At 55.0% G+C, this 115,343-nt stretch carries 102 protein-coding genes, 7 tRNA genes, 1 other RNA gene and 2 pseudogenes (1 of these 112 running past the window's edge); 39 read left to right on the forward strand and 73 right to left on the reverse strand.

The window, feature by feature from the left end; all coding sequences use genetic code 11:
* Positions 1–86: 86 nt before the first annotated feature.
* Positions 87–716 carry a CatB-related O-acetyltransferase gene (locus ACUTQ5_RS18100; protein ID WP_445652365.1) on the reverse strand — a complete coding sequence of 210 codons (630 nt, stop codon included), beginning with the start codon at positions 714–716 and terminating at the stop codon, positions 87–89.
* A 148-nt stretch (positions 717–864) separates the two neighbouring features.
* On the opposite strand from ACUTQ5_RS18100, the pseudogene ACUTQ5_RS18105 reads away from it, so the two are divergent.
* Positions 865–1,272: pseudogene (locus tag ACUTQ5_RS18105) on the forward strand (PLP-dependent aminotransferase family protein); the annotation flags it as partial.
* Here the strand turns inward: ACUTQ5_RS18105 and ACUTQ5_RS18110 are convergent.
* From ACUTQ5_RS18110 to ACUTQ5_RS18125, 4 genes are read right to left on the reverse strand one after another with little or no spacing between them, the layout of a single operon-like run.
* Entirely contained in the window at positions 1,230–1,730 is a 501-nt protein-coding gene (locus ACUTQ5_RS18110) for a protein disulfide oxidoreductase (RefSeq protein ID WP_445652366.1), read from the reverse strand. The pseudogene ACUTQ5_RS18105 and the gene ACUTQ5_RS18110 sit on opposite strands and share 43 nt — an antisense overlap.
* A complete protein-coding gene (locus ACUTQ5_RS18115) occupies positions 1,723–2,439 on the reverse strand; it encodes a DsbA family protein (protein WP_445652367.1) in 717 nt (238 codons plus the stop codon). The genes ACUTQ5_RS18110 and ACUTQ5_RS18115 overlap by 8 nt, the downstream gene beginning before the upstream one ends.
* The gene (locus tag ACUTQ5_RS18120; protein WP_445652368.1) at positions 2,436–4,472 is read right to left on the reverse strand and encodes a protein-disulfide reductase DsbD family protein; all 2,037 of its coding nucleotides are present in this window, start codon (positions 4,470–4,472) and stop codon (positions 2,436–2,438) included. Before ACUTQ5_RS18120 ends, ACUTQ5_RS18115 begins: the two co-directional genes overlap by 4 nt.
* A gap of 50 nt (positions 4,473–4,522) precedes the next feature.
* A complete protein-coding gene (locus ACUTQ5_RS18125; RefSeq protein ID WP_445652369.1) occupies positions 4,523–4,888 on the reverse strand; it encodes a copper resistance protein in 366 nt (121 codons plus the stop codon).
* 304 nt (positions 4,889–5,192) lie between these two features.
* Here ACUTQ5_RS18125 and flk point away from each other — a divergent pair, with 304 nt between their 5' ends.
* Positions 5,193–6,221 carry a flagella biosynthesis regulator Flk gene (gene flk, locus ACUTQ5_RS18130; protein WP_445652370.1) on the forward strand — a complete coding sequence of 343 codons (1,029 nt, stop codon included), beginning with the start codon at positions 5,193–5,195 and terminating at the stop codon, positions 6,219–6,221.
* A gap of 44 nt (positions 6,222–6,265) precedes the next feature.
* On the opposite strand, the gene ACUTQ5_RS18135 is transcribed toward flk, so the two are convergent.
* The 7 genes from ACUTQ5_RS18135 to ACUTQ5_RS18165 all read right to left on the reverse strand — a co-directional run bounded on the left by ACUTQ5_RS18135 (position 6,266) and on the right by ACUTQ5_RS18165 (position 12,890).
* On the reverse strand, positions 6,266–7,531 hold the full coding sequence (locus tag ACUTQ5_RS18135; protein ID WP_445652371.1) for an MFS transporter: 1,266 nt from the start codon (positions 7,529–7,531) through the stop codon (positions 6,266–6,268).
* Between the two features lie 36 nt (positions 7,532–7,567).
* Positions 7,568–8,131: a GNAT family N-acetyltransferase gene (locus ACUTQ5_RS18140; protein ID WP_445652372.1), complete on the reverse strand. Its 564-nt coding sequence runs from the start codon at positions 8,129–8,131 to the stop codon at positions 7,568–7,570.
* A complete protein-coding gene (locus ACUTQ5_RS18145; protein WP_445652373.1) occupies positions 8,128–10,083 on the reverse strand; it encodes a carbamoyltransferase C-terminal domain-containing protein in 1,956 nt (651 codons plus the stop codon). The genes ACUTQ5_RS18140 and ACUTQ5_RS18145 overlap by 4 nt, the downstream gene beginning before the upstream one ends.
* A gap of 44 nt (positions 10,084–10,127) precedes the next feature.
* Complete coding sequence (locus tag ACUTQ5_RS18150; protein WP_445652374.1) at positions 10,128–10,844, reverse strand: hypothetical protein; 717 nt, start codon at positions 10,842–10,844, stop codon at positions 10,128–10,130.
* A 24-nt stretch (positions 10,845–10,868) separates the two neighbouring features.
* Complete coding sequence (locus tag ACUTQ5_RS18155) at positions 10,869–11,576, reverse strand: hypothetical protein (protein WP_445652375.1); 708 nt, start codon at positions 11,574–11,576, stop codon at positions 10,869–10,871.
* 76 nt (positions 11,577–11,652) lie between these two features.
* Positions 11,653–11,937: a hypothetical protein gene (locus ACUTQ5_RS18160; RefSeq protein WP_041418640.1), complete on the reverse strand. Its 285-nt coding sequence runs from the start codon at positions 11,935–11,937 to the stop codon at positions 11,653–11,655.
* Positions 11,938–12,434: 497 nt separating this feature from the next.
* Positions 12,435–12,890, reverse strand: a complete 456-nt coding sequence (locus ACUTQ5_RS18165) for a rhodanese-like domain-containing protein (protein WP_445652376.1) — start codon at positions 12,888–12,890, stop codon at positions 12,435–12,437.
* Between the two features lie 93 nt (positions 12,891–12,983).
* Here ACUTQ5_RS18165 and pdxR point away from each other — a divergent pair, with 93 nt between their 5' ends.
* Positions 12,984–14,417 (forward strand): MocR-like pyridoxine biosynthesis transcription factor PdxR, encoded by a 1,434-nt coding sequence (pdxR, locus tag ACUTQ5_RS18170; RefSeq protein ID WP_445652377.1) that lies wholly within the window; start codon positions 12,984–12,986, stop codon positions 14,415–14,417.
* On the opposite strand, the gene ACUTQ5_RS18175 is transcribed toward pdxR, so the two are convergent.
* Both ACUTQ5_RS18175 and ACUTQ5_RS18180 read right to left on the reverse strand, forming a co-directional pair.
* On the reverse strand, positions 14,404–14,631 hold the full coding sequence (locus ACUTQ5_RS18175) for a hypothetical protein (RefSeq protein WP_445652378.1): 228 nt from the start codon (positions 14,629–14,631) through the stop codon (positions 14,404–14,406). The genes pdxR and ACUTQ5_RS18175 overlap by 14 nt on opposite strands.
* A 191-nt stretch (positions 14,632–14,822) precedes the next feature.
* Positions 14,823–15,719, reverse strand: coding sequence for an endonuclease/exonuclease/phosphatase family protein (locus ACUTQ5_RS18180; RefSeq protein ID WP_445652379.1), 897 nt, complete (start codon positions 15,717–15,719; stop codon positions 14,823–14,825).
* A 214-nt stretch (positions 15,720–15,933) separates the two neighbouring features.
* Here ACUTQ5_RS18180 and pepT point away from each other — a divergent pair, with 214 nt between their 5' ends.
* A complete protein-coding gene (gene pepT, locus ACUTQ5_RS18185; RefSeq protein ID WP_445652380.1) occupies positions 15,934–17,166 on the forward strand; it encodes a peptidase T in 1,233 nt (410 codons plus the stop codon).
* Positions 17,167–17,211: 45 nt separating this feature from the next.
* Here the strand turns inward: pepT and ACUTQ5_RS18190 are convergent, their stop codons facing one another.
* Positions 17,212–18,324: an SLC13 family permease gene (locus ACUTQ5_RS18190; RefSeq protein ID WP_445652381.1), complete on the reverse strand. Its 1,113-nt coding sequence runs from the start codon at positions 18,322–18,324 to the stop codon at positions 17,212–17,214.
* Positions 18,325–18,483: 159 nt separating this feature from the next.
* Here ACUTQ5_RS18190 and apbE point away from each other — a divergent pair, with 159 nt between their 5' ends.
* A complete protein-coding gene (gene apbE, locus ACUTQ5_RS18195; RefSeq protein WP_445652382.1) occupies positions 18,484–19,515 on the forward strand; it encodes an FAD:protein FMN transferase ApbE in 1,032 nt (343 codons plus the stop codon).
* A gap of 49 nt (positions 19,516–19,564) precedes the next feature.
* Here apbE and ACUTQ5_RS18200 read toward each other — a convergent pair whose 3' ends face one another.
* The 7 genes from ACUTQ5_RS18200 to fabB all read right to left on the reverse strand — a co-directional run bounded on the left by ACUTQ5_RS18200 (position 19,565) and on the right by fabB (position 28,063).
* Positions 19,565–22,684: an efflux RND transporter permease subunit gene (locus tag ACUTQ5_RS18200; protein WP_445652383.1), complete on the reverse strand. Its 3,120-nt coding sequence runs from the start codon at positions 22,682–22,684 to the stop codon at positions 19,565–19,567.
* On the reverse strand, positions 22,681–24,132 hold the full coding sequence (locus ACUTQ5_RS18205; RefSeq protein WP_445652384.1) for an efflux RND transporter periplasmic adaptor subunit: 1,452 nt from the start codon (positions 24,130–24,132) through the stop codon (positions 22,681–22,683). Before ACUTQ5_RS18205 ends, ACUTQ5_RS18200 begins: the two co-directional genes overlap by 4 nt.
* Positions 24,129–25,388, reverse strand: a complete 1,260-nt coding sequence (locus ACUTQ5_RS18210) for a TolC family protein (RefSeq protein ID WP_445652385.1) — start codon at positions 25,386–25,388, stop codon at positions 24,129–24,131. Before ACUTQ5_RS18210 ends, ACUTQ5_RS18205 begins: the two co-directional genes overlap by 4 nt.
* Positions 25,389–25,398: 10 nt before the next feature.
* Entirely contained in the window at positions 25,399–25,722 is a 324-nt protein-coding gene (locus ACUTQ5_RS18215; RefSeq protein ID WP_445652386.1) for a copper-binding protein, read from the reverse strand.
* Between the two features lie 68 nt (positions 25,723–25,790).
* Positions 25,791–26,213 carry a hypothetical protein gene (locus ACUTQ5_RS18220; RefSeq protein ID WP_445652387.1) on the reverse strand — a complete coding sequence of 141 codons (423 nt, stop codon included), beginning with the start codon at positions 26,211–26,213 and terminating at the stop codon, positions 25,791–25,793.
* Between the two features lie 204 nt (positions 26,214–26,417).
* Positions 26,418–26,639: a hypothetical protein gene (locus ACUTQ5_RS18225; RefSeq protein WP_445652388.1), complete on the reverse strand. Its 222-nt coding sequence runs from the start codon at positions 26,637–26,639 to the stop codon at positions 26,418–26,420.
* Positions 26,640–26,848: 209 nt separating this feature from the next.
* Complete coding sequence (gene fabB, locus ACUTQ5_RS18230; protein ID WP_044552704.1) at positions 26,849–28,063, reverse strand: beta-ketoacyl-ACP synthase I; 1,215 nt, start codon at positions 28,061–28,063, stop codon at positions 26,849–26,851.
* Between the two features lie 170 nt (positions 28,064–28,233).
* Between fabB and mnmC the strand changes: the two genes are divergently transcribed.
* Complete coding sequence (gene mnmC / locus ACUTQ5_RS18235) at positions 28,234–30,255, forward strand: bifunctional tRNA (5-methylaminomethyl-2-thiouridine)(34)-methyltransferase MnmD/FAD-dependent 5-carboxymethylaminomethyl-2-thiouridine(34) oxidoreductase MnmC (RefSeq protein ID WP_445652389.1); 2,022 nt, start codon at positions 28,234–28,236, stop codon at positions 30,253–30,255.
* 44 nt (positions 30,256–30,299) lie between these two features.
* Here the strand turns inward: mnmC and ACUTQ5_RS18240 are convergent, their stop codons facing one another.
* The 6 genes from ACUTQ5_RS18240 to prmB form a co-directional block, all read right to left on the reverse strand.
* Positions 30,300–30,581 carry a YfcL family protein gene (locus tag ACUTQ5_RS18240; RefSeq protein WP_153859623.1) on the reverse strand — a complete coding sequence of 94 codons (282 nt, stop codon included), beginning with the start codon at positions 30,579–30,581 and terminating at the stop codon, positions 30,300–30,302.
* Between the two features lie 159 nt (positions 30,582–30,740).
* Complete coding sequence (locus ACUTQ5_RS18245; RefSeq protein WP_445652390.1) at positions 30,741–31,298, reverse strand: elongation factor P hydroxylase; 558 nt, start codon at positions 31,296–31,298, stop codon at positions 30,741–30,743.
* Between the two features lie 64 nt (positions 31,299–31,362).
* Positions 31,363–32,163, reverse strand: coding sequence for a sulfite exporter TauE/SafE family protein (locus ACUTQ5_RS18250; RefSeq protein WP_261123264.1), 801 nt, complete (start codon positions 32,161–32,163; stop codon positions 31,363–31,365).
* 195 nt (positions 32,164–32,358) lie between these two features.
* Positions 32,359–33,186: a penicillin-insensitive murein endopeptidase gene (mepA, locus tag ACUTQ5_RS18255; protein WP_445652391.1), complete on the reverse strand. Its 828-nt coding sequence runs from the start codon at positions 33,184–33,186 to the stop codon at positions 32,359–32,361.
* Between the two features lie 5 nt (positions 33,187–33,191).
* On the reverse strand, positions 33,192–34,277 hold the full coding sequence (aroC, locus tag ACUTQ5_RS18260; RefSeq protein WP_012146087.1) for a chorismate synthase: 1,086 nt from the start codon (positions 34,275–34,277) through the stop codon (positions 33,192–33,194).
* A gap of 62 nt (positions 34,278–34,339) precedes the next feature.
* A complete protein-coding gene (prmB, locus tag ACUTQ5_RS18265) occupies positions 34,340–35,272 on the reverse strand; it encodes a 50S ribosomal protein L3 N(5)-glutamine methyltransferase (protein WP_261091318.1) in 933 nt (310 codons plus the stop codon).
* 170 nt (positions 35,273–35,442) lie between these two features.
* Here prmB and smrB point away from each other — a divergent pair, with 170 nt between their 5' ends.
* Complete coding sequence (gene smrB, locus ACUTQ5_RS18270; protein WP_445652392.1) at positions 35,443–35,973, forward strand: endonuclease SmrB; 531 nt, start codon at positions 35,443–35,445, stop codon at positions 35,971–35,973.
* Between the two features lie 65 nt (positions 35,974–36,038).
* On the opposite strand, the gene sixA is transcribed toward smrB, so the two are convergent.
* From sixA to ACUTQ5_RS18290, 4 genes are all read right to left on the reverse strand, one after another.
* Positions 36,039–36,521 carry a phosphohistidine phosphatase SixA gene (gene sixA, locus ACUTQ5_RS18275; protein WP_445652393.1) on the reverse strand — a complete coding sequence of 161 codons (483 nt, stop codon included), beginning with the start codon at positions 36,519–36,521 and terminating at the stop codon, positions 36,039–36,041.
* A gap of 405 nt (positions 36,522–36,926) precedes the next feature.
* Positions 36,927–39,095, reverse strand: coding sequence for a fatty acid oxidation complex subunit alpha FadJ (gene fadJ / locus ACUTQ5_RS18280; protein WP_445652394.1), 2,169 nt, complete (start codon positions 39,093–39,095; stop codon positions 36,927–36,929).
* Positions 39,095–40,405, reverse strand: a complete 1,311-nt coding sequence (fadI, locus tag ACUTQ5_RS18285) for an acetyl-CoA C-acyltransferase FadI (RefSeq protein WP_445652395.1) — start codon at positions 40,403–40,405, stop codon at positions 39,095–39,097. The genes fadJ and fadI overlap by 1 nt, the downstream gene beginning before the upstream one ends.
* A gap of 193 nt (positions 40,406–40,598) precedes the next feature.
* The gene (locus ACUTQ5_RS18290) at positions 40,599–40,895 is read right to left on the reverse strand and encodes a YfcZ/YiiS family protein (RefSeq protein ID WP_445652396.1); all 297 of its coding nucleotides are present in this window, start codon (positions 40,893–40,895) and stop codon (positions 40,599–40,601) included.
* A gap of 405 nt (positions 40,896–41,300) precedes the next feature.
* On the opposite strand from ACUTQ5_RS18290, the gene fadL reads away from it, so the two are divergent.
* The gene (fadL, locus tag ACUTQ5_RS18295) at positions 41,301–42,578 is read left to right on the forward strand and encodes a long-chain fatty acid transporter FadL (RefSeq protein ID WP_445652397.1); all 1,278 of its coding nucleotides are present in this window, start codon (positions 41,301–41,303) and stop codon (positions 42,576–42,578) included.
* Positions 42,579–42,854: 276 nt separating this feature from the next.
* On the opposite strand, the gene mlaA is transcribed toward fadL, so the two are convergent.
* The 10 genes from mlaA to ccmA form a co-directional block, all read right to left on the reverse strand.
* Entirely contained in the window at positions 42,855–43,613 is a 759-nt protein-coding gene (gene mlaA / locus ACUTQ5_RS18300) for a phospholipid-binding lipoprotein MlaA (protein WP_445652398.1), read from the reverse strand.
* Positions 43,614–43,648: 35 nt separating this feature from the next.
* Positions 43,649–44,860, reverse strand: a complete 1,212-nt coding sequence (gene ccmI / locus ACUTQ5_RS18305; RefSeq protein ID WP_445652399.1) for a c-type cytochrome biogenesis protein CcmI — start codon at positions 44,858–44,860, stop codon at positions 43,649–43,651.
* Positions 44,860–45,333, reverse strand: coding sequence for a cytochrome c-type biogenesis protein (locus ACUTQ5_RS18310; protein ID WP_445652400.1), 474 nt, complete (start codon positions 45,331–45,333; stop codon positions 44,860–44,862). Before ACUTQ5_RS18310 ends, ccmI begins: the two co-directional genes overlap by 1 nt.
* Entirely contained in the window at positions 45,330–45,881 is a 552-nt protein-coding gene (locus ACUTQ5_RS18315) for a DsbE family thiol:disulfide interchange protein (RefSeq protein ID WP_037423648.1), read from the reverse strand. The genes ACUTQ5_RS18310 and ACUTQ5_RS18315 overlap by 4 nt, the downstream gene beginning before the upstream one ends.
* On the reverse strand, positions 45,878–47,848 hold the full coding sequence (locus tag ACUTQ5_RS18320; protein WP_445652401.1) for a heme lyase CcmF/NrfE family subunit: 1,971 nt from the start codon (positions 47,846–47,848) through the stop codon (positions 45,878–45,880). The genes ACUTQ5_RS18315 and ACUTQ5_RS18320 overlap by 4 nt, the downstream gene beginning before the upstream one ends.
* Complete coding sequence (gene ccmE / locus ACUTQ5_RS18325) at positions 47,845–48,339, reverse strand: cytochrome c maturation protein CcmE (protein WP_445652402.1); 495 nt, start codon at positions 48,337–48,339, stop codon at positions 47,845–47,847. Before ccmE ends, ACUTQ5_RS18320 begins: the two co-directional genes overlap by 4 nt.
* Positions 48,336–48,572, reverse strand: a complete 237-nt coding sequence (gene ccmD, locus ACUTQ5_RS18330) for a heme exporter protein CcmD (protein ID WP_445652403.1) — start codon at positions 48,570–48,572, stop codon at positions 48,336–48,338. The genes ccmE and ccmD overlap by 4 nt, the downstream gene beginning before the upstream one ends.
* Positions 48,569–49,306 carry a heme ABC transporter permease gene (locus tag ACUTQ5_RS18335; protein WP_153860942.1) on the reverse strand — a complete coding sequence of 246 codons (738 nt, stop codon included), beginning with the start codon at positions 49,304–49,306 and terminating at the stop codon, positions 48,569–48,571. Before ACUTQ5_RS18335 ends, ccmD begins: the two co-directional genes overlap by 4 nt.
* A gap of 118 nt (positions 49,307–49,424) precedes the next feature.
* Positions 49,425–50,084 carry a heme exporter protein CcmB gene (gene ccmB / locus ACUTQ5_RS18340; protein WP_153859612.1) on the reverse strand — a complete coding sequence of 220 codons (660 nt, stop codon included), beginning with the start codon at positions 50,082–50,084 and terminating at the stop codon, positions 49,425–49,427.
* On the reverse strand, positions 50,084–50,716 hold the full coding sequence (ccmA, locus tag ACUTQ5_RS18345) for a cytochrome c biogenesis heme-transporting ATPase CcmA (RefSeq protein WP_445652404.1): 633 nt from the start codon (positions 50,714–50,716) through the stop codon (positions 50,084–50,086). Before ccmA ends, ccmB begins: the two co-directional genes overlap by 1 nt.
* A gap of 251 nt (positions 50,717–50,967) precedes the next feature.
* On the opposite strand from ccmA, the gene ACUTQ5_RS18350 reads away from it, so the two are divergent.
* From ACUTQ5_RS18350 to ACUTQ5_RS18365, 4 genes and pseudogenes are all read left to right on the forward strand, one after another.
* Positions 50,968–51,897 (forward strand): formate/nitrite transporter family protein, encoded by a 930-nt coding sequence (locus ACUTQ5_RS18350; RefSeq protein WP_445652405.1) that lies wholly within the window; start codon positions 50,968–50,970, stop codon positions 51,895–51,897.
* 129 nt (positions 51,898–52,026) lie between these two features.
* Positions 52,027–52,101, forward strand: a tRNA-Arg gene (locus ACUTQ5_RS18355).
* Between the two features lie 186 nt (positions 52,102–52,287).
* Positions 52,288–52,827: a DUF2058 domain-containing protein gene (locus ACUTQ5_RS18360; protein ID WP_445652406.1), complete on the forward strand. Its 540-nt coding sequence runs from the start codon at positions 52,288–52,290 to the stop codon at positions 52,825–52,827.
* Between the two features lie 50 nt (positions 52,828–52,877).
* Positions 52,878–53,205: pseudogene (locus ACUTQ5_RS18365) on the forward strand (porin); the annotation flags it as partial.
* 250 nt (positions 53,206–53,455) lie between these two features.
* Here the strand turns inward: ACUTQ5_RS18365 and mltB are convergent.
* Complete coding sequence (gene mltB, locus ACUTQ5_RS18370; RefSeq protein WP_445652407.1) at positions 53,456–54,541, reverse strand: lytic murein transglycosylase B; 1,086 nt, start codon at positions 54,539–54,541, stop codon at positions 53,456–53,458.
* A 491-nt stretch (positions 54,542–55,032) separates the two neighbouring features.
* On the opposite strand from mltB, the gene ACUTQ5_RS18375 reads away from it, so the two are divergent.
* Positions 55,033–55,473: a hypothetical protein gene (locus tag ACUTQ5_RS18375; RefSeq protein ID WP_445652408.1), complete on the forward strand. Its 441-nt coding sequence runs from the start codon at positions 55,033–55,035 to the stop codon at positions 55,471–55,473.
* 703 nt (positions 55,474–56,176) lie between these two features.
* Positions 56,177–56,251 (forward strand): membrane protein YpdK, encoded by a 75-nt coding sequence (gene ypdK / locus ACUTQ5_RS18380; RefSeq protein WP_112349011.1) that lies wholly within the window; start codon positions 56,177–56,179, stop codon positions 56,249–56,251.
* Between the two features lie 66 nt (positions 56,252–56,317).
* Here the strand turns inward: ypdK and ACUTQ5_RS18385 are convergent, their stop codons facing one another.
* The 3 genes from ACUTQ5_RS18385 to ACUTQ5_RS18395 all read right to left on the reverse strand — a co-directional run bounded on the left by ACUTQ5_RS18385 (position 56,318) and on the right by ACUTQ5_RS18395 (position 58,847).
* Entirely contained in the window at positions 56,318–56,842 is a 525-nt protein-coding gene (locus ACUTQ5_RS18385; RefSeq protein WP_445652409.1) for a cytochrome b, read from the reverse strand.
* 108 nt (positions 56,843–56,950) lie between these two features.
* On the reverse strand, positions 56,951–58,186 hold the full coding sequence (gene alaC / locus ACUTQ5_RS18390) for an alanine transaminase (protein WP_445652410.1): 1,236 nt from the start codon (positions 58,184–58,186) through the stop codon (positions 56,951–56,953).
* A gap of 121 nt (positions 58,187–58,307) precedes the next feature.
* The gene (locus tag ACUTQ5_RS18395) at positions 58,308–58,847 is read right to left on the reverse strand and encodes a GNAT family N-acetyltransferase (RefSeq protein ID WP_445652411.1); all 540 of its coding nucleotides are present in this window, start codon (positions 58,845–58,847) and stop codon (positions 58,308–58,310) included.
* A gap of 188 nt (positions 58,848–59,035) precedes the next feature.
* Here ACUTQ5_RS18395 and ACUTQ5_RS18400 point away from each other — a divergent pair, with 188 nt between their 5' ends.
* From ACUTQ5_RS18400 to ACUTQ5_RS18415, 4 genes are all read left to right on the forward strand, one after another.
* Complete coding sequence (locus tag ACUTQ5_RS18400) at positions 59,036–60,280, forward strand: DUF1479 domain-containing protein (RefSeq protein ID WP_445652412.1); 1,245 nt, start codon at positions 59,036–59,038, stop codon at positions 60,278–60,280.
* A 109-nt stretch (positions 60,281–60,389) separates the two neighbouring features.
* Entirely contained in the window at positions 60,390–62,081 is a 1,692-nt protein-coding gene (locus ACUTQ5_RS18405) for a LytS/YhcK type 5TM receptor domain-containing protein (protein WP_445652474.1), read from the forward strand.
* On the forward strand, positions 62,078–62,812 hold the full coding sequence (locus tag ACUTQ5_RS18410; protein WP_445652413.1) for a LytR/AlgR family response regulator transcription factor: 735 nt from the start codon (positions 62,078–62,080) through the stop codon (positions 62,810–62,812). Before ACUTQ5_RS18405 ends, ACUTQ5_RS18410 begins: the two co-directional genes overlap by 4 nt.
* A 324-nt stretch (positions 62,813–63,136) precedes the next feature.
* The gene (locus tag ACUTQ5_RS18415) at positions 63,137–64,363 is read left to right on the forward strand and encodes an L-lactate MFS transporter (protein ID WP_261091220.1); all 1,227 of its coding nucleotides are present in this window, start codon (positions 63,137–63,139) and stop codon (positions 64,361–64,363) included.
* Between the two features lie 64 nt (positions 64,364–64,427).
* Here the strand turns inward: ACUTQ5_RS18415 and glk are convergent, their stop codons facing one another.
* On the reverse strand, positions 64,428–65,393 hold the full coding sequence (gene glk, locus ACUTQ5_RS18420; protein WP_445652475.1) for a glucokinase: 966 nt from the start codon (positions 65,391–65,393) through the stop codon (positions 64,428–64,430).
* 339 nt (positions 65,394–65,732) lie between these two features.
* Here glk and ACUTQ5_RS18425 point away from each other — a divergent pair, with 339 nt between their 5' ends.
* Entirely contained in the window at positions 65,733–66,980 is a 1,248-nt protein-coding gene (locus ACUTQ5_RS18425; RefSeq protein ID WP_445652414.1) for an ion channel protein, read from the forward strand.
* Here the strand turns inward: ACUTQ5_RS18425 and ACUTQ5_RS18430 are convergent.
* Both ACUTQ5_RS18430 and ACUTQ5_RS18435 read right to left on the reverse strand, forming a co-directional pair.
* Positions 66,977–67,669, reverse strand: coding sequence for an aspartate/glutamate racemase family protein (locus ACUTQ5_RS18430; protein WP_445652415.1), 693 nt, complete (start codon positions 67,667–67,669; stop codon positions 66,977–66,979). The two genes, ACUTQ5_RS18425 and ACUTQ5_RS18430, sit on opposite strands and share 4 nt — an antisense overlap.
* Before the next feature lie 66 nt (positions 67,670–67,735).
* Positions 67,736–68,188 carry a multidrug/biocide efflux PACE transporter gene (locus ACUTQ5_RS18435; RefSeq protein ID WP_445652416.1) on the reverse strand — a complete coding sequence of 151 codons (453 nt, stop codon included), beginning with the start codon at positions 68,186–68,188 and terminating at the stop codon, positions 67,736–67,738.
* A 158-nt stretch (positions 68,189–68,346) separates the two neighbouring features.
* Here ACUTQ5_RS18435 and ACUTQ5_RS18440 point away from each other — a divergent pair, with 158 nt between their 5' ends.
* Positions 68,347–69,237, forward strand: a complete 891-nt coding sequence (locus tag ACUTQ5_RS18440; protein ID WP_445652417.1) for a LysR family transcriptional regulator — start codon at positions 68,347–68,349, stop codon at positions 69,235–69,237.
* Here the strand turns inward: ACUTQ5_RS18440 and ACUTQ5_RS18445 are convergent.
* Positions 69,213–70,874, reverse strand: coding sequence for an alpha-keto acid decarboxylase family protein (locus ACUTQ5_RS18445; protein ID WP_445652418.1), 1,662 nt, complete (start codon positions 70,872–70,874; stop codon positions 69,213–69,215). The genes ACUTQ5_RS18440 and ACUTQ5_RS18445 overlap by 25 nt on opposite strands.
* Positions 70,875–71,122: 248 nt before the next feature.
* On the opposite strand from ACUTQ5_RS18445, the gene mgrA reads away from it, so the two are divergent.
* On the forward strand, positions 71,123–72,112 hold the full coding sequence (gene mgrA / locus ACUTQ5_RS18450; protein WP_445652419.1) for an L-glyceraldehyde 3-phosphate reductase: 990 nt from the start codon (positions 71,123–71,125) through the stop codon (positions 72,110–72,112).
* 229 nt (positions 72,113–72,341) lie between these two features.
* Complete coding sequence (locus tag ACUTQ5_RS18455; RefSeq protein ID WP_261091188.1) at positions 72,342–72,752, forward strand: DUF2502 domain-containing protein; 411 nt, start codon at positions 72,342–72,344, stop codon at positions 72,750–72,752.
* A gap of 204 nt (positions 72,753–72,956) precedes the next feature.
* Here ACUTQ5_RS18455 and ACUTQ5_RS18460 read toward each other — a convergent pair whose 3' ends face one another.
* A complete protein-coding gene (locus tag ACUTQ5_RS18460) occupies positions 72,957–74,189 on the reverse strand; it encodes an Nramp family divalent metal transporter (RefSeq protein WP_445652420.1) in 1,233 nt (410 codons plus the stop codon).
* A 378-nt stretch (positions 74,190–74,567) separates the two neighbouring features.
* On the opposite strand from ACUTQ5_RS18460, the gene ACUTQ5_RS18465 reads away from it, so the two are divergent.
* A complete protein-coding gene (locus tag ACUTQ5_RS18465; protein ID WP_445652421.1) occupies positions 74,568–75,755 on the forward strand; it encodes a NupC/NupG family nucleoside CNT transporter in 1,188 nt (395 codons plus the stop codon).
* Positions 75,756–75,891: 136 nt separating this feature from the next.
* On the opposite strand, the gene ACUTQ5_RS18470 is transcribed toward ACUTQ5_RS18465, so the two are convergent.
* The 3 genes from ACUTQ5_RS18470 to gltX all read right to left on the reverse strand — a co-directional run bounded on the left by ACUTQ5_RS18470 (position 75,892) and on the right by gltX (position 77,767).
* Positions 75,892–75,967, reverse strand: a tRNA-Ala gene (locus ACUTQ5_RS18470).
* A gap of 60 nt (positions 75,968–76,027) precedes the next feature.
* Positions 76,028–76,103: transfer RNA gene (locus ACUTQ5_RS18475), tRNA-Ala, on the reverse strand.
* A gap of 254 nt (positions 76,104–76,357) precedes the next feature.
* On the reverse strand, positions 76,358–77,767 hold the full coding sequence (gltX, locus tag ACUTQ5_RS18480) for a glutamate--tRNA ligase (RefSeq protein WP_445652422.1): 1,410 nt from the start codon (positions 77,765–77,767) through the stop codon (positions 76,358–76,360).
* A gap of 292 nt (positions 77,768–78,059) precedes the next feature.
* On the opposite strand from gltX, the gene ACUTQ5_RS18485 reads away from it, so the two are divergent.
* The 5 genes from ACUTQ5_RS18485 (at position 78,060) to ACUTQ5_RS18505 (ending at position 78,641) form a co-directional block, all read left to right on the forward strand.
* Positions 78,060–78,135, forward strand: a tRNA-Val gene (locus ACUTQ5_RS18485).
* 32 nt (positions 78,136–78,167) lie between these two features.
* Positions 78,168–78,243 (forward strand) — tRNA-Val (locus ACUTQ5_RS18490).
* Positions 78,244–78,282: 39 nt separating this feature from the next.
* Positions 78,283–78,358 (forward strand) — tRNA-Val (locus tag ACUTQ5_RS18495).
* Positions 78,359–78,365: 7 nt separating this feature from the next.
* A tRNA-Lys gene (locus ACUTQ5_RS18500) sits at positions 78,366–78,441 on the forward strand.
* A 74-nt stretch (positions 78,442–78,515) separates the two neighbouring features.
* A non-coding RNA gene (locus ACUTQ5_RS18505) (RtT sRNA) lies at positions 78,516–78,641 on the forward strand.
* A gap of 131 nt (positions 78,642–78,772) precedes the next feature.
* Here ACUTQ5_RS18505 and dhbA read toward each other — a convergent pair.
* From dhbA to ACUTQ5_RS18525, 4 genes are read right to left on the reverse strand one after another with little or no spacing between them, the layout of a single operon-like run.
* On the reverse strand, positions 78,773–79,531 hold the full coding sequence (gene dhbA, locus ACUTQ5_RS18510) for a 2,3-dihydro-2,3-dihydroxybenzoate dehydrogenase (protein ID WP_445652423.1): 759 nt from the start codon (positions 79,529–79,531) through the stop codon (positions 78,773–78,775).
* On the reverse strand, positions 79,531–80,385 hold the full coding sequence (locus ACUTQ5_RS18515; protein ID WP_445652424.1) for an isochorismatase family protein: 855 nt from the start codon (positions 80,383–80,385) through the stop codon (positions 79,531–79,533). The genes dhbA and ACUTQ5_RS18515 overlap by 1 nt, the downstream gene beginning before the upstream one ends.
* Before the next feature lie 3 nt (positions 80,386–80,388).
* Positions 80,389–82,017, reverse strand: a complete 1,629-nt coding sequence (locus ACUTQ5_RS18520) for a (2,3-dihydroxybenzoyl)adenylate synthase (RefSeq protein ID WP_445652425.1) — start codon at positions 82,015–82,017, stop codon at positions 80,389–80,391.
* 8 nt (positions 82,018–82,025) lie between these two features.
* Positions 82,026–83,234: an isochorismate synthase gene (locus tag ACUTQ5_RS18525; protein ID WP_445652426.1), complete on the reverse strand. Its 1,209-nt coding sequence runs from the start codon at positions 83,232–83,234 to the stop codon at positions 82,026–82,028.
* A gap of 198 nt (positions 83,235–83,432) precedes the next feature.
* Here ACUTQ5_RS18525 and fepB point away from each other — a divergent pair, with 198 nt between their 5' ends.
* A complete protein-coding gene (gene fepB / locus ACUTQ5_RS18530; protein ID WP_445652427.1) occupies positions 83,433–84,392 on the forward strand; it encodes a Fe2+-enterobactin ABC transporter substrate-binding protein in 960 nt (319 codons plus the stop codon).
* Here fepB and entS read toward each other — a convergent pair.
* Positions 84,379–85,647 (reverse strand): enterobactin transporter EntS, encoded by a 1,269-nt coding sequence (entS, locus tag ACUTQ5_RS18535; RefSeq protein ID WP_445652428.1) that lies wholly within the window; start codon positions 85,645–85,647, stop codon positions 84,379–84,381. The genes fepB and entS overlap by 14 nt on opposite strands.
* Positions 85,648–85,907: 260 nt before the next feature.
* On the opposite strand from entS, the gene fepD reads away from it, so the two are divergent.
* From fepD to ACUTQ5_RS18550, 3 genes are read left to right on the forward strand one after another with little or no spacing between them, the layout of a single operon-like run.
* Positions 85,908–86,981 (forward strand): Fe(3+)-siderophore ABC transporter permease, encoded by a 1,074-nt coding sequence (gene fepD / locus ACUTQ5_RS18540; protein WP_445652429.1) that lies wholly within the window; start codon positions 85,908–85,910, stop codon positions 86,979–86,981.
* Complete coding sequence (gene fepG / locus ACUTQ5_RS18545; RefSeq protein ID WP_445652430.1) at positions 86,981–88,006, forward strand: iron-enterobactin ABC transporter permease; 1,026 nt, start codon at positions 86,981–86,983, stop codon at positions 88,004–88,006. Before fepD ends, fepG begins: the two co-directional genes overlap by 1 nt.
* On the forward strand, positions 88,003–88,803 hold the full coding sequence (locus tag ACUTQ5_RS18550) for an ATP-binding cassette domain-containing protein (protein ID WP_445652431.1): 801 nt from the start codon (positions 88,003–88,005) through the stop codon (positions 88,801–88,803). Before fepG ends, ACUTQ5_RS18550 begins: the two co-directional genes overlap by 4 nt.
* 289 nt (positions 88,804–89,092) lie before the next feature.
* Here ACUTQ5_RS18550 and ACUTQ5_RS18555 read toward each other — a convergent pair whose 3' ends face one another.
* The 3 genes from ACUTQ5_RS18555 to fes are packed head-to-tail and all read right to left on the reverse strand — an operon-like array spanning position 89,093 to position 94,621.
* Positions 89,093–93,037, reverse strand: a complete 3,945-nt coding sequence (locus ACUTQ5_RS18555; RefSeq protein WP_445652432.1) for an enterobactin synthase subunit F — start codon at positions 93,035–93,037, stop codon at positions 89,093–89,095.
* Positions 93,038–93,069: 32 nt separating this feature from the next.
* Positions 93,070–93,276 carry an MbtH family protein gene (locus ACUTQ5_RS18560; RefSeq protein ID WP_445652433.1) on the reverse strand — a complete coding sequence of 69 codons (207 nt, stop codon included), beginning with the start codon at positions 93,274–93,276 and terminating at the stop codon, positions 93,070–93,072.
* Positions 93,251–94,621 (reverse strand): enterochelin esterase, encoded by a 1,371-nt coding sequence (gene fes, locus ACUTQ5_RS18565; RefSeq protein ID WP_445652434.1) that lies wholly within the window; start codon positions 94,619–94,621, stop codon positions 93,251–93,253. The genes ACUTQ5_RS18560 and fes overlap by 26 nt, the downstream gene beginning before the upstream one ends.
* A 263-nt stretch (positions 94,622–94,884) precedes the next feature.
* Here fes and ACUTQ5_RS18570 point away from each other — a divergent pair, with 263 nt between their 5' ends.
* Positions 94,885–97,164: a TonB-dependent siderophore receptor gene (locus ACUTQ5_RS18570; RefSeq protein WP_445652435.1), complete on the forward strand. Its 2,280-nt coding sequence runs from the start codon at positions 94,885–94,887 to the stop codon at positions 97,162–97,164.
* Positions 97,165–97,377: 213 nt separating this feature from the next.
* Here ACUTQ5_RS18570 and ACUTQ5_RS18575 read toward each other — a convergent pair whose 3' ends face one another.
* The 3 genes from ACUTQ5_RS18575 to budA all read right to left on the reverse strand — a co-directional run bounded on the left by ACUTQ5_RS18575 (position 97,378) and on the right by budA (position 101,629).
* Positions 97,378–98,952 (reverse strand): ABC transporter substrate-binding protein, encoded by a 1,575-nt coding sequence (locus tag ACUTQ5_RS18575; protein ID WP_445652436.1) that lies wholly within the window; start codon positions 98,950–98,952, stop codon positions 97,378–97,380.
* Positions 98,953–99,124: 172 nt separating this feature from the next.
* A complete protein-coding gene (gene alsS, locus ACUTQ5_RS18580) occupies positions 99,125–100,810 on the reverse strand; it encodes an acetolactate synthase AlsS (RefSeq protein WP_445652437.1) in 1,686 nt (561 codons plus the stop codon).
* Positions 100,811–100,849: 39 nt separating this feature from the next.
* Positions 100,850–101,629, reverse strand: a complete 780-nt coding sequence (budA, locus tag ACUTQ5_RS18585; RefSeq protein WP_445652438.1) for an acetolactate decarboxylase — start codon at positions 101,627–101,629, stop codon at positions 100,850–100,852.
* A gap of 379 nt (positions 101,630–102,008) precedes the next feature.
* Here budA and ACUTQ5_RS18590 point away from each other — a divergent pair, with 379 nt between their 5' ends.
* A complete protein-coding gene (locus ACUTQ5_RS18590; RefSeq protein ID WP_445652439.1) occupies positions 102,009–102,968 on the forward strand; it encodes a LysR family transcriptional regulator in 960 nt (319 codons plus the stop codon).
* On the opposite strand, the gene eutC is transcribed toward ACUTQ5_RS18590, so the two are convergent.
* Complete coding sequence (eutC, locus tag ACUTQ5_RS18595; RefSeq protein ID WP_445652440.1) at positions 102,947–103,738, reverse strand: ethanolamine ammonia-lyase subunit EutC; 792 nt, start codon at positions 103,736–103,738, stop codon at positions 102,947–102,949. The two genes, ACUTQ5_RS18590 and eutC, sit on opposite strands and share 22 nt — an antisense overlap.
* A complete protein-coding gene (locus ACUTQ5_RS18600) occupies positions 103,735–105,120 on the reverse strand; it encodes an ethanolamine ammonia-lyase subunit EutB (protein ID WP_445652441.1) in 1,386 nt (461 codons plus the stop codon). Before ACUTQ5_RS18600 ends, eutC begins: the two co-directional genes overlap by 4 nt.
* Positions 105,121–105,260: 140 nt before the next feature.
* Here ACUTQ5_RS18600 and ACUTQ5_RS18605 point away from each other — a divergent pair, with 140 nt between their 5' ends.
* Positions 105,261–105,809, forward strand: a complete 549-nt coding sequence (locus ACUTQ5_RS18605; RefSeq protein ID WP_445652442.1) for a nucleotidyltransferase family protein — start codon at positions 105,261–105,263, stop codon at positions 105,807–105,809.
* 59 nt (positions 105,810–105,868) lie between these two features.
* Positions 105,869–106,345, forward strand: a complete 477-nt coding sequence (locus ACUTQ5_RS18610; RefSeq protein ID WP_445652443.1) for a FlxA-like family protein — start codon at positions 105,869–105,871, stop codon at positions 106,343–106,345.
* A gap of 21 nt (positions 106,346–106,366) precedes the next feature.
* Here the strand turns inward: ACUTQ5_RS18610 and ACUTQ5_RS18615 are convergent, their stop codons facing one another.
* The 3 genes from ACUTQ5_RS18615 to ACUTQ5_RS18625 form a co-directional block, all read right to left on the reverse strand.
* Positions 106,367–107,068, reverse strand: coding sequence for an RES family NAD+ phosphorylase (locus ACUTQ5_RS18615; RefSeq protein ID WP_445652444.1), 702 nt, complete (start codon positions 107,066–107,068; stop codon positions 106,367–106,369).
* Complete coding sequence (locus tag ACUTQ5_RS18620; protein WP_445652445.1) at positions 107,061–107,822, reverse strand: integrase; 762 nt, start codon at positions 107,820–107,822, stop codon at positions 107,061–107,063. Before ACUTQ5_RS18620 ends, ACUTQ5_RS18615 begins: the two co-directional genes overlap by 8 nt.
* 146 nt (positions 107,823–107,968) lie before the next feature.
* The gene (locus ACUTQ5_RS18625; protein WP_445652446.1) at positions 107,969–108,889 is read right to left on the reverse strand and encodes a LysR family transcriptional regulator; all 921 of its coding nucleotides are present in this window, start codon (positions 108,887–108,889) and stop codon (positions 107,969–107,971) included.
* Between the two features lie 95 nt (positions 108,890–108,984).
* Here ACUTQ5_RS18625 and ACUTQ5_RS18630 point away from each other — a divergent pair, with 95 nt between their 5' ends.
* Positions 108,985–109,977, forward strand: a complete 993-nt coding sequence (locus ACUTQ5_RS18630) for a bile acid:sodium symporter family protein (protein WP_445652447.1) — start codon at positions 108,985–108,987, stop codon at positions 109,975–109,977.
* A gap of 34 nt (positions 109,978–110,011) precedes the next feature.
* Here ACUTQ5_RS18630 and ACUTQ5_RS18635 read toward each other — a convergent pair whose 3' ends face one another.
* The 3 genes from ACUTQ5_RS18635 to zipA form a co-directional block, all read right to left on the reverse strand.
* The gene (locus ACUTQ5_RS18635) at positions 110,012–110,227 is read right to left on the reverse strand and encodes a DUF3820 family protein (protein WP_261277627.1); all 216 of its coding nucleotides are present in this window, start codon (positions 110,225–110,227) and stop codon (positions 110,012–110,014) included.
* On the reverse strand, positions 110,227–112,248 hold the full coding sequence (gene ligA / locus ACUTQ5_RS18640; protein WP_445652448.1) for an NAD-dependent DNA ligase LigA: 2,022 nt from the start codon (positions 112,246–112,248) through the stop codon (positions 110,227–110,229). Before ligA ends, ACUTQ5_RS18635 begins: the two co-directional genes overlap by 1 nt.
* Positions 112,249–112,326: 78 nt before the next feature.
* Entirely contained in the window at positions 112,327–113,325 is a 999-nt protein-coding gene (zipA, locus tag ACUTQ5_RS18645) for a cell division protein ZipA (protein ID WP_135317470.1), read from the reverse strand.
* Between the two features lie 221 nt (positions 113,326–113,546).
* Between zipA and cysZ the strand changes: the two genes are divergently transcribed.
* Both cysZ and cysK read left to right on the forward strand, forming a co-directional pair.
* Positions 113,547–114,308 carry a sulfate transporter CysZ gene (gene cysZ / locus ACUTQ5_RS18650; RefSeq protein WP_445652449.1) on the forward strand — a complete coding sequence of 254 codons (762 nt, stop codon included), beginning with the start codon at positions 113,547–113,549 and terminating at the stop codon, positions 114,306–114,308.
* Positions 114,309–114,654: 346 nt separating this feature from the next.
* On the forward strand, positions 114,655–115,343 hold the 5' portion of the coding sequence (gene cysK / locus ACUTQ5_RS18655; RefSeq protein ID WP_135317472.1) for a cysteine synthase A. Its footprint extends 280 nt past the window's final position; only the first 689 of its 969 coding nucleotides appear in the window; it begins with the start codon at positions 114,655–114,657; the stop codon falls past the right edge of the window.

Genomic DNA, 115,343 nt, shown 5'->3' on the forward strand with positions numbered 1-115,343 from the left:
TTTTTATTTATCGGCCTCTACTCGCTCTGGGCAGGAATGAGGTTTGTCATCAGTCTGAGGGCGGGGTAAATCCCCGCCCTGTTCATTTAACGTTTGATTTCAGCTATCGCCCGTTCAAGGGCCACAAGATCATCATCGGCCAGCAAAGGCTGCACGCGGGTAAAATCCTCCGCCGACAAATCATAAATGCGCAAAGCCAGTAACCGGCCGATGGTCTGCGGGCTAAACCGCCGCTTGATTGGCCGCGCCGGATTGCCGCCCACGATAGTGTAAGGTTCAACATCCGCCGTCACAATGCTGCCTGCAGCCACTATCGCCCCTTCCCCAATAGTCACGCCCGGCATCAGCATCGCCCGCATTCCTATCCAGCAACCGTCCCCGAGACGGGTATCGCCTTTCGGTTGATAAGCTGCCTCGATGCTTGCCATAAACGGATACAGGCACAGCCAGTCGATTCGATGAGTATGATTGCCCTCCATCAGAATCACCGCCTCGGCACCGATACAGACGTAATCACCGATCAGCAATTGGTCTATCAAACCCAGCGCAGGCCACTGTTGGCTGATCGCATCGCCGTGTAAATAACGCACCACCGAGCGTTCAAAGCCGTGATCCCAACAGTCGCTGTAATAGCTATGGGTTCCCTTGACGATAATATTGGGATTGGTCACCGTTTGGTGCAGCAACTCTGTTTTTGACCAGTGTTTTACAGTCATGGCAGTTTCTCTTTTATCTATTGCAAGAGCCACAGCCTAAAGTCTGTGGCAGTATTTTTGGTCGCAAAACACTGCCGAATTAAGCAATTAACGCTCGTTTTAGTCTTGGGTTATTGGTCATTGTCGTCTCCAAATTTGGCACCATAAGGTCACCATAGGTCGCTATGACAAGCAACTACGGCGTGCCGGGCGGATCTATCGCCAGCATCAGGATATGATGGTCGCCGCATTACAGCAACAACTGCCGCCAGGTTGCCGATTTGAAACGCGGGAGGGCGGACTGTTTATCTGGCTGACGCTGCCCGCCGCCGTCAGTACCGAAGCACTGATGCCGGTAGCTTGGCGAGAAGGCATGACTTTTGCACGCAGAGAGTGTTTTTACGCCGAGAAACAGCGTGGCGCGCATGGCCTGCGATTGAATTTCGCCGCCAACACGCCACCGCTGATTGAAGAAGGTATCGCCCGGCTGTGCCGGGCGATTAGTCAGGTGATAGCGGCCGAAGAAACCGGTGATTACAGCCCGGCCCACCACAGCCGCAGCTTCATGCCCCAATAGCTGGTCCAGCCGGTGGTGCTCTGCACCACCTGGCCTTTGGAGATGATCACCAGCGTCGGGGTAACGCCGATTTGCCACTGCGCCGACAGTTCGCCACGCGGATCGTTAACCACCGGCAAGGCCACCCTCTTGCCTGCCAACCACTTCGCCACCTGAGCATCGTCACCGGAGCGCAGCGCTACGGTCAACACATTGCCCCCCTCGCCGACCACTCTGGCGACATAAGGGGTGGTGAAGCGGCAAACGCCGCACCAACTGGCCCAGAAATAGACCAGCAACGGTTTATCCTGGCTGAGCTGCGCCAGTGACACCTGCTCACCGTTCAGCGTCGTCAGGGCCTGTGAATCGAAGGCTGGCGGAGCCTGTGGTGCACGCAGCCAGTCCATACCGAACGCCGCGACCAGGACGATCAGCAGCAGGATCAACAGTTCCCGCGCCCAACGCCGCAACCTAGCCATTTTTGACCTTCGCCAATTGCTGTTTCACCATGGTTTCTAGCTCCTCGTAAGACACTGCCCCCGGCAACATCTGATCGCCGATCAGCGTCGCCGGCGTCCCCTGCACGCCCAATTTTTCTGCCAGCTCCATGTTGGTGCGCAACGTGGTCATGCTCAGCTCACTGGGTGCCACTTCTTTCACCCCGGTTTTCTGCTGTGCGGCAGTAATGCTGGCGGTGTCGTGGAAACCTTTTTTCGCCATCAGCCGCTGGTGCAACGCCCAAAACTGGCCCGGATGCTGCTGCCAGGTAGTCAATGCCACCCGTGCCGAACTGACCGAGCTTTCGCCTTTGAACGGCAATAATTTCACGACCAACGCGACGTCCGGATACTGTTTGACGATCTTCTCCAGCATTGGATCAAAACGCTTGCAGTACGGACAGTTGTAATCGGTAAAGGTCACCAGCGTCAGTTTGGCGTTGGCCGCCCCGAGACGTGGGCTGGCCGGGTCCTCATACAGGGCTTTGGCGTTTTGCTTGATCGCCTGGCTGATTTGCTGGCCGGTGGTTTGCTGCTGCCAGGCATCAACCGCCTGCGCCAGAATATCCGGGTTCGACACCAGCGTTTCGCGGATCAGCTCTTTAATGCGGACTTCCTGCTCCGGGGTAAAGGGGGCTGCGGCCCAGACAGGGGTAACGGTCAACATCAGTAAGATCATTAATTTTTTCATTGTGAATTTCCTTTGGCGGCGGACAGGGTTTGCAACACGGCATCTCGGGTCAACAACGTGGACAACACCACGCCGTCGCGGCTGCCGGGGCCATAAATTTGGTTAAAAGGCACAGCGACGCTGCCGCGTTGTTGCAGGAAGGCGCTAATTTCGGCCGATGGGCGACTCCAGTCTCCCCGCAGGGCGACAACGTCCTCGGCGCTAAGTGCTTTTTGCACGTCATCGCGCAACAGTACGTTGAATTTGTTAGCTTTACAGGTCACACACCAGTCGGCGGTGACGTCGACAAACACCCGTTTGTTCTGGGCCAGTGCCTGGATGATCGCCTCCTCGCTCAGCGGTTGCCAGGCCACATTGTCATGCAGCGGCTGACGCCACAGCCCGGCGGTCAGCGAACCGGCCAATAGCACCACCCCAACCAGCAGCAGGGTACCTGCCGCCAGCTTGGCCGCCAGGCGAATCCCATGTTGCCAACCGGCCGCCAGCAACAGGGCCAGCAGCGCGATCCCCCCCACCACCAGCGTCGCGACGCCACCGATATGGTTGGTCATCAGGCTTAGCAGCCACAACGAAGAAGCCAGCATCAGCAGGCCCATCACCAGCCGCAGGCTGTTCATCCAGCGCCCCGGACGAGGTAAACGCAGTGCCAGCGCCGGCCAGGCAGCAATCAACAGCCAGGGCAGACTCATCCCGACGCCCAGCGCGACAAACATGCCCCACAGCACCGGCAACGGCGCTGCCAGAGCAAAGGCCACCGCGGTCCCCAGGAAAGGTGCGGAACATGGCGTCGCCAGCAAGGTAGCGAAAGCGCCCTGCCAGAAATGGCCACTCAAGCCACGACCGTTATGGGTCGCCAGTTTGGTGTTCAGCGAAGAGGAAAGCTGCAGATGGAACAGGCCGAACAGATTAGCGCTGAATAGCAGCGTCACCAGCACCATAAAACCGATAAACCACGGGTTTTGGAACTGAATGCCCCAGCCAAGCGCCTGGTTACTCAGTCGCAGCAGCGTCATCAGCAACGCCAGTGCCATAAACGACGCCACAATGCCGAACGACGAGGCCAGGAACTGCAGCCGAATACTGTGGCGGTCACGCTTTTCGACCTGCAAAATCGAGCCCAGTTTGATGCCTAACACCGGCAGCACGCACGGCATCAGGTTGAGGATCAAGCCACCGGCCAGCGCCATCAGCACCGCCTGCCACAGTGAGAAGCTTGCCGCAACCGGTGAAACCAGCGGCCCTTCAATAGGTAACGTCACCTGTTGCGCCACGCCGACGTCACCGATCACCAACGTCAGGGTTTTGCCACGCAAATCCGGTGCGCTATCACCCCAGCCATCACTAACCGGCACCCGCGCGAACATCCGGGTTCCGTCACTGCTGACCTTCGGCTTGCCGAGGTCAGCATCCTCCAGCGTATCGAAGAACAGCTCAGGCTGCTGCCAACCGGCGGCTCGCTCGGCGCTGATCTGCAGTTCCCCGTTCTGATAACCGGCTTTAATGCTCTCCACCAATCCATCGGCAATAGGTACCTGCCCCATTGCCTGGGCAAAGTCATGGGTAAACTGTGCGTCGGACGGCGCGTCCAGATCCAGCCTGAACGGATAGTCGGTCAAAATGCAGACGTTACTGCAGGTAGACAGCGTCAGCGTGCCCACCAACTGACGTGGTACTTCGCCTTTCATCACCAGCGGCAGCTCGACCCGGTCGTGATAACCCTGGGTGGAAATGCCGGCAACGTCAAAACGCTGCGGCGTCGGCCAGTACCAGGTTGCCGGCGGTGGATTACCCTGCCAGGCAATGGTCGGCGCAATACCGCCTTCCCCCGGCGAACGCCAGTAGGTTTTCCAGCCTTTTTGCAGCTCTATGCCCAGCAGCAAACGGGTTTCCCCGCTGTGCGAGGTGTCGGCGCGCAGCCGCACCTTGGCGTGATCGTTAACCGGACTTTGTAGCCAGCCGCTGTCCGCCGCCTGCAAAACAGGTAGCCACAGCAGTAACAGGCAGGCTAATGCCGACCTGATGATATTTAACATGTTTTCTCTCCATAAATGAATCAATCAACCAAAACAGACAGGTGATGAACTCATTCACGGAACACGCATAATCGCAGATGCACCCTGAGGGTGGTGGGGGAAATAACTCTGGGAGGAGGAATTCGCAGACGCGTGGCCGCCGTGGGGGCCAACAGCACCAGCAACATGCCAAGACCGAACAACAGGGTTTCGAACATTACCGGTGGCGAGGCCAACAAGGATTTGGCACTCAGTTCACAGGGTGTGGGTTGCAGTTCGGCGGCGTCATCGGTGGCAGAGGGCGCTGCGCTGGCAACGGGCAACCCCATCACTTGCTGCAACGCATGCAGGCTCGCCATGCGCTGAGTCATGCAGGTCAGCACCACCAGGCAAGCCAGGCATAAAAACCATTTTGCAATCCGCTGCTGTTTAACCATGCCGTCCTCAATTCCAAGTCTGCGCTTATCTTAGCGGCGCAGACGCTTTTAGCAATATTTTGCCTGTAAAGAAATGTCTGAGGACGGTATTGGTCGCGGCCGTTTACAGGTATCATGAGTACAATCCTGCGCTTTTCGCCGGGTACGACGATTATTCTCTCCCCAAAGTAATGGGTGTTGCGGCAAGGCGGCAAGCAAGCGAGTCCCGATGAGCTTACTCAGGTAAGTGATTCTGGTGAGATTGCGCAGCCAACACAGCGACAACGCCAAGTAAGCAGGGGATACACAGCGAAGGACAGGTGATATGCAACCTTTGAGTGGACCGGGCACCCCGATCGCCAGCGATCGTACCCCTAGCCCGGACAAAACCACAACCACTGACGGTAGCCCGCTCTCCCCGGCACAACGCACGACGCTGGAGAAGCTGGTCGTCAAGATCATGGCGCTCAGCCCAGCCAAATCCGCAGAGATTTGGGTCACGCTGCGTCATGATCTGCAAACAGACAACAACAGTGAGCTACTGGCACGCCATTTCCAACCGGCCGAGCAACTGTTGCAAAACCGTCTGGCGCAGGTACAGCAGAGCCATGCCAGCCGCCAATTGTTGCAACAACTCACCGATCTGCTGCCGCAGGGCAATAACCGTCAGGCCGTCAGCGACTTTATTCGCCAGCAGTTTGGCCATACAGTGCTGAGTAAATTGAGCCACCCACAGTTGCAGCAGGTGCTGAACCTGTTGCAGACCGGCAGCCTGACCATCCCGCTCCCGCAACAAACCACCACCAGCGATCGCCCGCTGCTGCCTGCCGAACATCAGAGCCTGCAACTGCAGGTGACCAAGCTGAGCGCCGCCACCGGCGAATCACCGGTCAAAATTTGGCAGACACTGTTTGATCTCAGCGGAGTAAAAACCAACGATCCGCTACCGGCTCGCCATTTCCAACTGCTGAATCAGTTTTTGCAGGTGAAGGTAGCGCTGAGCCCACAAACCGCACCGACGCTCAACAACCTGTTGGCCGCACTTAAACACCCTGCGGATCCGCAGGAGCAGCAACAGTTGACTGACTACTGTCAGTCACGTTTTCACTGCAATGCCAGCGCACCGCTGACCCATCCGCAGATCAGCGACCTGATCAACCAGCTGTTTGCGCGCCGTCTGGAAAAGACCGGTCCGACACAGCCGCTGCCCGGCAGCCACGCCGAACCGCAGCCCTTGCTCAACCCACTGATTGCCGCCCTGCCCCAACCGCTGCAAAAAGCGCTGAGCAAATCGGCCGTGGCGTTTATCCTGTTTATTCTGGTGCTGGCCCTGGTATTGGCGCTGGTGTTTTAATTTTTGACTTCCCGGCAACCGATTTTCTGGCCAGCGGATAACCCTTATCCAAGGCCAGACTGGGTATAGTGTTCGGAGGCTTCAAGCTTGAATTGACGCACCTGCGGCAGTGCAAGAATAAAGGCTGAAAACATCAGGCCCAATGTGGCGATAAAGATAGCCTCGCGTGGGGAGCGAGCCTCGGCCAGGTAGCCACTGGCCAAAGCCCCCAAAGGGATCGTAATACAGAATAAAACCTTTAAAGAAGCAATGACTTTACCAATCAGGTGCGGGGGGATAATTATTTGATTAATAGAAACATTAATGACATTAAAAATAGTTTGTCCTAATCCAAAGAAAAAGAATGCAATGCCTATAGCAAAAACAGCACTTTCCACCGGCTGTAGCAAACTGAGGATTGCCCCCCAGGCAACAGTCAAACCAACACCCAATAATAATGATTTACCATAGCCAAATTTTTTTATCATTAACGGTATTATTGATGCCCCTACCAGGACACCCAAAGCGCCAGGAATAAAAACAAAACTAAGCATTAAAGGTGATATCTTTAATTGATTCACAGCATAAAATATAAATATTGTATAAATTAATGCATAGCAAAAATTCCATATAGCGCCGCTTATAGTGATTATTCTTAATAACGGCGTTTTAAATACAAATTGGTAACCTGCATAAACCGAACTAATACTGCCATTCTGTTTATTATTATCTACTGCCAGATTTATTTTTATCTTTTTCAACGGTAACAAAAAAAACGCTGAAAAAATGAATAAAATGATGTTAAAAAACAAAGCATCGGCTGCAGAAAAAAACTTTATCACACAACCTGCAATAACCGGCCCCAGCAATTCAGAAAGTGAATTCGCACTCGCAAACTTTGCATTACACTGAATTATTTCAGATGGATGAAAAAAAGCAGGAATCAGCTTGCGATACGAAACATCGAAAAATAACTTACCCGTACCCAACAAGAATGAAGAGATAGCCAAAGTATAAAAATTCGCATGAGAAAAGTAAAATGAAATAAAAATAAAAAATAATATTAGCGCGCGAAAAACCTCACTGGCTATCATGATTTTTAATGGGTTATGACGGTCAATTAAAATACCAGAAAAAATCCCTAATAAGATCGGGGCTAACTGCTCTGAAAACACTAAATACCCCATTTGTATTGGCGTCATATGCAATTGCACTATCGCAAAGATGGGCAAGGCGAACAGCGAAACCTCAGCACCTACTTGAGTTAGTATTTGAGAAAACCATAACTTAGTGAACATTCCATTTTGCCATAGTGATATTTTCTCTTTCATAATACTCCCATAGCTATATTCATTAACGTTAAAGTCTTAGTTCTTCGAAGCCCATTCCCTGTCAAATACTCTATAATGAAACTCGTCACTTGTAGAACCTTTGAAAAATTCTGCATTTTTCAATTCATTAATCTTCTTAAAGTCCAGAGACTCCACTAAACCAATGGAAGCAACATTGCGCGAGTCTATCAATGCATCTACATGTGACAGTTTATAATTATTGAATAAGAAATCCATCAGCATAGACACACACTGTTTTGCCACACCTTTTTTCTGATATTGACTAAATACATGGTAAGCAATATATGCCCAGCCTTTATCAATCATAACTGTTGACTGGACATACCCCAGATACTGACCAGATTTACGGTCTATAATGACCCAGTTTAACCATATTTCTTTTTTGTCCGCCGAATAGCGTTGAGATACTCGCTCATAGCGAGACTCCAGTTCACCCAGCGTTTTCGGGGGGTCGGAAGGTATAAACTTATAATCATCATCAATACACAACCCCGCATACATTCCATGCGCATGCCATTTTTCTAGAGGTTCCAGCATATATAAATCTGATGTTATAGGTTCAATTAGTTTAAAGCTCACGATTCGAACTCCATTAACCCTAACATCATGGCTGTAAAAAGAGAGTCAATGACAGAATTACCGTTATTTTCGAGTAAGTCATAAGACAATAATCCACCATTATTATTTATTGAATCAAAGATATCCAAACTCACACTCGCAGACAGTCGGCCTTTGATAAAGAAAACATATCTCTGTCCCTTAGAAAAAACAACATTGGTCAATGTGCCATCACTCAATTTAATTGCATGTCCTGCCTTAAAAATTCGCAACCAATTGGTTTCATTTCTGGATATAAGGCGTTCTCCCAGAAGTAATAAATCGACTTCATCATTATGCCTAAAGAAAATGATGGCATCCTCAGCACTGTCAATAATGGGCTCGCCGCCGCCATTGAGGGAGGTGTTGACTAATATTGGGTAGCCAGTTTCATCATTAAAAAATGACATTACATCATAAAGCATGGGATCCGTGCTTTTTAACAGTGTTTGCGCACGCGTGGAACGATCCGGATGAGCCAGTGCCTTCAACGAAGAAACGTGATTGTCCTTTATATAATGAACATAGTTCATATAAGGGCTGATCGTCGGACCATTGAAGTAATCATTAATTTTATCCTCTTGTATAATCGGAGCAACAGGTCGCCAGTCTTGTCTTTTTTTAATTTTATTCAATCTAACTTTAGACTCTTCCAACAACGGTGAAGCAAGTAAACTACGCCCACCTAATGCTCTTGGGCCAAATTCAGCTCGTCCTGCACAACGAGCAATTATTTTTCCCTCTTGCAATAACTTGGCAATAATCTTTGGTGTCTGCTTGCCATTATCCGTGATAAACAGTGAATGATGCACCAACGCAGCATTGATATCAGGTTCAAGAATATCTGTACCTAACCGATCCGTACTATAATTCTCTTGATATTCCAGAGTAGGGTTTTCCCATATTCTTTGACCAAAAAAAGCGCAACCTATAGAAATTCCCGCATCATGCGGAGAACTCGGAAAGTAGCAACTTTCAAATATACCACTATCAAAAACCTCAGAGTTAGATAGTATATTTAGAAAAACACCCCCAGCCGCACAAAAATTGTCAGAATGGCCAAGCTTCCTGGTTTTTCTTGCGTAGGCGAATAACGTATTTTGCAAAGCATTTTGCGTCAATTTTGCCAAAGGAATATTTTTAATTGGGTCACTATTGATAGTGAATCTTTCCTGCCAACCATTACGAAACTCTATATGGCCATCAATGTCAGCTATCAATTCATTAACATTAACGCCTTCATTTCCCGTATGACTCTCTAATGAAGCTAATGCCATTAACTGGCCATGAGCATTCTCACTACCAAAGACGCTCCTTGCGACATTATCATATAAACTTGCTGCATTTTGAATGAACACATCTGGGGTAGGATGAGGAGTACAAAATTCTCTATCCAATAATGAATAGCCATTTTTGTTGACAGTGTAAATTGATAGGCACTCTGTCTTTAACACTAACCCCTCCCTGACTTTATTATCAGTGGCATTATTGTAATAATCAGAAAATGACATCACAAAATCCTGCCCTGACTCCGTTGAAGAACCAGCCAAATCAACGACCAAAACACTGGCATCTGGATAACCAGAACAACCAAATGCAGACATTGCATGAGCAAGATGGTGAGAAATAACCCTATGTCGTTTGTCCCAAGGATCAAACAAGTTAAAGCCTGGCTGTACCAAAGGATGCCTTAAGCCTACGCCCCCCGGAGCAACGGACTGCAATGATGAAATAATATCAGTAACATCGTTCAACTCAACCCCAGCAAGTTTCAGACATTGAGTAATCGGCAAATCGTTGCTGAAAAAGGGTCGACCGTCATATTTCCTGCGAGTGACCCTCTCTTGCTGCATGGCAGCCATTAACTTTCCATCGATAACCACAGCACACGAAGAATGATGACCAAGATGAATACCCAGCGTGACTTTTCTCATGTTGTGACCCACCATTAATTTATTTATATTGGTAGTGACTTAATTTAAATTCCCAAAGGATGAAAACCAAATGTCAATATTGTAACCCTTTCATTTTCTTTTATATGCTCTCGCCCATGGGTTATACTACCGGCAAACATGATAACCAATTCTCCTGGCTTAAGATTTATTCGCTCCGGTTCAGAATGAGAAGGAAATACTACCAGGCAAGACCCCGTCTCATCTGGGTCGGTATGTTCAAGCATTAACAAAACATTGAGCGAAAAAATGTCAGTATCAATATGCGGGTTTATTCCCTGACCGGCTTTGTCGTAATAGATAAAACTGGCAATCCCTGTGGGTAAAACCTCTCCGGCATGCAAGCGAACAAATTCTGTCAGCTTTGTTGACTTAGAAAACTCATCAGCAATCGGTGCACCACATCCCAGAAAGTGGTCTTTATTATCAACCGCATCCTTCCTTATACTCCTGGCTTCATGTTGCAGAGAATGCAACAGTTCATCTGTCATGAAATCGGGACGACCACGAAAAGCAATCCCATTTGGGGAGATTCTATTGCTGTAAGGCTGTAATTTAGCCAAACAATCAGTTACGGTATTAAACGCATCAGTTTCATCTTTCTCGATGGGTAAATTAAATTCTGGAGATAAGCCTCCTGCCGCCAATCCCAGTAACAATTTATAATTCGCCTGTTCGGCTTCTGATAGGGTAGAGTTGAAGGCTTTTAGTTTTTCCACGATACTTTCAACATGCTCACTCATATTTCCCTCACCATTCAGTTTAAGTTATACGGGTTGAAATCCAAATGCGACTATTCTGACCTCTTCGTTTACTTTCATTCGTTCTCTTGAATGTAGAATGCTATCAGCAAACAATATAATCATCTCCCCCGGTTGCAGATAAATACGAACGGGTTCTTGATCAGTAGGATAAAGTATCAACGCGGATGGTGATGACTCGAATTTATGATCTAACATCATTATCACATTCATTGGAAATTCAGCATTATCTATATGTGGATCAATGCCCATGCCTTTCTCATTGTAATAAAGATAATTCGTCTTTCCTGTAGGAATGATGTTACCTGCATACTTTTTAACTTGATCAATTAGCTGTTCTGAAAAACCAACTTGCCGTGCAATTATTCCACCGCTTGATACTAAGTGGTCATCAAATCTCTGTGATAAATGATAAAGATCTTTAGACTCTTCATTTAATGCAGCAAATAGCTCTTCGGACAAAAAATCCGGCCGTCCTTTCCAGGCTATGCCATTAACGGTAACCCGATCGTGATGTGGCTGTAGCTCAGCCAAAGACTGCAACGTCGCTTTCAAAGCGGAATTTTCAACATCCTGTTTATTATTTTTACCTAATAACTCACCGCAAGCAAGGGAGAGGAGTAATTTGTAATGTTCTCTTTCCTGCTCGGATAACGTATTTTTAAAAGCATTAAGCCTATTATTTATATTTCCTGGTTCAGATGTTTTTATCATATTAAAGCCTCAAAAAATATATAGCGGAATGTAAAAACAGTACCGCTATATATTTCATAATTTAAAAACATTTAAACTAATGGACTTCCAGCTCATCAGAGAGTGCGATAATATCCTCTCTGACCTTGACACTGGCTGCGGCCGAGATAGGTTTTATATAGCTAAACTTATCTTCCGCCTGATTTGACTGTTGAAGTGATGAAAGATGAGTTCCCGCTGATTTGATAATCTTTGAGAACACCTCGCCTTCTTCATCTGAAAGCGTTTCTTTCAACATTTTCAACTTATCTCTTAATGTTGAAAATGAGGCTTCTAGTTCCTTGCTGGTAAGTTGAGACGTATAAATGTTGTTTGTTTCCACTAAATACCTCCAATTACTTTTTATCAAGGATGCGTATTTCTACGCCAGGATTAGATGTGCAATTTTCACATGCCATCTAAACTTAATATGGAATGACGGAGTCATAAATAATGAAATTTCATGGTAATTAATCAATCATAAGATTGAAGATAGATAAAAATTATATCAATAGGTTATCGATTGATGATCATTAATCGTTAAACATTAACACTAGTTACATTTAAAAATCACTTTATTTAATGTATTTGAACATTGCAAAAATAGCAAATTTTTAGGTTATTTTTGTTTCAAAAAACCTAATCCATTGAAAATAATTAATTTTATTAAATTGACGATGTGAGAAAAAACAAAGCTGAAAGTTAAATAAATTTTAACATATCATTAGTTTACGATTAAATGGTGGTAATTATCTTATATTTTATTCAAATAACCCTGTTTGAGACAACACAAGGGTCCCCCCCTTGTGCCGCCCAGCTATAACGGCTCTTTTACCCGCATCAAGCACAGCCGCAGTCTTCTCCAATAGCACTTCCCTGCAGCGAGCCCGGCTGTTCACCGGTGGCCAATGGATGGCCATCGCGTAGCCAGAAGTCCAACCCGCCAATCAGCTCTTTCACCCGGAACCCCTGTAGCGCCAGTTTGTATGCGCCTTTAGTGGAGCCGTTGCAGCCAATACCATCACAATAAGTGACATAGACTTTGTCGCGCACCAGATGCGCCGTACCGGCCTCGTCCATCAGCCGATGGGGCAAACTGATAGCGCCAGGAATATGCCCGGCTGCGTACAGGGCTTCTGCACGCGTGTCGATCACCTGGATCTCGCTGACACCGTTGCGCAGGTCTTCCGCCACGTCCCATGCATCTGCGTAATAACTTAACTTCGCGACCAGATAATCCAGACTCTGCGCCGCCGTTGCCGGTGGAAAAGCCATAACCAATGAAGATACCGCCATGGAATTTACTCCTGTTGATAAAGCCTGGTGACAATATTGCCTGATTTTGGTCTTATTATTGATACCAATTTCCCACCATTGATAAGTCCCATTATGGCCAATGCACTGCTCACCCTTTTTCATCTACCGGAACATGCCGGCGGTACCTTACGTGATCGCGTGTGCAGCACGCTGCGTCGAGCTATTCATGCCGGAACGTTGCGTTGCGGACAACGTTTACCTTCATCACGCATATTGGCCGAAGATTTGGGGGTATCGCGGGTCACAGCCGAGGCGGCCTACGGTCAACTGGAGGCAGAGGGCTACCTGCAGCGTCGGGTGGGCCAAGGCACCTTTGTGGCGATACGCATGGTTAAATCACCGACTGCCAGCAAAATTACCGGACAGCCACGTCTGTCACTACGCGGCCGACAAATAGTTCAAACCGGAGGATGTCGCGATCCACAACAACCCCTGCCCTTTGCCGCCGGCTCACCAGATTTACGCGCCTTCCCGCTAAAGCTGTGGAAACAGCTCACCGCCCAGCAATTACGCCTGCGGGGAGAAGCCCTGATGCGCTATGGCGATCCACAAGGTTATCTGCCGCTACGCGAAGCTATTGCCGGCTATGTCAGCCAAACGCGCGGCGTTAATTGCGATGCGCAGCAAGTGCTGGTGCTGACCAGTTCGCAGCAGGCCCTGCAGTTGATTGCCACCCTGCTGTTGGATAGCGACGACAAGGTTTGGATGGAAGAACCCGGTTATCGCGGAGCCAGAAACGCCTTTAGCAGCGCCGGTGCCGAGCTGGTAGCGGTCAATGTTGACGAAGTTGGGATGCGGCCGGATGAACAACTGCCCGCGCCGCGACTGATTTACCTGACGCCATCACACCAATATCCCACCGGAATAGCGCTCAGTCTGGCACGCAGGCTCGAATTGCTGGCTTTGGCTCAACGGCAGCAGGCATGGATTATTGAAGATGACTACGACAGCGAGTTTCACTATGACGGCCAGCCCATGCCGGCGATGCAAGGGCTGGACCGGCACGGCAACGTGCTCTATCTGGGCACCTTTTCCAAGGTGTTGTTTCCTTCACTGAGGCTGGCCTATTTGGTGGTGCCTCCCGCGTTGGTGGAACCCTTTACCACCGCACGCACGGTTTATGACGGTCACAGCGCCCAACTGATGCAGGCAGTGACCGCCGAGTTTATCCAGCAAGGGCATTTTGCCGCTCATATCCGCTATATGCGTCAGTTGTACCGCAATCGTCGTGACCGCTTATTGGAGGAGATACAGGAAAAACTGGGGCATTTTGCCACCCCACAACCGGCAGATGGCGGATTACAACTCAGCGTCTGGCTGCCAGCCGGTCAGGAAGAGGCCCTCACCCGTCAGGCACAGAACCTGGGGGTCGTGACGCCAGGGCTGGCAGCCCAATATCTAACGCCAACCGTGCGGCGCGATGGCTGGCTATTGGGTTTTTCCGCCCTGACGCCGGGGGAAATCTGCGCCGCTGTCGAACGGCTAAGCCGAGTCATTCCTGTTTAGCATTGCTGCGCGCAAACAATAGGGTAAAAACTATCCCGGTTAATGCACACACTACGCCAACCATCAGGTTGCTCATGCCCAGTTCAAAATGCACATACAGGGTGATCACCGCTAGCGGCAAGGCCACGCTCAGATAGGTCAGGAAGATTGCGCCGGTCAACGAAAGCAACGCTTTATTAGCGGAAGGATCCGCGTGTGAAACTACAGATGACATAAATGCTCACTCTAAAAGGAGAAAAACAAAGAGAGAGCCAGATGACTCCAACACTCTCTTTTCTCGTTGCAAAGCAACAAGAACGAGTGCGTTGGATTACGTGAACGCCTACGCAGACCCGGATCCGGGCTGTATCGGCAGATATTAACCAGTGCGCCCGGCGACAGTCAATCGCCGGGCCGTAGATTAAATTACTGCTCGGTCAGTCGCAGTTCGGCAACTACCGGCAGGTGATCGCTGACCGCCGGCCAGTGAATGCCGTTCCAGTCGCCGCTGGCGTTCGGCACCGTCATGCTGTCCAGGTGCCAGCGCTGGGCATTGCCGCTAAAGATGTAGTCGACCTTGATTTCGGCATTTTCCGCCGGCCAACTGCGGCCATCTTGCGCGGCAGGCGTGATGTCGTTCCAGTAGCGGCTCAGTTCGGTCCAGGTAACGCTGCCCGGAACGTCGTTCATGTCGCCAAACAGCAGCTTGATACCGCGCATTTCGATGGTGCGATCGTTCAACTCGCGCACCTGCTCCAAACGCATGGCCGGATCTTCTTTAGTATCCAAATGAGTGTTGATCAGCGTAATCGTCGCCGGGAACTCAGGCACGTTGGTCTGGGCGCTGAAGGCAATGCGTTGTTCACGCTGACCGGAAGGCAGCGGGTAAATCTTGCTGTCATGCAGCGGATATTTTGACAGGAACGCCAAGCCATATTCACCGCCGTCATAATCAATCGCGCGGCCAAAAACTACGTGCATACCGGTCAGTTTGGCCAGTTCTGCAGCCTGATCCAGCTTGCCGCTGCGGCCGGTCAGCTTGTCCACTTCCTGTAGCGCCACCACGTCAGCGTTCATCGCCTTGATCGCCTTGGCGATGGCGGTCATATCACTGACTTTACCGGCGGCAATATTAAAGCTGGCGACGCGGATCTTCGGTGCCTGCTCCAGGTTATAAGTTTTGTTCTTCAGACCGCCAAGCGCGCTGACCACTTCGCGACTATTGGCGTTGCTGTTGGCATGGCCAGCGTCGGTGGAGGACCAGGCAGCCTGAGATATTCCCAGAGATAACAAAGAAATAAGCAAAGCATGACATGAGCGCATGAATTCTCCTTTAGCGTTCAGATTTTTGTTGGGGCATCCGCCCCCCAGAGCTAACAACGATTTTGCCGCAGTTACCCGCGACTATTTCCTAGTTGCACCGCTATTTTTTTATTCTGCGCGGCGTCTCGCATTCCGACGGTGAAAGCATTGCACCATTGGACAACCGACTGATTTACCATTAAAACCGATAGACTGCTTACCGAGAGGAACCCGCATGACCAGCGCCATAGCCGAACAGCTCACCGAACGTTTCTTCCGCTATCTGGCGGTAACCAGCCAGAGCGATGCCGCCGCCACAACCCTGCCCAGCACGCCAGGCCAGCATGAGATGGCCAAACTGCTGGCAGCCGAACTGCGCGAATTGGGGATGACTGATGTGCAAATTGATGAGCACGCCACCGTTACCGCACGTAAACCCGGCAACCAGCCCGGCGCGCCGCGTATCGGTTTTATTACCCATATCGATACCGTTGACGTCGGCCTGTCTGCAGATATTCGCCCGCAGCGCCTGCATTTTAGCGGCCAGGATCTGTGCCTGAACGCAGAGCATGATATCTGGCTGCGCACTGCCGAGCACCCGGAGATCCTGGCCTACCCAAATGAAGAGATTATTTTCAGCGACGGTACCAGCGTACTCGGCGCCGATAACAAGGCGGCGGTGACGGTAGTGATGACCCTGCTGGCTAACCTGAGTGCCACCGACCGTCACGGCGATATCCTGGTGGCCTTTGTGCCAGATGAAGAAATTGGCCTGCGCGGTGCCAAGGCACTGGATCTGGCACGCTTTGACGTAGACTTCGCCTATACCATCGACTGCTGTGAACTGGGCGAAGTGGTGTATGAAAACTTCAACGCCGCGGCAGCGGAAATCCGCATTGAAGGGGTGACCGCGCACCCAATGTCGGCCAAGAATGTATTGATCAACCCGATTCGCATTGCCAACGACATCATCAATCAGTTCGACAGCCGGGATACACCGGAGCATACCGAGGGGCGTGAAGGCTACTTCTGGTTCAACGACCTGACGGCCAATGCCAACCTCGCCACGTTAAAAGTGTCAGTCCGTGATTTTGATCTGGCGAGTTTCAATGCGCGTAAAGAACGCATTCAGGAAGTGGTCCGGCAAGTGGCGGCAAACTACCCACGTGCCAGGGTAAGCTGCAGCGTCACAGATATCTACAGCAATATCAGCAACTCGATCGGTGAAGACCAACGCGCCATCGAACTGATTTTCGGCGCACTCGCCGCCCACGGTATTCCGCCAAAGGTAATCCCGATGCGCGGGGGTACCGACGGTGCGGCATTATCCAGCCGCGGGCTGGTGACCCCCAACTACTTCACCGGTGCGCACAATTTCCATTCGCGCTTTGAATTTCTGCCGATCAGCGCCTTTGTAAAGTCCTATCAGGTCACCCGCAGCATCTGTTTGCTGGCCGCTCGCGGCTAACAGAGGCTCCAAAGGAGAGCGATATTTCAAGTAGAAATATCGCTCTTAAGCCAGCAACCAGCCGAGCAAACCACTCCATGCCAGCAGTGGCAGCGAGTAATAATGGAATTTCAGCCAGATTTTTCGCTCGCCTGCCATCCGCAGTGCAATCAGGTTCGCTAATGAGCCTATCGCCAAGCCAAAGCCACCGGCGTTGACCGCATAGGCCAGCAGTTGGCTGGAAGGCACATAGTTAAGCAGTAAAATGGTCGCCGGCACGTTGCTGATCGCCTGCGACAGGCCGATCCCCAGGGCATAAATACCGCCCTCGCCCAACCTGGCGATGTCAGCGAACCAGGGCTGGACCGCCTCGAGGCGGGTGAATAACCCGACGTCAATAAACATGGCGATAAAGACAAAAATCAGGCTCCAGTCAATCTGCAACAACACCCGGCGAGCCAACAGTAAAAATCCGGCGAACACAGCCAACAGGCCATACAGTGGCAGGTCGATATCCAGACACAGCAGAAAAATAACGTACAGTGCCACGCAGCTCAGCAACAGGCGTCGCTGGTAAGGATAGCCTTCGGTATGTGGAGCTTTAACGATCTCCCGCGCCGGGAAACTGAACCAGGTTAACAGTAGCAGGCTGGCCAGCATTGCTGCGCCAAAGGGCACCATCTGGGCAATAAAAGCCAGAAACGACAGCGAGGATTTGCTCCACAACAAAATGTTCTGCGGGTTACCAATCGGCGTCAGCAGCGAGCCTACATTGACCGCCAGCGCCTGGAAGATAATTAACCGACTAATTGGCAACGAAGACAGTTTTTTTAGCGTGATAGTCAGCGGAATAACGATAAACAGCGCCACGTCGTTGGTCAGGAATGACGACAACAGCGCGGCAGCAAACACCAGAAACAGCGCCAGCCGCCGTTCACTGTGCAGCGTATTGACTATCTTGCGGCCAATAAAGTCAAAATAGCCGCTGACCTCAACCCCCTTGGTCAGCAGCATCAGTCCCAGCAGGGTAATAATGGTTCGCCAGTCGATAAAACCGTTGAGTGCAGGCAGTTGTTGCGGATTAACAGCAGCCATCAGCACGCCGGCCAACAGCAGAATATGTAAAAAACGATCTTTCAGAAACGGCTGGAACAACCGGGCAACGATATTTGAACTCATGTTGAGCGCTTCAAAAAAACAATCTGGGGATCAGGAGCCAGAAGTTAGCCCAAGCGCAGCGGCAACGCCAGTAAAATGCTCTTTTCCCTTTAACTGCTTTTCATTCGCCGCACTTTGCTTTATTTGTAGCGCCTTTCCCCGTTTTGAAGGATTTTTTTTATGGCTAACGTTTTCGCCAAAGGGCTGTTACTGAGCATAACGCTTAACTTGCTGAGCGCCTGCAATGACCAGAATACCCGCCCGCAGATCGACATCGAGGGCAAAACCATGGGCACCTTCTACAGCGTTAAGGTCAGCGGTGATGTGGCCATCAATCAACAACAGTTGCAGCAGCAGATCGACACAGTGCTGGAACGGGCCAACGACGATATCTCCACCTACCGCAATGATTCGGTGCTGTCGCGCTTTAATCAGAGCCGTAGCACTGAGCCACAGCCGATCCCGAGCGGCATGGCGGACATTATCCTGATGGCCCAACGCATCGGCCGCGATACTCAGGGCGCGATGAATATTACCGTCGGCCCACTGGTCAATTTATGGGGCTTCGGTCCGGATAAACGAGGGGTCAAGGTTCCGAGCCAGCAGCAAATAGAAGCCGCGCAAAAAAATGTCGGCCTGCAGCATCTCACACTGCTCGGTGACATCCACGGTGAATGGCTGCAAAAAGACCTGCCAGAGGTGTATGTCGATCTCTCAACGCTGGGTGAAGGCTATGGCGTTGACCAGTTGGTAAAGTTGATGGCGCGCAACGGCATCACCAACTACCTGGTCTCGGTTGGTGGCGCGGTTTCTTCCCGTGGCATTAACGGCCAGGGCAAACCCTGGCGGGTGGCGATCCAAAAGCCTACTGACCGAGAAAATGCGGTACAGGCTTTGGTGGATTTACAGGGTTATGGTATCAGCACCGCCGGTAGCTACCGCAACTATTTCGAACAGGATGGCCAGCGCTATTCGCACGTAATCGATCCCACCACCGGCCGGCCTATTACCCACCGTCTGGTGTCCGCCACGGTGATCGCCCCGACCGCGCTGGAGGCCGACGGCTGGGATACCGGGCTGATGGTGCTGGGGACGGAAAAAGCACTGAAACTGGCGCAAGAGAAAGGGCTGGCGGTCTATCTGATCAGCAAGACCGACGAGGGATTCAGCGCAGTGATGACGCCGCAGTTTAAAGCCTTCCTGGTGAAGTAATTTCTGGCTCAGTGATCCGGGGGCGCAGAATAACCGCGCCCCCGCTCCATCACCCCTTACGGTGCAACAACAAATACACCACCGGGACCACCAGCATCGACAGCAGCGGTGCACTGACCATGCCGCCAATCATCGGTGCCGCAATGCGCCGCATCACCTCAGAGCCGGCACCATCGCCCCACATGATCGGTAATAACCCGGCCATAATGGTGGCGACGGTCATCACTTTTGGCCGCACGCGCAATACCGCACCCTCGCTGATGGCCGCCATCAGTTGTTGTTGGGTTAGCGGTTGCCCAGGCTGACGGTGTTTTTCCAGCGCATGGTTCAAATACAGCACCATGATCACACCAAACTCCGCCGCCACGCCCGACAGGGCAATAAAGCCCACGGCCCCGGCCACCGAAAGGTTGTAGTTCAGCAGATACAACAGCCACACGCCGCCGATCAACGCAAAGGGCAGCGTCGCCATGATCAACAGCGCATCGCGCACGTTGCTGAAGGTGACAAACAGCAGCACGAAAATGATCGCCAGCGTCACCGGCAACACAATTTTCAACTGGGCACTGGCGCGTTCCAGATATTCAAATTGTCCAGACCAGCTCAAAGAGACACCGGCCGGTAACCTGACCTGCTGCGCTACCGCCTGCTGCATTTCCTCTACCGCCGATTTAAGATCGCGCCCACGCAGATCGACATAAATCCAATTGGAGAGCCGTGCGTTTTCACTTTTCAGCATTGGCGGTCCTTCGGTCACCCGAATATCCGCCAACATCGACAACGGCACCTGACTCCCATTGGCCGTGAGTACCGGTAATGCCTGCAGTTGTTGCACTGAATCACGAATCTCACGCGGGTAGCGCACATTGATCGGATAACGCGCCCGCCCCTCTATGGTTTCACCAATGTTTTCACCGCCCACCAGCGTCGCCACCATCGATTGCAGCTCCTTCACCGAGACGCCATAGCGTGCCGCCCGCTGACGGTCGATATCAATATCCACGTAACGGCCGCCGGTAATGCGCTCTGCCAGTGCCGAGGTGACGCCCGGCACCCGCTTTACCACCTGCTCAACCTGCCCGGAAATCCGTTCGATATCAGCCATGTTATTGCCGTTGACCTTGATGCCGACCGGGCTTTTTATGCCGGTGGCCAACATATCCAGCCGGTTACGGATCGGTGGAACCCATACGTTGGCGATGCCCGGCACCTTGACCACGCTATCGAGCTCCACCACCAGTTTGTCCATGGTCATACCTGGCCGCCATTGGTCACGCGGTTTGAAACGAATGGTGGTTTCCAGCATGGTCAGCGGCGCAGGATCGGTGGCGGTTTCCGCCCGCCCCGCCTTGCCGAATACCGTCGCCACCTCCGGCACGGTCTTGATCAACCGATCGGTCAATTGCAGCAGTCTGCCGGCCTCGCGCGCCGACATGCCCGGCAATGACGATGGCATATACAACAGGTCACCTTCGTCGAGCTGAGGCATAAATTCGCTGCCCAACCGACTTAGCGGATACAGGGTCAACAACAGCAACAGTAACGAAACCCCGAGCGTGGTTTTCGGGCGCGCCAACACCGCCGCCAGTACCGGCTGATACCAACGGATCAGCCAGCGATTGATCGGGTTGGCATGCTCGTCGGGAATGCGGCCACGGATGAAGTACCCCATCAATACCGGTACCAACGTAATGCCCAGTCCGGCTGCCACCGCCATGGCGTAGGTTTTGGTGTAGGCCAGTGGGGAGAACATCCGCCCTTCCTGCGCCTGCAGGGTGAACACCGGAATGAAGGACAACGTGATAATCAGCAAACTGCAAAACAGCGCCGGCCCTACTTCCACCGCCGCCTGCTCCGAAATGCGCCAGTAATCCTTTGACGTCGGCTGTTGCCCTGGATGACGCTGTCGCCACTGCTCCAGCACCTTATGCATGTTCTCGATCATCACGATCGCCGCATCCACCATCGCGCCTATCGCAATGGCGATCCCGCCCAGCGACATGATATTGGCGTTCACCCCCTGATAATGCATCACCACAAAGGCACCGAGAATCCCCAGCGGCAGCGTGATCATCGCTACCAGCGCCGAACGGAAATGGAACAGGAACAGAGTGCAGACCAGCGCTACCACGATAAACTCTTCCAGCAGCTTGTGAGACAGGGTTTCGATGGCATGCTCAATCAGCTGAGAACGGTCATAAACCGTAACGATTTCCACTCCCGGCGGCAGCGTCCGCTGAACCACCTGTAATTTCACCTTCAGCGCATTGATGGTTTCCAGTGCATTTTTACCGTAGCGCATCACCACAATGCCGCCCGCCACTTCCCCCTCACCGTTCAGCTCTGCCACGCCCCGGCGGATCTCAGGCCCTTCACGCAACGTCGCCACCTGCGACAGCAGGATCGGCACGCCATCGCGCACGGTGATCACCACGTTGGCAAAATCACTCAGTTTTTTCAGGTAGCCCGAGGTACGCACCATGTACTCCGCTTCGCCCATTTCCAGCAGCGCCCCGCCGCCTTCCTGGTTGGCGTCCTGAATGGCCGTCACCACCTGTTGATGGGTGATATTCAACGCACGTAGGCTGGGTGGATCCAACACCACCTGATACTGGCGCACCATACCGCCGACGCTGGCCACTTCCGCCACGTTGGGGACGGTTTTAAGCTCAAACTTCAACGTCCAGTCTTGTAGCGCGCGCAGGTCGGCCAGACTGTGCTTGCCGGTTTTATCCACCAGGGCATATTCGTAAACCCAACCCACGCCGGTGGCATCCGGCCCCAGCGCCACCTTCACCTGCTCAGGTAATGAGGATTGCACCTGACTCAGCGATTCCAGCACCCGTGAACGCGCCCAGTAAAGATCGGTGCCGTCCTCAAACAACACGTAGACGTAGGCATCACCAAACATGGAAAAACCACGCACCGTTTTGGCACCCGGTACCGTCAACAGGGTGGTGGTCAGCGGATAGGTGACCTGATCTTCAACTACCTGCGGTGCCTTACCGGGGTAAGTGGCTCGGACGATGACCTGAACGTCAGACAAGTCCGGCAGCGCATCCAGCGGTGCTTTCTGCAGAGCCCATACACCCCAACCGGCCAACAACACCGAGGCCAATAACACCAGCAGCCGGTTGCGCAGCGACCAGCGGATCACGAATGCAATCATAAGTGGCCTCCGTGCCCGGCATTGATCGGCAGAACCTGGCTGATATGTGAACCGCTATCGTCGACGCTAAAGTGAATTTTCACCCGGTCGCCAGACTTGATGCCTGCAGGTAATCCTCCCGGCGGCAGAGCAAAATCCATGGTCATCGCCGGCCACTGTAATTCTGGCACCGGTCCGTGGGACAACGTCATGGTTTCGCCATTGAGTGCCTCAATCATCCCTTCGGCCTGGTACTGTTTAACTTCGGTTTGTGCCGCCATCTGCGGCAAGGCACTGCGCATACTGGCCTCGGAGTCGATCAGGAACTGACCGGAGGTCACCACCTGTTGCCCGGCGCTCAGCCCGCGTTTGATCTCCACCCAGCCATCCTGCACACGCCCGGCCACTACTCCCACCGGTGTGAAATGGCCGTTACCCTCGGCAACCAATACACGGTTACGATCGCCGTTATCTATCAGCGCCTCTTGGGGGATTGCCAGCACCGGTTTGCCGACTGCGTTCTGCGATAGCGTCAATTGCAGGTACATGCCTGGTCGCAGCTTTTGCTGAGGATTTTTTAACAGAATGCGCGCTTTGAAGGTACGGGTCAGCGGATCAACATTGGCCAGCAGCTCGCTCACCTCACCTTCAAACCTTTCCCCCGGCCAACTGGCAGAGGCGGCCTGCACCTTGTCGCCCACCTTGAGTAACCCAGCCTGCGCCTGTGGATAGTCGGCAACAATCCACACCGGATCGAGGCTGGCTAGTTCAAACAGCCCCTGCGCGGCCGTCACCTGAGCGCCTTCGAGCACGCTCAGCTTATTCACGAAACCATTTTCCGGTGCCACTATCTGCACCCGCGGTTCGGGTTTACCTGAACGTTCCACCTGCCGGATCACCGCTTCGGGCATGAACAGCAACTGCAACCGCTGACGTGCAGCAGCGGTCAGTGCGCTATCGCCCAGTTTGCGTATCGCCAGATATTCCTGCTGTGCCGCACTCCAGTCGGGGATCCACAGCTGCGCCAGCGCCTGGCCTTTTTTCACCTGCTGCTGGCTGGCACGAACATAGAGTTTCTCCACCAGACCATTGGCGCGGGCGGCGACAATCTGAACCCCACGTTCATCGGTAGCGACGCTGCCGAAAGCGTTCAGTTGTGGCTCCAGTTGGCGCAATTGTGCAGCTTCGGTGCGAACGCCCAGGTTCTGCTGTTGCCGGGCGCTAATGGTCACGCCCCCCTCCGGCTCAGCCTCATCGGCATAGCGCGGCACCAGTTGCATATCCATAAAGGGCGATTTACCCGGTTGGTCAAAACGCTGCCCCGGCATCATAGGGTCGTACCAATAAAGCACCTGCCGCTCACTCTTGACGGCCGGTGCAGGCACTTCTCCCGCTGCGCCAAACCAGTATCCCACCAGCCCACCGCCGATTAACGCCGCTAACAGCGCCAGTTTGAATTGTATTTTCATTGCATCGATTCCTGAGGGGTGAGATAGCGAATGGCGGCCCAAATCTGCGCCAGTTCTCTGGCGGCCTTGCCGGCGCTGAGGCGACTGTCGAGCAGCGCCCGCCGAGCTTCCAGTACCGCCGACAAATCGCTTTTACCGCTGCGGTACTGCGCTAACAGCAAAGTGACCCGCTGTTGTTGCAGGGGGATCGCCTGTTGCTGCTGTCGCTGCCACTGCGCCTGAGCTGCCTGATATTGCGCCAACAGCGTATCGAGCTGTGCCTGATGATCACGTATCAACAACGTCAGCCGATCATTAGCCTCCATGTTGCGGGACACGTCTGCGGCATAGTCTTTATCCTGCCGCTGCGAACGGAATAGCGGCAAATCGACGGTAAACATCACCCCGGCCAAATCCTCGTACTCGTCGGCCCGTTTGCCGTAATACACCTCGACGCCGACGTCCGGTATCGCTGCCACCTCTGATTGCGCCGAACGCGCCTTGGCGACGTCCGCCTCACGGCTGGCCTGCAGCACCTCGGGATGTTGTTTGATCGCCTGTCGCAAAACGTCGCTGTCGGCCGGTAAACGTTCAAAGCGTGGCATCGCCCCGGCAGTCTCCGTAGTTGCCTGGCCAGTCAGTTGCGTCAAGCGTGCCTGCGCTACCGCAACGTCACGCTGAGCCTCACTGATGCGGTCCTGCATGGCCAGCAGCGTCAGTCTGGCGTCCAGCACGCCGCTGGCGGGAGTAGCGCCACCGGCCACACCTGCATGCTGAGTGGCAATTTGACGCTCACTCTCCGTAACCAGTGCAGTGGCATCACGCAAGGTTTGCCGGCTCAGTGCCAGTTCCAGCCACGCCTGAGCGGTTTGCTGCTGCAAACGGGCTCGAATGGTAGCGCTGCCGGCATCCGTCTGGCTGGCTTCAGCGCGCAGGGTATCCGCCTTGCGCTGGCGTTTGGTACTGCTGACGTAATCCTGCATGATGCCGACCCGCCCCATCGTCATGCCTTCGCGGGTGAAGCGCCGGGCGTTTCCCCCCTGCACCGGCACGTTTTCAATACCGAACTTCAGCTTGGGATCGGGCAACTGCATTGCCGAATCCGCCATGTTCTCCAGGGCATTCACCTGATGTCGATTGGCCGAAAGTTCTGCCGAATAGCGTTCAGCTGCCGTCAGCGATTGTTGCAGCGTCAGTTCCGCTGCCAGGGTGGCCGGTGCCCAACAGGCAAGCAGCAGCAAGCCCACCCGCCAAGGGTGAGAAAAGGTAATAGTCATAACGCCTCCGTTATGGCCGAGCGGCGGCGATGGCGATCAGCTGATAACCGCCATCGACCGGCAGGAAGCTGAAATCAACCTCGGTACCCACCGGCAATGCGGTGAGCGATGGCGATGAAGGAAGTTGGAAACTCATGGTCATGGGCGGCCAGTTGAGCGCAGGAATCGCCTGGTGTGCGATGGACACCTTGCGCTCATCCCAGGCCTTGATGACGCCCTGGCTATGGATTTCGACGGCAGGTTTTACGGCAGAATGTTGCATCGCCATATCGGCGGCGCTGACGACAGAGGAGAAAAACAGGGTGATCAGTACAACGGCAAATAAATTACGCATAACGGGTACTCCATTAAATAGTTAACAAACACGGAAAACCGTCGGGGACGGCAAAGCGGTTGTCAGAGCTATTCACGGAACCGGCAGAAAACGATCTCTGCCGGCGGCCCTGTTATCGGGGGCGTTTGCCAGGTATTGGAGGGGGCTGAACGAGACGGGAAAGGCGTAATAACGGCCAATTCGCTGCTGGTGGGCAGCGCAGCCAACGTCAGGTTGCTGTGATCCTGTTGGGCGGACTCAGGGACACAATGCTTCTCGCACAGCGGCCCTTGGGTTTGCATCTGGTCTGACGAAGGCTGGCTGTTTTGCATATGCATCATATGCTGGGCCATGGGCGTTTCACCGCTGAACTGCAGGTTGCAATTATGGCTGGCCAACGCCAATTGGGTATTCAACAACAGCCAACTGACGACCAATAGCCATGCACAGGCCCGCTTTTTAGCGAAACGCAAACGGTGCATGGATAAAGAGATGGACGCCAAAGCCGACATCAGGTGATTCCAGAGTGTGGGATAACCGGAGTATATCGGCCAAGTGCTTGCGCAGGAATGGAATTTACACCCGCTGACAAAGCCGTGTTTGCCAACGGGCTGGAAATAAAAATACTTTGATATCAATCAACCGGCGGTGGCTCAGCCAAAGAAAAACCCAGCGCGGAGGCTGGGCTTGATACGGGGAGACTCTCCGACGGAAGGTTATTTGGTCAACGCAATAATACCCAGCGTCAGACCGGCAACCGCCGCGGCACCACCGGCGATAGCGCCTGCGGTTTCCCAGTTATCCTGAGTGGTACCTTTCATACAGGTGTTAGTGTGCACCAAACGACCCTGATCATCATAGACCGGGACACAAGGGGAATTGGTCGCGCACCCAGCCAAAAATACCGACAGCAGCCCAACTGCAATTAACTTTTTCATACTATTGCCTCAATGTTCGATCACTCTGAAATACCACACCGAGTGATATTCGCGCTATTGAGCCATTGTATGCGCAAAAGGCTGAACGAAGCGTTAATGATCCGTCAGAAGATGTAATTTGAGATAACTCCGAGCGGCCCCCTGCAGGATCGACAGGCATTAAAAAGCCCGCGAAAACGCGGGCTTGATCCACAACCTTAAGGCCGGAATTACTTCTGCAGCTTGCGCATTACCAGCGTGGCGTTGGTGCCGCCGAAACCGAAGCTGTTGGACATCACGGTGGTCAACTCGCGTTGAGTCGGCTGAGTCACGATGTTCATGCCTGCGGCTTTCTCATCCAGGTTATCGATGTTGATGCTCGGCGCAATAAAGCCGTGCTCAACCATCAGCAGGCTGTAGATCGCTTCCTGCACGCCGGCGGCACCCAGTGAGTGACCGGTCATGGCCTTGGTGGAGGAGATTGCCGGGGTGTTGTCGCCAAACACTTCGCGAATGGCACCCAGCTCTTTCACGTCGCCGACCGGCGTGGAGGTGCCGTGAACGTTCATGTAGTCGATTGGGGTATCAACGCCTTGCAGCGCCATCTTCATGCAGCGCACCGCGCCTTCACCTGATGGAGCCACCATGTCGGCACCGTCGGAGGTCGCACCGTAGCCGATGATTTCAGCATAGATGTGCGCACCACGCGCCAAAGCGTGTTCCAGCTCTTCAACCACCACCATACCGCCGCCGCCGGCGATGACGAAACCGTCACGCGCAGAGTCGTAAGTACGAGAAGCTTTTTCCGGGGTATCGTTATAACTGGTGGACAGAGCGCCCATAGCATCGAACTCACAGGCCATTTCCCAGCACAGCTCTTCGCCGCCGCCGGCAAAGACCACGTCCTGCTTGCCCAGTTGGATCAGTTCAACCGCGTGACCAATGCAGTGTGCAGAGGTTGCGCAGGCAGAGCTGATGGAATAGTTAACGCCACGAATTTTGAACGGAGTTGCCAGGCAAGCGGAAACGCCTGAAGCCATGGCCTTGGTCACCATGTACGGGCCAACGCCGCGCAGGCCTTTGGCACGCATGCCGTCGGATCCGGCAACCTGGTTGCGCGGTGAGCCGCCACCTGAGCCAACTACCAGACCGGTGCGATCGTTGGAAACCTGATCGGCAGCCAGACCTGAGTCCTTGATGGCTTCCTCCATGGAAAGATAGGCATAAACGGACGCATCGCTCATAAAGCGCATCACTTTACGGTCGATCAGACCGGTAGTGTCCAGTTTAACATCGCCCCATACGTGACTACGCATGCCGGAATCTTTCAGCTCCTGGGAGAAAGTGATCCCAGAACGTCCTTCCTGCAGGCTCGCCAGGACCTCCTGCTGGTTGTTACCAATGCTGGAGACGATTCCCAGGCCAGTAATCACTGCACGTTTCATTCAGTACCTCTTCCACATTTTTACATTCGGGATTTTGCCTCGCACTTTAGCGTACAGATGTACGCCGAACAAGTCCGATCAGCGTTTTTCAGCTTTATTCTTATCCAGTTTGCGCCATAGCGCCAGCGCCGTTAGAATCCCGTCACCCCTTGAGTTACGAGCAACCAACCGTGAGCCACGCCCCGATCCAAACCGCAGCGTTATCCTGGAATGAACAGGGTACACCTGTTTCGAAACAGTTTGATGACGTCTACTTTTCCAATCAGGATGGGCTGGAAGAAACCCGCTACGTGTTTCTCAAGGGCAACCGGCTGCCGCCACGTTTTGCCGAACACCCTCGCCCGCTGTTTATCGTGGCGGAAACCGGCTTCGGCACCGGGCTTAATTTTTTAACGCTGTGGCAGGCCTTTACCGCTTTTCATGCCACAACGCCGGATGCCACGCTGCAGCGGCTGCACTTTATCAGCTTTGAAAAATTCCCGCTGCTGCAGGCCGATCTGGCGGCAGCACATGCCCGTTGGCCGGAGCTGGCGCCCTATGCCGACGAGTTACGCGCCCAATGGCCGTTGCCGCTGCCGGGCTGCCATCGCCTGTTGCTGGCGGAAGGCCGCATTACGCTGGATCTGTGGTTCGGTGACGTGAACGAGTTACTGCCGCACTTCGACGCCAGCATGCACCGTCAAATCGACGCCTGGTTCCTCGACGGTTTCGCCCCATCGAAAAATCCGGATATGTGGACCGAACAGCTGTTTGCCGCCATGGCACGCTTTGCCCGGCCGGGGGGGAGCCTGGCCACCTTCACTGCCGCAGGTTTTGTGCGGCGCGGGCTGCAACAGGCCGGATTTGAAGTAATAAAAAGCAAAGGTTTCGGCCAGAAACGTGAAATGCTGATTGGCGAGTTGCCTACCGATGCGCCAGCGGTTGCCCACCCCACGCCCTGGTTACTGCGCCCGGCAGCAGACAATACCGACGATATCGCTATCATTGGCGGCGGCGTTGCCAGCGCCTTGACTGCCCTCGCCTTGCTGCGCCGTGGTGCGAAGGTCACGCTGTACTGTGCCGATCCACAGCCGGCCGAAGGGGCATCGGGAAACCGTCAGGGAGCGCTTTATCCATTGCTGAACGGTCGCGGCGATGCCCTGGAGAATTTCTTCAGCGCCGCTTTCCTTTTTGCCCGCCGCCAGTACGACACACTGGTAAAACAGGGCGTGGCGTTTGACCACCAGTGGTGTGGCGTCAGCCAATTGGCCTATGATGAAAAAAGTGCCGGGAAGATTGCCAACATGCTGGCGGTGGAATGGCCGCAGTCACTGGCCATGGCGGCCGATCGCACCACGCTCAGCGCCCTGTGTGGTATCGACAGTGGTTTTGGCGGCATTAACTACCCACAGGGTGGCTGGCTGTGCCCTGCCGAACTGACACGCAATGCCATTGCTCTGGCGCAACGTCAAGGATTGAGCTGTCACTATGAGTCTGACGTCAAGGCCCTGACCGCCACCGACAGCAGCTGGCAGCTCAATTTCGGCCAGGATGAAACCCGACAGCATGCGACGGTGATCCTGGCCAGCGGTCACCGGCTTGGTGAACTGGCGCCCAGTGAAACGCTGCCGGTTTATGCGGTACGCGGTCAGGTATCCCACATTCCCACCACCCCGGCATTGAGCAAATTGAAACAGGTGCTGTGTTATGACGGCTACCTGACGCCGGTCAATGCTAACAACCAACAGCACTGTATCGGTGCCAGCTACCAGCGCGGCGAAACCAACACCGAATACCGCGAGGAAGAACAGCAGGACAACCGTGCTCGCCTGCTGCGCTGCCTGCCGGACCAGGCCTGGCCTGCGCAGGTTGATGTCAGCGGTCAGCAGGCCCGTTGCGGCGTGCGTAGCGCCACCCGCGATCACCTGCCGATGATTGGCGCGGTGCCAGACTATCAGACGACTGTGACGCAGTATCAGCATCTGCAACGCCAGCATCAACGCGGCGAGGCTATTGCCAATGCGCCAGGCTATCCAAATCTGTTTGTGATTGGCGCGTTGGGTTCACGTGGGTTGTGCTCGGCACCGCTGGCGGCGGAAATTTTGGCGGCGCAGCTGTTCGGCGAACCCTTGCCGGGCGACGCAGAAATGTTGGCGGCATTGAATCCGAACCGGATGTGGGTAAGAAAACTGCTGAAGGGGCGTGCGGTTTAATGGCAGTTTTACAAGGCGCTGTTATCAGCGCCTTGTAACGCGGATCAGGCGGTCGGCAGTGCAGTTTGGTACAGATTTTCCCACATGCCATACACCAATACCTGGTCCGGCGGCGACAGTTCACCCGCGGCAATGGCTTTATGCAGGCTGCTTTCCACTTGCGCTTTCAGCGCTTCGGCGCTGTGCTCACCCAGTTCTTCTACTTCGGCAACCGCCAGCGTCAGATGACCGCGCAGGTAGCCACCGGCAAACAGTTCATCATCGCTGGCGTGCTCTACCATGTCATCAATCAGCGCCAAAATGCGCGCTTCAAATTCTGCGATCATCAAATTTCCTCTCATACCCTTCATCTTTCAAACTCTAGCGTTGTTAGCTGCGCTCACGCACCCCAGTCACTTACCTGAGTAAGCTCCTGGGGATTTGTTTGCTTGCCGCCTAGCTACAGCTTGAAAGCTATTGGGTATCTATTTTCAGTTAAACTATAGTCAGTTGAGATCTTCCGGATAGGGAAAATGCTCCGCCGTCAGCGGTGGCGTATTGTAAAACGATTGTAACGCCTGAATAAAGCGCGCAGGTCTTGTGGGTATTCCCTGTTCCAACAGCAACAATACCCGTTCGCGCACCTTACGCTGGAAGGCAATGCGATCCGGTTCGCAGTCACCGTTCAGGTTGTCGCAGCTGACATTGAACGGGAAACCGGCCGCCACACAGAACATCCACTCCAGCGACTGCGGTTTAACTTCTACCGCTTCGAATTCGCTTTGCGTCTGTGCGTCGCGCCCGTCCGGGCAGTACCAGTAACCGAAGTCGACCAGTTTACGGCGCTGCTCACCGGCAATGCACCAGTGAGAAATCTCATGCATGCCGCTGGCATAATAGCCATGGGCAAAGACAATGCGGTGGTACGGCAGTTGGTCGTCGGCCGGCAAATAAATCGGCTCATCGTCGCCTTTAACCAGCCGGGTGTTGTAATCATCACTGAAGCACTGATTAAAGATATCAATCAGCTGTTCATATTGATGGGTAGCCTGTGTGTCTGACATAAACAAATCCAGTAACCACAAAAATAAAGCGGCAATTATTTCACTTTAGCGCTCGCTTGGCATGCTAAATATGCAATGCCAGCCACTGCTGAATTTCCGTACCGTGATTGTCGTACAACAGCTTGCAGCTCATCACCAGCGAAACGATGACGATCATTGGGCGGATCAGCTTTTGCCCACGGGTCATCACCATATGCGCCCCGAGCCGCGCCCCCAGCACCTGCCCTACCAGCATCACCAGACCGATACTCCACACCACCTTGCCGCCAATGATAAACAACACCAGGCTGCCAAAGTTGGAAGTGAAGTTCAGCACCTTGGCATGGGCGGTGGATTTGGCCAGGTTAAAGCCACACAGCGTCACATAGGCCAGCGCGTAGAAGGAACCGGCGCCAGGGCCAAAGAAGCCGTCATAAAAACCCACGCAGCCCCCGGCCACCAGCCCGAACGGCAAGGCGCTCAAACGGCGCTGCCGGTCACTTTCCCCCAGACGCGGGGTCAGCAGGAAGTACAGGCCGATGCCGATCACCAGTAACGGCAACATTTGCCGCAGCAGATCGGCACGCATGTGCTGCACCAGGATCGCCCCGGCGACAGAACCGATCAGCGCCAACAGTATGGTCAGTTTTTGATCGTTGAGATCAACGGCTCGTCGGCGGATGAAGTACAGACTGGCGGATAAGGAACCGCCCACCGACTGCAGTTTATTGGTCGCCAGCGCCTGTGCAGGAGACACTCCCACCGCCAGCAGCGCCGGCACGGTCAACAACCCCCCCCCACCAGCGATAGAGTCAATAAAGCCCGCCAACAATGCCACCACAAACAAAACCCCGAGCATCTCGGGGCCAACGACAAACCAATCCATTTATACCCCTCTTACTTGAAGCTGCATCTGTGTTAGTTGCACTCACTCACCCGAATCACTTACTCATGTAAGCTCATCGGGATTCATTCCCTTACCGCGTTACTCGGCAAAGCCTCGCCCCGTTGGGGCCAGCGCAAGCGCTGTTCAACAAAGTCGTGGCTTTGTTGTGATGCAACTCCAATTAGTTTGGGTATATTATTCCGCAGCGAAATGATTATTCAGCAAAGCCTGACAGGTAGGTGGTAATGGCGGCGGCACCGGTTTACCCGGCTTGGCACTCGGCTGATGCGGGATGAACCAACTTGCCAATTCAGCACCGCAGCCGTCACCTGGCGGTGGGGTATCCTGTTCTTTACACTCCAGGCTACCGGCCGGACAACGCAGGCGCACATGCATGTGCGCACGATGCCCGAACCACGGCCGCACCTTGTGCAACCATTCCCGATCGGCACCGGCATCCAGGCACAGGCGCTGCTTGATCGCCGGGTTGACGAAGATACGCGTCACTTCCTGATCCTGCGCCGCTGCTTTGATTAAAGTTTCAATCTGCGGTTGCCACTGGCGCGCAACCACCTGCTTGCCATCGCTGGAAACCAAATCGATCGGTTGCGGCTTCAGCAATTGCTGAGCACTCCAGCGCTGACGCGGCAACTGTAACCAAATGTCGACATCCAGTCCGGACTGATGGCTGGCATGACCGCTGCTGAAGCGCCCGCCGGCCGGCATCGCCATATCGCCAATCAGTACCGTACCGAGGTTTTTTTGGCTCGCCTTGCTGCTCAGACGCTGGATAAACGCCAGCAGATCCGGGTGGCCGAAGTAGCGGCGTTGATCGGGGCGCATCACCTGATAATCCGGCGAGTTCAGCGGCAACGGCTGAGCACCGATAATACAACCATTGGCAAAACCGCCCACCGCCTGCGGCGCACCGGCCACCGGGCTCCCGATTTTCTGCCACGGCGTCAACGCCATGGCGGAGCCCGAGGCCATCAGGGCAAGGATGCCCAACATCCAGTTTTTCATGGTGATTACCAGCGTGGAACGTTAGAAACCACATCACCATTTTGCGCACGTTGGCGCAACAGGTGATCCATCAGCACAATCGCCATCATCGCTTCGGCGATCGGTACCGCACGGATACCGACGCAAGGATCATGGCGACCACGGGTGACCATCTCCACGGCTTCACCCTGGCGGTTGATGGTTCTGCCCGGCACCATAATGCTGGAGGTCGGTTTCAGCGCCAGATGGGCTATCACCGCCTGCCCGCTGCTGATACCGCCGAGGATGCCGCCCGCATGGTTGCTCTGGAAACCCTCCGGTGTGATTTCGTCGCGGTTTTCGCTGCCGCGCTTGGTCACAACGCTAAAGCCGTCGCCAATTTCCACACCTTTTACCGCATTGATGCTCATCAGCGCATGCGCCAAATCCGCGTCAAGGCGGTCAAACACCGGTTCACCAAGGCCAACCGGCACGTTTTCTGCCACTACGCTGACCTTGGCGCCAATAGAGTCGCCCTCTTTCTTCAAGGCGCGCATCAGTTCATCCAGGGCTTCAAGCTTGTCTGGGTCAGGACAGAAGAACGGGTTCTGTTCGACCTGCTCCCAGTCTTTCAGCTCACAGACCACGTCGCCGATCTGCGCCAGGTAACCACGCACCTGTACGCCAAATTTCTGCTGCAGGTATTTCTTGGCAATCGCCCCTGCTGCAACACGCATGGCCGTTTCACGCGCCGAAGAACGGCCGCCGCCACGGTAGTCGCGCACGCCGTATTTTTGTTCGTAGGTATAGTCTGCATGTCCCGGACGGAACACGTCTTTAATGGCACCGTAGTCCTGCGAGCGCTGGTCGGTGTTTTCGATTATCAGCCCGATACTGGTACCGGTGGTCACGCCTTCAAACACGCCGGAAAGAATACGAACCTGATCCGGCTCACGGCGTTGGGTGGTATAACGAGAGGTGCCCGGACGACGGCGGTCAAGATCGTGCTGCAAATCAGCTTCGGTAAGCGGAATGCCCGGCGGCACACCGTCTACGATACAGCCCAGCGCCACACCGTGAGATTCACCAAATGTGGTGACGCGGAAAATCTGTCCAATACTGTTTCCTGCCATCGCGGATCCTTACCCTTAATTATTATCTTTGCTGGGCCCGCGAGGACAGGCCCGGAGAATGCTTAGCTGCGGTAGAGGCTGAAATGCTCTTTGCAATCTACCAGTTGCTGTTTGGTCAGCATGAACACCCCGTCACCGCCGTTTTCGAACTCCAGCCAGCTGAACGGAATATCCGGATACTGTTCCATCAGATGTACCATGCTGTTACCCACTTCACAAATCAGCACGCCATCGTCGCTCAGGTAATCCGGCGCGCAGGCCAGAATGCGACGCACCAGCTTCAGGCCGTCGCTACCCGCCGCCAGACCCAGTTCAGGTTCAAAGCGGAACTCTTCCGGCAGATCGGACATGTCTTCTGCATCGACATACGGTGGATTGGTGACAATCAGATCGTACTGGATCGCCGGAAGATCGCGGAACAGATCGGAACGGATCGGAGTCACCTGTTGTTCAACACCCAGCGCCTGAATATTGCGCTCGGTCACCGCCAGCACGTCGGCGGAGATGTCTACCGCGTCCACTTCCGCCTCCGGGAAAGCGTAGCCGCAGGCAATGGCGATACAGCCACTGCCGGTACACATGTCGAGAATATGGCTCGGCGAATGAGGGATCAATGCACTGAAGCGATCGTTAATCAGTTCGCCAATCGGGGAACGCGGTACCAGCACACGCTCATCGACATAAAACTCCAGGTCGCAGAACCAGGCTTTGTTGGTCAGGTAGGCGACCGGGATGCGCTCGTTGACGCGGCGGATCACGCGTTCAACGATGCGGTGGCGCTCGCTGGAGGTCAAACGTGCGGTGTGCATGTCCTCAGGAATATCCAACGGCAGGAACAGGCTTGGCAGCACCAATTGCACCGCTTCGTCCCACGGATTATCGGTTCCGTGACCATAGTAGATATCAGCGGCGTTAAAACGGCTTACCGTCCAACGCAGCATATCCTGAATGGTGTGCAGTTCGTTCACTGCTTCCTCGACGAAAATTTTGTCCAATTTGCCCTCCGGCAGGCACTGTAATTCATGATTTAGCCGCATAGTTTGCCATGAAGCCCGCGACAAATCACGCTAACCCCTTGCGCTTTTCATTTTGGCGCGATTTTTGCGTCGACAGATACCCGCGACACGGTAAACTACCGCGATAAATGATTTCCGGTGAATGAAAAATGAAGAACAAGCTCCCTCTGAGCAAAGATGAATTGCAGCTCTTCAGAGAGTCGGTAGTAGACGCAAAAAAGCTGCGTCAGGACACCATTGTCCACCGTAAACCCAAGCCAAAAACCAAACAGATTGCCCCGCAGCGCCTGCTGCAGGAACAAGTAGACGCCAGTTATTATTTCTCGGATGAGTACCAACCGCAGTTGGAAGAGGAAGGCCCGACGCGCTATGTGCGCCCCGGTTACAGTGCTTTTGAGCTGAAAAAACTGCGTCGCGGTGACTATTCACCAGAGCTGTTTCTCGATTTGCACGGCCTGACCCAAATGCAGGCCAAGCAGGAACTCGGTGCATTGATCGCCGCTTGCCGACGCGAACACGTGCACTGTGCCTGTGTAATGCACGGCCACGGCAAGCATATCCTGAAACAGCAAACTCCACTGTGGCTGGCGCAGCATCCCGACGTGCTGGTGTTCCATCAGGCCCCCAAGGAATGGGGCGGTACTGCAGCCATCTTGCTGCTGGTCGAACTGGCCGAGTAAACCGCAGAAATGACAAAAGGGCGATCTTGAACATCGCCCTTTTGTTTGGAACCGGCCTGCCGCCCCTACACTTTTGCCATCACCTGCGACGGACTGACCTGCCATTCAAACTTACCGCAGCTACCGTCAGCCGCCAAATCAACGTTGGCAATTGCCGAGGTGGCAAACATCGGCGGACATTCACCCGGGCAAAGCTCAGCCACCAGGTAACCCACCAGCGGTAAGTGAGAGACGATCAGCACCGAGCTGATCCCCTGCTGCGCCAGCGCCTGCAAATAACTGCCCACCAGGCTGGCATCCCCGCCCGGCATCAGCTCAGGCAGCACTTCTTCGCTCGCCGGCAAGGTCAAGGCTTCACGCACCGTGGCCAGCGTCTGCTCGGCCCGCAGATAAGGGCTGACCAGCACTCGTTCAATATCCACAGACTTGGTATTTAACCAGGCCGCCATCTGACGTGACTCATCACGGCCACAAACAGTAAGAGGTCTTACCGAATCGCTGGCCGCATCGAGTGCCGCCTCTCCGTGACGCATAATCAAAACTTGCATATTGCACCGCTGTTGTTGACAAAATAACGCTATACAGAAACGCCGAGCGTGCTGTATCGCCGAGTTTTACAACCCCAAAGCAAAAGCTTTGAAACGATAACGCGCCGTCTCTTTATGGCGGCCGGGCATTTTGCCTGAAAGTTCACGTAAAGAAAACGCTGTTTTTTACATCAATAGCGTTCCGATACGAATTCAATGCTCACATAACAACCAATTCAACAGGTTAAATTTTAACCTTCTCATCATGAATTTTATAGATGGCGATCAGCCTTTCACCGCCATCAGGCTACGTTACCTCGTCCCTATCTCCCTGTATAGGGTCAGGGATTATCGGTATTGCAAGGAGTGATAGTGATCACATGCAACCTTGATCCTACTCTAGTACAAATCACGTCGCCGCGCCGCTCAGGTCCCCTGCGGATAGAAACGTTCACCCTGCTGAGCCATGCGCAGCAGGCGTTCGCAAGGCGCAAAATATTCACCGTGCTGCCGCTGCAGATACTCCAGCGTTTTAACCACCTTCTCGGCCCCCAACTGATCCATATAGCGGAATGGCCCGCCAAGGAACGGTGGGAAGCCAATGCCGAACACCGCGCCGATATCGCCGTCGCGCGCGCTGCGGATCACGCCTTCATCCAGACAACGTGCGGCTTCATTGAGCATCATCATTACGCAACGCTGAGCGATGACGGCCGGTTGTAAATGCGACTTCGGTGTAATGCCCAGCAAAAGATAGACCGAGGTATCGGCGCGCTTGTTGCTCCGTTGACGTTGCTGGCCTTCACTGGGATAGAGATAGAAACCACGGCCGTTTTTGCGCCCTTTACGCCCGTCTTTCAACACCGCATCAAAGGCGGCTGGAGCGGCAAAGCGCGGGCCCAACTGTTCCACCAATACCGGGATAATCTTGGTGCCGACATCGATGCCCACTTCATCCAGCAGGGTAATCGGCCCAACCGGGAAGCCGAAATCGACCAGCGCCTTGTCCAGCGCTTCGATCGGTTCACCTTCCAGCAGGCAACGAGTCGCCTCATTTATATAAGGTGCCAGAATGCGGTTAACATAGAAACCGGCGCGATCGGCAACCACAATCGCCGTCTTGCCCTGCTTTTGTGCCAATGCCACGGTGGTGGCAATGGTTTCTTCGCTGGTGGTAGCGTGCGGGATCACCTCTACCAGCGGCATTTTATCGACCGGGCTGAAATAATGCAGGCCAATCACCTGCTCCGGCCGCTGCGCCAAAGCGGCAATTTGGCCAATCGGCAGCGAAGAAGTATTGGAGGCAAAAATAGTGTGCGGGGCCGCATATTGCTCGATCTCGGCCACCATCTGCTGCTTGAGCGACAAATCTTCAAACACCGCCTCAATCACCACGTCCACCTGATCAAAACCGGTGTAATCGGTCGAGCCGGAGATCAGCATCATCTGTTTTTGTCGCTCAGCCGGGCGCATGCGTTTACTGCGAACCCGTTTGCTGAGCACGTCCCAACTGTATTTTAACGCGTGGTTAATGCCCGTTTCGTTGACGTCTTTAATTCGCACCGGCAAGCCGCCGCGCGTAGCGGTCACGCAGGCAATCCCGCCGCCCATCAAGCCACCACCCAGAATACCGATACGCTGCAATGCATGAGGTTGCGCATTGCCACCACGTTCTTTCTTCAACGCGGTAGAGGCAAAAAATAGGCTGCGTAACGCCGCCGACTGTGGCGTCATCGCCAGCTCGCCGAAGGCCTTGGCCTCGGCTTCATAACCGCTGGCGCTACCGTGATCCAGACCGGTACGAACCACCTGAATAATGCGTTCCGCCGCTGGATAGTTGCCATGCGTTTTTGCCAGCGTTTTCTTGCGTACAATGCTGAACAGCAGGCTTTTACCCAGTGGGCCGTTGAGCAAACGCTCCTGCCATGGCAATTCACGTCGGCTCTGCCAGCCCTGTTTGACTCGTTCGATGGCGATCTGCAGCAGGATCGACTGTGGCACCGCATCGTCCACCAGCCCCAAACGCAGCGCCTGACGCGCCCGAATGTGTTTGCCAGTCAGGATCATGTCCAGCGCCTTGCTGGCACCAATTAACCGCGGCAAGCGCTGAGTACCGCCGGAGCCCGGCAGTAAGCCCAACTGAACTTCCGGCAGGCCCAGTGCGGTTTTGTCATCCAGTGAACAGACGCGGCCGTGGCAGGCCAAAGCCAGCTCCAACCCGCCGCCCAGACAGGCGCCGTGAATGGCCGCTACGACCGGAACCTGAAACGCAGCAATCTGCGCCAGGGTACTTTGGCCTTTTTTCGCCAACGTTTCGGCTTCTTTGGCAGTGCTACAGGCGGCAATCATTGTGATATCCGCACCGGCAATGAATGAGTCCGGCTTGCCGGAAATGATCACCAGGCCTTCCAGCGCTGGATGCTGCTGCGCGCGGATCAGGACGTCGTTGACCTGTTCGACAAATTCGGCCTTTAACGTATTCACCTTCTCGCCGGGGACATCAATGGTGATCACACCAATGTTGTCCGGACGTATCGTCAGTTGAAAGGCTGAAGGTTTGGCTCGTTGTTCGTGCAATGCGTTTTCAAAGCTCATTATTCCACCTCTACGATCATTGCGGCTCCTAACCCCCCGGCCGCGCAGGCGGTGGTCAATCCCAACCCGCCACCACGGCGTTTCAGCTCGTGCAGCGTTTGGGTGATCATACGCGCGCCGGTAGCGGCAAACGGGTGGCCGTAGGCGATCGAGCCGCCCAATACGTTGAATTTTTCCATGTCCACTTCGCCAATCGCCCGGCTGCGGCCCAGCTTTTTCTGAGCAAATTCGTCGCTGGCAAACATCTTCAGGTTGGCCAGGGTTTGCGCGGCGAAAGCTTCATGCATGTCGATAAGCGCCAAGTCTGCCAGGCCGATACCGGCGCGATCCAATGCCAGCGGTGTAGCGTAGGACGGCCCAAGCAACATATCTTCCCACACGTCGATGGCAGAGAAGGCAAAGCTGCGCAGATAACCTAGCGGTTGTAGGCCCAACTCTTTCGCCCGCGACTCGCTCATCATCAGCACCGCCGCCGCACCGTCGGTCAGGGGGGTGCTGTTGGCTGCAGTAACGCTGCCATGCTTGCGATCAAATGCCGGTTTCAGCTTCGCGTAGGAAGCCAGGCTGGAATCTTTGCGAACGTTGTTGTCTTCGCTAATTTGGCTGCGATACGGCGGCACGTAGGCGGTCATCACCTCATCGTGCAGCAGTCCCTGTTCCCAGGCTCTGGCCGCTAACTGATGCGAGCGGTGCGCCAGCGCATCCTGCTCTTCCCGGGTGATGCCGTGGCTTTTCGCCATTTGTTCGGCGGTATCGCCCATTCGCAGCCCCGTAGAGTATTCCGCCACCGCCGGAGGAACCGGCATCAGGTCACGGAACTTCAGTCGGCTGAACAGCTTAAGGCGCTGCGACAGAGTGCGGGCCTTGTTAACGTCCACTAATGTACGCGCCAGTGCCTTGCTGACGCCAATAGGCAGTACGGAGGAAGAGTCAGCGCCACCGGCAATGCCGATACTGATGCTGCCGGCCATGATGCTTTCCGCCACGTTGGCAATCGCCTGGAAGCTGGTCGCACAGGCACGCGACACGCTGTAGGCATCGGTATGCACACTCATGCCGGTGCCGAGCACGATTTCACGCGCGATATTCGGTGCTTCAGGCATTTGCACCACCTGGCCGAACACCAGTTGTTCAATCAATGCAGGATCGATACCGCTGCGGGCCAATAATTCACTCACCGCCGTTTTACCCAAATCCACCGCTGGAATACCGTGATAAGCGGTCGCCTGTTTGGCAAAGGGGGTGCGCAGTCCATTTACAATCGCAATACGGTCACCGTGACGGGTCACCAATGGCAGTGCCTTACTCATAAACGCTCCTGAAGAGAATAACGCCAGCGCAACGGTCAAGAAGAGGTCTGACCTGATGGGGTCATTGTTAACCAAATGTTTACATTTGGCAAACCGGCAGAAGTGAAAACTGAGAGCAGGAGCAACTTTCTAGAGGAGGGTTGAGGAGGAAGCGAGCGGCGCGGGTGAACCCCGCACCGTTTTAAAGCAGCAATTAACGCAGGCCAAGCTGGAAAATAAAGGTTTCTGCCTGGCAGGCAAAGGTGAAATCAGCCACCAGTTCCACACCACCGTCAACCGGTTTAATGCTACTGCTGATGTCGCAAGGGTCAGATTCCACGCCGCGGGCTTTTTCGGTCAACACCGCCAGCATTTTCTCTGCATCTTGCTGATTAGCAAAAACCTGGTTGTAGGAGGCGGTGCAATCGGTATTGTCCATGACGGTACCGACATCAACACAGCAACAAGCGGCAGTTTCCTGGGCGCTACATTTATTAAGTGCGTTTGACATGATTCATTCTCCTCAGGGACCGCCGTTACGCGAGTCCAAATTGCCATTTAACTACTGGCGCAAAGACACAAGATTCTGCGCTCATTTTACTCTGCGATGAAACCGATCACTAGCACTTACTTTTTATAGGTGTTTTAAGTGATGGAAATCACAAATGAAAATCGTCGTCTGCTAAGAAATGGTAAGAATTTTGTTATGCACTGCTGGTTTTTTGTTAGCCAGATCTCTCTTTTGATATCAATTTGGAAATATTTTAAAAACAATGTTGCAACATTCTCACAGGTCGGACCTATAATTCAGCCACTGGTCTGATTTGTCTGAATGATAACGGACCCTACAATCCCGCGCTCCTTGTTACTCTAAGTAACATAGTTTAAATAATAAACACATAATGAGGTTTTGGTCATGAGCCAGAAAAACCTATTTACTAAATCAGCTCTCGCAGCTGCAGTGGCAATTATTTCTTCAAACGTGTCTGCCGCAGGATTCCAGCTGAATGAGTTTTCATCAGCTGGTTTAGGACGTTCGTATTCTGGCGAGGGCGCCATGGCGGATACTGCAGCTTCCGCCAGCCGCAACCCGGCCCTGCTGATGATGTACACCCGTCCGGAACTCTCCCTAGGTGCGGTGTTTATCGATCCGGATGTAGACATCTCCGGCAAGTCACCTTCCGGTGCTAGCCTGGATTCTAAAAATATCGCCCCTACCGCCTGGGTGCCAAACCTGCATTATGTTCAACCTATTAACGATCAGTTTGCCGTGGGTGGCTCGGTCACCAGCAACTACGGCCTGGCGACCGAATTCAACGACGGTTATACCGCTGGGGCTTACGGTGGCAAAACTGACCTGACCACCGTCAACCTGAACCTGAGCGGTGCTTACCGTCTGAACAAACAATTCAGCTTCGGCCTGGGCTTTGACGCGGTTTACGCCAAAGCCAAGCTTGAGCGTTATGCCGGTGAAAGTGGTGCAGCCCTCGGAATGCCAGCTGATACTCAAATCTCTCACCTGAAGGGCGATGAATGGGGCTTTGGCTGGAACGCCGGCCTGCTGTATGAAGTCGACGAAAACAACCGCTATGGCTTAACTTATCGTTCAGAAGTGAAAGTCGACTTCGACGGCGACTACAAAAGCAGCATTCCATCCCGCCTTAACCCGCTGCAGGGAAGAACCAGTCTGCCATGGGGGACCGATGGCAATACCATTCCTGGCTCTCTGACCCTGAACCTGCCGGAAATGTGGGAAATCTCAGGTTACAACAAGGTTGCACCTCAGTGGGCTATCCACTACAGCCTGGCTTACACCAGCTGGAGCCAGTTCCAGGAGCTGAAAGCTACCGGCAACAACGGCCAGACGCTGTTCGAGAAGCATGAAGGCTTTAAAGACGCTTACCGCATCGCACTGGGTACTACCTACTTCTACGACGATAACTGGACCTTCCGTACCGGTATCGCCTTCGATGACAGCCCGGTGCCGGCCCAGAACCGTTCTATCTCTATCCCGGATCAGGACCGCTTCTGGTTGAGCGCAGGTACCAGCTACGCGTTCAACAAAGACGCTTCGGTTGACGTCGGTATCTCCTACATGCACGGTCAGAAAGTCACCATTAAAGAAGGTCCATACACCTTCGAATCGGTGGGCAAGGCCTGGCTGTACGGTGCCAACTTCAACTACCGCTTCTAATCTTTTCGATAACGAAGCCAGGAGCGCCCTTCTTAGGGCGCTTTAGGTTGCTGACAAAGCAGGAAAAAGCGTGGTTTTTCCTGCTTTGTGGTGAACAGCCGAAAATCAATAAATTGATTTTCCTGATTTTTCTTTATCGGCCTCTACTCGCTCTGGGCAGGAATGAGGTTTGTCATCCGTCTGGAGCGCCCTTCTTAGGGCGCTTTTTTTGCCGTTAATCTCAAAGCATAAAAAAACCCGCCATCAAAGCGGGTTCTTTTTCTTCGCCAAGCGAGATTACTGGGAGTCGATCTCGTCCAGATCGCCCTGGATCGCCTGAGCGTTCGGGTTAACTTCCGGCTTCAGCGAGCCGCCGTTCGCCAGGAAGTCGTTACGCTGGAAGTAGGCTTCGCGCACCATCAGGTACGGATCGGAAGAGTTGCGCAGCAGGCCGTCGGAATCCAACAGCTCGGCACGGGTTTCAATCCCTTCAACCACCCATTTACCCGCCGACATCCAGAAGGTCAGGTAGCTCAACACCGGATAAACCGTATCCGCCCAATCACCGCCCTCTTCACGCAGGGTGAAACTGCCGTAGCCCGGCAACATCACATAAGGACCGTAGCCGACGCCATAATGCCCCAGCGTGCTGCCGAAACGGTTAGGCTCTTCGCGAGCCAGTTTCGGATTAGCCATCCCGGCCACGTCGATCAGACCGCCCATACCCAGAAGGGTGTTGAGGAAGAAACGGTTAAAGTGAATCATCCCCTTATAGGGGTCGCCTTTCAGGAAGGAGTTGACCATGCTGGCCGGCTCTTCCAGGTTAGACGTAAAGTTGCTTAGTCCATTACGCGCCGGCATGGGCAGGTAGTTGCGCCAGGCCACGGCCACCGGGCGCAGTACGTACGGATCCAGGACGTTATAGTTAAAGTTGAACATCGTCCGGTTAAATCCTTCCAGAGGATCGGATCGCCCTTGTGGTTCATCTTGTGGTGCGCTGGCACAGCCCACCAATAACACCGTTGTGAAAGCCAGCCCAGTCAGGCGAAAGTTCATATTTTTCTCCATAAAAACACGTTCGGTCTTTTTATTTAAGGGACCTGTTTGTTTATCTGAACGTCAATCTGCTCTTTACCGCTGAAATTCTGCAGCGCACTCTCACCGAACCAATCACCCGGCTGTGGCGTGGCCAGACCGTCCTGAGAAATCCGCACCCGCACCTTGACCTGATGCTGAGCCGAAAGCAGGCGTTCAGGCATCATGGCGTTGCTATCATCCAGAGAAAACGACTGCGGGAAACGGCTTAAGGGCAGTTGTTTTACCGCCACCGGCACTGGATTGGTGCCATCGGTCACTGAAATTACCAGCGTACCCTGCTGCGGCAAAGCGTTACTCGCCTGCGGCGATAACGTCACGTTAACACCAAGTTTAACAGTTTCTCCGTTCACCTGGGTTTTTGCTTGTTCAATACTGCGCTTTATCACTTCGGCGCGTTGATCATTGGCCGGCAACAGTTTCAGCATGACCTGCCAGGCACCAATCGCCTGCTTGAAATCACCCTGTTCGAAGGAATTAAACGCCAGCAGGCTCAGCACGCGCATATTGGTGTGATCTTCGGCGATCATCTTACGCAGCATCTGAGTGGCCTGCTTGTTATCCTCCGGATCGTTGGATCTCGTCAAGACTTCTGCGTAGCCGAGACGGACTTCCAGACTATTCGGATCAAGTTGATAAGCATGAGCAAATGCCTGAGTGGCGGTGGTGGCGTTATTCAGCGCCATACCGACGCGCCCCAACATCATCCAGTCGTTGATATTGCGATCGTCCTGCTGCAACGCGGTACGCAGCCCCAGCCCGAGGCGAGCAATCTCTTCCATGCTCAACGGTTGGGCGCGCTCATTAGCGACGCGCGCGCGCAGATCCGGCATTTGCGCCTCGACCTGTTGCCACTCCAATACCTGCGCCAGCCCACCGGTTTTCAGATAGAACCCCAGGGTGACCACCACCAGCAAGGCTACGCCGGGTACCAAGGCCCAGCGGTTAATGGGTTTCTCCTGCGTATCCTGCTGGCCGGGGATATCATTGAGCAGGTTTTGCTGCAACTCTTTCACCAGTTCAGGGCGTTCAGCAACCACCCCCTGCTGTTCGTCCTGCTCCAGCTCATGCAGACGATCCTGATAAAACGCTTTATTCAGCGTATCGCGGCTAGCGGCAGTGCTTTTGTCGCTTTGGCGCATCGCCGGCACCACCAGTAACGCCGCAGCGCCAACCAGCAAGACAATAATAATCAGCCAAAAAGCCATTAGAGTTTCTTCCTGTCAGTCTCTTTCAGCAGCGCTGCCAAACGCTGTTGCTCCTGCTCGGAGAATTCATCGTTAGCGTTAGCAGCACCGGCGCGGCGACGGCGAGTGCGCAGTATCACTACCGCCCCGCCGATCAGCACAAACAGCAACGGGCCGACCCATAGGATCAGCGTCGCCGGGGTCACTGGCGGCTCATAGGTGACGAAATTACCGTAGCGCGCCACCATATAATCGATGATCTGCGGCTTACTCTGCCCCTGCATCATCAGCTCATACACCTTGGTACGCATGTCCGCCGCGATGATGGCGTTAGAATCGGCAATACTGTTGTTCTGGCATTTCGGGCAGCGTAGCTGCTCGGTCAGTTCACGGTATTGCTGTTCCTGCTCCACCGATTTGAACTGATAGGTATCAATAGCCGCAGCCGCGCTCCAGCTCAGTAACGCGGCAAATATCAGGGTCAACAGCCTCATGCCTCACCCCCATATTTTTTGTACAGCGGCAGCACTTCCTGCTGCCAAACGCGCTCGTTCATATCTCCGGCGTGGCGATAGCGAATAATGCCTTGTCCGTCGATCAGGAAAGTTTCCGGCGCGCCGTACACGCCCAAATCCAACCCCAGCATGCCGTCGCCGTCATACAGGCTGAGCGCATAAGGGTTACCCAGTGAATTCAACCAGGTCACCGCCTTGCTGCGATCGTCTTTATAGTTCAGCCCCACTACGCGGATACCGCGTGCGGCCAACGTATTGAGGTATTGATGCTCGGCACGGCAGGTCGGGCACCAGGTGGCCCAGACGTTCAGCAGCATGGGTTTGCCATTGCGCAGCACTGCCTGATCGTAAGTCTTGCCAGGCTGGTCGAGGGATTCCAGCTTGAAAGCCGGCACCGGCTTGCCGATCAACGCCGATTCCAACATGGTCGGGTCTTCGCCACCGGCGTTGCGCGTCAATTGCACCATGAACGCCGCCACCAGTAGCAGGAACAGGATTAACGGGATAAACAGTAGCTTACGGTTCATGCCTGCTCCTCCAGCTTGCCTTCACGCTTGAGTTTTTTGCTCATCCGGTAGCGCGGGTCGAGAATACACAGGATGCCGCCGATCGCCATAAACACGCCACCGAACCAGATCCAGCGTACGAAGGGTTTATAGTACAACCGCACGGCCCAGGAGCCGTCGTCCAGCTCTTCGCCCAGTGCCGCATACAGGTCACGGCTGAAACCGCCGTCGATGGCCGCTTCGGTCATCATGCTGCGCGCCACGCTGTAGTAGCGTTTCTCCGCGCGCAGCGTCGCTTCCGGCTTGCCGTTGCGCGTGACATCGATGATACCGACGCCACCGGTATAGTTTGGCCCACGGATATCGTGCACATCACGGAACACAAAGTGATAGTTATAGATATCCACGCTGTCGCCAGCCTTCATGCGGACGTCGCGTTCCACGCTGTAGTTTTGGCTAAAGGCAATACCGATGACCGTCACCGCGACGCCAAGATGACCCAGCACCATGCCCCAGTGACTGCGGGAAAGATGGCTCAGGCCACGCCAAAAACCGTGGCGATGGGTAGCACGTTCGTGCAGTTCCATCAGCGTCAGGATAATCACCCAAACCGCCATGATCAGCCCCACCACCGTCATACCGGCGATGCTGTCTTGCAGCAGCCACGGCAGCAGCACTGACAGCACCAGCGTAATCACCAGCGCCACGCTCAGACGACGCCACAGCTTGGTCGGTTCATCACGACGCCAGCGCACCAACGGGCCGATGCCCATCAGCAACGCCATCGGGGCCATCAGCCAGGTAAACATGGTATTGAAGAACGGCTCGCCGATAGAAATACTGCCCAGGCCAAGCTGTTTATGCACCAGCGGCAACAGCGTGCCCAGCAACACCACCAGCATCGCGGCAATCAACAGTACGTTGTTGCCTAACAGGAAGGTTTCACGCGAGAAGGTTTCATGCTGCACCCGGCTGCGCACCTGGCCGCCTTTAACCGCGTACAGCAGCAAAGAACCGCCGATCACAATCACCAGATAGGCGAGGATAAACATGCCACGCGCCGGGTCGGAGGCAAAGGAGTGTACCGACACCAGCACGCCGGAACGCACCAGGAAGGTGCCCAGCAAGCACAGCGAAAAGGCGGTAATCGCCAGCAGCACTGTCCAGGCCTTGAAAGTCCCGCGTTTTTCGGTCACCGCCAGCGAGTGCATCAGCGCCGTACCGGCCAGCCACGGCATAAATGAAGCGTTCTCAACCGGATCCCAGAACCACCAGCCGCCCCAGCCCAGTTCGTAATAAGCCCAGGCTGAACCCAGCACGATGCCCATGGTGAGAAACACCCAGGCCGCCGTGGTCCAGGGGCGCGACCAGCGTGCCCAGGCGGTATCCAGCCGGCCGGCCATCAGTGAAGCGATGGCAAAAGCAAAGGCCACCGAGAAACCGACATAGCCCATATACAGCAGTGGTGGGTGGAAAATCAGACCGATATCCTGCAGCAGCGGGTTGAGATCGCTACCGTCGATCGGAAAGTTCGGCAAGGTGCGGGTGAACGGGTTGGAGGTCATGATAATAAACAGCAGGAAACCTGCGGTAATCATGCCCATCACCGACAGCACGCGCGCCACCGCGTCTTGCGGCATCGCACGGCTGCACAACGCCACCGCCAATGACCAACAGCTGAGCAGTAACACCCACAGCAGCAGTGACCCTTCATGGGCGCCCCAGGTGGCGGCGATGCGGTAATACACCGGCAGTTGCGTGTTGGAGTTGGCAGCCACATAAGCCACGGTAAAATCATTGACCACGAAGGCATACACCAGACAGATGAACGCCAGCGCGATAGCGGCAAACATGCCGTAGGTCAGTGGACGCGCCACCGCCATCATGCGGCGGTCCTGACGTGCAGCGCCCCACTGCGGATAAATACTCAGCAGCAGCGAAATCGCCAGCGCCAGACACAGCAGAAAACTTCCCGTTTCCGACATCATGATTTAGCGCCCTCGTTCTGCGGGGGGGTATAGGCCGAAGCCGGCCCCTTATGGTTTTCTTTCATCGCGTCGGCCACCTCCGGCGGGGTGTATTTTTCATCGTGTTTCGCCAGCACTTCACGCGCATTGACCACATTACCTTCGCCCAATACGCCCTGCGCCACCACACCCTGCCCCTCACGGAACAAGTCCGGCAAAATACCGGTGTAGGTGACGTCGATCGCACCGCGCGCATCGTAAACCTTAAAGCTGACCTGCAGCGTTTTCTGATCGCGTTTTACCGAACCCGGCATCACCATGCCGCCGATTCGCAGGCGTTGGCCCACTTCCGGCTTTTCATGATTTTCGCCCTTGCCCTGCAGAATTTCGCTCGGGGTATAAAACAGATCGATGTTGGAGCGCAGCGCATATAGCATCAGGGTAGCGGTAAGCGCAACGCCGATCAGCACTAGGATCGCCAGATACAGGCGACTTTTACGACGTGGATTCACAATGATTTCTCCCGCGGGTTGGCGGATTTTTGTTTCGACTGCAGCGATTGACGAATGCGCCGTTCGCGCGCCTGACGGCGGCCGATCTCATCGAGCAATTGCCGACGCAGCCAGAAAGTGTGCGCCACCAGCCCCAATAGTGAGAGCAGAGTAACGGCCACTGCCAGCCAGACGTAGAAGGCGTAGCCCCCCATGGCGAAAAACGCCTGCCAGGAAGTAAATGCGGCATTCATGGTTGGCGCTCCTTATTGACCAGCCCGGCGACCCATGGACGCTGACTTTCCTGAGACAAAATCAAATTGCGCAGACGCATCAAAGTAAGAGTAATAAAGAACAGCAGGTAGCCGAGGATCGCCCAGCGCAGCGGGGTGCGCATGCTTGGCGCGATGCTCTGTTGCATATTGGTCGACCCCTGGTGCAACGTGTTCCACCATTCGACCGAGAAATGAATAATCGGGATGTTCACCACCCCCACCAATACCAGAATACCAGCGGCGCGGCCCGCCAGGCGGCGATCCTCAAAGGCGTTGTACAACGCGATAATGCCGATATACAAGAACAGCAACACCAACTCGGAGGTCAGGCGTGCGTCCCACACCCACCAAGTGCCCCACATCGGCTTGCCCCAGGCAGAACCGGTAACCAGGGCAATAAAGGTAAATACCGCGCCGACCGGTGCCATCGCCGCCACCACCGTATCGGACATTTTCATCTGCCACACCAGGCCGATAAATGCCGCTACCGCCATGGAGCCATAGATCCCCATCGACCACATGGCGGCCGGGACATGGATATACATGATGCGGAAGCTGTCGCCCTGCTGATAATCCTTGGGCGCAAAGCCAAAACCCCATACCCAGCCCAGCAGCAGACAGGCCGTTCCGGCCAGCCCCAGCCAGGGGATAAAGCGGCCGCAGACACGATACAGCCGTTCAGGCTGGGCAAACTGATGTAACCATTTCCACATTGTCGTCATTGCTCACGGTAAATTTATACGGTGGCCGCCCTGTTGACCAAAGCGACGAAAATTACTGGTGCGGTGGAACAGGCTCTTGATGGCGTTAACCCGCATTTCAATATGTTAGCTAGTGTACGCTTACTCGCAGCGCTGCTGCGGTAGCGAACGGTGCCAGCGTGATACTGCCCGCCAGCATGGCACCCAGAATCGCCAGATACCCCTCGATTGGCATCCCCATAGAGGCGGCATCGATGGCCGCGGTGGAAAATATCAACACCGGGATATACAGCGGCAACACCAGCAGGCTCAGCAGCACGCCGCCCTTGCGCAGCCCGACGGTCAGCGCCACGCCGATAGCGCCAATCAGACTCAGCGTCGGTGTGCCCAGCAGCAATGTAAATGCCACCGCCAGCCAGGTATTGATATCCAACGACAGCAGCAACGCCACCAGCGGCGACAGAATTAACAGGGGTAGCCCTGTTACCACCCAGTGAGCACACACTTTGCCTAACACCGTCATTGGCAGCGGCGTCGGCAGCAACAGCAGTTGCTCCAGCGAGCCATCAAGAAAGTCATCGCGAAACAAACGCTCCAGCGACAACAACGCCGCCAGCAGCGCAGCGACCCAAATAATCCCCGGCGAAATACGCGCCAGTAACTGCGGATCCGGCCCAATCCCTAACGGAAACAGCGTGATAACGATCAGGAAGAACCACAGCGGATTAACGATTTCCGACCCTTTGCGAAAGGCAATCTTCAGCTCACGGCGCAATACGGTCAAAAACATCAAAGAGTCTCCATGCGGTTTTCCGTCAGGCTGATTTTACCTACCGCCTGCGTTACGCCGGCCAAATCCTGATGGGTGGTCAACAATACCATGCCACCTTGCTGCGCATGTTGCTCAAAAAGGCTAATTAATTCAGCCACGCCCTGCTTGTCGATGGCCGTCAGCGGCTCATCCAGGATCCACAATAGGCTGTCGCTGAGCCACAAACGCGCCAGAGCTACCCGGCGTTGCTGCCCGGCGGAAAGCTGCGCCACCGGTAAATCCTCATAGCCCACTAATCCTACCTGCTCCAGCGCCTGCCAAATGGCCTGACGGTCAGGAACGCTATTCACCGCCTGGTAAAACTGCAGGTTTTCAAAGGGCGTTAACATGGTTTTAATCCCCGGCTGATGGCCAAGGAACAACAAATCCTGATGGTAACGTTCACGATGGCGCAACGTATTTTTCCCATGCCAGCTGACTTCACCGCCCTCTGGCCGCGCCAGGCCCGCCAAAATGCGCAGCAGGCTGGTTTTACCCGCGCCGTTCGGCCCTTCCACCTGAATAATATCGCCCGGTTTCACCGTAAAGCTTAACGCACTAAACAGGGTGCGTTCGTCGCGGACGCAACTCAGATTTTTGGCTTCCAGCATCGGGAGAACTCATAATTTTCTTTGGGATAGCGATCATAGCATAAGCCATCTGCGGCACGTAGCCCGCCGCAGGGTACTCAGCTACTCCAATAGGGGTAATATTGCGCCCCAGATCAATAATGCGCAGAAAAAACCGGCGGCGTTAAACTCTTGTTACTTTTTTCTGCAATGTGCGACCTGGCTTTCGGCCTACCGGTGCGCCAGCTATGCTTAATCCGTGGCCCGGCAGCCGTTTAAGGAGAGAGCAGATAATGAGCGACTCACAACAGCGCCCGAAGACGGAAAACAACGATCATCTGCAGGTGGAGAGCAAAGAGCAGGAACAAGGCAAGAGCGAAATCGAGGTCCAGGAACAAAACCTGCCCTCACGCGCAGCAGCGGTGCATGAACAGATCCGCATGGAGGGTGAAAAAGAACTGGAGCGTGACTGGCTGGCTTTGCTGTGGTCGGCGGTGGCCGCCGGGCTGTCAATGGGGGCCTCACTGATGGCGAAGGGTATTTTTCACGCCCGTTTGCCGGACGATCCCAGCCGCTTCTTTATCGAGAATATTGGCTACACCTTTGGCTTTATCATCGTGATTATGGCCCACCAGCAGCTGTTTACCGAAAACACCGTAACCGCCGTGCTGCCGATCATGCACAAACCGACGCCGAGAAATTTCATCATCCTATTCCGCCTGTGGGGCGTGGTGTTGCTGGGTAACCTGATTGGCACCGGGCTGGTGTCACTGGCGTTTATCCATATGCCGATTTTTGACGACAACACCCGCACTGCCTTCGTTAGCCTGTCGGAAGAGGTGATGCAAAATTCGCCGTCAGAAATGTTCGCCAACGGCATTTTGGCCGGCTGGATCATCGCCACCATGGTGTGGATGTTCCCTTCCGCCGGGGCCGCCAAGATTTGGGTGATCGTCCTGATGACCTATCTGGTGGCGATCTGTGACCTGACCCATATCGTGGCCGGATCGGTAGAGATCCTTTATCTGGTGTTTAGCGGTGTGATCCCTTGGCAAGATTTTATCTACCCGTTCGCCATTCCGACGCTAGCCGGCAACATTATCGGCGGCACCTTCATCTTTGCGTTAATCAGCCATGCGCAGATCCGCAATGATATGAGCGATAAAAATAAAGCAGCGCGGCTGGAGGCAGAAAAACAGACCGCCAGGACGAGAAAACCGTGATCGCGATCAGCACGCACGCAAAAATCAGTGCATATTGGCGATGGAATGAGCAAACGCACCGCTAAGCGCTTATTCTGCGGGTAAAAAAAGGTATACTGCCCCGGCAGCCTCAGGTTGCCAGCCCGCAGCGTCCCCGTAGTTAAACGGATATAACAAGCCCCTCCTAAGGGCTAGTTACTGGTTCGATTCCAGTCGGGGACACCATAAGCCTATCGACTCTCTGTTATCAAAATCCGCAGAAACCACGTCACACATAGCCTTAAGTCATTTTCGTCGCCTAAATTCCTCCCTTGTTATCAGCATGATGCGTGAGCACTGCCCACAATCTGGCACAGATTCCAGGATTAAAGGTATAATCGCAGATACTATTTACTCGATTTTGAAACGAACATGACAAAACTCACATTACAAGAGCAGATGCTTAAAGCCGGATTGGTCAACAGTAAGAAACTGGCGAAGGTGCAAAAAACCGCTAAAAAATCGCGCGTTCAGGCTCGTGAGGCCAGAGAGGCGGTCGAGGTCAATAAAAAGGCACAAATCGAACGTGATAAACAGCTAAGTGAGCAACAAAAACAAGCCGCTTTATCTAAAGAGTATAAAGCTCAGGTTAAGCAGTTAATTGAAATGAACAGGATCGTTATTGCAAAGGGAAGCATTAGCTATAACTTCACAGACAATAATTTAATTAAAAATATCGATGTCGATAAAACGACGCAGGCTCAGTTAATTAATGGCCGTCTCGCCATTGCGCGTCTGGTTGCGGATAATGGGGTTGATAGTGAATATGCTATTATACCCGCGATCGTGGCCGATAAAATTGCACAACGAGATGCGAGCTATATAGTGCTGAGCGCAGAACTCAGCAAGGAAGCTAAAGATGAAGAAGATCCTTATGCCGACTTTGTCGTCCCTGATGATTTGATGTGGTAAAAAAGAACGTATTGCTATCACACTCCTGCCGTATATCACGGCCTATTATTTACGACATGCTGGCCCAGGCTCCGGGGAACGGCATCAACGGGGATTACGACGGTTCTTACCGTTCACGTAAAATGCTGAAGTACAAAAATACCTTCGGCGATGCGGATGTATATGCCTCTTACCTGTTCAGCGACAATGAGTACCTGCCGGGTAATGGCCTGCGCTACAAGCGCGAGGGCGGCGGTTCATTGGGTGACACTAACCTTTGGCGGCGGCTGGTACAACAACTTCCTGACCACCAGAAAAGCCAACGTTAACGACTACTTCGCCGGTGACGCCTGGGGTCTTGAATATCTGGCCGGTTACGCCGTGCCGGTAAGGCGATATGACGCTGGTGCGTCTGCATTACGATTTCTAATCGCTAGCGACGTAAAAAAGCCGCTTCCGCGGCCTTTTCAGACTGATGACAAACCTCATTCCTGCCCAGAGCGAGTAGAGGCCGATAAATAAAAATCAAGAAAATCAATTTATTGATTTTCGGCTGCTCACCACAAAGCAGGAAAAACCACGCTTTTTCCTGCTTTGTCAGCAACCTAAAAAGGCCGCGGAAGCGGCCTTTTTAGGTTTTGGAACTCAATCAGAATCCGCCGCGTGCCGAGCGGCCCACCGCTTCGCCCAACTGCCACACCGCCATCGCATAATGGGTACTGTGGTTGTAGCGGGTAATGGTGTAGAAGTTGGGTAAACCGTACCAATACTGGTAGCTGGTCCCCATATCCAGGCGCAGCAGGCTGACTTCCTGATTGCCACCAAGCGACCCTTGCGGCGTCAACCCGGCCTCCGACAAACTGGCAACCGAATAACGGGTTTTAAAGCCATTTTCCAACCCCGGCGCCTGGCCGCTGGCCGGCACGGCCACAGGTTCACCCTTGGTCCAGCCGTGTGCTTTAAAGTAGTTGGCGACGCTGCCGATGGCATCCACCGGATCCCACAGGTTAATGTGGCCGTCGCCGTTGAAGTCAACTGCGTAACTCTTGAACGAGGACGGCATAAACTGACCGTAACCCATGGCACCGGCGAAGGAACCACGCAGCTCCAGCGGATCATCCCCTTCGGTACGTGACATCAGCAGGAAGGTTTCCAGCTCGCCGGCAAAGTAATCGGCACGGCGCGGATAGTTGAACGCCAGGGTAGACAACGCATCGATAATGCGGGTTTTACCCATTACGCGGCCCCACCGGGTTTCAACGCCGATAATGCCGACAATAATCTCCGGCGGCACACCGTAGGCCTGATAAGCACGCTGCAGCGCGTCCTGATACTGATTCCAAAACTGCACGCCGTTTTGCACGTTATTCGGCGTAATAAACTTATTGCGGTAACGCAGCCAGGAACCATTAGGGCCGGACGGTGCCTGGGTAGTTGGCGTCGGCGCCTGACGATCCATCAACCGCAGTACAGAGTCTAACCGCCTGGCCTGGGCCAGCACGTCATGCAACTGCTGGCGATCGAAACCGTGTTCCTGCACCATTTTATCGATAAAACGAGCAGTGTTCGGGTTGTTGGCAAAATCGCCCCCCAACGGCTGACTGGAATGCGCTGGCGTCAGCAGAAAACCGCCTTTCACGGTGTTGTCCTGAGGCGTGGCTGGGGTCGACTTCGGCCCGCTGCTACAGGCAGTGAGTAAGGTAAGCAGAGGGAGAAGAACAACTAAATGACGCATCGGATATCCATATAAGCCAGGCCAGTGATAAGTGTGGGTTATGTTAATCCATTGTCAGGTACGAACAAACTGGATTATGTCGCCGATCACACCTCCACAAGCCAAAACTATAAAAAACGTGATGGGAAACACAGAAACGACGAATGACTTAGGGTAAGCAGCCGCACCAACGTCAGCCAATCCCTGACGCCAATGAGAACAACTATACCCTATAGCTTTCAAGTTGCAGCTAGGCGACCATCTCGCTCATCCCCAGGCGCTTACTCAGGTAAGTAACTGGGGTGACAAATCTGCCGGGAGCAGATTTGAACGCTGCTGGCAGCGGCCCCTAAAAGGGGTGTGGCCCATGGACGGGCCACATAATTGAGTGCAGATAACAACGCTGCAACTTGAAAGATGACGGGTATATCATCTCACCAGGCGCAACACTGGCTATCTGCGGGCCAAGCGGTCACAATGCCGCACCACTTCCGGCCCAAACAGGAAATACCATGTCTTGCCACTATCCCGCCCACTACGCCTTTGATAACGAAAGCGACGCCTGGCAGATTCAGTTTCGTGATTTTCCTCAGCAGCAGGCCGCCTGCTATAAACGCGAGGACATCGAGCTGGAAGCACAGGAAAGCCTGCTGATTGCCATCGCGCTGGAAATGGAGGAAGGCCGCCCGGTACCGGCCCCTTCTCGTGCCTTGCCGGATGAGCTGGCGATCCACCTGCCGGTGCTGGTTAAACTCAAACTCGAGTTGCATAACATTATGCTGGCCGGTAGCACTTCCAAAGCCAGTCTGGCGCGTAAATTGGGCTTTAACGCTGGTCAAATGGACCGCCTGTTGGATGTTGCCTATGCCTCCAAGGTAGAAGCGCTGGAACAGGCTCTTTACCTGTTAGGGTATGAGGTACAAACCTCGGTAGCAGAGATCCGCCAGCAATAAGAAAAATATTTTTTTCGAGGGCTAAATGTTCTCCATTTTTCGCCGATGTGTTCATTACCGAATCATAAAGAGCAAAAAGTGAAGGCTAAAAATGGAGTGGAGCCGCCGCAATATCTGGGCCGTAATTCTGCTGTCTTGCCTTGTCTTCTGGGCCATCCTGCTGACCGGTGCCAGCACCGTCGCCTGATCCCTTTCATAACATCACAGCAAACATAATAATAAAGCCCGCTGAAGCGGGCTCAGACTGATGACAAACACCCGAAAAACGTGGTTTTCGGATGTTTGGGATAAACCAGAAGCCAGAATCCTTTGTTTTTACTGGCCGCCGGAACACGATTTTTAACCGCAAAGAGCTTTGCAGCAATCGATGCCCGCTGAAGCGGGCTATTCCCTTTTTTCCCTGATAAAAAAGAGAAATAAAAATCGTTTAGAAACAGTCATGCCTGGTTAAAAAACCGTCAAAAAGTGTGATCAAAAACACAGTATTGTAATCAGGCTGATATTGGGAGTACATTAACGCCGATCCTGTCGTGGTTCATGTTTTACCTCACGGACTTTGAAGCACGACAACCGGATAATCTGTGGTCAAGGACGTTGTTCTTCCTATTGAAGGATCCGCCTCTCCACCACTGACTATCCAAAAATACTCAGCACAACAATCGGGATCATTGGCTTGCGAGGGACTCCAGAAGGGAGTTGTTCAGTGAAATATTTCGTATTTGGCGTTTCATTCATGTTAGTTACATGGATTGGCACCTTTATGCTGATGGTTGCATAACCAAGGCATAACCGGGAATATAGATAAAGGGGCGCAGATGCGCCCCTTTGTTGTTTCTGAGTGGAGCTATTTCCCCGGCAGCATGCGGCGCAGGGTATCATCCTTACGCAGATAATGATGGTAGAGCGCCGCCAGCGTATGTGCGCCAATGATAAAGTAACCGGTATTGGCCAGGGTCTCGTGAGTACTTTTGATGGCCCGACGCAACAGCGGATCCGGCGTAACGAACTGCGGCACCTGCCAACCCAGTAGTACCCATTCCTTCCCGCCGTATGCCAGCGTCAACACCCCCAGTAAAGGTAAAGACAGGAACAGCAGATACAACAGCCAGTGGAAAATTTTGGCTCCCCATTCCTGCCATTCTTCAAGCGGCGGTGTAGTCGCTGGCGTGCCATGCCGCCGACGCAATCCTAACCGAATTAGCATCAGTAAAAAGACGGTCAATCCAAAGTTAAAATGCAGATTTTTTATCAATGGCGCTATGTCATCCGGCACCGAATCCTTCAGCAGCATCGCCGCGTAAGTCAGGATCACCATCAACAGCGTCAACCAGTGCAACACAATTTGTGAATTCGCGTAACGGTTCCCCATATATTCCCCCGATAAATAAAGAAAATCTTATTAGAGAATAATGGGTAAAAATGAAGAAAGCCTTAGCGACGAGAAAAAAGCCGGCGTGAATACGCCGGCCTGAGGCGATTATTTAGCGGTGGCCGGGCTACTCTTGGCCGGTTTAATCAGCCCATCCGCCCGGAACATGGCTTTGATGCCGCGTACCGCCTGACGGATGCGATCCTGATTTTCTATCAGAGCAAAACGCACATGAGTGTCACCATAGTCACCAAAGCCAATGCCTGGCGATACGCACACCTTGGCTTCCGCCAACAAACGTTTGGCAAACTCCAGTGAACCGAGATGCGCATAAGGCTCGGGAATTTTGGCCCAGACGTACATCGCCGCTTTCGGATTTTCCACCATCCAGCCCGCTTCATGCAGCCCTTTCACCAGCACATTGCGGCGCTGGCGGTACTGTTCCGCAATATCCCGCACGCACTGCTGATCGCCTTCCAACGCGGCAATAGCAGCCACTTGCAACGGGGTGAAGGTGCCGTAATCGTGATAACTCTTGATCCGTGCCAGCGCGTTGACCAGCTCCGGGTTACCGACCATAAAGCCGATACGCCAGCCTGCCATATTGTAGCTTTTCGACAGGGTGAAAAACTCCACCGCGATATCCTTGGCGCCGGGCACCTGCATAATCGAAGGTGCCTTCCAGCCGTCATAAACGATATCGGCATAGGCCAAATCGTGGACTACCAGCACGTCGTACTGTTTAGCCAGCGCGACTACGCGTTCAAAGAAGTCCAGCTCTACGCACTGGGCGGTCGGGTTTGACGGGAAGCCGAGGATCATCATTTTTGGGCGTGGAATGGTTTCACGAATGGCGCGCTCCAGCTCACCAAAGAAATCCACGCCCTCCACCAGCGGCACCGAACGTACCTGAGCACCGGCAATCACCGCGCCGTAAATGTGGATCGGGTAGCTCGGATTCGGCACCAATACGGTATCACCGTGGTCGAGCGTTGCCAGCATCAGGTGCGCCAGCCCCTCTTTTGAACCTATGGTAACAATGGCTTCGCTTTCGGGATCGATCTCCACCTGGTAGCGATCGGCATACCAGCGTGAAATAGCACGGCGCAAACGCGGGATCCCCCGCGAAGTGGAGTAGCCATGGGTATCGTCGCGTTGGGCAACGGTACAGAGCTTTTCCACAATATGCGGCGGGGTTGGCCCGTCGGGGTTACCCATGCTGAAATCGATGATATCCTCGCCACGACGGCGCGCAGCCATCTTGAGTTCGGCGGTGATGTTGAATACGTAAGGGGGAAGACGTTCAATACGCGTGAAACGGCGTTGCGGACTTTTATCAGCCATAGATACCTCGAAGAAACGTTAGCGCCCGGACCATCCGAGCGACGCTGGTCAACCTAAAGATTAACCGGATATTGAACATATCCCAGCCTCGGCAGGCTTGTCGATAGCCAGTGCCACTTTTTTATTCTCCGGCCTTAAATTCCCTCGCCAGCAGCCCGAACTGCCAGTCATCACACCACTGCCCCGCCAGGCGATAGTTATCACGCAGCGTACCTTCCAGCAGAAAACCACAGGACTCCAGCAACCTGCGCGAAGCGATATTGCCTGCGGTCACCGCCGCGGTCAGCTTATGGAAACCGCAGGCGTTAAAGCCAAAGTCCAGCACCGCGCGCAGTGATTCCTTGCCATAACCCTTACCTTGCGCGGACGGTAGCAAGGCGTAACCCACTTCCGCCTGTTGATGCGGCAGCCACATAGGACGAAAACCGGTCATGCCCGCCACAGCTCCGCTTTCTTTCTCTCGCAATACCAGGCACAACCATTGATCCGAATGCTTGTCCCAAGTTGGCAGTCGAGCCTCGAAACGACTGATGATGCCCTCCTCGCTGTACGGGTCGGAGATGTAACGGATCACATCAGGATCCCGATACAGGCTTAAAAACAGCGGCCAATCGTCGGCTGTCAACGACTCCAGGGTCAAACGCTCAGTGACCAACTTCATTGCTTCTGTCTCCTAAAAATGGGGAGCTTCGAAAAGCGAAAATGAGGAAGTTACGAATGAAAGATATCCCTTTATTTTCCTCTATTAAATCCAGATAATAATTAACGTCAAAACAACAAAACCATAACGCCTTACCCGCTCCCCTACAACCGTCTGTCGTTGCCCACCCGCAGCGCAAGGAGAACACCATGGCTTCCTTACAGATTGACGATATTCCAGGTGCAATTAAAACTGTCAAACAACAACTGCGTCAGGCATTACCGAATTACCGCGAGACCTTTCTGGCACTGGAAGACAACATCCGTCAGCAGGTCGAACAAATCCGCGAGGAGCTGGCCGCCGGCCAAAACCCGGTGCCGCAAATCGATGCCGAAGATATTCTGCAACAGCGCGTCAACGAACAGCAAAAAGCGCTGATCAAACAGCGCGGTGCCTGCGCCATCCGTGGTGTTTTCCCCCGCGCCAAGGCCGATGCCTGGAACCGGGAGATTGGCGACTATCTTGACCGCAACAACTTCGTCGAACGCCTGAAAGGGGCCGCCGAAGACAACTACTTCGGCAAGCTGGCCGCCAGCAAACCACAAATCTACGGCATTTACTGGTCAAAACCGCAGGTGGAAGCCCGCCAGGACGCCCGTATGCACGCGGTTCAGGTATTCCTTAACAGCCTGTGGGAAACAGAAAGCAACGGAAAACAGCATTTTGATCCGACACGCGTCGCCACTTACGCCGATCGCACCCGTCGTCGTCCGCCGAACTCCTCTTCGCTGGGCCTGTCGCCACACGTAGACAGCGGCACCATTGAACGCTGGCTGGATGAGAACTTCCGCTATGTTTATCGGCACGTGTTCTCCGGCAACTGGCAGGATTATGATCCCTTCGCCGCCGACGGCCGTACCGAAGTACGTGAAATCGCTTCACCGGCAGTATGCTCGATGTTCCGCACCTTCCAGGGCTGGACGGCGCTGACGCCGCAGCGTACCCATGCCGGCACGCTGAACCTGGTGCCGGTGGCCAACGCCATGGCTTATGTACTGTTGCGTGCGCTGCAGGATGACGTCGCCGATGATGACCTGTGCGATGCCGCCCCTGGCCGGGCACTTTCGATCTCCGAAAAATGGCATCCCCTTTTAATCAGTGGGATTTCCCCTATTCCCGATTTAGAGCCGGGTGACACGGTTTTCTGGCACTGCGACGTGATCCACGCGGTGGAAAATGAGCATAACGGCGAATTCGACAGCAACGTAATGTATATCGCTGCCGCACCGGGCTGCGAGAAAAACGATGCCTATCTGCAACGTCAACTGCCCAGCTTTATCGCCGGCAAAACCCCGCCGGATTTCGCCCCTGATGATTTCGAAGTGGACTTCGTCGGCCGGGCCACGGTTGACCTGCTGACACCGCTCGGCAAGGAACAGTTGGGCATTAAATAATACGCTGCCCCGTGGCTCGCCGCCTGGCCGTCACGGGGTCCATTCGCTGTGATATACTCCCCGTATCTTTCCGCCGCAGCGAGAGCCCGCCGTGCACCCCTTTTTTGAAATGCTGTTAGCGGTATTTGATCGCGCCGCGTTGATGTTGATCTGCCTGTTTTTCCTCACCCGCACCCGGTTGTTCCGCCAGTTGCTGCAAAAAGAAGACCATACGCCGCTGGAATTGGCCATGGTCACCGCCATCTTCTCGCTGTTTGCCCTGTTCAGCACCTATTCCGGCGTTAACGTTGAAGGTTCGCTGGTCAACGTGCGGGTGATCGCCATCATGGCCGGCGGCATTCTGTTCGGCCCCTGGGTGGGGATTATTACCGGTATCATTGCCGGAGTGCATCGCTACCTGATAGATATCGATGGCATTACCTCGGTTCCCTGCCTGATCACCAGCATCATTGCCGGGATCGGTGCCGGATATATCAACCTGAAGGTGAAGAAAGAGCAGCGCTGGCGTGCCGGGATCATCGGCGGCATGCTGTGTGAATGCCTGACCATGCTGCTGATTGTACTATGGGCCAAGCCGACCGAGCTGGGGCTGGATATCGTCTCCCAAATTGCCCTGCCGATGATCCTCGGCACGGTATGTATTGGCCTGATCGTGCTGCTGGTGCAGAGCGTGGAAGATGAAAAAGAAGTGATCGCGGCCCGCCAGGCCAAGTTGGCGCTGGATATTGCCCGCAAAACGCTGCCTTATTTTCGCAATATCAACAGTGAAACGCTGGCCACCATCTGCGATATCATTCGCCAGGATATTCAGGCCGATGCGGTAGCCATCACCGATACCCATCAGGTGCTGGCCTATGTCGGGGTGGGTGAAGAAGCCTACCCGATTGGCCGCGAAGGCCTGAGTCGCGTGACCCGTGAAAGCATCCGGCACGGCAAGATCATTATCAAAAACAACCTTGAAAACCCGGCCACGCCGCAGATCCACTCACAATTGGTGATCCCGCTGTGGGAGAAAGGCGAAGTGACCGGCGCGCTGAAAATTTACTACTGCCACGCCCATCAGATCACCAATACGCTAAAGGTGATGGCGGTCGGCCTGTCGCAAATTATCTCCACCCAAATGGAAGTCTCGCGCATTGAACATCTGCGCCAGATGGCAGACAAAGCGGAAATGCGCGCCCTGCAAAGCAAGATCAACCCGCATTTCCTTTTCAACGCGCTCAACGCCATTTCGTCCTCGATCCGTACCAATCCGGACACCGCACGCCAACTGATAATCAACCTGTCACGCTACCTGCGCTATAACCTGGAGCTGAATGACGAATTCATCGACATCCGCAAGGAGTTGCACCAAATCCAGGATTATATTGCCATCGAACAGGCACGCTTCGGTGCCAAACTGACGGTGATTTATGACATCGATGACGATATTTCGGTACGCATCCCCAGCTTGCTGATCCAGCCATTGGTGGAAAACGCCATCGTACACGGTATCCAACCCTGCAAAGGCAAGGGCGTGGTGGTGATTGCGGTGAAAGATCAGGGTGACCGGGTCAGGATTTCAGTCAAGGATACCGGCCATGGCATCGACCCGCAGGTCATCGAACGGGTGGCCCGCAACGAGATGCCAGGGCACAACATCGGTCTGCTGAATGTGCATCACCGGGTATCCCTGCTGTACGGCGAAGGGCTACGCATCCGTCGCCTGGAACCGGGCACCGAAATTGCCTTTTACATCAGCAAAAATGGCGGCAAACTGCCGGTGGAAAACAGCAGATTGCCTGGCGGGGAGCCACTATGAAAGCCATCATCGTTGAAGACGAGTTCCTCGCGCAGGAAGAACTCAGCTATCTGATTAAAAAACACAGCAATATCGTCATCGAAGCCACCTTCGAGGACGGGCTCGACGTGCTGAAATACCTGCAAACCCATCAGGTTGACGCCATTTTTCTCGATATCAATATCCCGTCACTGGACGGGGTACTGCTGGCGCAGAACATCAGCAAATTCGCGCACCGCCCTTCTATTGTGTTTATCACCGCCTATAAAGAGCATGCAGTGGAGGCCTTCGAAATCGAGGCTTTTGACTATATCCTCAAGCCCTATCACGAAGCGCGTATCATCACCATGCTGCAAAAGCTGGAGGCACTGTATAACCGCCCCGCCACGTTACCGGAGCAGGCCAGCGCAGCAAATCGCAGCAGCCACAGCATTAACCTGATTAAAGACGAACGGATCATCGTTACCGACATTAATGACATTTACTATGCCGCCGCCGATGAAAAAGTGACACGGGTTTATACCCGGCGTGAAGAGTTTGTGATGCCGATGAACCTGACCGAGTTTTACGGTCGCCTGCCTGAAGAGCATTTCTTCCGCTGTCACCGTTCCTACTGCGTCAATCTGTCTAAAATCCGCGAGATAGTGCCCTGGTTCAACAACACTTATATTCTGCGGCTGAGCGATTTGGATTTTGAAGTGCCAGTCAGCCGCAGCAAGGTGAAAGAGTTTCGCAAACTGATGCGTTTATAATCAATAGCCGTTACCAGCGGCTACCGTCCAATAATGACCGTGATTATCGCGATCGCCTGCGGGCGAGCGGCGATAAATCGCTAACATTCTTGATTTAGATCACGCGCCACCTGCTGCATTTCATCCCCTTTTAAGCCTTAAAACGGCAACTCATGCGTCGTCAGAGGCATTTCATTCCTTCCCTTGTGCAACTCATTCCCGATCCGCCGCCGGCTGGTACTACCAGCCATATAATATGCCCATACCGCGGGGTTCAAGACAGCGCCCGTAAATTTCAGCCAACGGCTAACGCCCGACAATGCACACACAGGAAGGAGCCCGGCCATGAACACCAAACCGGCAAATCGCAGCTTAATCGTTCTGGGTACCATCATCTGCCAGATGGGTCTCGGTACTATCTATACCTGGAGCCTGTTCAACCAGCCATTGGTCGACAAGTTCCACTGGGGCCTCGCTGACGTCGCCACTACCTTCTCCATCACCAGCTTCTTCCTGGCCTTCGCCACTTTATTTGCCGGCAAACTGCAGGAACGCTTCGGGATCCGTAACCTGACCCTGTGCTCCGGTATCCTGGTGGGTCTGGGCCTGATTGCCAGCGCCTACGTCAGCTCACTGAATATGGTTTATCTGCTGGCTGGGGTCGTGGTTGGTTTCGCGGTAGGTATCGCTTATATCTCTACCCTGTCCAACCTGATCAAATGGTTTCCGGCCAACAAAGGGCTGATCTCCGGTATTTCGGTCGGGGCTTTCGGTAGCGGTAGCCTACTGTTCAAATACGTTAACGCCGCGCTAATTGCCGACGTTGGTGTGTCCTCTGCCTTCTTCTACTGGGGTGCCATTGTGATGGCGCTGATTGTGTTGGGCTCTCTGCTGCTGAAAGAACCGGTACTGGTGAGCCAGTCTGCACAGCAAGGGACCAGCGGCCTGGGCAATGACTTCAGCGTCCGCCAAATGCTGGCGACCAAAGAAGCTTACCTGTTGTTCATCATCTTCTTCGCGGCTTGTATGAGTGGTCTGTATCTGATTGGCATCGTGAAAGACATGGGCGTACAACTGGCCGGGATGGACCTGGCTACCGCCGCCAACACCGTTTCTGCCGTCGCTATCTTCAACACCGCGGGCCGTATCATTCTGGGTACGCTGTCCGATAAAGTGGGCCGCATGCGCGTCATCAGCTTCACCATGCTGGTTACCGTACTGGCGATTGTGGCGCTGAGCTTCCTGACCCTGAACCACACTTTGTTCTTCATCTGCGTCGGTGCCGTCGCCTTCTGCTTCGGTGGCAACATCACCGTATTCCCAGCGATTGTCGGTGACTTCTTCGGCCTGAAAAACCACAGCAAAAACTACGGCATCATCTATCAGGGCTTCGGTCTGGGCGCACTGGCCGGTTCGTTTGTCGCCAAATACTTCGGCGGCTTCCATGCAACCTTCATCGTGATTGGCGTGCTGTCAGTGGCTTCCCTGATAATCACCCTGTTCATCAAGGCACCGAAAGCGGTAGCGCTGGAAGAAGAACACTTCTCGCAGGCGGATCTGGCAAAAGCCTAACGTCTTAAACGCTAAAAGGGGCGCAACTTAACGGTTGCGCCCCTTTTTTTTATTGCTGCGATGATTACAAATGCATACCCAGCGTCTGGCGCAGGTGAGCGCCGGCACCCAGCAAACCGGGTTGCCCGTGGGTGATCATAAATACCGGAATGTCGTGCACGTAATCCTTGAAGCGCCCTTTATCCTCGAACGCCGCACGGAAGCCAGAGGCTTTGAAGAACTCCATAAAGCGCGGCACTATGCCACCGGCTATGTAAACGCCGCCAAAGGTGCCCAGGTTCAGCGCCAGATTGCCGCCGAAGCGCCCCAAAATAACGCAGAACAACGACAGGGCGCGGCGACAGTCGATGCAGCTGTCGGCCAGGGCGCGCTCGGTAATGTCCTTCGGCTCCAGCTTTTCCGGCAGACGGTTATCAGATTTGACGATAGCGCGGTAAAGATTGACCAACCCCGGCCCGGACAGTACGCGCTCGGCAGACACATGGCCCACTTCAGCGCGTAATACCTCCAGAATGATATCTTCCTCTTCACTGTTCGGTGCGAAATCAACATGGCCGCCCTCGCCCGGCAGACTCACCCAGCGACGATTAACGTGCACCAGATGTGCCACTCCCAAACCGGTTCCGGCGCCATACACCGCAATAGGTTTGCCTTTCTGCGCGCTGCCACCGCCGAACTGCAATACATCGTCTTGCGACAGCATCGGGATCGCCATCGACACGGCGGTAAAGTCGTTGATCACTTCCAGATGGCTCAGCCCCAGACTGGCCTGCATCTGTTTAATCGAAAATGCCCAGGTATGGTTGGTCATCGCCACCCAGTCTTCAGTGACCGGACAGGCAATGGCAATACAGGCGTCCTGCACCTGGATATCCTGATCTTTTAAATATTGGCGGATTACCGCCTCCAGGCTGTCAAACTCCAGGCCGGAATAGGTTTTCGCCTGGGTAATTTCACCCGTCGCCACAGTGCACAACGCCAGGCGGGCATTGGTGCCGCCTACATCACCTACGAGGGCATAAGTCATCAGTATTTTCTCCGCGAAATGAATAATAGAAAGCTGCCCACACTGTAAAATCCCGCTGCAAAAACAACAATCACCATCCTCTGCTCGGCCATCCATTAGCGATCCGGATCACAAAAAACGTTTCAGCCAACCCTTTCATCCCCATCTGAAACAAATTGCGGCAAAAAACGCGCCATGGTCACTGTTAACCATCATGACAGAAAGGCACTATTAACCGGCTGTGGCCTTCACGCCCGGCCGGAAATATCATTGCGTGCCAGAATGCCGATTGTCTGGCAAGCTGTGGCCACAACCATCACCCGTTCGGCCTGCCATCCAGGGCCATTGATAAGGGATCCCTGCATGCTGCACCCGCGCGCCAATGCCATGTTGGCTTTCGCTCTGCCCGCTCTCGTTATCGGTTCGGCCTCAAGCCTGGTGCTTATTCTGGTGATGAAATTCGCCGATGCGCTGCAGCGGCTGCTGTGGGTGAATATTCCTGCGGCAATGAATATCGATACCCATTCGCCTTGGTGGCTGATCGGCATTCTGACGCTGACCGGTGTCGCCGTTGGGTTGATAATCCGCTATATGCCTGGCCATGCAGGGCCCGATCCGGCCACTGAATCCTTGATCGGCATGCCGCTGCCGCTTTCGGCGCTGCCCGGTCTTACGCTGGCACTGCTCCTTGGCCTGGTGGGGGGCGTCAGTCTGGGGCCGGAAAACCCGATCACCGCCATCAATATCGCGCTGGTGGTGGCAATAGGTTCGCGCCTGCTACCGAAAGTCCCCCGCATGGACTGGATTATTCTGGCCGCGGCCGGCACCATCGGCGCACTGTTCGGTACTCCGATTGCCGCTGCGCTGATCTTTTCACAAACCCTGGCAGGCAATAATGACGTGCCGCTGTGGGATCGGCTATTTGCCCCGTTAATGGCGGCGGCCGCCGGTGCAGTCACTACACAGTTATTTTTCACGCCGAACTTTGCCCTGCAGCTTGATCCCTATACCGTCACCCGGCTGACGGATATTTTCAGTGGTTCCATCGTCGCCCTGATCGCCATCGCGCTGGGCATGGTGGCGCTATGGAGCTTTCCGCACATCCATCGCCTGTTCCACTCGATAAAAAATCCGGTGCTGATGCTGGGATTGGGTGGGTTTGTACTTGGGTTGCTGGCGTTAATCGGTGGTGACATCACCCTGTTTAAAGGGCTCGATGAAATGAAGCAGTTGGCGATCGGCGAGAATTTTTCTGTTACGGAGCTACTGCTGATTACACTGACCAAGCTGGCAGCGTTGGTGATTGCTGCCGCCAGCGGCTTTCGTGGCGGGCGCATCTTCCCGGCCGTATTTGTCGGGGTGGCGCTGGGCCTGATGCTGCATCAGCATGTGCCGGCAGTACCGGCGGCGATTACCGTTTCCTGCGCCATTATGGGATTGGTGTTGGTGGTCACGCGTGACGGCTGGCTCAGCCTGTTTATGGCCGTTGCCGTGGTGCCGGAACTGCACCTGCTGCCCATACTCTGTGTGGTGATGTTGCCCGCCTGGCTGGTGCTGGCGGGCAAACCGCTGATGCTGGTGGGCAAGCGCCACTCTGCACAGGACGATTAAGCGAGCGCATATTCCGCTGCGGCGCGCGCATGAATAGCGGTGGTGTCGAAGACCGGCACTGACGCATCCTGCGCGCCGACCAGCAGGCCAATTTCGGTGCAGCCGAAAATAATGCCTTGCGCCCCCTGCTGTTCCAGGTTGCCGATAATACGGCGGTATTCATCGCGCGACGCATCGCGGATCTTCCCCAGGCACAGCTCTTCATAAATTATACGGTGCACAATGTCGCGATCGGTCGCCACCGGGGTCACCACTTCAATACCGTATTTTTCCTGCAAGCGCCCACGGTAAAATTCCTGCTCCATGGTAAAACGCGTGCCGAGTAGCCCGACGCGGCGGATGTCCTGTTGGCGTACCTGCAAAGCAGTGGCGTCGGCGATATGGATCAGCGGCAAGCCGCTGGCCTGTTCTACCGCATCCGCCACCTTGTGCATAGTGTTGGTACAAATAACAATGGCCTGCGCCCCGGCGGCACGCAGCGAGGCCGCGGCCGCAGCCAACAAACGCCCCGCGCCATCCCAGTCGCCCTGATGCTGTAGGCGTTCCACCTCGTGAAAATCAACGCTGTAGAGCACAATTTTGGCCGAATGCAGGCCACCAAGGCGTTCTTTCACCTGTTCATTAATCATGCGGTAATAAGGGATGGTTGATTCCCAACTCATGCCGCCCAGCAGGCCTAATACTTTCATCGCTTGCTCCTCCGTCATTGCTGCAATTATCCGACATTACCTGAGAATAGCAGTGATGACGACGCCTTATTTGGCCGAGGAATTGACCGGCTGGCGAGCCTCGAACCAGCGCTGACGCAGGGTATCGTACGCCCAGTTATAAAACATGGTGTACGGCAGGAAGAACAGGAAGAAACCAAGTTCCAGCATAAACGCCTGCACAAATGAAATGCTCAGCATCCAGGCGGCAATCGGAACGCCGATCAACACAAACCCGCCCTCAAAGCCCAGGGCATGAACCCCCCGCACCTTAAGATTACGCGCCACGCGGCCCACTGGCCACAGGCGGTCAAAAACGGTGTTATAAACCATGTTCCATACCATGGCGACGGTGGACAACATCACCGCCAACGCACCGACCTGTACCATCGAACGGTTTAGCAACCACGCGCCCAGCGGGGCGCAGAGCATCACCGCGATGACTTCGAAACCGACGGCGTGGACGATACGTTCAATGAAAGACTTGTTTTGCAGTTGCATAAATCACCTGTTTTTTTACCTTATTAATTTATAGGGGCGCTGCATGCCGCGACCACATTAATTGGAGCGAATATATGCGCCCCCTAATAAACTGAGGTGATTATCATCGATTTTTTGGGTAGATTAAAAATAGGTTCCATCGATAAAGTAGATATATCATGCGCTATTCCCCTGAAGCCCTGCTGGCGTTTGTTGAGGCTGCCGCCCTCGGCTCGTTCTCTGCCGCCGCACGCAAGCTACGTAAAAGCCAGTCCACCATCAGTACCGCGATCGCCAACCTGGAGGCCGATCTTGGACTGATCCTGTTTGATCGCCAGGCACGCCAGCCGGTATTAACCGCCGCCGGCCATAAGGTGCTGAGCCATGTGCAGGAGATCCTCACGGCCAGCGAACGACTCGACGCATTGAGCATTCGGCTGGCGGGCAATATAGAACCCCGTCTGACCATCGTATTTTCCGATACCTACCAGACAAGCCACCACGATCACCTGATGCAACACTTTGAACAACGCTATCAGGATATTGAGCTGGAGTGCATGATCGCCGAAGACGGCGACGTATTGGATCTGTTGCAAAGCGGCCGCGCGCATCTGGGTATGGTGGAGGTTCAGGCCAGCTATCCGCCGGACATCGGCTTTGCACGACTGCCGGAACAAACGGAAATGGGGCTGTTCGTCAGCCACTCGAACCCGCTGGCTCAGACGCCCGCCCCGACGCCGGAGCAGCTGGCCAGCACCCGCCAACTCTATCTGAACACTTACACCGGCAGCGGTGCCTCCCGTCCTCAGGGCCGGGTGTGGTCGGCCCCCAGTTACCTGATGCTGTTGGAAATGGCGGAGCAAGGGGTGGGTTGGGCCGCGTTACCCAACTGGCTGGTGAAACAATACGGCCATGACAAGTTGACCGAACTCAAGCCCCGCGGCTGGCCGAAGCTGATTTCAGTGGATGCGGTATGGTCGAAACTGACCCCGCCGGGGCCGGCGGGGTATTGGTTGCTGGAACGCCTGCTGGAGAACGCGGCAGATCAGGCAGCCGCGTTACGCGAATGAATGGCGCGTGAAACGCTATCGAGCAGCTCAGGAATATCCATCTTCGGCAGCATCACTTCCACAAAGGCCAGTTGTGGGCTGTCGCCCACTTCTTTCAGCGCCTGGCGCAACTGTTGCGGATCGGCGACCCGCAACGTTTTCACCTGATGCTCGCCCGCCAGCGCCTGCGGTAACTGCGTCCAGTTCCATTGGGCGATATCGTTGTAACGCTGTTGCGGGCCGTGAATCGCCCGTTCAACGGTATAACCCTCATTATTCAGCAGGAAGATCACCGGCTTTTGCCCATCACGCAGTATCGAACCCAGTTCCTGCGCCGAGAGTTGAGCCGAACCATCGCCGATCAACAACACCACCCGCCGATCCGGCTCCGCCGTCTGTGCCCCGAACGCCGCCGGCAGCGTATAACCGATGGAGCCCCACAGCGACTGGACGATAAACCGGCAGCCTTGCGGCAGGCCAAGCGCCGCCGCACCAAAGCAGGCGGTGCCCTGTTCGGCGATCAAAATATCGCCTGGGCGCAGAAAGTCCTGTATTTGTTGCCAAAAGCCGTGCTGATCCAGGCCGCTGCCGGTCGAGTCCGGCAACATCGGGCGCTGAATGGACGGAACTGGCCATTGTTTTGCCAACGACAACGTCAACTGGTGCAGTGCTATTACCGCGTCACGCAATGGGATGTGGCTGAATACCTGCTGCCCTACCCGCGCTTCAAACGGCTGAAGATCAATGCATTTTTCTGCCGGCAGATGATGGCTGAAGCCGGCGGTAATGGTATCGGTAAAGCGCACGCCGACGTTAATTACCACATCGGCCCCTTCAATCAATTGCTTCACCTGGGGATCGCTGGCGGCCCCGGCGTAGGTACCGGTAAAGCAGGCATGGGTTTCATCCAATACGCTCTTGCCCAGCAGCATGGTTGAATGCGGTATGTCGATCTCATTCATCCACTGTTCCAGCACTTTTTCCGCCCCAAAACGTTCCGCCAAAAAATCCGCCAGCAGGGAAACCCGCCTGGCCGGTAACAGCATTTGTCGCGCAGCAGCGATAAAGGCTTGCAGTGACGTCTGGGAAAGGTGCGCCTGACGTAGCACCAGCGGCGCAGGCCGGGAGGTTAAGGGGGCTTCCGCCACCTCACTGGGTAACACTATATAGACCGGACGGTGCTCAAACAACGCGATGCTCAGCAGACGGTCGATTTCCGTCTCGGCGTTTTCGGAGGTAAGGCTGGCCTGCGCGGCGGTCACCTCTTTCGCCATACGGGCAAAGTGGCCAAAGTCACCGTCCCCCAGCGAGTGGTGCAGCAAATCCCCGGCCCGCTGCGCGCGTAACGTTGGGGCACCCACCACGTGGATCACCGGCAGGTATTCGGCATAGCTGCCGGCGATACCGTTGAGCGCGCTCAATTCGCCTACGCCAAAGGTGGTCAGTAAAGCGGCGGCCGGTTTACAACGTGCATAACCATCTGCGGCATAGGCGGCATTAAGTTCATTCGCGCAGCCTACCCAGGTAATTTGCGGATGACTGATGACATGATCGAGAAACTGCAGGTTGTAGTCACCGGGCACGCCAAAGAAATGCCGGATGCCGATCTGAGCCAAACGATCGAGTAGATAATCAGCCACTCTATAAGTCTTATTCATGATCATCACCTGCCAGCACCTGAGATTATTAGTATTAAGTATCGAAGGTGATGGATAAATTTCGAGCTTTATATCTAAAAATCGCTTGGCAACCCGGCGTTACACCCATGCCCTATTGGCAGGCAGGAGAAATACTTTGTTAGTCAGATTGATAACGCTTTGGCGATTAAGCGTGATCGGGGACTCTGACAACCCTTGTGAAAACGCATACACTAAAATTCATTTCACCTCTGCTGAAAAGGGTTTCTATGCTCTACCAGGCTGATTCTTCACGTTACCAAAATATGGAATATCGCCGCTGCGGCCGCAGCGGCCTGAAACTGCCGGCCATTTCACTTGGGCTTTGGCATAACTTTGGCGACACCACGCTGTATGATAATGCGCGTAAATTGATCCACTGCGCGTTCGACCGTGGGATCACTCATTTTGACTTGGCCAACAACTATGGCCCACCGCCCGGTTCCGCCGAGGAAAACTTCGGCCGTATTCTCAGCACAGACCTTAAACCCTGGCGCGACGAGCTGATCATCGCTTCGAAAGCCGGTTACACCATGTGGCCAGGCCCTTATGGCGACTGGGGATCGAAAAAATATCTGGTCGCCAGCCTGGATCAAAGCCTGCAGCGTATGGGGCTGGACTATGTGGACATCTTCTACCATCATCGCCCGGATCCGGATACGCCGCTGGAAGAAACCATGGCGGCGCTGGATTTGCTGGTGCGTCAGGGCAAGGCGCTGTACGTCGGGCTGTCCAACTACCCGGCCGAACGTGCACGCCAGGCGTTTGCCCTTCTGCAAAAACTTGGCACGCCGTGCATGATCCATCAGCCGAAATACTCAATGTTTGAACGTTGGGTTGAGCCAGAATTACTGGACACGCTGGAAGAACACGGCGTAGGCTCCATTGCCTTCTCACCGCTGGCCGGTGGGCTGCTGACCGATCGCTATCTGCAGGGGATCCCGCAAGATTCACGCGCCGCCAGCAGCAGCCAATTCCTGCAACCCGGTCAGCTCACCGACGATAAGTTGGATAAGGTGCGTCGGCTCGATGCGCTGGCGCAACAGCGCGGGCAGAAGCTGTCGCAAATGGCACTGGCCTGGGTATTACGCGGCGACCGCGTCACTTCAGTACTGATCGGTGCCAGCAAGACCAGCCAGATTGAAGATGCCGTTGGCATGTTGGCTAATCGCAGCTTCAGCGATGACGAAATAGCTCAGATCGAACAAACACTAATGTAATCGTTTACAATTATTGCCGGTTTCCCCACCGGCGATACCCTCTTTACGCCAGACAAATCTTAAATCACTCGTCCCCTGTGGTTTTTCAGATTCTCTCTAAGATTCAACCCTATCCGCAGAGGCTAAGATGCCGCTATTGCAGGTAAAACTATAAGGCCATTTTATAAACCGATGAACGCGCTTCATTACTTATAAACCGGCCAAGCCGCTGCGGCGGAAAGGAGAATTCATGTTTAAACCTCTGTTATTGGCCGCCCTGTTGGTGGCATCGACACTGCCAGCCATGCAGCAAGCCCAGGCTGACGGCCTCAGTATCGATCTGATGCCGGGCGTTTCATTACGCATCGGTGAACAGGACAACCGCGGCCGTTACTGGGACGGTTATGACTGGCGTGACCGTGACTGGTGGGAGGGCCATCAGGGACGCTACCTGGGTGACCGCAACCGCCGGGGCTACAACTGGGATGGTTATCGCTGGCGCGACAACGATTACTGGCGCAAAAATTATTACTATCATGAAGGTCGCTATCGCAAATACGATAAGCACTACTACAAGCATCATGATAAACATCACTGGAAGGACCGACGTCATGATGACCGTGATCATCGCCATCATGGTCATGGCGACCACGACGATTGACCCTAAAAGGCCGGCATTGCGCCGGCCTTAGGTTGCTGACAAAGCAGGAAAAAGCGTGGTTTTTCCTGCTTTGTGGTGAGCAGCCGAAAATCAATAAATTGATTTTCCTGATTTTTATTTATCGGCCTCTACTCGCTCTGGGCTGGAATGAGGTTTGTCATCAGTCTGAGGCCGGCATTGCGCCGGCCTTTCATTAATCGGTGCTCACAGCAGGCTACTGATCAGCAGATAACCGTTTAGCCCCACCACTACCACTACGATCAACTTACCGATCGTCTGTATGGTACGACTGTTCACCATCTCGCCCATCAGCTCACGATTACCGGTGAACGACAATAACGGCACCAATGCCAGTGCAATACCGAAACTCAGCAATACCTGGCTCAGTACCAAAATCCGCGTGGCGTCCATCCCCAACATAATGACGATAAACGATGGCAACATGGTGACCACACGGCGCACCCACAGCGGAATGTAAAAATGCACAAACCCCTGCATCACCACCTGCCCCGCCAGCGTGCCCACCACGGTAGAAGATAACCCGGCGGCCACCAGGCTCAGCCCGAAGATAGTGGCCGCCGCCTGCCCAAACAAGGGTTGCAGCGTCAGATAGGCCTGGTCGAGATCGGTAATACCGCTGTGGCCATTAAAGTGGAAAGCAGCCGCGGCGGTGGCCATCATTGCCAGGTTAACAAACCCGGCAATGGTCATGGCGATAGCCACATCAACCTTGGTGGCAGCATACCTGTCGGCCTTCGAGTTTTCTCCGGCTGCCTGAGTTAACGATGAATGCAGATAAATTACGTGCGGCATAATGGTGGCACCAAGTACCCCGGCAGCCAGAAACACCGCGTCACCGTTCGGTAAATCCGGCAGCGCCATGCCTTTTAACAGCGGGCCCAACTGTGGCTGGGAAAACACCAGCTCCACCATAAAAGCCAAAGCGACAAACAGCAGCAGGCTGCCAATCACCCATTCCAAAGGTTTTTGCCCACGTTTTTGCAACATCAGGATCAAGAAAGTCGCGATACCGGTCAGGATCGCACCCTCCAGCAACGTCACCCCCAACAGCAGTTTGAAACCGATAGCCGCGCCGATAAATTCGGCCAGATCTGTCGCCATGGCAATGATTTCTGCCTGAACCCAATAAGCCCACACCGCCGGACGAGGGAAACGATCGCGAATATGCTCCGCCAGGTTTTTTCCGGTCGCAATGCCCAGTTTGGCAGATAACAACTGGATCAGCATCGCCATCACATTGGCCCATACCACCACCCACAGCAGGGTATAACCAAAAGAGGCACCGGACTGGATATTAGTGGCGAAATTACCGGGATCAATGTAGCCGATAGCCGCGATAAATGCGGGGCCCATCAGGGAGAGTTTGATTTTCCTGGATGAACTCGGGGTGGTCTCAACCACGCGACTGTTAAGCATGTTCTGAACCCTTACTTCTATTAAGACTAGGGTTATTTTATGTAAATGATAATAATTATCAAGTGCATTTGGAACGGTAATACTTATCTCTGCGATAGCTAAAAACCACGGGTTTAACGAAAGGTTTAGCGAGTAGATGAACATTTTCCGCACTCTTCAGGGTCGGATTCAGAACACCTTCCTTCTTATTATCAAATTAGCCCAGGAATAGGAATTTCATATAACTTAATTAACCTCTTGATTTTTTATGCTTTACCGTACTAGCTTAGGACATTTCCCAGTATGAATTTCCATATTTGCAAGAGACCTCTCGTTTTTAAAAGTGGCGTTACATAAAATGACATCCGAAATTCAGCCTGCCTCAAGTTTGGAGCAAACATGTCCCATATTGCGCACTTTGCGTTAGCGTTGGTGGTGGTCGCGATCCTGGCACTTTTAGTCTGCCGCGATCGTAAAAGCATCCGCATTCGCTACGTTATTCAACTGTTGGTTATTGAAGTACTGCTGGCCTATTTTTTCCTGCATTCGGAAGCGGGTTTAGGCTTTGTAAAAGGATTCGCAGCGCTGTTTGACAAGCTGCTCGGGTTTGCTGGGCAAGGGACTGAGTTTGTATTCGGCGGTATGGGTGATAAAGGTTTGGCCTTCTTCTTCCTGAAGGTACTGTGCCCAATCGTCTTCATCTCCGCGCTGATCGGTATTCTGCAATACATTAAAGTACTGCCGTTTGTCATCCGCATCATTGGTACCGTGCTGTCAAAAGTCAACGGTATGGGCAAACTGGAATCGTTCAACGCCGTCAGTTCGCTGATCCTGGGTCAGTCTGAAAACTTCATTGCCTATAAAGATATTCTGGGCAAGATGTCTGAAAAGCGCATGTACACCATGGCGGCGACCGCGATGTCTACGGTTTCCATGTCCATCGTCGGCGCTTACATGACCATGTTGGACGCCAAGTTTGTGGTAGCGGCACTGGTACTGAACATGTTCAGCACCTTTATCGTGCTGTCATTGGTCAACCCGTATGACACCAGTAAAGAAGAAGAACTGCATCTGGGCAATCTGCACGAAGGCCAGAGCTTCTTCGAAATGCTGGGTGAATACATTCTGGCTGGTTTTAAAGTAGCTATTATCGTTGCTGCGATGCTGATCGGCTTTATCGCCCTGATCGCCGCGCTTAACGGCCTGTTCAGCGCCATCTTCGGCCAGAGCTTCCAGGACATTCTGGGCTACTTCTTCTATCCATTCGCCTGGATTATGGGTATTCCTAAGCACGAAGCGTTGCAGGTGGGTAGCATCATGGCGACCAAACTGGTATCCAACGAATTCGTGGCGATGATGGAACTGCAGAAAATCTCTGCTGAACTCTCTCCTCGCAGCCTGGGTATTCTGTCGGTGTTCCTGGTTTCCTTCGCCAACTTCTCTTCCATCGGCATCGTTGCCGGTGCGATTAAAGGGCTGAACGAGCATCAGGGCAACGTGGTGTCCCGTTTTGGTCTGAAGCTGGTTTACGGTTCAACGCTGGTCAGCATCCTGTCTGCGTCCATCGCAGGTCTGGTTCTGGGCTAAGCCGAAACGTCAGTAAGAGAAAGGTCGCTTCGGCGGCCTTTTTTAATGCCTGTAATTCGGTGCCTGGGAAAGGGAAGGCAGTAAGTAAGGAAGACAGAAAGCAAAAAGCCGACCCTGAGGTCGGCTTTTTAAATGTTGGTGGAGCTAGACGGGATCGAACCGTCGACCTCTTGCATGCCATGCAAGCGCTCTCCCAGCTGAGCTATAGCCCCACAAAAGTGGTACGCTTTAACCGGCGTTACGGTATTCCCCAACCCTTCTGAGATAAAGGTTGGTGGAGCTAGACGGGATCGAACCGTCGACCTCTTGCATGCCATGCAAGCGCTCTCCCAGCTGAGCTATAGCCCCAATCCACAATCACAAAATCCTGTGAACGGGGCGCATAATATGAAACCCACTCTAAGCTGTCAACGGCTAAATTGCATTCCTGCTTCAAGCGCTGAAAAAGCCGCCAAATCAGCGCGTTTGCTGCTGAAAATTGAGCATTCTGACCAAAACCATGACCCTGGCGCGGTGCACCATGAATTCGCCATCAAGTGACAGATATAAAAAAACCCCGGGACTGCTCCACGGGGCTTTGTCATTAACAGGCAGGGATATTCTTAAGCTTCACGCCCGGCAATGTAAGCCAGCGCCAGGTCGATACGCTGCAGAGAACGTTTCTGACCAATAGCATGAACGGTCACATCCATACCCGGTGACTGACCGGCACCGGTAACCGCCACGCGCAGTGGCATACCTACCTTGCCCATACCTACGCCCAGCTCATCTGCCGTACCCTGAATGGCGTCATGCACGTTTTCCGGCGTCCAGGCAGTGATAGCGGCCAGTTTGGCGCGTACCGCTTCCAGTGGCTGACGAGCCACCGGACGCAGGTGTTTCTTGGCAGCGTCAGCATCAAACTCACTGAAGTCTTCGTAGAAGTAACGGCAAGACTCGGCCATTTCCTTAAGCGTTTTGCAGCGCTCGCCCAGCAGTTTAACGAGATCTTTCAGTTCAGGGCCATTACGAGTTTCGATACCCAGTTGCTCAACATGCCACGCCAGGTGCACTGCCACTTCTTCGGCCGGCATATGGTTAATGTAATGGTGGTTCAGCCACTGCAACTTCTCGGTATTGAAAGCACTGGCAGATTTGTTGATCGCTTCCAGGGTAAAGAACTCTTTCATCTCATCAATAGAGAAGATTTCCTGGTCGCCATGAGACCAGCCCAGACGCACCAGATAGTTCAGCAGCGCCTGCGGCAGGTAGCCGTCGTCACGGTACTGCATCACCCCTACCGCACCGTGGCGTTTCGACAGTTTTTTACCGTCGTCACCGAGGATCATTGAAACGTGTGCGTATTCCGGTACCGGCGCACCCAGCGCTTTCAGGATGTTGATCTGGCGCGGAGTATTGTTGATGTGGTCTTCACCGCGGATCACGTGGCTGATTTCCATATCCCAGTCATCGACTACTACGCAGAAGTTATAGGTTGGTGAACCGTCGGTGCGGCGGATGATCAGGTCATCGAGCTCCTGGTTGCTGAATTCGATCGGGCCACGGATCTTGTCATCGAAGATCACCGAGCCTTCCTGTGGGTTACGGAAACGCACCACGTGCGGCTCGTCATCGGTATGACTGCACTGGCTGTCGCGGCAGTGGCCGTCGTAACGCGGTTTTTCGCCGTTTTCCATCTGCTTTTCACGCAGCGCTTCCAGACGTTCCTTCGAGCAATAGCATTTATAGGCGGTACCCTGCACCAGCATGTCGTCAATCACCGCGTTATAGCGGTCAAAACGCTTGGTCTGGAAGTACGGGCCTTCATTCCAATCCAGGTTTAACCAGTTCATACCATCCATAATTGCGTCGATAGCGTCCTGGGTTGAACGTTCCAGATCGGTATCTTCGATACGCAGAACGAACTCACCGCCCGCATGACGGGTGAACAACCAGGAGTAAAGCGCAGTACGGGCGCCACCGACGTGAAGATAGCCGGTTGGGCTCGGTGCAAAACGGGTTTTGATTTTCATTGGGTTCACTGCCTTATTACGCAACGCGTGTCGGCGGTTGCCGACGATTGCTCGGAATTTAAAAAAGTGGGCAACATTGTACCACCACGCGCTAATTCCTCAACGCTGACACGATATTGCCATGGCTGATTTCATCATCTCTGCGGCGCTTTACGCATAACAATGTGCAAAGATTCGACATTGCAGGCGATAAATATCGCATCCTGTTTAAATTTGCGGCGAACGATTGAAATCATTTTAAAAACCGTTGACTCACTTTCAACTATCCCTATAATGCGACTCCAACAAGACGGGGCGATTAGCTCAGTTGGTAGAGCATCTCCTTTACACGGAGGGGGTCGGCGGTTCGAGCCCGTCATCGCCCACCATCTTGTTGAGCAGTAAGAAATGAGAAGAATGAGGGTGATTAGCTCAGTTGGTAGAGCATCTCCTTTACACGGAGGGGGTCGGCGGTTCGAGCCCGTCATCACCCACCACTCATTCTCTTGTTTGGCAGTACCCGGAAGTTCTGAAGTGGGTGATTAGCTCAGTTGGTAGAGCATCTCCTTTACACGGAGGGGGTCGGCGGTTCGAGCCCGTCATCACCCACCACTTCTGCGGGTCGTTAGCTCAGTTGGTAGAGCAGTTGACTTTTAATCAATTGGTCGCAGGTTCGAATCCCGCACGACCCACCAATACAGAAAAAAGCGCCTTTTGGCGCTTTTTTCGCATCTGCAGCACCGTAATCATCTCAAACACCTTTCTAACATAGCGCAGAGTGTCGTGCTGGATGAGAACCTGCGTTCAGGTTCGAGCCGAGCGAAGCGAGACGACAACGCGCAGCGTTGCCCGCAGGGCGAGGCCAAAGGCCGAGTCAATCCTGCACGACCCACCAATACAGAAAAAAGCGCCTTTTGCCGCTGTAGGTTGCTGACAAAGCAGGAAAAAGCGTGGTTTTTCCTACTTTGTGGTGAACAGCCGAAAATCAATAAATTGATTTTCCTGATTTTTCTTATGACGGATATATCAGGCCGCCAGCGTCGCCCCGCCATCAATCACAATATCCTGCATGGTGATGTGGCTGGCGCGATCGGAAGCCAGGAACAAAATGGCATCGGCGATTTCCTGTGGCTGAGCAATTTTACCCAGCGGAATACCCAGTTTGAACTGTTCCGGGAAACCGTTAATGGTGTTCTGCTCGCCGGTTTCGTCCTGCCACATACCGCGCTGCATGGGCGTATTGGTCGATCCTGGCGAAACCAGGTTGCAACGTACGCCATAAGGGGCCATTTCCAGCCCTACGGTGTTGCACAGGCTGCGTAATGCCGCCTTGGAGGCACAGTAGGCCGCCATACCTACGCGTGGCACATGCGCGGCGTTAGACGCCACGCTGACAATCGCACCGCGTCGTTGGCGACGGAATACCGGCAAGGCGTGGCGGAACAGATTAAATGCCCCACCGGCATTGACGGCCAAGCAAGCCAGCCAGTCTGCCGTGCTGGTTTCGTCCGCCAGTCCCATGCGCAGAATGCCGGCACCGTTGACCAGCACGTCCAACTCCCCCTGTTCCGCCAGTAAACGTCCGCAAACCCGATCTACGGCGTCACTGTCGGCGATATCCAGCACTTCGGTACGGAATGCGTATTCCGGCTCGCCAAAATGTTTATCAAAGCCAATCACTTCGGCACCGCCCTGCACAAATGCCAGTGCCGTTGCCAGGCCAATCCCGGCCCCAGCGCCAGTGACCCAAACTCGCTTACCGGCGAAATCGCCCCGTTGCTCCATCAGGCTTTTCCCTCCGACAATAACGCCCACCAGCCATCGATGGTCGGGTTCTTGGCCAGCGCGATAAAATCAATATCGCCACGAATTTTACGCCAGCGTGCCGCCAACTCCATGATGCGAACCGAATCCAGACCGTAATCGATCAGGTTTTCATCGTCGCCCATGTCTTCGCTGTCTTCATCGAGGAAAGGCATGATTTGCTGACGCAGCGCAGCCTTGTTGGCAATACCCGGCAACAGTTCAGCGGTGGTCACCACGCAGCCGCAACGACCAGCGGTATAACGCAGCGCCATCAGATGCTCTTCGCGGGAGAAATCGGCCAGGCCGTCAGCCACCATAAACGGCTGAATATTGCGCATGAAGGCATCGATAGCCGTAGTCATGCAGCCGATATGGGCGTAGACGCCACAGATAATCAACTGATCGCGCCCCGACTCCTGCAGAATTTCCTGCAGCGGTGAGCGATGGAAGGCACTGTAACGCCACTTCACCAATACCGTATCGTCTTCTTCCGGGGCCAGAGCGGCAACCACCGCCTGCTGTTCCGGGTGCTTATTCAGGCCCGGCCCCCACATGTCATTCAACAAGGCACGATCTTCATCGCTCTGCTGATTAGGCTGTGCGGTATAAAACACCGGGATCCCCTGTGATTTGCAGTAACGACGCAGGTTGGCGATATTCTCCACCACCTGTTTGATCAATGGGCTGTCTTCACCCCAGAAATTCAGGAAATACTTTTGCATATCATGGATCAACAGTGCAGCGCGCTGCGGTTCCACCGTCCAACTCACTTTGTTGGTCGGCATTTCAGCCTGAGTCGGCAACGCGTAATCATTAAGTTTTGGAATGGCCATGACTTATTCTCCCTGGACCAGAGTCAGTTGTTGCGCCTCCAGGCGTTGACGCAACAGTTTTTTATCCACTTTGCCAACCGGGGTGAGCGGCAGCGTATCAACCTGTATAAAGCGATCGGGTAATTTAAATTCGGCCACGCCCTCGCCGCGCAAATGGCGGCGCAACACCACCGGCTTCAACGCGCTGGTCGCGATGATATAGGCGCAGCTTTTTTCACCCATCAGCTCGTCTGGCATCGACACCAACGCCGCATTGATCACTTCCGGATGGCGCAATAACAGGTTTTCGATTTCTTCCGCTGCGATCTTTTCCCCACCACGGTTAATCTGATCTTTCTGTCGCCCTTCAACCTTCACATAGCCATCTTCGGTCAGGCTGATCAAATCACCGGAACAGTAGAAACCGTCCTTATCAAAGGAGGCAGCATTGTGCTCCGGACTTTGGTAATAGCCGCGGAAGGTATAAGGGCCACGGGTCATCAGACGCCCGGTTTCCCCCACCGGCAGCGGGTTGCCGTCTTCGTCAGCGACCCACAGCTCGTCATCCGGCGACATCGGGCAGCCCTGGGTGGTCAGGATATGCTGGTCGTCATCGTCCAGGCGGGTGTAATTCACCAAACCTTCCGCCATACCGAACACCTGCTGCAACTGGCAGCCGATCTCGTCCGGAATGCGTGCAGCCAGGGTTTCGCCCAGCTTGGCACCGCCCACCTGCAGCAGCTTAAGGCTGGCCAGTTGCTGCCGACCGCCCCACTCCTCAATCGCCTGCAGCCACAGCGTCACCGCCGGCGGCACCAGCGCCGTCACGTTAATCTGATGCTGCTCGATCAAACGGAAACATTGTCCGGCATCCGGATCGCTGGCAAACACCGCCAACCCGGCGCCATAAAACACGCCCAAGATGCCCGGAGAACTCATCGGATAGTTGTGGGCGACCGGCAGCGCGCACAGGTAACGGGTATCGACATCGAAATGGCAAATTTCCACGCTGCGGCGAATGCTGTAGTAGTAATCATTGTGGGTTCGCGGGATCAGCTTTGGCGTGCCGGTGCTGCCACCGGAAAGCTGGAAAAACGCTACCTGATCGGCCGGGCTTGGCGTCGCGACAAAACCACTGCAGTCCTCTTCCAGCCAGGCCGCCAGCGACTGCTCGCCCCCGTTCTGATTGCGCAGTGCCACCACGCGCAGTGAAGGATGCTCGGCGCGAAACGTCGCCAGAAACTCGTCGTTACCAAACAGGCCATGCTGGCGGTCGGCAATCAGCAATGCCGGCTTGATCTGTACGGCGTAGGCGTTCAGCTCGTTGCGTTGATGGCTGAACAACGCATTCACCGGTACCACGCCAATTTTCAACAACGCGAAAAAGGTCACATAGAACTCGACCACGTTGCCCAACTGCACCAGCGCAGTCTCTCCGCTTTGAATGCCACGGCGCTGCAGGGCAGCGGCCAGCCGATCGGAGAGCTGATTAAGCCGCCGATAACTCAGGCTTTGCTCCGGGTCGATCAGCGCGATAGCGTCATTTTTGGCCTGGCGAGTGATGATGTCGGTCAGGGGCCGGTCGGTCCAATAGCCGCGTTCGCGATAACGATGGGCTAACGCCTCAGGCCAGGGGGTAAAAGCAATGGTCATGGGAATGTCTATCCTTGGTTCAGGCCAAACGCCCGCGAAATGGTACTGAGTTTGGTGCCGGTTTCATGCCATTCGGATTCCGGCGAAGAGTCTTGCACAATGCCGGCACCGGCAAACAGTCGCACCTGATTGCCCTGCACCGTGCCGCAACGGATGGACACGACCCACTCACCGTTGCCTTCGGCGTCACACCAGCCGACGATGCCGCCAAACAGGCCGCGATCGAACGGCTCCAACTGCTTGATCACCTGATGCGCCAACGCGGTCGGCGTCCCGCACAGCGCCGGTGTCGGGTGCAGCAGGCAGGCCAGCGACAGCGCATTTTCAGCGCGGCTGGCGGCTTCACCGTCAATAGGTGTGGACAGGTGCCACAGGGTGGTGGTGCTCAATAATTCAGGCACGGTGGGAATATTCAGATAACGACAACGATCGGCTAACACCTGCCGCATTCCTTCAGTGACAAACTGGTGCTCATAGCGATCTTTTTCTGACACCAACAGCCGTTGGCTGACTTCCAGATCCCGCTGCGGATCGGCATCACGACGGGCAGAACCGGCCAGCGGGTTGGAATAGAACTGCGCGCCGGATTTGCGTAACAGCAATTCCGGGCTGGCTCCCAGTAATGCCCCCTGTTCCAGCGGGACATGGAAGTGGAAGCCATGAGGATTCTGGGCGATGATCCGCGCCATCAACGCCTGGCGATCTACCGGCTCACGGGTTTCAATCTCCAGCAGGCGCGACAGCACCACTTTATCCAACTGATCACCGCGGGTCGCTTCCACCGCATCCGCCACCATTTGCATAAAGGGTTGCTGGGCAGGCACTTCATTTTGGCGGATAATTTCCGGCAACGCGGCTTGCGGAGAAGCTACGCCAGCCAGAAAGACATCACGCTCAAACCATTGGGTTTGTTGGGGAATAAACAGCGCGGAGGGCTGATGAGTGTCAAACGGGATCGCGCCGCACAGTACCGGGTTTTTAACCCCCGCCAGCCTGGCTTCGGCAAAAGCATGTTGTACCGCCTGCTGGAACTCGCCGTTAAGCTGATCCCCTCCCTGAGCCGGCAGGGTGATTTTGGCGAAACAGCCTTGGGTGCTCAAGCTACGGAAAGGAGAGGTAAAGAAAAAGCCGGAGGTCGGCGACACATTTGCAGCAGGTTGTTCGCTACCCTTGCTTTGCGGCTTCTTCTGCCCGGTACTGTTTAATGTAACGCTCATCGGTGCTCCCTTTCGCATCATGAACAATAACCCGTATAATAATGATTATCATTTGTATTGAATCGCGTTAAATTACCCTCGTGAATATTCTATGTCAATAAATGTAAACAGTTATTCCATTCATAATCGTGATATAAAACCAGCAGCTTTCATTATATAAATGATAAGTATTATTATTTAACTTCTAAGGAATGCATTGTGAAGAAGAACCCCGTCTTCAGCCTGATGCTGTTTGGGCTGATGCTGATTGGCTCGGCCCATGCCGCAGACGCCGGTTGGCCACGAAAAATTGAAACCTCACACGGCGTAGTGACCCTCACGCAGCCCCCTGTCCGCATCGTTTCTACCAGCGTCACCGTCACCGGTACCCTGCTGGCGATTGATGCCCCGGTGATCGCCAGTGGCGCCACCACCCCCAACAACCGGGTGGCAGACTCACAAGGGTTCTTCCATCAATGGAGCTCTGTCGCAACGCAGCGCGGCGTTAAACGTCTGTATATCGGCGAACCCAACGCAGAAACCATTGCGGGTGTGGCTCCCGATCTGATTATCATCTCGGCTACCGGTGCCGATTCCGCCCTACGTCTGTACGACCAGCTTTCTGCCATTGCCCCGGTGCTGGTGGTCAATTACGACGACAAAAGCTGGCAGGCACTGGCACTCGAGCTGGGCCAGGCTACCGGGCATGAAGCCCAGGCGCAGAAAGTCGTCAGTGATTTCGATGCGCGTGAGCAATCACTGAAGCAACGCATGAAACTGCCGGAACAACCGGTCTCTGCCCTGGTCTTCAACGCCGACGGCAAATCCGCCAACCTGTGGACGGCCGCCTCTTCCCAGGGGCAAATGCTCGAGCAGTTGGGTTTTACGCTGGCGACGCTACCCGCCAAGCTGAACAACAGCCACAGCCAAGGGATCCGCAAAGATATTATTCAACTGGCCGGGGAGAACCTGGCGGAAGGCCTGAATGGCCAGACGCTAATGCTGTTCGCCAACAATGACAGCGATGTCCAGCGGCTGATGGTCAATCCTTTTCTGGCTGACCTGCCGGCGGTGCAGCACAAGCGGGTTTACGCATTGGGCGGCGACACCTTCCGGCTCGATTACTACAGCGCCAGCAACCTGCTGACGCTGTTGGAAAAGCAATTTATTTCTCAGTAGTTCCCGCGGCGGGCTGGAGATCGCTTTCTTGCCCGCCACTGCCCACCTGACGCAAACCGCGCATCGCAAAAGCCAGCACCACGCCGAGCAGCGCCACGCCAAAACCAAAACTGGTAGAGGTCATTGCCGGCAGCATAAATGCCCCCATCGCCCCCAGCAACAACGCGCCCAGTGCGTCACCCACCACGTTTTGCGCCGTCCACAGGCCATTGATACGGCCGAGGAACGCATCCGGCGTCAGGTTCTGGATCAACCCATATTGCAGCAGTGAGTTCAGCGCGCTCAGGTAGCCGAAAACCACCAGGAACAACAGCGCCAGGCCGTACCACGGCATCAGACCGAACAGACCGATAGCGACGAAAGCACCAATCGCCGTCATCAGCATCATCCAGCCCGGACGCGCGACATGAGCCACCCGGCCGCTGGTAAAGGCACCAATGGCTGCGCCCAGTGGCACCGCCGAATACATAAAGCCCAGTTGGGCCGCACTGACCTGCCACATACCGGACATCGCCGGATACAGCACCCGCACCGCACTGGCCATGGTCAACAGCGCGCCGATCAGCGCCACCATGCCAATCACCCGGTTGCGGAACAGAAAACCAAAGCCACCGGCCAGCGCACGTAGCGGGTGCTCACGCGGCTGCGGCGGCGGCAGCAACTGTGGCAGACGCAGTAACGGGATCAGCGTCAGCAAGGTGCCAAATGCGGCCAGACCGTAGTTCCATGCCACACCGGCGTTGGCAATCACCAGCCCGCCGATCGCCGGAGAGAGGATCGAACCAAAGCGCACCGTCAGCATGCTGATAGCCCCGGCCTGCACGATATTTTCACGCCCTACCAACGCCGGTGTCGCCGCCAGCAGCGCCGTGACGCCAACCGCACCAAAAAAACCGTCCCAGACTGCCAGCAAGTAAATCAGCGTTAATGAAGGCGTGGGCAGTGCAGCGTTCAGACACAGACCGACAAAGCCAATACCGCAGGTAGAGCGGGCGAACAGTATCAGGCGACGGCGTTCGTAGCGGTCGGCCAGCACGCCCCCCATCAGCAAACCGGCAAACATGCCGCTACCCGCCAGCGTTACCGATAACCCAACCAGCAACGTCGACCCGGTCAAGGACTGGATCTGCACCGGGATCGCAATGGCCATCAACCCCAACGCTAAAATCGAAATAAAGCGCGCGCAAAAAACGGCACGAAAAGCGCCATTGGTCTTAAGCAGGCCAAAATCAAGCAAAATAGAGGGCTTACTCATGAGCTTTCTCACCAAAACTAAAGAAAAAAGGGCAGCGTCTATAGCCAAAATAATTGGAGTTGCATCAAGGCGGCAAGAGCGAGAATCCCCAGGAGCTTACTCAAGTAAGTGACTGGGGTGAGCGCTCGCAGCCAACACAGATGCAGCTTCAAGAATGAAGGGTATATGCTGCAATAGCGAAGGGACTCATGGTACCATAGACGAAAGCAATCAATAATGATAATAAAACTCATTTATATTCAATTAAATAATGGATTGGTATGTTACGGATTACACGCTCAGGCACACAGCCCGTCCCCGCTCCCCAGGAGCGTCTTATTGGCGGTACTTCCCGTTCATTTCGTCGCAGGCTGTTTGGCCTGCTGATTGCCGTTGGTGCGCTACTGATCGTTATGCTGCTCAGCCTGTCACTCGGCGCTAAATCTATTCCCTTCGACACGGTTATCCTGGCGTTGAAAGGCCAGTGCAGCGGCGCGGACTGCACCATCATCACCAACGCCCGCCTGCCACGTACGCTGGTTGGTATTCTGGCCGGTATCGCACTGGGCCTGTCCGGCGTGCTGATGCAAACCCTCACCCGCAACCCACTGGCCGATCCGGGCATTCTCGGGGTTAACGCCGGAGCAGGCTTTGCCGTGGTGCTGGGGATCACCTTCTTCGGTGCCGTCGACGTCGGCCAATATTTGTGGTTCTCCTTTGCCGGCGCGATGTTTGCTGCACTGCTGGTGGCGCTAATAGGCGCTCTGGGCGGCAGCAGCCTCAACCCGGTGCGCCTGACGCTGGCCGGTGTCGCACTGGCGGCGGTGCTGGAAGGCATGACCTCCGGGATTTCCCTGTTGAACCCACTGGTTTTCGACCAGCTCCGTTTTTGGCAGGCCGGTTCGCTGGATATTCAAAATATGCAGGTGGTGCGCACCGTCGCCCTGCCGATCCTGTTGGGGACGCTGATTACGCTGTGGATGAGCAAGTCGCTGAACAGCCTGAGCATGGGCAATGAATTGGCCACCGCGCTGGGTACCTGCATTGTCCGTACTCAATTGCTGGGCCTGCTGGCGATTACTCTGCTGTGCGGCGGGACTACCGCTGCCGTCGGCCCCATCGCCTTTGTGGGCCTGATGATGCCGCACATCGCCCGGCGGCTGGGCGGTTCCGAACTGCACTGGATGCTGCCATGGACGCTGGTACTGACCCCTATCCTGCTGCTGAGCGCCGATCTGATCGGCCGCTTCCTGGTGGCCGGTGAACTGCGCGTTTCCATCGTCACCGCCCTGATTGGTGCCCCACTGCTGATCATGCTGGTGCGGCAACGCCATATGTTCAGGAGGCAGCGCTGATGTCGACGTCTGCGGCCCGTCTGATGGCCATTCACAAAATGCGCGCCCTGTCGCGTCCAGCACTGACTGCCTTGCTGCTGTTGCTGGCTGCTTTGGCGCTGGCAATTTATGCCCTGGGTTCAGGCGCCTTGTCACTGACGGCGGCACAGGTGATCGACGCCTTGCGCGGTGAAGGCCCGGCCAATCTGGCGGTGATCGTCACCCAGTGGCGCTTGCCACGCGTGATCATGGCGCTGCTGCTCGGGGCGGCACTGGGGCTCAGCGGGGCCATTTTCCAGTCGATACTGCGCAACCCGCTCGGCAGCCCGGACGTGATTGGCTTTAATACCGGTGCCTACAGCGGCGTCCTGGTGGCCATAGTGCTGTTTAACAGTGGCGTTATCGGCATTACCGCCGGGGCGCTGGCCGGTGGGCTATTAACCGCCGCGCTGATTTATCTGCTGGCATGGCGTAATGGCGTCGAGTCATTCCGTTTGATTATTGTCGGTATCGCGGTACGCGCCCTGCTGGTGGCCGGCAATACCTGGATTATCATCAGCGCCTCGCTGGAATCCGCCATGACCGCCGGGCTGTGGAGCGCCGGTTCACTTAACGGCGTCAGTTGGGCGAAAAGCCTGCCAGTGTTGGCGGTGATTGCCCTGTGCTGCCTGCTACTGCTTACCCTGACCCGCCGTATGCGCCTGCTGGATATGGGTGACGATACCGCCTGCGCGCTGGGCGTGCCGGTAGAACGCTCGCGCATTATGCTGCTGTTGATCGGCGTAACGCTAACGGCCGCAGCCACCGCCGTAGCCGGGCCAATCTCCTTTATTGCGCTGGTGGCCCCGCAGATTGCACGACGCCTGTGTGCCAACCGTAGCGTGCTGCTGCTGACCGCCCTGATCGGCGCCCTGTTGCTGTTGCTCGCCGATATCGCGGCGCAGCGCCTGTTTATGCCTTATCAGTTGCCGGTCGGGGTGTTGACCGTCAGTCTGGGCGGCATTTATCTGATTTGGCTATTAATCCGTGAGTCACGTAAAAAATGAATGCTGAACCCCTGCAGTCCGCGCCATTGCGCGCCGAACACCTGACGCTGGGCTACGACAAAAAGATTGTCGCCAGCGACCTGTCCGTCGCTATCCCGCACGGCGAACTGACTGTGATTATCGGGCCAAACGCCTGCGGCAAATCCACCTTGCTGCGCACCCTCAGCCGCCTGATGCAACCGCAGGCCGGGGCCGTCTGGCTGAACGGTAAACACATCAGCGAATACGCCACCAAAGAGGTGGCGCGCCAGTTGGGGCTGCTGCCGCAAAGCTCCATCGCGCCGGGTGATATCACCGTGTTTGATCTGGTGGCCCGCGGTCGCTATCCACATCAGCGCCTGTTCAGTCGTTGGAGCGAAGAAGATCAACAGGCTGTCGATCAGGCGATGCGCTCCACCGGCGTATTCGAACTGGCCGAACAGCCGGTCGATACGCTCTCCGGCGGGCAAAGGCAACGAGTGTGGATTGCGATGGTGCTGGCACAGCAAACGCCGCTGCTGCTGCTGGATGAGCCGACTACCTGGCTGGACATCACCCATCAGATCGATCTGCTGGAGCTGATGCGTCAGCTAAACCGCGAAAACGGCCATACACTGGTAGTGGTGCTGCACGACCTCAACCATGCCTGCCGTTACGCTACGCATCTGATTGCCATGCGCGATGGTAAAGTGGTGGCCGAAGGGGCACCGAAGGATATCGTGACCGCGGAACTGATCGAAGAGGTGTACGGGCTGCGCTGCATGATCATTGACGATCCGGTTTCGCATACGCCATTGGTGGTGCCACTAGGCAAATGAAATAATAGGTAGAACCATAGGATATATCATCAAATTATACCCTATGGATTTCAAGTTGGCCGCTCTAGCGCGTCCATGCACTCGCGGCATTTGTACATCCCTGTACAGCACTGCCAGGCGCCCAGCTCACTCACCCCCAGGCGCTTACTTGAGTAAGTCACTGGGGTGACAAATCTGTCGGGAACAGATTTGAACGCAGCTTGCAGCGGCCCCTTAAGGGGCGTGGCCCACGGATGGGCCACGTAACTGAGTGCAGGTAACAACGCTGCAGCTTGAAAGACGACGGGTATTATAGAGCGCGGAGTATGCGGTTCAGCAACGGCCCCAGTACCTTGAACGACGCCGGGGACACAATATCGACGTGCGCGCAGTCCAGCTCATGCACCTGCAAGGCATCGACGTATTGCGACCAGGTCTGCTGCACGTCCATCCCTTCCTGCAACGTCTGACGCGCGACAAACAGCGTCGCCTGCCCTTTGAAGTTCGCCGTATGGGTTGCTGAAAGCAGGCGCACTGAATCGGCATAGTTGGCTTCGATATTATCGAACATCGCCACCCGGGTTTCGCCCAATGCCGGATCAAGCGCATCCTCGGAAACCGCCAGGAACTGCTCGCGCTCGCGCTGGACTTCTTTGAGCACGTTGTCATCGAGCATCACGTCCCAGTTCTGGGTTTCCGGCGGATAGGTATCCAGCAGCCCCAGGAAGGCCACTTCTTCCCCGCGCGCCTGCAATCTGGCGGCAATGCCCTGCGCCAGAGTGCCACCCAATGAGTAACCGATAAAGTGATACGGGCCCTGCGGCTGTACCTGCACTACCTGCTCCAGATGTGCGTCACACACCTGATCCATATTCTCGCTCAGCGCCAGCGGACCATCGGGGCGCGGTGACTGAATACCCACCAGCGACCAATGCTGGTCGATATAGCGTGGCAGCACGCTGAACTGCCAGGAGAATCCGGAAGCCGGATGCAGGCAAAACAGCGTAGGTCCTTCGGTGGTCCGTAACGGCAGTACGCTGTCGAAACCGGTCCTATCGGCCTCTTCCTGCGTGCGATCTTCCGCCAGCAGTTGCGCCAGTTGTTCCACGCGGGAAGCCACCATCACCTGCCCGACCGAAACCGCTTTACCCAGTTCACGACGCAATTCCGCCGCCAGGCGCATCGCCAGCAGCGAGTGACCGCCAAGGGCAAAGAAATCATCATCGGCAAACACGGTTTCACGCTGTAGCAAACGGGCGAACACCGCCGCGATCGCCGTTTCCAGCCCCGCTTCCGGCTCGCGTCCTGCGGCCCTGCCCCCGCCTTGCGGTTGCGGCAGCGCTTTGCGATCCAGCTTGCCATTGGCACTCAGCGGCAGGGACTCCATCTCGACCAGTGCTACCGGTACCATATGTGGCGGCAGGCGATCGGCCAGTGCGGCTCGCAACACCTCCAGATCAAGGCGTACACTCGGCTGCGCTACCAAATAGCCCACCAGTTGGCGGGCATCGCCACCGGCCGGATCTGTCGGCGTATTATCCAGCACCAATGCATGGGTCACCGCCTGTTTAATGCCCGGCAATGACAGCAACGCATGATCGATTTCACTCAGCTCTATACGTTGGCCACGAATTTTCAGTTGATCGTCGCTGCGCCCGAGATACTCCACTTCGCCACCCGGTAACCAGCGCGCGACGTCACCCGTGCGATACATCCGCCCACCGTCGCCTGCCGGGTCAGCCACAAAGCGGCTGGCGGTCAGTTCAGGTCGCCCCAGATAGCCGTGCGCAAGCTGTACGCCGGTGAGATACAAATCCCCGGCAACACCCGGCGGCACCGGCCGCAAACGCGCGTCAAGAATGCGCAACCCGGTATTCCATACCGGCAGACCAATAGGCACGTTAGCCCCGGTGACGGCGGCCAACGCCTCGCCCCAGGCGGGGTGCCAACTGACGTCCACTGCTGCTTCGGTCGGGCCGTACAGGTTATGCAACGGCACCCCGGTGCGGCTTTGCCACAGGCGGCACAGCTCGGCCGGCAAGGCTTCACCACTGCAGAACACCTGCCGCAACGGCGCACAACACGCCACCGCCTGCCGAGTGTCCAACGCACCGACAAAGGCCGCCAGCATCGAAGGCACAAAGTGCATAGTGGTGACCCGATAGCGGTCAATCAGTTGCAGCAGCTGTTCCGGATCGCGATGAGCCTCCGGCGGTGCCATCACCAACTGAGCCCCCACCATCAACGGCCAGAAGAACTCCCACACCGAGACGTCAAAACTGCAGGGGGTTTTCTGCAACACCACATCACCCGCAGCCATCGGATACTGATGCTGCATCCACAGCAGTCGGTTGACGATCGCCTGATGCCCCACCAGCACGCCTTTCGGCCGTCCGGTCGAACCCGAGGTAAAGATAATATAGGCCGGATGGTGCGGCGTGGGTCCGCTAAGCACGACGTCCGCCATGTTGTCTGCGGCCAGCGGCGCGTCATACAGAAAAATTTCACCCTTGCCGACAAAACGTGCCTGCTGGCTGGCTTCGGTGATAATCAGACGTGGCGCGGCGTCCTCCAGCATCATGCTGAGGCGCTCATCTGGATAACCGGTATCCAACGGTAAATAAGCCGCCCCCGCCTCGACAATGGCCATTAACGCCAGCGACAGAAACACCGAGCGCGGCAAGGCAACGGCGACGATATCGCCGGGCTGCACGCCCTGAGCCACCAGCTGGCGCGCCAACGCGCTGACCTGTTCGCGGGTCTCGCGGTAGTTAAATTGATACTGCGCATCGGCCAGCGCCGGGGCATCCGGGGTTTTCTGTGCCTGCTGCGCCAGCAGGCCACTGAGGGTTTGCGGCGCCACCGGATAAACGGTGTCGTTGACCCGAGCCAATAATTGGTGATCCTGTTCGGTGAGCAAGTCGGCGTCACCGATCGGCATTTGCGGCTGCGCGGCGAACTGACGTAACAATAACGGCAGGCGTTGCAGATGAGCCGCCAACTCATCCCGCTGATAACGCTCGGCATTGGCCAACAGATCGACCTTCAGCGTGCCGGCCTCATCGAGATACAGCGCGATCTCCAAATCACGTACCGGGCCGGAGGCCAACTCATGGGTAATGCCTTCGATACCGCCAAAGTCCAACTGGAAATCGAACATCTTAAAGTTGAAAACGGTGCCATACAGCGGCTGGGCATCGCCAATTCGCCCCAGATCACGTTGCACCTGTTCCGCCTCATAACGCTGATGGCGACGGACGGTTTTCAGCTCACGGCCGATATTGCCGGCAACCTCGCCAAGCCGAGCCTGAGGATCAAGGTGCATTTCGATCGGCAGTACGTTAATCACCGGGCCGTTGGCGCATAACGCCGCCGAGCCGGTACGGCGCATAAAGATAAAGCCGGCGCTGAAGCTGGCGTGACCGCTCAGGCGAGACACCCACAGCGCCACCAGCGCCAGCGCCATATCTGCCACACTGAACTGCTGCTGACCGGCGTTCACCAGTTGGCTAAAGTCTTGGCGGTCACACAGCTGTGATAAACGATGAATACGGGTGGTCGGCGTCTGGCCGGCCAGTGGTTGCGGACAGAGTGTGGCCGGCGCAGGCAACTGCTTTGCCTTGTTCAGCCAAAAGGCCGCGTCACGCTGGCAAGCCGCCGATTGTGCGTAGCGTTGATATTCTTCAACCACTTCACTGAAGGCACTAAACGGCGTCGGGTCCGGCTGCTCATTACGCGACATCCGGGTGTAAATATGGGAAATTCTGCGGGCAATGGCAGTGAAACTGAAGCCATCCACCAGAATATGGTGATAACGCTGATACCAGAACCAACGCTGTTCCGACAGGCGGATCAACATATGACGATACAGCGCATTGCCGCTGCCGATGCGTAAGTCACCGGACATATCCAGTTGCATCAAGGCACGCGCTGCCGCAGCAGCATCGGGGGAATCGCGCAGATCAATCAACTCCACCGGCAGGATCGCCAGTTGCGGGTCATGCCACTGCATCGGCACCCCGTCACGCTCTTCAAAGCGGAATTGCAGAGTATCCACTTCGGACAGCCCCTGCGCGATCGCCTGCAGCAGGCAATCCTGATCCAACGGCCCGCAGAGCTCGATATAGTGGGAAACCGCATAGGCGTTGGCGTGCGGTGAAATTTGGTCGGCAACCCAGATCCCGGGTTGCGCGGCGACCAACGGCAACTCAGTGGCGAGTGGCTGTTCGATTGATAATAAAGTGCTGTCTGACAAGGGACTGACTCCTGTTCTCGGTATTATTACCATCACGCCTTACGCTGTGATGCGGGCCGCATATCCTGCCAGTGTTGCTCCAGCCACAGCACGCACAGCGGCCGCGCCGCCGGGCCGAATACCGGCGTCCACCCCGCCGGTACTGCGCTAAATTCAGGCCACAGGCTGTACTGCAGTTGGTCATTGCACACAATCAGGCAAATTTGTTGTTCGTCATCGAACGGGTTCTGATTTTCCATCAAAGACTCCCTGGACAGTGAAGGTGAGTTTGGCTGCAGAGACAGGAGGGCTATCCGCCCACAGCGCTTGCAGCCCGTCGAGCAGACCGCCACGCCAGCACAGATAGTCATGTCCGCCCGCCACTACCCGGTATTGCACCCGATGACCGGCATCACGCAGCAAATCCGCCATCCGGTCATTTACCCGATGCGCCACTTTTTCGTGCACCCCGGCTTCCATAAACACTTTCAGTTGCCCTTGGCCGACGCCCTGCTCAACCTGATGCAGCAGCCAGCCGGCATCGGCCGGTATGGCTTCACGCTGATACATATCGCGACGCGGCCACCAGAATGAACCGGACTGGCTGAGCACCCCGCCAAAGCACTGTGGCCAGTGCAACCCGGCATACAGCGACGACAGGCCACCAAAACTCTGGCCGCATACCAAAGTCGTGGCCGGATCACGGCTGTGAGGTGCCCACTCAGCCACCTGCGGCAGCAGCTCTTCTTGCACCGCCAGCCAGAAATCTTCGTTGCAGGCCAGTTCCTGAGTGCGGTGCTTGAGACTGATAATGTCGATCAGCAGATATACCGCCTCCGGCAATTGGCCTTCACGGGTCAACTGCATCAGCGGATCCCAGACCGGCATGTTGCTCGACCAGAACTGGCCGTCCAGCAATACCGCCAGGGGTCGCTGCGCCGGGTTGCTGTCGCCAGTGGTGTAAACCCAGACGTCACGCGTATTACCCAACCGCTCGCTGTGCCAACTATGGCGCTGCAGCCGCGCAGGCGGTGCTGGCGTACAACGTCCACTGGCCACGGCGTAGCGATCAAAATCCTGCCAAGCCGGTTGCGCGGGTGCCTCCGGCATATGCAGTCCGGACAACACGTTGCCGGAGACACCGGCCCAGGAACGATGGGGATTAAGCAGGTCCTGGGTGGCACCGGCAAACACCTGATGCCACCAGTGACGGATCGAATGCATATTGGCGTGCGCATCCTCACCACTGTGTTCCAGCGGTCGGTCGTCCATACAGGGGATAAAGCAGTAGCTGCCGCGCCAGTCGGCGCTCAGCTCGGTTTGCCAGTACCAGACGTCGGTCCCTTCCAGCCGTTGCAGGCTCTGTGGCGGCGATGACTGGTGGTGGTCGGTCAGACAATTGATGTGGATCCAGACACGTTGATAGGCTGAAGTGAGTTCACATCCCTGCGGATCGCGCCATAAAAATGTGACCTTCCCTCGCCCATCCCCCAGCAACTCCACCAGCGGCGTACCGCGTTTGGCGATATTCAGCCACCATCCATGGCGCCCGGCGTGCTTGCTCGATAATAATCTGCTGCTTTCTGACTCGGATTTTGTTTTCAAAACGCCTATTCACTATTTAGCTGGCAGCTTCAGGAAAGCCGGTAAATTCGCGGCGCGAGGCGCTGCCCAATAAAATCGTAAACCGAATACTATTGATAATTATTTGCGTTTGCAATAGTGTGTACAGGCTCGCAAATCGGGCAGGTATGTTCAACAGGGTTGGATTTTAATTTCCGAAAACACAAAAACTACAACCGCCCTTCTCTACTGCCGGAGGCCTGCTTTCGGTGCCCCGGGGAAGTCAGCAAGGTAGGAACTCTCACATGAACCGCAAATTATCTCGTTATTCCTTAGCCACACTCATCGGGTTAGGGTTAGGCGCGTCCGCCTTTGTGCACGCCGCACAGCAAACTGATACCCCCGCAGAAACCGACAACGTCGCCAAGAATAATAAAGAAACTGCCGAGGACACCATTGTTGTCACCGCCGCCAAGCAGAACCTGCAGGCGCCCGGGGTTTCTACCATTACCGCCGACGAAATCAAAAAACGCCCGCCGGCGCGCGATATTAGCGAACTGATCCGCACCATGCCAGGCGTTAACCTGACCGGCAACTCTACCAGCGGCCAGCGCGGCAACAACCGCCAGATCGATATTCGCGGCATGGGCCCGGAAAATACCCTGATCCTGATCGATGGCAAGCCGGCCACCAGCCGTAATTCAGTACGTCAGGGTTGGCGTGGCGAACGTGATACCCGTGGCGATACCGCCTGGGTCCCCCCGGAGATGATTGAACGCATCGAAGTGCTGCGCGGCCCGGCAGCGGCACGCTACGGCAACGGTGCCGCCGGCGGCGTAGTCAATATCATCACCAAAAAGAATACCAAAGAGCTGCACGGCTCGTTAAATGCCTACTTCAACGTACCGCAGCACAAGCAGGAAGGTTCTACCAAGCGCACCGACTTCAGCCTGTCTGGCCCGCTGACTGACGAATTAAGCTTCCGCCTGTTCGGTGGTTACAGCAAAACCCAGGCCGATGCCTGGGATATCAATGAATCGCATAAATCCGAGCGCGTAGGCATTTATGCCAACAGTACCCCTTCCGGGCGTGAAGGCGTGGAAGACAAAAACATCGATGCCATGCTGCATTGGGATTTTGCCCACCTGCAGTCACTGGAGTTTGAGTATTCCTACGGTCGTCAGGGCAACCTGTATGCCGGGGATACTCAAAACACCAACTCCAACGCGCTGGTGCAAAGTAACTACGGTAAAGAAACCAACCGTATTTATCGTGAAACTTTCGGTCTAAACCACCGGGGGGCCTGGGATAGTGGCGTCAGTACCAACAACTATATCCAGTTCGAACGCACCCGTAATACCCGTCTGAACGAAGGTCTGGCCGGTGGAACCGAAGGCATCTTCGATACCAAAAACGAAGGCTTTGGTACCACCAAACTGGACGATTTCCTGGCGCACAGCGAAATCAGCGTACCCTTTGAACTGGGTGTAACGCAAACCGCGACGCTGGGCACCGAATGGAACCAGCAGAAAATGAAGGACGGCTCCTCCACCAGCCAAACCCTGATGGGCGGCACCATTCCTGGCCAGGCAGCCGGCACCCGCAGCCCTTATGCCTCCGCGCATATCTTCTCGCTGTTTGCCGAAGACAACATGGAGCTGACCGACAGCACCATGCTGACGCCAGGCCTGCGTTATGACCTGCACTCCGAGGCCGGAAACAACTGGAGCCCGTCGCTGAATCTGTCGCAGGAACTGGGCGACTTCTTCACGCTGAAGATGGGGATCGCGCGGGCCTACAAAGCACCGAATCTGTATCAGACCAACCCAAACTATTTGCTCTACAGCAAAGGGCAAGGTTGTTCGTCCAGCGACGTCAAAAATGGCTGTTACCTGCTGGGTAACGACGATCTGAAGGCAGAAACCAGCGTCAACAAAGAGGTGGGGCTAGAGTTCCATAACGACGGCTGGCTGGCCGGCGTGACCTATTTCCGCAATGACTACCACAACAAAATCGAAGCAGGTAACTCTCGCATCGGCACCAGCAGCAAGGGTACCGCTATCTACCAGTGGGAAAACGTGCCTAAAGCGGTGGTGCAGGGATTGGAAGGCACGTTGAACGTGCCGGTCAGCGAGACCGTTTCCTGGACCAACAACGCCACCTATATGATTGAAAACAAGAATAAGACTACCGGTGATTACCTGTCGATTATTCCTGAGTTCACCATCAACTCGACCCTGAGCTGGCAGGCCACAGAGGAGCTGTCGATGCAGTCGACCCTGACCTGGTACGGCCGTCAGAAGCCGAAGAAGTACAACTATCAGGGCAAACCGGTTAGCGGAACCGAAACCAAGGAAGTCAGCCCTTACGCCGTAGTGGGCGCCAGCGCCACCTATGAGGTGACCAAGAACGTCAGCCTGACGGCCGGTATCGACAACCTGTTCGACAAACGTCAGTTCCGTGAAGGGAACTCGCAGAACGTGGGTGACCCGACCACCGGCGCGATTAACATTGCCGGTGCGGGCGCTGCCACCTACAACGAACCGGGCCGGACTTACTATATGAGCGTGAATACCCATTTCTAATGGTGGGATAAACCGGTAATGAAACGGGGGCTGCCATGCAGCCCCTTATATTGCTGACAAAGCAGGAAAAAGCGTGGTTTTTCCTGCTTTGTGGTGAGCAGCCGAAAATCAATAAATTGATTTTCCTGATTTTTGTTTATCAGCCTCTACTCGCTCTGGGCAGGTATGAGGTTTGTCATCAGTCTGGGGGGCTGCCATGCAGCCCCTTTTTAATTATTTCTCAAGCGAAACCTGTTTGAAGATGTGCTTGCCGAACGGGTCAATCTCGTAGCCTTTCACTTCCTTGCGTACCGGCTCAAAAATGGTTGAGTGGGCAATCATCATCGCCGGCATTTGGTCATGCATCATCACCTGCGCCTGCTGATACATCGCCACCCGTTTGGCGTGATCATTCTCTTCACGCGCCTGCTGGATCAGCTTGTCGAACGGCGGATAGCACCATTTGGCCGAGTTTGAACCCCCGTTGGCCGAAACGCAGGTAAACAGCGGGCCGAAGAAATTATCCGGATCGCCGTTGGCGGTGGTCCAGCCCATCAACGCAGCCTGATGTTCTCCGTTCTTTATCCGCTGCAAATATTCACCCCACTCAAAGGTGACAATCTTGGCCTTCACGCCGATTTTCGCCCAATCGGCCTGAATCATCTCCGCCATGCGTTTGGCATTCGGGTTGTATGGCCGCTGTACCGGCATCGCCCACAGATCGATGGCGAACCCCTGCCCCAGCCCGGCCTCCTGCAACAACTGTTTGGCTTTTTCCGGAGAGTACGGATAGTCCCCAATCTGGTCATTGCTCCCCCACTGGCTCGGCGGCAGCAGGTTCTTTGCCGGCTGACCTGCGCCGTGGAATACCGCCTCGAGGATCGCCGGCTTGTTCACCGCCAGCGCCAGCGCCTGCCGCACCTTGAGGTTATCCAGCGGTTTTTTCTGGGTATTGAACGCTAGGAAACCGATGTTCAGCCCTGACTTCTCCATCACCTGGATATTTTTGTCCTCGCGCATGCGCTTGAGATCCGCCGGGTTAGGGAACGGCATCACTTGGCATTCATTCTTTTGCAGTTTGGCAAAGCGCACCGCCGCATCCGGGGTGATCGAGAACACCAGGCGGTCTATCTTCGGTTTGCCCTCCCAATACTGGTCGAATGCCTTGTAGAGGATCTTCGCATCCAACTGGTACTGCACCAGTTGGAACGGCCCGGTGCCGACCGGATCGTTATCCACTCGCTGTGGCGTGCCGGCCTTCAGCATCGCATCGGCATATTCGGCCGAGAGAATAGTGGCGAAATACATGCCGAGATCTGCCACAAACGGCGCTTCGGCACGCGAAAGTTCAAAACGCACGGTGTTGTCGTCCACTTTGACAATGTTGTTGATCAGCGTGCCAAACTCCATCGACTCAAAATTGGTGTAAGCACCGTTGGAGACCTTGTGATAGGGGTTAGTGGGGTCTTTTTGCCGCATAAAGGAGAAGATAACGTCGTCGGCGTTGAAGTCGCGGGTGGGGGTAAAGTATTTATTGCTCTGGAATTTTACCCCTCTGCGCAGATGAAAGGTGTAATTCTTGCCGTCTTCACTCACCTGCCAGCTTTCCGCCAAGCTCCGTTGCAGCTCGACGGTACCAACTTTGAAGTCCACCAGCCGGTTGTAAATCGTCGCCGAACTGGCGTCAACCGTGGGACCGGAGGTAAACAACTGAGGATTGAACCCTTCCGGCGAACTTTCGGAACAATAAACCAGCGTGCTGGCGCGTGCGCCGCCCATCACCGTCAGAGCCAAGAGTCCCAACGTCATTGTTATCACTTTTGCTTTTGATTTCTGATTCATCGTGCCATCCCCAGAGTAGAAAACAGACTCGAGGGATACCAATAAATCATGCAGTTAGGGATGTAAAGCACAAATTCTGAGCATAAAAAACGGGGAGTGCTGCATGCGGCATTCCCCGTGGTTGCCCGGCTTACTGAAATTAAATCATCTGGCTGAAGTTCATCTGCGCCATCAGTTTGTAGTTGTCGGCGTAATCCACCGGGATAGCCACCACCACCGGCCCCTGAATTTCCATTGCCTTGCGTAGCATCGGCCGCAAGTCTTCCACCGACTGCACGGCAAACCCGACCGCACCGCAGGCTTCAGCATAGGCTTTAAAATCAATCGGGCCGAATTCCACCCCGGATTTACGCCGGTATTTGTTCACTTCCTGCATTTCTACCATGTTGTAGGCGTTATCCACCCAAATGACATGCACGATGTTATTTTTCAGTCGTACTGCAGTTTCCAGCTCCATGCTCGACTGCATAAAACCGCCGTCGCCGGATATAGAGACCACTTTGTCCCCCGGCCGCACCAAAGCGGCACCTATCGCCCACGGCAACGCCACCCCCATGGTCTGTTGGCCGTTGGAAATCAGTAACTGGCGCGCCCGGAAGCTGTAAAGATAACGTGCAATCCAGATGTGGAAACTGCCCATGTCCACGCACAGCGTCACGTCGTCGCTGACGATATCCTGCAACTCTTTCACGATGCGCAACGGGTGAATTGGCATGCCACTGCGCCGTGCCGCGCGTTCTGCCAGTTCATGGCGCTGACGGCCCAGATCGCTGAGGATCAATTCCACCTCCGTCGGCACGCTCACCACGCCGCTAAAGGCTTCGGTCATCATGTCGAGGGTAGCGCTGATATTACCCACCAGCTCAATGTCAGGGCGATAGCAGGTGTCGATATCCGCCAGCAGCACGTCGATATGCACCAGCTTCAATCGGCCCTGGCTGTTCCACATGCAGGGATCGTATTCAATTGGGCCATAACCGACGCTGACCACCAGATCGGCCTTCTGCAATAGTTGGTCGGCGGGTTGATTATTGAATAACCCAACGCGCCCGGCAAAGCGCGCAAAGTGGTTAACGTCGATCACCCCCGCCGCCTGATAGGTACCCACCACCGGCATTTGGGTGCGATGCAGCAACTGGCGCACCGACTCGCTGTTTTCCGGGCGGCTGGCCTGCAAGCCCAACAGCAGCACCGGGCATTTTGCCTGCTGGATCAATTTGACCGCGGCGCGAATATCCTCACTAGCCGCCGCCCCCATGCGTGGCAGTCGGCAACCCGCCAGCACCGGTGCACTGACCGGCTCATTGACGATATCCATTGGCAGACTGATGAAAGAGGCCCCCGGACGGCCGAACTCGGCGTGGCGGAAGGCGTTGGCAATCACCTCTGAAATCGCCGAACCGGCATGCACCTCGGCACAGTACTTGGTCACCGGTCGGAACATGCTGACGGTGTCCATGCTCTGGTGGGTCTGCTTCAGGTTATCGGCACGTTTCACCGCGCCGCCAAAAGCCACTACCGCATCCCCTTCCGAGGTCGCGGTCGCCAGCCCGGTGATCAGGTTGGAACTGCCCGGCCCGGAGGTCACCAGCGCCACCCCGGCCTTACCGGTCAAGCGCCCGACCGCCGCTGCCATAAATGCCGCGTTGGCTTCGTGACGCACCACTACCGTTTCTATCGACGGCGCATCCTCCAACGAATCAAATACCCGGTCTATCTTGGCTCCCGGAATACCGAATACGTGTTTGACGCCCTGCGCCTCCAGATTTTTCACCACCAAATCTGCGCCGCATGCCCAGTTATTGTCTGTTTTTGCTTTGTTCATGGAATACCTCCTGAAAACTAACCCAAGACTGTCGCGGAATTAACCCTCGGCAGAACGAATTGCACGATCCAAATCCTCTGGACAGAGGTCGGCGCGCAGAAAATCCGCGTCATGCGGCAACTGAAGATTGAGACGGGTGATCACACCAAATTGCAGACGGCCATGGTCGAGCTGGTAATCCAGCACGTGCCCACCTCCGTTGCGATCTTCGGTGACAAAATGCTCGTGATAACCGGCCACGCCAACGCCTTGCATATAGTCAGGCGAGCGAAAACCGACCAGCGTGCCCTGGCAGTGATGAAAGGCAAAGGTGGGCTGCTCTTCAATCGCTTCCAGCATTGGGCGATAGGGACGCTCCTGGCGTGGCACAGTCCGGGTTTCCACGTGGCTGAACTCACCGTCGACACGCACCGCGCAGAACAGATTCGGCGAAGCCACCTGTTCATCAATGCACTGATGCAGCTGCGCCTTGGTGATCGGACGATCAAAGTGTTGGGTGACGCTGGGTTGGAAAAAGGTGACGACGGCAAACGGGGTTTTCTGCTGTAGACTGGCCGGCCGCGCGCTACCGTCGGCACGCAACTGGTGAATTTCCTTGTCGAAGGCGATCAGTTCGCCGTCCAGGTGGTTGAAAGTCCCCAGGCCAAAATTACCGTGCCTGAGCAACTCGGCGATGGTGACCTCCCCTTCGTAAACACCGCTGATTAACGCGCTCATCAGCGAGATTTGGTAGAGCTCGCCCTCCCCAACGCTCAGCGACTGCCTGGCAAAGCCCTGCGCCAAATGCTGCGCACAGGCACACCCGTGATCTTCGTTCATAACCTACTCCTCCACCAGCACGGAGTGAAATGCCCCGTGCGTTCAAAATGCTCACCAGAAAGTGAGCAAAGATGTCGTCGGCAATCCGCCCTGTTGGAACGATTCAGCCATCGGCAACAAAAAAACCGGCACGGCAGGCCGGCGACGCCCAATGTCAACAACGGTTTAGTTTCACTAACCATTTTTGCCAGGCAGGACGTCAAATTGAACGGTTAATCTGGTGTTGAAGCAGCTATCAATACCGCAGGCGCACAGCAAGGCCTGAGGAAAACAAGTATTCTAAAGTTCTAAAAACCGCGTGCTTTATGCATTCTTGCTCTACGCGGTGAGGTCACGGCACGTTCTTATCCGCCGCAAGCACCAAAAAAGAGTAGCCGTAATGCGCCAGACGGAGAACCTGGTATTCATAAGAAACGCTTTTGCATATAATGCAAAGATGAATGACGCCCGCTATGTTGAACATCTGCCGATATTTCTTGAGGTCGCCCTGTTGGGCAGCTTCTCCGCCGCTGCCCGCAAGCTGGGAATGGTGCCTTCGTCCCTGGTACGCCACGTCGATACGCTGGAAAATGCCTTGGGCACCACGCTGTTTATCCGCTCAACGCGCGGCCTGATGCTGACAGATGCCGGGGATATGTTGCAGGCGCGCGCCACCACCTTGCTGACAGACATCAGCGATATCCGTGCAGAACTGACTTCGTTGAACGACAAACCGCAAGGTACCTTGCGTATCAGTTGCCTGCCGACCTTTGGCAAAACCTATATCCTGCCGCTGTTGCCTCTGCTTGCCGAGCGCTATCCCCAACTGTTTGTTGAACTGGATTTGACCGAACGTCAGACCGATCCAACCCAGGAACTGTTGGATGCCGCCATTCGCATCGGCGAGCAGAAAGACAGTAGCCTGTACGCCAGTCGGATAGCCACCCAGCGCTGGGTGATGTGTGCCAGCCCTGATTATCTCGCTCGCTACGGCAGGCCTTCCGACCTGAACGCTTTGCCGCAGCATCGGCTGATTGCCCGCTACCATAAGCAACAACCGGCCTGCTGGGCGCAGATCCTCAGTGCCTCTTTGATTGAGCGCTGTAGCCTGGTACTGCGCTGCGATGACTTTACCGCTCAGCGCGAAGCCGCACTGCTGGGGATGGGGATCACCTTTTTGCCCAACTGGGTGGTCGGGCCGGATATTCAGGCCGGTCGGTTGCTGCCGGTACTGGAGGATCCGCGCCAGGATCAACAGGGTATTTATCTGCTGCGGCCGGTAGCCAAGGTTTCAACCCGATTGAATCTGTTCATCAACTTACTCAAACAAAGTATCGGTCAGCCACCGAGCTGGGAATGAAGCGGTGTTATTCGCCCCTGCAACGCCGGGTTATCGCTTTCGTCCTTCAATTCTATGCCGGTCAGGCGGCGCTGAAAAACCTGCTCCAGCAGCCACGCCAGTTTGAACGCAGCCTGCGGGTAGTCCAGCCCCTCCGGACGGACGTTGGAAATGCAATTGCGTTCCGACTCACGCCGCTGGGTATTCGGCCCCCAGGTGAGGTAGATCCCCAGGCTGTCCGGTGATGACAGGCCCGGCCGCTCACCAATCAGCATCGCCACAGCTCTGGCCCCTAAACATTCACCGATATCATCCCCCAGCGCCACCCGCGACTGATGCGCTAACACCAGCGGTGCCAGAGAAAGCCCCAATAATTCGAGATAAGGCCGCAGTGCCTGCAACAACGGCAGTACCTGCCGATGTACCGCCTTCGAGGACAATCCGTCTGCCACCACCAGCAATAAATCCACCGGCTTGTCAGGCAAGCCCAACAGCAGGCTACGGCTGTCCGCGGCCAACCGGCGCCCCAGATCCGGCCGGCTGAGATAAGCGGTACGGTCGACGGCCTGGCTGCGCACCGTCAAGGTTTGCCAGCCCTGAGCCTGCAATGCCCCGCCCAACGTATCGCTGTCAAAGGGCTGATGCACCGCATCACGCGCCTGCGCATGCGCCAGGCCAAATTTAAGCAATTCTTGGGTCGGTAAACTGGATCCCGTACGCCCCAGCGCAATGCGCGCATCGGTAAAAGCTCGCAGCGCATCCCAACTGTTAACGTGAACTGGCTTGCTCATGGTTGCTCTCCCTGTAACGCCAGCAGCAACGGGTGATTGGCCGCGGTGTCGCGCAGTCGGCCCAGATCGTCGGTGATATGCATTTTCGTCAGCCAGTTAGCGAACTCTGGCGCGTGCTTGAGCCCCAACAGTTCGCGGATGTACAGCGCGTCGTGGAATGAAGTGCTTTGATAATTGAGCATGATGTCATCCGCTCCCGGTACACCTATCAGGAAGGTCAGCCCGGCGGTAGCCAGCAGCGTCAACAAGGTGTCCATATCGTCCTGATCCGCCTCTGCGTGATTGGTGTAACACACGTCGCAACCCAGCGGCAAGCCGAGCAGCTTACCGCAGAAGTGATCCTCCAACCCGGCACGGATAATCTGCTTACCGTCGTACAAATATTCAGGGCCGATAAATCCGACCACGGTGTTGATCAGCAACGGGGAGAAATGTCGCGCTACCGCGTAAGCACGTGCTTCGCAGGTTTGCTGATCGACGCCATGGTGCGCATTGGACGATAAGCAGCTGCCCTGCCCGGTTTCAAAGTACATGACGTTATTGCCCAGAGTACCGCGATTGAGGCTCAGCGCCGCCTGCTGTGCCTCCGCCAGCAGCGCCAGATTAATGCCAAAACCGGCGTTGGCCGCCTCCGTTCCGGCTATCGACTGGAACACCAAATCCACCGGTGCACCGCGCTCGATCAGCCGTAGCGTATTGGTGACGTGTGTCAGCACGCAGGATTGGGTAGGAATAGCGAAACGCTGGATCACGTCGTCTAGCATGTGATTGAGTTTTTCCAGCAGCGGCAGGCTGTCGCTGGCCGGGTTGATACCTACTACCGCATCACCGCTGCCATACAGCAGGCCGTCGAGCATGCTGGCCGCGATGCCCTGCAAGCTGTCGGTCGGATGGTTCGGCTGCAGCCGCACGCTGAGGTGGCCCGGCAGGCCAATAGTGTTGCGAAAACGCGTGATCACCCGGCACTTCCTGGCCACCAGGATCAGATCCTGATTACGCATCAACTTACTCACAGCCGCCGCCATTTCCGGCGTAATGCCGGCGGCCACCTGCGCCAGCATCGCGCTGTCTGCCTGCTCACTCAGCAGCCAGTCGCGGAAGTCGCCCACCGTCAGGTGCGAAATTGGCGCAAAGGCCAACGCGTCGTGGCTGTCGATAATCAGCCGGGTGACTTCGTCTTGTTCATAGGGCACCAGCAACTGCTGGAGAAACGTTTTAAGCGGCACCTCCGCCAGCGCTATCCGTGCAGCCATACGCTCCTCTGCACTGTCCGCCGCCACTTCCGCCAGATAGTCGCCGGAACGCGCCGGTGATGCCTTGGCCATCAATTGGCGTAAATCACTGAAACGATAGCTGCGCCGGCTAAGCGTTGCCTGATACATAGCGTCCCCTGTTCTGCCTGAATGCTTACCTGAAGTTGCAAACCCTGTACCAAGTGTAGTCAGTCGACCGGCGAATATATTCTCCTGCGGTTTCGCCCACGGCCACTTCAGGTTACAGTAGCCGCAACAAAGGAGAGGTAATGACCCGGCAACAAGAAATTATCCAATGGTTACAGCAAGATAATGAAAGAATGACGATATTGCGTACCACCCGCCGGCTCGGTCTGAATGACTGGTGCCTGGGTGCCGGCTTTGTGCGTAATCTGGTATGGGATCGGCTGCACGATTACGCCATGCCAACACCGCTCAACGACATCGACGTGATCCATTTTGACGCACAGCGCTCGGAAGCAGAGCGTGACCAGATGCTGGAAGCACGGTTACAAGAATGGTTGCCGCAGCCCTGGTCAGTGAAAAATCAGGCGCGTATGCACCTGCGCAGCGGTCGAGCGCCCTACCTTAACAGCGAAGACGCCATCAGCTATTGGACCGAGCTGGAAACGGCGGTAGGCGTGCGACTAAATGCAGATGACAGCCTACAGCTGGTGGCTCCCTTTGGCCTGGACGGACTGTTCGATGACACCATCACCTTCAATGTCAAAAACGGCGACCTCGACGCTTATGAACAGCGGGTTATCGACAAAGGCTGGTTGCAACGCTGGCCGCGCCTGCGGCAAATCCGCGGGTAAAGTTTTACCCCATTCTGCCGATAACCCGAGCAGCGGAATCAAAATTCAGGGAGAGTATTATGTCGACCAGCATTACCATGATTGTCCCGGTGAAAAACCCCCTCCCCGGCATCAGCAACGTTTTTAGCGCCCCCGGTAATCAAGGCCAGTTACTGATGGCCAAGCCGGTCAACCAGCAGCCGGAACGCGGCAAGATGAAAGAAGCCAGGGAAACTGACGGTAACGATCCGGTGAAAGTGGCCGACAGCAGCGCCTCGGCACGGATTAAGTCGCTGAACAAGCAAATCCAGGGGCTGCAACAAAAGCTGGTAGATCTGAAAGACTCGGATGCCGATCCCAAGGATATTGAAAAACAGAAACAGCTGATTCAGGCGCAGATCAAAATGCTGCAGGCCGAGATCGCCCGCATTCAGAAAGAAGAGATGGAAAAACAGCAGGCAGAGCAAATGGCTAAAGTTGCCGAGCGTATCGCGCCGACCAAAGGCGACGGCATCAACCGTCCAACCGCACTGAATGCCGTGGATGTGTATATTTGAAATGTTCTTTGAACAGATGAATCATTGAATTGGGCCTGAGATATCAGGCTCTTCACCGTCACCCATAAGTACAATACCGAGTTGATCCGCCTCCTCGTCAATCACTTCCAGCACGGTGTCCGAATCAATAATCACTTCAGATTCGACGATGACATCCAACTGCTCCCCCTTAACCCGATCGCCAAACAGCATTAAGGCACTGTCGCCATGCTGTTTGGATGACCATTTCAACCCATGTGCTGCGGGATGAGCCGCATGAATTGCAGAGGCATATTCCTGAGTATAAATATACTGATCGGCTGTCGAGTCCAAGAGCTGAGCTCTATTGATGCCCATTTTTTTCATGGTCTTAGGATTGAGATCGACCAGATTTAAATCAACTTTTGGCGCAATAACCGAATGTGCCAATCCTTGAAGATTGCCCATATCATAAGCCACCCCGTCAGTATATTCCGGAAGGTCATGAAATAGGGTCTCCATCACCGCAACCCCGGTACTGACACCACCATAAATCGTGGGAACTCGTCGCCTCAGGCTGTCGTACACAGGGCTAAATCTGGCACTTCCCCGCGTTCCAGGATTGAACTGTATGGCGGTATAGCAGATAGAATGTACGCGATAAATATGTTGTCCTGCCGGCCAGGTGAAAAAGTTTACCTGCAGATCGCTAATTGGCGGCCGGATCCGACGTTCAACGTCATTTTCGCCCTTACTGTCATCCATGAGTTCCCCTCAACGTTTCCTCTCTGGCCGCAAACAACACCTGTTCCGGCGCGCTGATCAACATGTCTTTGGGCTTATGGCCCCCCAACCAGCTATTGTCAGTCCCAAACCAGGTGGCCAGCCCCCATGATGTTTTCCTTTCACCAAACATCAGGATTATTTTTTTAATTATCGGCAGCGGGCGATACCCTTCATCCAAAGCATATTCCGGATAAAAATCCTTCCCTTGCAACTGAATGGCAAAAATTTTACCTGATGATTTCCAACGATGCGGGCCAGCGCTAGGATTTGCTGATGTAAAACCCGTTTTTTGCGACAAATCATGCGCTGTTAACCACACTGAATCTTCTATGATGGCGGCATTGTGCTTCGCCAAGCGTTCTGTATGACGACGTTGACGTTCAGTTTTTTCATCTTGGCGGGTTCTTGCTTGAACAGTCGGCGTTTTATCTTTCGCCACTGCTGTTAATTTGGCTGTTTTATCGGTGCTATTCTCCGCTTTTCGGGGCGTCAGAGAAGATGATGTATCATCTGCACAACCAGAGAATGCCGTCGCCAGGGAAGTAATAGCCGCTTTCATCGCCGCTTTGATGGCGTCAGTAAAATGCGGAATATGTCCTGTTAAATCGCCAAGCTCTACCACCAAATACTCAGCATTAGATTTGGTTTCAAGCTTGCGAAGCTCAGCCCCGCTAATCGTCTGAATGTTCAACGACGTTTGTACTTCGTGACGTGTCCGCTGTTTAATGACCATATTACCGCCTGAATATCGTGATATCGCTTATATTCGTTATGGTACACCGATTAACCCGACCGTCAATGTTGTTCAGAAAACAGGCTTACCCATATTAAAACAGGGCAACCCAACCGCACTGAATGCCGTGGATGTGTATATTTGACTCAGTAATCCGCCTGCAGCTGACGCTGTTGTTGCAGCAAAGCCGCCTGCTGCCCCACCACCTGCCAAATGACCTCTGCCGCTGGGGTCAGCGAGCGGTTTTTACGCCGTACCAACATCAGCGCACGGTTGATTTCCGGCACCAGACGGCGAACCTTCAGCTGGCCGCCTTCCGGCAAGGGTAATGCCAGCGCCGGGAAAATACTGATGCCGATACCCGCGGCCACCATAGGAAACAGCGTAGCCGGGTGGCCGATCTCCTGTACCACCGTCGCTTCCACCCCTTGTTGGCGCAGAGCGCTGTCAATCAACGGTCGGCTACCCGAAGCATAATCCTGCAACACCAAACGGCTGCCGTTCAATGCCGACCAGTGCACCTCGGGCAATTCGGCAAACGGATGATCGTTACGACACAACAGCAGGAAAGGCTCATGCAGAATCGGTTCGCAGTCCAGATCCAATGCCTGAACCGGATCGACCACGATGCCAAAATCGACCTCTGCATTGCGAATGCTGTGCAACACCTGCTGCTGCGCCTGATCACGCAACATGATGTGGATATCCGGATACTGCTTTTCCCCGGCGGCAATGCACTGCGGCATCAGGTGCGCGGAGATGGTCTGGCTCGACGCCACCCGCACCGTACCGCTGCGTTGTACACCAAAGCTGCGCGCATCCAACAATGACGACTGCAACTCATCCAGCAAACGTTCAACCCGGTTGGCCAGCCGTTGCCCGGCGTCGGTCAGCAGCACTTCACGGGTGGTACGATCGAGCAAGCGAACGCCGATCTCTGCCTCCAGCTCTTTCACACTGTGGCTGACCGCCGACTGTGTCAGGCCAATGGCCTCACCGGCCCGGCTGAAACTGCGGTGCCGGGCAATGGCGACAAAGACTTTGAGTTGTTTAATCGAGTAATTCATGTTTTTTATTCATATATGAATTAAATAAATTAATTTAATTATTATATCCGGTCGCGCGACAATGGGCGCATTGATTTTTCTTCGAGTACGCCGCCATGAGATTTTTGCCCGATCGCTTTACCCTGACGCTGATCGCCACCGTGCTGCTGGCTTCGTTCCTACCGGCGCGCGGCGAGTTCGTCGGCTGGCTGAACGCGCTGACCATCGCCGCTATCGCCCTGCTGTTCTTTATGCACGGTGCCAAGCTGTCGCGCGAAGCCATTCTGGCCGGCAGCAATAACTGGCGGCTGCACCTGTGGGTGATGTTCAGCACCTTTATTATTTTCCCGACCCTCGGCGTACTATTTAAATGGTGGTCTCCGGTCAACGTCAGCCCCGAACTCTATTCCGGTTTTATCTACCTGTGCATTCTGCCCGCAACCGTACAATCGGCCATCGCCTTTACCTCTCTGGCGGGCGGTAACGTAGCCGCTGCGGTGTGCAGCGCATCGGCTTCAAGCCTGCTGGGGATTTTCGTCTCGCCACTGCTGGTCGGGCTGTTGATGAATGTGCACGGGGAAACCGGCAGTCTGCAACAGGTTGGCTCCATCGTGCTGCAATTGCTGGTACCGTTTGTTGCCGGACATCTGTCACGGCCGCTGATCGGCAAATGGATTGAACGCAACCGCAAACTGATTGGCAAGACCGACCAGACCTCAATTCTGCTGGTGGTGTATGCCGCCTTTAGCGAGGCGGTGACACATGGCATCTGGCATCAGGTCGGCATCGGTTCACTGGTATTTATTGTGGTGGGCAGCCTGGTGCTGCTGACGATTGTGCTGGTGGTAAACACTTATATGGCGCGCTGGCTGGGCTTTATCAAAGCCGACGAAATCACCATCGTGTTCTGCGGCTCGAAGAAAAGCCTGGCGAACGGTATCCCGATGGCCAATATCCTGTTTCCAGCCTCGACCGTGGGCATTATGGTGCTGCCGTTGATGGTGTTCCATCAGGTACAATTGATGACCTGTGCGGTATTGGCACGACGTTATCAGAAAAAACAGCAGGAACAACAGCCAACGCCCAACGGGCAAGCTGTGCGGGAATAAATAAATGGGTGCGGCGGATACCGCACCCGGCAGCTCAATTTTTCTTCAGTGGCTTGACCAGGTGGTCGAGCCCTTCAATTTTAATCGCCAACGTCATTTCCATCAGCATGCCGAGCTTGCCCTGGGGAAACTCTCCCTTTCGGGCAAACCACAACAGGTATTCTTCGGGCAGGTCAATCAGCACCCGCCCCTGATACTTGCCGAATGGCATTACCGTATTAGCAATCTCCAACAGATTCTCTTTTTCCATCAGGCACCCAGCAGGCGGATCATTTCCGCTTCGTCGATAACCTCAATGCCCAGTTCCTGCGCCTTCACCAGTTTGGAACCAGCGGCAACACCCGCAATCACCAGATCGGTTTTCTTCGATACGCTGCCGCTGACCTTGGCACCCAGCGCCGTCAGACGATCTTTGGCCTCGTCGCGTGAAAGCTGGCTCAACGAGCCGGTCAGCACCACGGTTTTACCGGCAAACGGGCTGTCTATCTCTTCCGCCACTATCACCACCGGTGCCGGCCAGTTAATGCCGATTTCGTCGCTGACCAGTTCCTGGATAACCTGTTGGTTGAGCTCTTCGTCAAGGAAATGCCGCGTGTGCTTCGCCACGATTTCACCGACCTCCGGCACTTCTTTCAACGCTTCAATATCGGCGGCGAGCAGCTTTTCAAGCGTACCGAAGTGTGCAGCCAGATTGGCCGCTGTGGCTTCGCCTACTTCACGGATGCCAAGCGCATACAGGAAACGGGCGAAGGTGGTCTGCTTAGATTTTTCCAGCGCATTGACCAGATTCTGCGCCGATTTCGGCCCCATTCGATCCAGCCCGGTCAGGATCCCGGCGGACAGACGGAATAAATCGGCCGGATTCTTCACGTACTCTTTTTCCACCAACTGCTCGATGATTTTGTCGCCCATGCCATCGACATCCAACGCCCGACGGGAAACAAAGTGCTTCAGCGCTTCTTTGCGTTGTGCCGCGCAGATCAGCCCGCCGGTACAACGTGCTACCGCTTCGCCTTCCACTCTCTCAACGTCGGAACCACATACCGGACAATGCTGCGGGAATACAATTTCACGCGCGTCCGCTGGACGGCGATCAGCTATCACTCCCACCACCTGCGGGATCACGTCGCCGGCACGGCGCACAATCACCGTATCGCCGATGCGCAGGCCCAAACGTTCAATTTCGTCGGCATTATGCAACGTGGCATTGCTGACGATCACCCCGGCAACCAGCACTGGCTCCAGTCTTGCCACCGGCGTGATCGCGCCGGTACGGCCAACCTGGAACTCCACCTCGCGCACCTGGGTAATCTGTTCCTGCGCCGGGAATTTGAATGCTGTCGCCCAGCGCGGCGCACGCGCCACAAATCCCAGCGTTTCCTGCAGGTCGATATCGTCAATTTTTACGACCACACCGTCGATATCAAACCCTAGTTGCGTGCGCTCCAGCTCCACCTGACGGTAGAACGCCAGCACTTCGTCGCTGCCGGTACAGCATTTGGCGCGATTGCTGACCGGTAAGCCCCAGTCTTTGAACTGCATCAGGCGCTGCCAGTGGCTGCGAAGCAATTCGCCGCCTTCCAGCAGGCCTACGCCATAACAGAAAAAGGTCAGTGGGCGCTTGGCGGTGATACGCGGGTCGAGCTGACGAATCGAACCGGCGGCGGCATTACGCGGATTGGCGAAGATCTTGCCGTCCTTACGACGTGCCTCTTCGTTCATCTGCTCGAAACCGGCCTGCGGCATAAACACTTCACCACGCACTTCCAGCCGGCGCGGGATATTGTCACCTGTCAGTCGCAGTGGAATGGCGCGGATGGTGCGCACGTTAGAGGTAATGTTTTCACCGGTTGTGCCGTCGCCGCGCGTTGCCGCGCGAACCAGTTCGCCATCTTCGTACAGCAGGCTGACCGCCAGACCGTCCAGCTTCAGCTCGCAGCAGAAGGTCAGCGGATCGCTGCTCTTCAGGCGATCCTGCACTCGTTTGTAAAATGCCAGGAAGCTTTCTTCGTCGAAGACGTTGTCCAGTGACAACATCGGCACTTCATGACGTACCTGATCGAACGCCGCCAGCGGGGCTGCACCCACGCGTTGGGTCGGTGAATCTGCGGTGATCAACTCCGGATGTGCGCTTTCCAGAGCACGCAGTTCACCCATCAGGCGATCGTATTCCGCATCCGGCACTTCCGGCGCGTCCAGCACATGGTATTGATATTCGTGATGGCGCAGTGAGGTTCGTAGTTGATTGATTTGTTGGATTATCGATTCCATAGCTCACCATCAAAGATAAAAAACCCCCGGCAAGCGGGGGCTTTGTTGTTACGGATGTTCAGTGCGCGTGGCCGTCGATCAGGCGTTGTTTTCCAACACTTCACGAAGGCGCGCTTTGTAGGTTTCCAGCTTCTGCGGGGTCATCATGCGGCGCTCATCGTCCAGCACCACACCGCCCACATCGTCGGCGATCCGCTGTGCCGACTGCAGCATCAGCTTGAAGTTCTGATTAGCGTCGCCATAAGACGGCACCATCATGAACATCGACACGCCCGGCGTAGAGAAATCCGACATCATCTCAGGATCAAAGGACCCTGGCTTAACCATATTCGCCAGGCTGAACAGCACAGGACCGCTGCCCGCTGGGCTGATATGGCGATGGAAGATGCCCATTTCACCAAACTGGAAGCCCGCCTGCAGCACGCTCTGCAGCAGAATTTCGCCGCCGATCACGCCACCCTGATGTGCGGTAACGTGCAGCACCAGTACGGTTTCTTTCAGTTTTGCCGGTTTGATGGCAGCTGGAGCAGGCTGAGGCTCGTGCGCCACCGCTGGTTTCACTTCCGGCTGCGGCTGATGAGCAGGTTCGGCATGGAACGCCGGCTCTGCTGCAGGTGCCACAGGCGGGAGATCGTCAACGCGCGGTTCACGGCGCGGCGCAGGCTGCTGCGGCTCATCGTCTTCGTCCTGCGCGTAGTTGTCCAACAGGATGTCATCATAATCCGGCCGCTGAGACAGCGGTGGTGGAGTCTGATGGGCAGCCGGTTGAACGGCACGCGGTGCTGGCTCAGCCGCCGGAGCAGGCTTGGGCGCAACCACGGGTTCTTCGCGAGCGGCATCAAAATGACCAAAGGACGGCTCGTCTTCCGGGTGAGCGGAGCGTACACGCACCTCCCCCACACCTTCATCGAGCTCGTCGATCGGGGATTGTTCACGTTCCTTTTTGGAACGTTTGGCTGGGCGATCGCGAAAAAGCGATGAGCGTTCCTTACGACTGGTCCAAAGACCGTGCAATAACAACGCTATTATGGCGATCGCGCCAACAACGATTAATATCAGACGCAAATCCTGCATCATTGCTATCTCTGTTGTTCCAATACATTGCCACCGCGGCAAACATTCACTCTTTAACTCTATTTGCCCGAGCACACAAGTGCAAGTCCGTGCTGAACTTTATGCCAATAAAGATGATTATACTGCCTTTTTTTGCTGTTTTTTCAGCCAATGTCACCCTAGCCAGTAGAAAATCATCCCGATATGATAGCTAAGCCTGTTCAGACAAAGAGATAACTTAAGATATGTCCTATACGCAGTCACCTTCTCACTCCGCCAGCGGCCTGCATTATTTTGCCGAAGGCTGGCGCCTGATTTCACGCCCGGGGATTAAACGCTATGTAGTATTGCCATTGCTGGTCAACGTATTGCTGATGGGGTCCGCCTTCTGGTGGCTGTTCAGTCAGCTCGGCGACTGGATCCCCAGCATGATGAGCCATGTTCCCACCTGGCTGCAGTGGCTTAGCTATTTACTGTGGCCGCTGGCGGTCATTTCCGTACTGCTGGTGTTCAGCTATCTGTTCAGTACCATCACCAACCTGATTGCCGCCCCCTTCTGCGGCCTGCTGGCCGAGCAGTTGGAAGGCAGCCTGACCGGCAAACCGCTGCCCGACACCGGTATCTTTGGCATAGTGAAAGATTTGCCGCGCATTATGGCGCGTGAATGGCGCAAGCTGGCCTACTACCTGCCACGCGCGTTGTTGTTGCTGATACTCTATTTCATTCCGGGCATTGGCCAGACGGTGGCGCCGGTGCTGTGGTTCCTGTTCAGCGCCTGGATGTTGGCAATCCAGTATTGCGACTACCCGTTCGATAACCACAAGGTGAGCTTCGCCGATATGCGCCGCGCACTGCGCCAGCATAAGACCGACAATCTGCAGTTTGGCGCCATGGTCAGCCTGTTCACTATGATCCCCATTCTCAATCTGGTGATCCTACCAGTCGCGGTTTGCGGTGCCACGGCGATGTGGGTTGATCGTTACCGCCCACAATTCGTTCGTTCCTGAGCCGTTTTATCGGCCACATTACGATTAATTCTTCGACAGGGCGCGCAATTTGCGCCCTGAGACTGCGGACAAACATAGAATGTTTGGCGGCAGGCGTTAAAGATTTTGAAAATAAATCAGGAAAATCACTTTATTGATTTTCGGCTGATAACACAAAGGGGGAAAAACCACGCTTTTATCCCCTTTTGTCAACAATCTGAGGGCGCGCATTTTGCGCCCTTCTCCTTGTGCTTAAAACTTATTTCCTAATAACATATAGATATACCAATTCTTTACTTCCCTGCCGGTACTGTTAGCGTATGCTTTCGACGTTCCCCACATTTTTCATAGAGTTAAAGGACGGGCTATGAGCAAGATATATGAAGACAACTCATTAACGATCGGCCATACGCCGCTGGTTCGTCTGAACCGTATCGGCAACGGACGCATTCTGGCCAAGGTTGAATCACGCAACCCGAGCTTTAGCGTCAAATGCCGCATCGGTGCCAATATGATTTGGGACGCAGAAAAACGCGGTGTCCTGGTCGCCGGCAAAGAACTGGTGGAGCCAACCAGCGGCAACACCGGTATCGCACTGGCGTTCGTCGCAGCCGCACGCGGCTATAAGCTGACGCTGACCATGCCGGAAACCATGAGCATCGAACGCCGCAAACTGCTCAAGGCGCTGGGGGCCAACCTGGTGCTGACCGAAGGCGCTAAAGGCATGAAAGGCGCGATCGCCAAGGCAGAAGAAATTGTCGCCACCGATCCCAACCGCTACCTTATCCTGCAGCAGTTCAGCAACCCGGCCAACCCGGCGATCCACGAACAAACCACCGGCCCGGAAATCTGGGAAGATACCGATGGCGAAGTTGACGTTTTCATCTCTGGCGTCGGTACCGGCGGTACGCTGACCGGTGTCAGCCGCTATATCAAGAACACCAAAGGCAAGGCGATTACCACCGTGGCGGTGGAACCTACCGACTCACCGGTGATCACCCAAGCGCTGGCTGGTGAAGAAATCAAACCGGGCCCACACAAAATTCAGGGCATTGG

The sequence above is a fragment of the Serratia sp. NA_112.1 genome (genome assembly GCF_052691715.1).

Bases quoted from the DNA above. Each gene is read 5' to 3' on its own strand.
- smrB (WP_445652392.1), top strand. From the start codon at position 35,443: ATGAAGAACAAGCTCCCTCTGAGCAAAGATGAATTGCAGCTCTTCAGA.
- ACUTQ5_RS18625 (WP_445652446.1), bottom strand. From the start codon at position 108,889: ATGAATTACTCGATTAAACAACTCAAAGTCTTTGTCGCCATTGCCCGG.
- ccmA (WP_445652404.1), bottom strand. From the start codon at position 50,716: ATGCTGGAAGCCAAAAATCTGAGTTGCGTCCGCGACGAACGCACCCTG.
- ACUTQ5_RS18415 (WP_261091220.1), top strand. From the start codon at position 63,137: ATGAACACCAAACCGGCAAATCGCAGCTTAATCGTTCTGGGTACCATC.
- ACUTQ5_RS18445 (WP_445652418.1), bottom strand. From the start codon at position 70,874: ATGAATAAGACTTATAGAGTGGCTGATTATCTACTCGATCGTTTGGCT.
- ACUTQ5_RS18175 (WP_445652378.1), bottom strand. From the start codon at position 14,631: ATGTCATCTGTAGTTTCACACGCGGATCCTTCCGCTAATAAAGCGTTG.
- ACUTQ5_RS18395 (WP_445652411.1), bottom strand. From the start codon at position 58,847: ATGAAGTTGGTCACTGAGCGTTTGACCCTGGAGTCGTTGACAGCCGAC.
- fepD (WP_445652429.1), top strand. From the start codon at position 85,908: ATGTTACGGATTACACGCTCAGGCACACAGCCCGTCCCCGCTCCCCAG.
- alsS (WP_445652437.1), bottom strand. From the start codon at position 100,810: ATGAACAAAGCAAAAACAGACAATAACTGGGCATGCGGCGCAGATTTG.
- ACUTQ5_RS18520 (WP_445652425.1), bottom strand. From the start codon at position 82,017: ATGACCATTGCTTTTACCCCCTGGCCTGAGGCGTTAGCCCATCGTTAT.
- ACUTQ5_RS18360 (WP_445652406.1), top strand. From the start codon at position 52,288: ATGACAAAACTCACATTACAAGAGCAGATGCTTAAAGCCGGATTGGTC.
- entS (WP_445652428.1), bottom strand. From the start codon at position 85,647: ATGAGTAAGCCCTCTATTTTGCTTGATTTTGGCCTGCTTAAGACCAAT.
- ACUTQ5_RS18115 (WP_445652367.1), bottom strand. From the start codon at position 2,439: ATGAAAAAATTAATGATCTTACTGATGTTGACCGTTACCCCTGTCTGG.
- ACUTQ5_RS18515 (WP_445652424.1), bottom strand. From the start codon at position 80,385: ATGGCCATTCCAAAACTTAATGATTACGCGTTGCCGACTCAGGCTGAA.
- ACUTQ5_RS18620 (WP_445652445.1), bottom strand. From the start codon at position 107,822: ATGGTCATTAAACAGCGGACACGTCACGAAGTACAAACGTCGTTGAAC.
- ACUTQ5_RS18190 (WP_445652381.1), bottom strand. From the start codon at position 18,324: ATGAGTTCAAATATCGTTGCCCGGTTGTTCCAGCCGTTTCTGAAAGAT.
- pdxR (WP_445652377.1), top strand. From the start codon at position 12,984: ATGGCCAATGCACTGCTCACCCTTTTTCATCTACCGGAACATGCCGGC.
- ACUTQ5_RS18110 (WP_445652366.1), bottom strand. From the start codon at position 1,730: ATGGCTAGGTTGCGGCGTTGGGCGCGGGAACTGTTGATCCTGCTGCTG.
- ACUTQ5_RS18400 (WP_445652412.1), top strand. From the start codon at position 59,036: ATGGCTTCCTTACAGATTGACGATATTCCAGGTGCAATTAAAACTGTC.
- ACUTQ5_RS18465 (WP_445652421.1), top strand. From the start codon at position 74,568: ATGTCCCATATTGCGCACTTTGCGTTAGCGTTGGTGGTGGTCGCGATC.
- ACUTQ5_RS18245 (WP_445652390.1), bottom strand. From the start codon at position 31,298: ATGTCAGACACACAGGCTACCCATCAATATGAACAGCTGATTGATATC.
- ccmI (WP_445652399.1), bottom strand. From the start codon at position 44,860: ATGGCTTTTTGGCTGATTATTATTGTCTTGCTGGTTGGCGCTGCGGCG.
- ACUTQ5_RS18135 (WP_445652371.1), bottom strand. From the start codon at position 7,531: ATGAAAGAGAAAATATCACTATGGCAAAATGGAATGTTCACTAAGTTA.
- ACUTQ5_RS18550 (WP_445652431.1), top strand. From the start codon at position 88,003: ATGAATGCTGAACCCCTGCAGTCCGCGCCATTGCGCGCCGAACACCTG.
- ACUTQ5_RS18635 (WP_261277627.1), bottom strand. From the start codon at position 110,227: ATGGAAAAAGAGAATCTGTTGGAGATTGCTAATACGGTAATGCCATTC.
- ACUTQ5_RS18455 (WP_261091188.1), top strand. From the start codon at position 72,342: ATGTTTAAACCTCTGTTATTGGCCGCCCTGTTGGTGGCATCGACACTG.
- ACUTQ5_RS18200 (WP_445652383.1), bottom strand. From the start codon at position 22,684: ATGATTGCATTCGTGATCCGCTGGTCGCTGCGCAACCGGCTGCTGGTG.
- ccmD (WP_445652403.1), bottom strand. From the start codon at position 48,572: ATGAATGCCGCATTTACTTCCTGGCAGGCGTTTTTCGCCATGGGGGGC.
- ACUTQ5_RS18435 (WP_445652416.1), bottom strand. From the start codon at position 68,188: ATGCAACTGCAAAACAAGTCTTTCATTGAACGTATCGTCCACGCCGTC.
- ACUTQ5_RS18125 (WP_445652369.1), bottom strand. From the start codon at position 4,888: ATGGTTAAACAGCAGCGGATTGCAAAATGGTTTTTATGCCTGGCTTGC.
- ccmB (WP_153859612.1), bottom strand. From the start codon at position 50,084: ATGTTTTTGACCGTATTGCGCCGTGAGCTGAAGATTGCCTTTCGCAAA.
- ACUTQ5_RS18385 (WP_445652409.1), bottom strand. From the start codon at position 56,842: ATGGGGAACCGTTACGCGAATTCACAAATTGTGTTGCACTGGTTGACG.
- pepT (WP_445652380.1), top strand. From the start codon at position 15,934: ATGACCAGCGCCATAGCCGAACAGCTCACCGAACGTTTCTTCCGCTAT.
- ACUTQ5_RS18155 (WP_445652375.1), bottom strand. From the start codon at position 11,576: ATGATAAAAACATCTGAACCAGGAAATATAAATAATAGGCTTAATGCT.
- fadI (WP_445652395.1), bottom strand. From the start codon at position 40,405: ATGAGTAAGGCACTGCCATTGGTGACCCGTCACGGTGACCGTATTGCG.
- ACUTQ5_RS18405 (WP_445652474.1), top strand. From the start codon at position 60,390: ATGCTGTTAGCGGTATTTGATCGCGCCGCGTTGATGTTGATCTGCCTG.
- gltX (WP_445652422.1), bottom strand. From the start codon at position 77,767: ATGAAAATCAAAACCCGTTTTGCACCGAGCCCAACCGGCTATCTTCAC.
- ACUTQ5_RS18430 (WP_445652415.1), bottom strand. From the start codon at position 67,669: ATGAAAGTATTAGGCCTGCTGGGCGGCATGAGTTGGGAATCAACCATC.
- ACUTQ5_RS18575 (WP_445652436.1), bottom strand. From the start codon at position 98,952: ATGACGTTGGGACTCTTGGCTCTGACGGTGATGGGCGGCGCACGCGCC.
- ACUTQ5_RS18220 (WP_445652387.1), bottom strand. From the start codon at position 26,213: ATGTCGGCTTTGGCGTCCATCTCTTTATCCATGCACCGTTTGCGTTTC.
- ACUTQ5_RS18335 (WP_153860942.1), bottom strand. From the start codon at position 49,306: ATGTGGAAATGGTTACATCAGTTTGCCCAGCCTGAACGGCTGTATCGT.
- dhbA (WP_445652423.1), bottom strand. From the start codon at position 79,531: ATGGAGCAACGGGGCGATTTCGCCGGTAAGCGAGTTTGGGTCACTGGC.
- ACUTQ5_RS18410 (WP_445652413.1), top strand. From the start codon at position 62,078: ATGAAAGCCATCATCGTTGAAGACGAGTTCCTCGCGCAGGAAGAACTC.
- ACUTQ5_RS18320 (WP_445652401.1), bottom strand. From the start codon at position 47,848: ATGATGTCGGAAACGGGAAGTTTTCTGCTGTGTCTGGCGCTGGCGATT.
- sixA (WP_445652393.1), bottom strand. From the start codon at position 36,521: ATGCAAGTTTTGATTATGCGTCACGGAGAGGCGGCACTCGATGCGGCC.
- ACUTQ5_RS18525 (WP_445652426.1), bottom strand. From the start codon at position 83,234: ATGAGCGTTACATTAAACAGTACCGGGCAGAAGAAGCCGCAAAGCAAG.
- fabB (WP_044552704.1), bottom strand. From the start codon at position 28,063: ATGAAACGTGCAGTGATTACTGGCCTGGGAATCGTCTCCAGCATTGGT.
- ACUTQ5_RS18215 (WP_445652386.1), bottom strand. From the start codon at position 25,722: ATGCGTAATTTATTTGCCGTTGTACTGATCACCCTGTTTTTCTCCTCT.
- ACUTQ5_RS18460 (WP_445652420.1), bottom strand. From the start codon at position 74,189: ATGCTTAACAGTCGCGTGGTTGAGACCACCCCGAGTTCATCCAGGAAA.
- mltB (WP_445652407.1), bottom strand. From the start codon at position 54,541: ATGCGTCATTTAGTTGTTCTTCTCCCTCTGCTTACCTTACTCACTGCC.
- fadJ (WP_445652394.1), bottom strand. From the start codon at position 39,095: ATGAGCTTTGAAAACGCATTGCACGAACAACGAGCCAAACCTTCAGCC.
- ACUTQ5_RS18225 (WP_445652388.1), bottom strand. From the start codon at position 26,639: ATGAAAAAGTTAATTGCAGTTGGGCTGCTGTCGGTATTTTTGGCTGGG.
- ACUTQ5_RS18605 (WP_445652442.1), top strand. From the start codon at position 105,261: ATGACCCGGCAACAAGAAATTATCCAATGGTTACAGCAAGATAATGAA.
- aroC (WP_012146087.1), bottom strand. From the start codon at position 34,277: ATGGCAGGAAACAGTATTGGACAGATTTTCCGCGTCACCACATTTGGT.
- ACUTQ5_RS18350 (WP_445652405.1), top strand. From the start codon at position 50,968: ATGAGCGACTCACAACAGCGCCCGAAGACGGAAAACAACGATCATCTG.
- budA (WP_445652438.1), bottom strand. From the start codon at position 101,629: ATGAACGAAGATCACGGGTGTGCCTGTGCGCAGCATTTGGCGCAGGGC.
- ACUTQ5_RS18240 (WP_153859623.1), bottom strand. From the start codon at position 30,581: ATGATCGCAGAATTTGAAGCGCGCATTTTGGCGCTGATTGATGACATG.
- ACUTQ5_RS18425 (WP_445652414.1), top strand. From the start codon at position 65,733: ATGCTGCACCCGCGCGCCAATGCCATGTTGGCTTTCGCTCTGCCCGCT.
- ACUTQ5_RS18590 (WP_445652439.1), top strand. From the start codon at position 102,009: ATGCGCCAGACGGAGAACCTGGTATTCATAAGAAACGCTTTTGCATAT.
- ACUTQ5_RS18440 (WP_445652417.1), top strand. From the start codon at position 68,347: ATGCGCTATTCCCCTGAAGCCCTGCTGGCGTTTGTTGAGGCTGCCGCC.
- ACUTQ5_RS18570 (WP_445652435.1), top strand. From the start codon at position 94,885: ATGAACCGCAAATTATCTCGTTATTCCTTAGCCACACTCATCGGGTTA.
- ACUTQ5_RS18145 (WP_445652373.1), bottom strand. From the start codon at position 10,083: ATGAGAAAAGTCACGCTGGGTATTCATCTTGGTCATCATTCTTCGTGT.
- ACUTQ5_RS18120 (WP_445652368.1), bottom strand. From the start codon at position 4,472: ATGTTAAATATCATCAGGTCGGCATTAGCCTGCCTGTTACTGCTGTGG.
- ACUTQ5_RS18560 (WP_445652433.1), bottom strand. From the start codon at position 93,276: ATGGAAAATCAGAACCCGTTCGATGACGAACAACAAATTTGCCTGATT.
- flk (WP_445652370.1), top strand. From the start codon at position 5,193: ATGCAACCTTTGAGTGGACCGGGCACCCCGATCGCCAGCGATCGTACC.
- mepA (WP_445652391.1), bottom strand. From the start codon at position 33,186: ATGAAAAACTGGATGTTGGGCATCCTTGCCCTGATGGCCTCGGGCTCC.
- cysZ (WP_445652449.1), top strand. From the start codon at position 113,547: ATGTCCTATACGCAGTCACCTTCTCACTCCGCCAGCGGCCTGCATTAT.
- ACUTQ5_RS18165 (WP_445652376.1), bottom strand. From the start codon at position 12,890: ATGGCGGTATCTTCATTGGTTATGGCTTTTCCACCGGCAACGGCGGCG.
- ACUTQ5_RS18615 (WP_445652444.1), bottom strand. From the start codon at position 107,068: ATGGATGACAGTAAGGGCGAAAATGACGTTGAACGTCGGATCCGGCCG.
- alaC (WP_445652410.1), bottom strand. From the start codon at position 58,186: ATGGCTGATAAAAGTCCGCAACGCCGTTTCACGCGTATTGAACGTCTT.
- ACUTQ5_RS18210 (WP_445652385.1), bottom strand. From the start codon at position 25,388: ATGACTATTACCTTTTCTCACCCTTGGCGGGTGGGCTTGCTGCTGCTT.
- fepG (WP_445652430.1), top strand. From the start codon at position 86,981: ATGTCGACGTCTGCGGCCCGTCTGATGGCCATTCACAAAATGCGCGCC.
- ACUTQ5_RS18100 (WP_445652365.1), bottom strand. From the start codon at position 716: ATGACTGTAAAACACTGGTCAAAAACAGAGTTGCTGCACCAAACGGTG.
- apbE (WP_445652382.1), top strand. From the start codon at position 18,484: ATGGCTAACGTTTTCGCCAAAGGGCTGTTACTGAGCATAACGCTTAAC.
- mlaA (WP_445652398.1), bottom strand. From the start codon at position 43,613: ATGAACTTTCGCCTGACTGGGCTGGCTTTCACAACGGTGTTATTGGTG.
- ACUTQ5_RS18310 (WP_445652400.1), bottom strand. From the start codon at position 45,333: ATGAGGCTGTTGACCCTGATATTTGCCGCGTTACTGAGCTGGAGCGCG.
- fadL (WP_445652397.1), top strand. From the start codon at position 41,301: ATGAGCCAGAAAAACCTATTTACTAAATCAGCTCTCGCAGCTGCAGTG.
- ACUTQ5_RS18375 (WP_445652408.1), top strand. From the start codon at position 55,033: ATGTCTTGCCACTATCCCGCCCACTACGCCTTTGATAACGAAAGCGAC.
- ACUTQ5_RS18610 (WP_445652443.1), top strand. From the start codon at position 105,869: ATGTCGACCAGCATTACCATGATTGTCCCGGTGAAAAACCCCCTCCCC.
- ACUTQ5_RS18180 (WP_445652379.1), bottom strand. From the start codon at position 15,719: ATGCGCTCATGTCATGCTTTGCTTATTTCTTTGTTATCTCTGGGAATA.
- ACUTQ5_RS18315 (WP_037423648.1), bottom strand. From the start codon at position 45,881: ATGAACCGTAAGCTACTGTTTATCCCGTTAATCCTGTTCCTGCTACTG.
- ACUTQ5_RS18205 (WP_445652384.1), bottom strand. From the start codon at position 24,132: ATGAAAATACAATTCAAACTGGCGCTGTTAGCGGCGTTAATCGGCGGT.
- ACUTQ5_RS18630 (WP_445652447.1), top strand. From the start codon at position 108,985: ATGAGATTTTTGCCCGATCGCTTTACCCTGACGCTGATCGCCACCGTG.
- eutC (WP_445652440.1), bottom strand. From the start codon at position 103,738: ATGAGCAAGCCAGTTCACGTTAACAGTTGGGATGCGCTGCGAGCTTTT.
- ACUTQ5_RS18250 (WP_261123264.1), bottom strand. From the start codon at position 32,163: ATGGATTGGTTTGTCGTTGGCCCCGAGATGCTCGGGGTTTTGTTTGTG.
- mgrA (WP_445652419.1), top strand. From the start codon at position 71,123: ATGCTCTACCAGGCTGATTCTTCACGTTACCAAAATATGGAATATCGC.
- ligA (WP_445652448.1), bottom strand. From the start codon at position 112,248: ATGGAATCGATAATCCAACAAATCAATCAACTACGAACCTCACTGCGC.
- ACUTQ5_RS18290 (WP_445652396.1), bottom strand. From the start codon at position 40,895: ATGTCAAACGCACTTAATAAATGTAGCGCCCAGGAAACTGCCGCTTGT.
- ACUTQ5_RS18150 (WP_445652374.1), bottom strand. From the start codon at position 10,844: ATGAGTGAGCATGTTGAAAGTATCGTGGAAAAACTAAAAGCCTTCAAC.
- ACUTQ5_RS18600 (WP_445652441.1), bottom strand. From the start codon at position 105,120: ATGTATCAGGCAACGCTTAGCCGGCGCAGCTATCGTTTCAGTGATTTA.
- zipA (WP_135317470.1), bottom strand. From the start codon at position 113,325: ATGATGCAGGATTTGCGTCTGATATTAATCGTTGTTGGCGCGATCGCC.